Below are 115,343 nucleotides of genomic sequence, written 5' to 3'. Positions count from 1 at the left end.
CAAATTAAATTTACCGCAATCACCTTAGCGAAAGAAATACGCAGCCGGTTTGCCCCATAGGCAAGGCTGGCAACAAAGCTGTCCGTAGAAAGAGCGAGTACTAAAATGAATATATCACGCATACGCCATTGAACTTACCTTTTTTCTTTTAATATATTCACCCTACCAACTTTTGGAACCCCTTACTAACGGATCGGCCTAATGTTAGGGTAATATCGAATTAAGACTTTAGCCAGTATTTTACCCTTTGGCACGTATGGGTCGGGCCAGTATCTTGCATCCGCAGAGTTGTTACGGTTATCTCCAAACATCAGATAGCGGCCTTCTGGTACCTCAAAGTGAAATTCATTCGTCTCCATGGCCTCTGGCAGATACGGTTCTGGCAGTGGGGTTTGTGACTCGTTGATATAAATCTTATTCTCTCGTACATCCACAGTCTCTCCGGGAAGGCCTATGATTCGTTTTACCAGACGAGTTTCTGCAGAACCCGGCCCAGTCTGATGATCGAAAATCACAACATCCCCGCGTTTTGGATCTTCTCCGAATTTGTAAGCAAGCCGAGAACCAAATACACGGTCTCCTGTCATAATGGTCTTTTCCATAGATCCGCTTGGTATCCTACTGTTGGCAATGATAAAGGTATTAAGGCAAAGTGCAATGGCAGAAGCCATTAAGATAATCTTGACCCACTCAAATAACTCTTTTTTCCAGTTCACCTTAGCTTTGTCTATGCCTTGTTCTTTCTTCTCTTCCTTCATAAAATGCCTGTCCTTTACTGTTTTATATTTCTATATTGTACCAAAATTATTAGCATGCTTCAAGCTTAAAAGCAGGGACTTATGCAATTGCCCCTGCTTTATTCACTAGATGTTATACTTTTTTAATTCTGCCCGCAACCTCTCCAATGCCTTTTTCTCAAGCCTTGAGACATATTCGTCTGTTCCAGTAGGGACAAAAGAAATGTAAATTAGGAAAGCGTATATTGGTATGGATCTATAAAATTCCACTTAATTGATAGAGATCCATTGGATTCAATTGCTATGAATTCTACTAGAGAATGAATGGTTTCCTTTGATATCGTATGTTTCTCTTCGTTTTCTCTAAGAAAACATGGTTCCATCTCATCATATTGCTTCTGTAATGTATCAAGGGACTTCTCTAGGTCATTTAATTTTTTCCTAAAATCTAATTCTGATAGTTTCTTTTGTTTATAAGCTTCATAGAATGCAAGATATTTCCCCTTTTTCCTTGCGATGGCTAACTCTATTTTCTGTAATCCGTCACAATGCGCCACTGAAATATCCTGAGTTTTTTTTCGAATATTATCGGTTTGTCGTGTGATAGCTGCTAGATTGTTAAAGCAAGTCAATAGTGCTTCTTCCAATTGAGCTTCTTCTATTTTGCCTTGATAACAGGTACTATGATATAAGTTCCTCCCCGTTTTGCAACAATAGAGTATCTTTTTCCCTTGATGGATTCGTGTCATTAAATGGCCGCATGATTTACATATTGTTTTTTTAGAGAATGAACTCTTACATACGACTGAATTTCCTTTTTTTTTGTATGTTCTTTTGTATGTTTGCACTGCCTCAAATTCCTCATGAGATATGATCTCTTCATAGGCATCAGGAACAATAATCCACTGATCTTTTGGTATCTTAATTTCCTTTTTGCTTCCTACCGACTCTGGCTTACTCTTTCCATAAATTGCATCCCCTGTATACCTTTGATCCGCTAATATATGAGATACGGTCCCAACGGTCCAGATACAGGTATCGCTGCATCCATTCCTATTGAAATTCTCACCCCGTTTTTTCCGTATCATCATAGGACAAAGAACGCCTTCTTGGTTTAACCGTCTGGCTATTTCCGTTTTTGTAGAACCACTTAAATATAACTTAAAAATTTGGATGACAATAGGGGCACACTCCTGGTCAATAACCAGCTTATTTCTGTTGTTATCATCCTTTTTGAATCCATAAGGTGCAAAAGCAGTCACAAATTTTCCCTGTTCTGCTTTTGATTTGCGTACACTCTTAATTTTTACAGACAGATCCTTGCTATATGCTTCATAGATGATATTTTTAAACCCTACCTCTAGAGAACCGGCGGCACCCGCATTGCAAAAGCTGTCAAAATTATCATTGACAGAAAAAAAGCGTATGCGTAAAAAGGGGAAGATTTGCTCCAGATAATTTCCAACTTCTAAATAATTTCGCCCAAATCTAGAAAAGTCTTTTACAACGATACACTGAATTTCTTTTCTCTTTGCCATTTCTAACAATCGTTGAACGCCAGGGCGATCAAAATTAGTTCCGCTGTATCCGTCATCCTCCACCTCAACTACGCGGTAGTTATATAAATCCTTATGATTAGAGACAAAATCATTTAACAACATTCTTTGTCCGGAGATGCTGTTGCTCTCGCCTCCCAACTCTAGCGCTTCATCTTCATCAGAAATACGCAGATAAATAGCGACTGTAGGCTGTTCCTTTATCTTCACACACCTCCTTTTCAGTAGTTCTAATCATACAAATTGCTACTCATATTCTCCGCAGAATGTATAATGTATTTCAATCTTTTTACGGCAAACTACTATTTTATCAATCAGATGATTCCACAATTCTCCTGTCATACTATTATTGCTGTTTCCTTGTAATAATTCATTTAGACAAATCTCATAATCTGCCGTTTGCTTTTCCTCGGTTTGCCGCTCTTTTAAACTCTTAACATCTATCTTAAGTACGTTTTTTTGTTCTTCATACTTTTTTTGCGCGTAAATAAATTCACTATCTGATAACAAACCTCTTTTGTAATCATCGTATAGTTCAAGTGCTTTTATATCCACCTCCCGAAAGACCGCCTGGTTATGCTCCCATTTTTCAGCTATGCCATGGGCTTTCTCCTGGCATTCCACTTGCTTCTTATACCTTATACCCAAATCCCATAAATCTGCCAGTACAATCAGTTGATTTCTAACAGTTACGCTTACCGCAGAAATCAATTCAGTTTCCAATACACTGGGTGCGTTGCATACGGATTGCTTCATATATTTCCTACGGCAAATTAAGCGATAATGTATCAAGTTACCATCTCTGGTAAAATATCCACTGTCACGCATCATCTTCCCATGGCAATAACCACAAGTAACAAGACCTTTTAATCTGTTCTCGGTTTGCTCCTGTTTCGTACTATGGTTTTCTTTCTTGTTTTTCTTTGATTCCTCCATTATCGTTTGAGCTTTTATAAAAGTACCCTGATCTATGATCGCTTCGTGCGTATTTTCAATATACTTCCACTCTTCCTTTGGAATCAATCTTTTTTTGCCTCCTTTGTAATAGGACTGTTCTGACTTTCGTTCCACGATACAGCCGCAATAGACTGGATTCTCTAAAATTCCAGTTACAGATGATCCTGACCATAGCGCGTTGGCCTCCCCGTTGGTTCCCTTTAATTTTCTCAATTCATAAAGCCTGCAAGACTGAGATCTTATTCCCTGATCATTTAGCCATCTGGCGATTTTTATAACTCCCATCCCCTTGATCCTAAGTGAGAATATCTCTCTTACAACAGAAGCCGTTTCCTCTTCTATCTCTAACTGATATGGGTTCATATTTGATTTCTTATAACCATAAGGGGCAAATCTGCCCAGATATAAACCCTTCTTTTTTTTAACATCAAACAAGGTACAGATCTTCCTGGAAATATCTTTCGCATAAATATCATGATAAACATTTTTAAGTGACAGAGCCAGCGCTTCATTGGCGGTCACTTCCAAGCTGTCATAATTGTCATTTACAGATATAAAACGCACACCATAATAGGGGAAAATATTTTCTAGATAATTACCAGCCTCCATATAATTTCTACCAAATCGGGACAGATCCTTTACAACGATACAATTGATTTTTTTACTTTTTATGTCACTTAACATGGCTTGAAATCCTGGTCGCTCAAAGTTAGTTCCTGTCATCCCATTATCACAGTATGTAGATATGAGCTCCAATTCTTTCTGCTCTTTTACGTGCTTTTGCAAATAATAGATCTGAGTCTCGATAGAATCGCTGTCGATTCCATTGTCCTCAATGGAAAGACGAGCATAAATGGCTGTAAGGAAGGTTGTATCTTTCTTATCCGTGGATCTTATATCTGATTCAGACATTACCTCCCGGTTATTCCTATTTGGTCTGGCCATTGTCATTGTTATCCTTTAATTTTATAGTCTCATCAAAATAATTAAAATGCATTTGTATATGGTTTTTATCATAAACTACAATCTCTCTGACCAGGGATAATAAAATGGAGCGGTTTAAGTTTGTAATATTTTGATTTTTTCTATAATCCTCGATCCACTGATTCGTCATATCTTTTTTCTGTAATATCTCTGATATGTCACGTTCCAAAACATCGATAGCATCTGATATCTCCGCAATGAAATTTTCATAAACTGATTTTATTGTAAGGTAGTTTTCTCTATTTAGAATTTCCTTTTTATAATCCTCATATAAACCCATACTTAGGTTTTGATAATATTCATATTCTTCCCGTTTCTTTTGAATTCGTTGCCTGTGCTTTTTAACTTGCATGTGTTCCATGGGAAGTGTTTCTATATAATTTATCATGTCATCACTCTTACTAATCACTCCAATGTGCAGCTTCATTACCTCTTTCACACCGGCTAGTAGCTGATGTTCACTAATCCGGTTTGAATTCTTGCATTTTTCTTTATCCTCTTTGTTGGTCCGACAGGTGTAATAGATGTAGGTCTTGCCATTGGAGTTGACGGGTCTGCGAATCATGCTTTTATGGCATTCACTGCATTTTAAAATACCGGAAAAAGGATAAAGCTCCTGCTGCATTGGAGCCGTTCTGGTATCCGCAGATAAAATACGGCTTACAAGGAAAAAATCCTCTTTTGTTATAATAGGTTCATGAGTATTCTCCACAATTGCCCATTCTGACCTTGGCTTTTTGAATTTTTTCTTTACTTTATAATTGGGAGCGCTTTCTTTCCCTTGGACCATAGTGCCAGTATATATTTCATTTTCCAAGATGCGTCCTACAGACTGAGCAGACCATTTTGCCATGGGCTTAAGCTTAAAAGAAGTACTAAATGCCCACCCAAGCATTCTTTTATATTCTAAAGGTGATAGTATTCCAGCAGCATTTAGGTGCTGCGCGATCCTCTGATTGCTATACCCTTCTGTTTTCCATTTAAAAATATCCCTAACGGTCATTGCTGCAAACTCATCAATTTCCAATTTGTGCTTATCTTCTTTCGACCGGATATACCCATAAACTGGAAATGCCCCAATGTATTCGCCCCTGGTATGTCTTACCTTGATCTGGCTTCTCACTTTCATAGAGATATCACGACTGTAAGCATCGTTAATTAGATTCTTAAACGGAATTACAATGCCATCCGACTGACTCTTTATGGTTCCACTATCAACCCCATCGTTTATTGCGATAAATCTGACTCCTAGAAAGGGAAAGACCTGTTCTATGTATCTACCAGTTTCAATATAATTCCTTCCAAAACGGGACAAATCCTTTACGACCACGCAGTCAATAATCCCAGCTTTTATATCAGCTAAGAGTTCCTTTATTGCTGGGCGCTCAAATGAAACTCCACTATATCCATCATCAACTCGCTCTGAACATACTTCTATCTCCGGTTTTGACTTTAGGTAGGAACGAATCAAATCTCTTTGATTGGTTACGCTGTTGCTTTCTGGTTTATCCCCATCATCTTTTGATAACCGGATGTATATGGCCGCTTTGTATTGCTTGTTTTCTTTTTTTGTTTCCATAAAAAAACCTCCTAAGAATTTACTAAATCAGCAAAAACTCAGGCGGCTTTATGTTTATCCCTATATGCTCCATCTCTGTTCTATTCCCTTTATACCTATGTCATATAATCTGATAACCTTCACCTGCTCAAACCCTAGTTTTTGCTTTTTCAAATCAGCCATTTAACTGCTTTCTATGCGGAAGAATTGTTTTAATCGCTCATCTAACGTAATTTCTGTATCTGAGAAAACAGACTGGATTACCATATCACCACACCGGAATAAATATGGATTCTTAATCTGCTTTAGAAAACTTTGGATTCTTTGATCTTTGGGCAGATCCATATCTATGTTAACCGTTCTAATATCAACCAGATCCTCAATGTCTACCAAAGGAATATCCGGGATTTCTTTGCTTGTCAAATCAATTCATCCTCTCCTCATTATTCCATTTTAATCTATGCAATTCTCGGATTGTCCTATGCAATGAAACCATTTTATATCACGTTACACAACCCACTTACGAATATAGAGATATCACAGATAATGATGAGATTAATCCTTGATGAAATAAAATAAAAATGCTGTATATTCTATGCCTCTCTTAAAAGCATTTAGAATATACAGCATCTATCATTATTTGCCAGCTCGTTTCCAGACACCTCTGCCACTGGTCCCGGCCAAGATATCTTTATCACTCATTAAGACGGAGTAAACGTCATTTGATTCCAGACCTGAATTAAATTCGCTCCAGCTATTTCCCTTATTTAAAGATTGATACATGCCACCACCGTAGGTACCGGCGAGAACAGTAGAATTCTTCACTACAAGAGTATTGATATTCCCACTGGTCAGTCCTGTATTTACTGGCTTCCAACTGTCACCTTTATTTGTAGATAGAAACACTCCATCGCCAGGTGTTGCCGCCAAGAGAAAGGAACTGCTACCCGTTAATGAAAAAATCTGAGCATTGATCATACCGCTATTTACTTCTTCCCAGTTCTCACCACGATCAAGGGACCGGAAGACTCCGCTTCCAAAGGTTCCAGCATAAATATCCGTACCGCTAGCAGTAAGAGAACTGATATAATAATTAGTCAAATCTTGATTTACACTATTCCAGTTCTGCCCATTGTCACTGGACCGGAAAATCCCACCTCCAAAGGTGCCTGCAAAGATATCATCTCCACTTACTGTGATTGAGTAAACAAACTTATTAGTCAAACCAGAATTAATCTCATTCCAACTACTGCCCTTATCCGTGGATAAAAATATTCCTCCACCGTTTGTTCCAGCGAAAATACCGGTATCGTTCATTGCCAAAGAAAAGACGAAGGGGTTTGTTAAACCGGAACTAGCTTCTTTCCAATTCATTCCTCCATCCTGGGAAAGAAAAACTCCTGACCCACTGGTGCCGGCATAGATCTCGGCATTGCGAGAAGCAAAAGAACTGATATGGGTATTTAATAATCCTTCATTTATTTGATCCCAGTTTTCACCGTTGTCAGCAGAAAGAAAAACGCCTCCCCCGTTGGTACCGGCATATACATAGGATTCATCTGCAATCAAGGTATATACAAAATGATTGGACAAACCATTGTTAACCGCCTTCCAGCCAGTGCCGTCAAAAACAAATATGCCTTCCTCTGTTCCTGCAAAAATATTGGCTCCCTTTGTAAAAAGGGAATTAATATTTGTACTGGTCTCTCCCATACCCATGGATTGCCAGCTTTCACCGTTGTTATCTGACATAAATACACCTCCCAAAAGAGTACCGGCATAGATTGCAGATCCACTTACAGCAAGAGAATTGACTTGCAGTTTGGTCAGTCCATTGTTGACCTGAATCCAATTAGCTCCGTGATCATCGGAACGAAAGATGCCACCATCCTCTGTTCCTGCAAATAAGTCTGTACCACTTATAATGATAGAATTTACAGTGCTTGAAGTTAATCCTTGATTTACTTCTTTCCAGTTTATTCCATTATCCTCAGAATAGAATATACCTCTGCTGGTGCCAGCGTAGAGATTTTCATGATCAATTGCAATGGAGAATACCATGATATCGTTCCACCTGGAATCAGTGGGTTCCCAGCGGATATCATCCGTAGATGAAACAAAGATACCTCCGTCGGTTCCCGCAAAAATCTTTGTGCCACTTATGGCCAAGGAATAAATATTATTGCTTGTTAAACCTTCATTAACCTCCTTCCAGTTAGCCCCTTGATCGGTAGAGAAAAATATTCCATTTCCCTGCGTACCGGCAAAAAGCTTCTCATCTTCAACCGCCATGCAATGGATATAACCTCCATACGGACCATTGACCTGCTCCCACGTTCGGGAGACTTCTTTTCTGAAACATATAAAATAAATAACAAACAGCAACAATAGCAGCAAGAAAGGTAGCCAAAGCTTTTTTCTCATGTTTACCCCTTTTTTCAAGTAGTGAATAAAAACGCTGCCCAAGACAGCAGGCAGCGTATATAAGTTATGTAAAAATCTAGCTTAATACTGCGCAAAACCAAAGCCACGGTTTTTTAAATTATTCACTACAGTTGGGAGTGCACGAAGCGTATTCTGATAGGAATCATGCATCAGAGGATTTCCACCTGCTTTAAGATTATTACAGGAGTTAATAATGGTCTCTGTGCTTGCTCCTTCCCAATCACTGGTGTATACAGTAGGTGTTACAATGGATAATCCCAGTGCGGAACATGCCTGAGTAATGGTATTGTTGTTGTAAAGATAAGGCAATCTTACTTTCGTAGGTTTTGGCTTACCAGCGTTTTGAATTACCTGATTGCACTTTTGGAAATCATTGTAAACCTGTTGATAGCTCCAACTACCCATTTGAGAATGGGTCCAGCTATGATTTTGAAGACTGAAACCTGAGTTTAAGTAGGCACTCCACGCAGACTGATTGCTGGCAATCTTGTTACCCCAAACAAATAATGTAGCTTGATAACAGCCAGCATTTTTAAGGTTGGATATCAAGGTTTGCGAGGTTGCATTATTGGGACCGTCATCAAAGGTAAGATAAACATTTCCCGCTGAAGCAGCCACTTTGACCTCTGCAAGGTCTGCTTTGTTTTCCTGGGCATGAACATTCGTAAAACTTAATAGCCCAATCGTCAGCATCATCGCAGAAGACATTAAAAATTTTGTTGCTTGTTTCATACAAATTCCCCCTTTTTAGTTGGACAACGCTAGATATCTCACCTGAGCGAATCTAACTAGTTCCTATCTAATGCAAATAAGTCTCCTCTCAAAATGAAAGATATGTAACATCATCAGTGTTAATTGGTAATTATTTACAGATTCATATTAACATGTACCAAAATATTATGCAAGTTTTTTTGTTATTTTATTGACAACGCATAATTTTATCCTATTTATTTACAAAATTATACAATAATATCGCTTTTTATTTGATTTCATCAACGGTTGTACTTAGTCCTCAGTTTTAATTGACTTTATTTTCAAGAATGCCATCAATCATAAAAGATAAAAGAAACGCTTTTGTTTTTATCCCTATTATAACAGCGGAGTAAGATCTTGATATTCCCATAAGATCAGCAATCTCACGCTGGGTATACTCCTTGCCTCCGTAAAGTCCATACCGCATACCTATTATAGTTTTTTCATTGTCTTTTAGACAGCTATCAAAAGCTTGATACAACTCTTTGATATCCTGCTTCAAAATAATGGTTTCCAGTGTCTCTTTATTCTCCATTTCAATGACATCTACAAGGCTTACGGTCTCTCCATCCTTGTCTACGCCGATGGGTTCAAACAAAGAAACCTCTTTTGAATATTTTTTATTTGCACGAAGGAGCATGAGGATTTCATTTGCTAGACTCTCCTGACGGCTCCTCTGTGTTTAAAAAATACAAATGCACACATCTTCCATCCCAAACAGCTTTTTTAATAAAGGATCGCACAGCCATTCGTTTCTCTTCCACATTCATAGAATCTATTGTATCTGGAAAAGAAGATAACGTCTCTTTAATGCGTTCTGCCTCAACATCAGAAAGTTCGTTGTTTATCAAAGAGAGCCTAACCTCACTTATGAGAATTGCATTGTCTTCTTTCTTTTGATGAAGTTCTTCAATCTGAGCCACAATATATTCCTCTGCCGTTGTTCCACCTGCTTTTTTCAAGGAGGCTACCAAGCCTGCGATTTCTTCACCTAAAAGAATGGATTCTTCCTGCATCCGTCGTATATCCTCTTCTGACTCTCTTCTTCCTTCCTCAAGAAGTCTCTTATTTCGATCCATCTGAATTCTTAATTCTTCTTTGTCTACCGACAACTTTTTAATCTCTTCTATTACCATCTTATCAAGAGTATTTCCGTTGGGATTTTTCATGGTACAGCATTTCATACGACTTCTTTCTTTCATGGTGCATAAGTAGGAATAGATCTGATCTCCATCTAAATTCAAGCGGTCAGAAAGCTTTGGCCTCATATAATCACCGCAAGCTCCACAGTATAAAAGACCAGACATCAGAGCTACATTGCTTCTGGGCTTCCTGTAGTTTTTGGATTTATTTCGTTCTAACATATTTTGAACCTTTACCCACATGGCTCCTGAAATCAAGCCCTCATGTCCTCCAATGGCTACAATCCATTCATCCATTTCTTTCTTCTCATGGGCTTTTCCTGGTTTCTGAAGCGTGCGGTTGTAAGCCATTATACCGTTTGTTCCATTAAATTCTTCTTTATCGGAGAACAAATCCACCTTTTTGTTTTTTAAATATTGATAGGCTTCCATATCTGCAATCATATAAACAGGATTGGTAAGAATCGCCTTGATGGCAAACCGACTAAACAATCGGTTATATTTGGTTTTATAACCAGTTTGAATTAAATATGTTTCCGTCCGAGTAAGTGAACCAGTTTCTAAAAACTTCTCATAAATAAGGCGCACCAGTTTTGCTTCCTCTGGGAGAAGTCTTAATTGATAAGCTTTTTTGACCTTTCCATCCTCTTTTATGGTTGAGATACCTTCCGATTGATAGCCAGTTGGTGTATTCCCCCCAAGCCATCTTCCGCTTTTAGAAAGCTCATGCATATTATCCCGGATTCGCTCTGCGATGGTCTCCCGCTCCAACTGAGAGAACACAGATGCAATATACATCATAGCCCTCCCCATAGGGGATGAGGTATCAAACTGCTCTTTGATGGAGATAAAGGAAATGTGCATTTGGTTAAGGTCTTCAATCAGATTAGCAAAATCTCCAATGTTACGGCTGATTCTATCCAGGCGATAGCAGACAATCGCAGTGAATTTATCCTGTTTTGCTTCTTGCATCATCTTCTTAAATTGTGGTCGGTCCAGGTTTCCACCAGAAAAGCCTTCATCTTCATATACGTAGGCTTGTTGTGCAAAATCACTGCCGTAATGTGCCGATATATACTGCCTGCATAACTCGATCTGATTGCCAATACTTTCCCCTTTTCCTGTAAACTTAGATTTCCTAGAATAAATTGCAAACTGCTCTCTTATTTTTTCCATTTGCTACACCTCTTTGCCAAAATACGTCACGTTTGTAAAACCCGCTCCTTCGCACATACCGGACACGCAGGACATCATACATTATATAGACTATAGCTCCGGAAGCACTTATTATGAATATAATCGTTCATCACCCGAAGACGGAAACAGATCAAAAAGATTTAGAAAAAAAGGCGGCTATTATTCACAGCCAAGCTATCTTACATTACTTAAAACAGCTCTCTTGTCCAATTTATCAAAAGCAAGTTATATGGAATGAAATTTATCCAGATACAAATAAAGGATAAGTAAAAGCCTATCATACCCCTAGTTCATAATAGGGTATGATAGGAAGTCGCCTTGGCAGTTTCTTACCTTATTTATTGTGTTGTAGTTTCAAGAGTTCCTACTACCGGGAGCACGCTTAATACCATAGCTCCTGGATGGCACATCTGAAACTCACTGGTCAAATTCCTCCCCGCTGTCAGTCCAAAAAAGTGATTTCCGCCAGCCCACAAAGGGTTGTTGGTAACGTTATATACGACTCCATTTACCGCTACATAGGCTGGATTGCCATCTTTCCCATTATATTGCGCTAATTGTTCCAACGTAAATACCTGAGGCTGGGTTTCTGTTCCTTCCTGGGGCGGTGTCCCATTCTGAGGCTGAGTTACCGTTCCATCTTGGGGCGGTGTCCCATTTTGAGGCTGAGTTACCGTTCCATCTTGGGGCTGATTGCCATCTTGAGGTTGCGACCCATCATTTTCTTCCTGATTCACTGGCTGAATAAGCTGATAGAAATATTGAATATGATTTTCAAGCATAATGATCTCACTGCTTAAATTATCCAAGATGTCTTCTTGATTAAATTGAGCGGAACGCAATTTCTCCACATCTGAATTGATTTTTCTTAAGCCCTTTCCTACAAAATCTAATACTAGTTCTAATTCCATATGAACACCTCCATAAAAAGAATACAGGATTATAAGTAAATTTCCGAATTATTGCTTGACCAAAAGGGGCTTTACGCATTGGCCTGTTTCAATATATGTGAAAAATATAAATTTAACCCTATATTTCCATGTTTACTCCATAAAAAAAGCATCTTCCTACATTACTGTGTGAGGATGCTTTTTGAGAGCTGCTAGTAACAATAGATGGAAGCGCCATGCCTTGGAAGTGAAACAGTAAGCTGATTTTCTTTGCAAATTTCTGTGGTTCCAGACCAAATCTCTGTAAGAATAAGGTCATTGAAGCTATGAATTTCCACAAGATCTGGATTAATTATGATAGAACATTCTTCCTCCGAAAGGTTGAATACTGCCAGATACCGTTTATCATCTTGTTTATCATAACTTAACCAAATACAGTGATGATCGTCTCTTAATAGCTGCCTGGCACCCTCTGAATTTGTTAATAATTTTAATACCTCTCGGTTGGTCAACAGTTTCAGAGTCCAATCATCAAGGAGCGTCAATTCTCCCCCTATCATAAGGGGTGACCGGAATATACACCAGAGTGACATCATAGTTATCTGCTCTTCTCTGGTAAACCTTGTGGGTCGCTCATTTCCAAATCCTTTGCCAACCATTCCCACCGGAAGCATGTCACAGTCAGGGTAATTCCCCTCACCTACATGCCTCTGCCATATTTCACATCGTTTAAACATGGGCAGAAGATACTTCCAATCGTCCCAGAAATCGTCGGTAATACGCCACATATTAGCATGTGTGGTATAATGCCATGATTCATCAATGAGCGCAGGTCCTGGAGAAAGACTGAGTACCATAGGGCGTCCACATCGGTCTATTGCCTTCTTAAGCATCTTGATTTCCTGTTTGGCTGATGGGACATCCATGCGGCAGATATCATCGCATTTTATGAAATCAACGCCCCAGTCAGCGTAAAGATCCATTAATGAATCATAGTACTCCTGAGATCCTTCCGCCTCAGGAATCACACCATACATATCCGGATTCCAAGAACAGATGGAATAAGGATCTGCGATTTCATTGGCTGTCTTATTCGTCCCCATGACCTTGCTATGAGTGTGTGCCGCAATTCTAGGAATCCCCCGCATGATATGAATTCCAAACTTTAGTCCTAGTTTATGAATGTATTCAGCCAGGGGGCCAAATCCCAATCCTCCAACAGAGGAAGGAAAACGGTCTGGGCATGGAAATAGTCTAGAGAATTCGTCTATCTCCACCTTACCAAATGGAATATATTGATGCTTGTCCCTCATCGTTCCTGCACCATGAGCATACCACTGAATATCTACTACTATGTATTCCCAGCCAAATTCCTTTAGGTGTTCCGCCATAAAATCAGCATTTGCCTTGATTTCATTCTCACTTACCATTGTGTCGTAATAATCATAACTATTCCATCCCATGGGTGGCGTCTGTAATGTAACCGAATTCTTCATAAGTTCCCCTTTCTTATAAACAATACATATTACATTCATTATATCAAGCGGCTAGCTTCTTGCAAGAACTATTAATAAAGATCGGTAAAAATCAGTAAAAAGGGCCGTTGTGATAGGATATCATTTTCCACACATTTGGCCGCATAGGTAGCCAACCTTGAGCCTCTGTCCGTATGGAAGGTGTTCACGGCTTTAATCAGTCCGATGGTTCCTACGGATAGGAGATCTTCCATATCATAATCCGTATTCTGATATTTTTTAGCCACATGGGCTACCAGACGCATATTTCGCTCAATGAGTGTGGCTCTCGCCTCCTGATCCCCTTCCTGGTATCGTTCCAGACACTCTCGTTCCTCTCGTGCAGTTAAAGGTTTGGGAAAAGTTTTCAAAGAAAGCCACCTTAAACTTACTTACTCTCATTTTATGCGCCCCTTTCCACGAAAGTGCTTTTACCACAAATATTGGCTGGTACTACTTTTATTTTAGTATATTATATCAAAAACAAAAAACGGACAAGATATCAAGTCTGACCTGACATCCATCCGTTTCTTCGTATCTTATTAATGATGGAACAGGCGGATTTGTGTAAATGCCATTGCCATTCCATATTTATTACAGGTTTCAATCACCTGATCATCTCTGACTGAGCCTCCTGGCTGAGCCACAAACTGAACTCCGCTTTTATACGCCCGGTCAATATTATCGCCAAATGGGAAAAACGCATCCGAACCTAAGGCAACTCCAGAAAGCTGATTTAACCAGGCTCTTTTCTCTTCACAACTAAATATTGGAGGCTTTATTTTGAATATGCTTTCCCATCTGCCATTAGCCAATACATCCATATATTCTTCGCCAATGTAAATGTCAATTGCATTATCCCTGTCTGCACGGCGGATTCCATCCACAAACTGTAGTTCAAGGACTTGAGGTGCCTGTCGTAAGTACCAGTTGTCCGCCTTGTTTCCGGCAAGTCTAGTACAATGAACTCTGGACTGCTGGCCAGCACCGATTCCGATGGCCTGGCCTCCTTTTACATAGCAAACTGAATTTGACTGGGTGTATTTTAATGTAATCAGTGATATGATTAGATCCATTTTTCCAGAATCTGAAATATCCTGATTCTCAGTAACAACATCTTTTAATAACGCTTCGTCTATTTTTAATTCATTTCTTCCTTGCTCGAACACAATTCCATAGACCTGCTTTTTTTCAATGGGTTCTGGCTTATAGCCTGCATCAATTTCGATGACATTATAATTACCATTCTTTTTTGCCTTCAAAATTTCCAATGCCTCAGGCTCGAATCCAGGTGCGATGACTCCATCCGATACTTCCCGCTTAATAATATTAGCCGTATCTACATCGCAAATATCAGACAATGCGATAAAATCTCCAAACGCTGACATACGATCCGCACCTCTGGCTCTCGCATAGGCGCAAGCAAGAGGGGAAAGATTCTCCATATCTTCCACCCAATAAATCTTAGATAGAACTGGGTCAAGAGGCAGTCCCACTGCCGCTCCTGCAGGAGACACATGTTTAAAAGAAGTTGCTGCCGGAAGGCCGGTGGCTTCTTTTAATTCCTTTACCAACTGCCAGCCATTAAAAGCATCTAAAAAATTAATATATCCAGGACGACCACTTAATACTTTTATTGGCAGTTCTTTTCCATCCTGCATAAATATCTTGGAGGGTTTTTGATTTGGGTTGCATCCATATTTTAATTCCAGTTCGTTCATCCTTCGCACTCCTGTTATTTATTCTTATTTATCATTTTAGTTTCATACATTCCTGTTTTAATATCAATATATCGGACAAACAGTGAAACTTTATTCTCATCACTTAAGCTTTCCCAAACCATCTCTGTAAATGCATCCATGTCATTAAGAGTCTCAACAAGTTTTGGTTCCCCTTCAAAGCTTGGCAGTGGATTCTCATCATGTTTATATGTGTGGATAAAGTGAGCCTCACCAGCCTGAGGATTTTCATAGGCAAAAGTATAGCGGTTGCAGGAATCTGGATTTCCGTGATTGCTCTTTAAGATGGACATGGAATAATGAAACTCTCCATCTTCTATGTCCATGACTCCTGAAATACGAGGGGTAAAGTTAGGACCATCTGGTTCAAAGGTTCTACAACGAAGAGATTGTTCAAACGTAAGTTGGTTTACCAAACCATGATAGATGGTATCGGTCTGATCTCCATTTGTTACAATGGTCTTATTTCCCAAAACCCGTACCGGCGCGTATATAATCAGACTTGGGTCTGTAAGCTTAGAGGGATCAAATGCCTGGGTGCGAATACCCAGCCCTTCCTCAGCAAAAATACGGTTACGGCTATTCTCACTTCTTCCCATAATAAAATAAGCAGCCACCGCTTTCGTTCCATCCGGGGTCTTTCCGATTACGATCCCTCTTCCGGGATAAGAATTGCTCTTTAGATCATCCTTAAAAGAAATCAAAGTCATAACATTTGTTCCTCCTTTATATTTACACGCAAAAAACCGCCTGAGCATCCCATAGCGGTGCCCAGACGGTCGGCTTTAAAATGTATCGTGCTCCCCGTGGTTAATTCCACTTATCCGTCAGTCGCACGTACTCTGTAAAACATCATATCTTATCCCTGTTTAAAAAGCAAGTATTTTTTCAGGTCCATTATTCATTCCTTATTGCTGCCAGAGGGCTGAGCTTCATGGCCCTTAATGCAGGGAAAAATCCTGCTGCCATTCCCACAAAAATCGCAAAGCCGATGGCTGTCATCGATAGCCATAAAGGAATTCTTGATAAATCGCCTGGCATATCTGGCATGAACCGACTTGCCAAAAACTTATTAATTAATACGGAAATTCCGTAACTGAATGTAATGCCAGCCACCCCTCCAAAAAAGCCGATAAATCCAGACTCTATTAGAAACATGTTTCTGATCACCTTCATATCACAACCTAACACTTTAAGAATTCCAATTTCCTTGGTTCTTTCGTAAATGGACATCATCATAGTGTTTGCAATACCAATCGCAGCGACAAACAAAGAGACTGCACCGATTCCGCCTAAAAGCGCCTGAACCATCTTTGCCTGTTTTTGGGACTGCTCCAGCCACTCCATATTGCTGTTCGCCTGAAATCCAAGGTCTGTAATGGCCTTTTGTACGGAAGACACATTCTTCATATCGTCCACCTGTACAACTGCCTGATTATAGATGAAGTAGTTGTAAGGTTTTCCCTTTTTCGTGGTAGGTTGGTTTGGAATTGGTTTTTTCTTAAAAATCTGTTTTAACTGAACCTTCAAGGCATCGATGTCCACATAAATATTATAGCTATAACTGTTGTACTCTTCCACAGACCCCTTCACTAGCCCACTGGTGGTTAGAAGATACTTCTTTGGAGGCTTCACAGGGGTCTTTCCATCTGGAGTGGTTCCACTTTGAGATTGATAATAAGCATCTGTATCAAAGATTACAAACATAGGACGGTTCATAAAATCAACATCCGGAAGCTTGGTAGGGTCACTGAAATAATCGGTATGGCTTTTCGGATTGGAAAAGTTTCTGATTACCATATTTCCAACCACCATCTGGAGCTTTTTTTCCCCAGGATCGGGAAGCTTTCCTTCCTTTAAAGTAATGTTTTTCATGTATTCCTGAGTGACCCCTGTAAGATTTGCTTGGGACTCGTAAGCCCCCTGTTTCATCAGCACACTTGCTTCCAGAAGTGGAGAGACTGCTGAGACATGATCAATTTGTTCGAATTGCTTGATCACATCATCCGTCATATACTTCGGATCCTTGTCGTTTTGATTCATGCCCTCACCGGAATATATGGTTATTTCTGTAAGGCTGCCGTAAGAAGCAATTTGTTCCATGGTCAGCTCATTAAAACCGATCCCCAAAGACACCATAACCACAATAGAAGCCGTCCCGATCCAAACTCCTAAAACTGTCAAAAATGTCCTTAACTTTCTGCGTCTTAAATTATTCACACTCATGGAAAGCAAATCACTAAATCTCATGATTTATTTCCTCTTCTGCAGTTTCTTTTTTCTTTTTAATTCTTTTCCATACAATCACTCCGCCAATAGTCCCTACGGCCAGGACTACAATCACCGAAGCAATGATCACATTTCGGTACTTTGCAAACCCTTGAGGGTCTGTATCCGTTGGTAAAGCATTTGGATCTTCTCCTCCAAAATCACTCTCCTCAGCTTCTGAAACCATAAGAGTAATTTCTTTCTCCACTGGCTCGCTGACAGTCCCATTCTCATCTTCATAAGTAATTAAAACCTTTATTTTTCCATCGTCAGCAGTTGGTGCGATGGCTGAGATCATGGCATCCACATTCCCAGCTTCTCCTGGCTTTATATTGCCGACATAACTACTTGCTGGCTGGATGGAATCGCCCACAAAATTAACCATTACATTATATAAAAGAACTTTACCTGTATTATTAATCGGGAACATAACATTGGTCTCTGATCCTACATTGACAGAATCAGGAGAAACCTCTATGGTTCCAGTATTTATACGAGGTACCTGTCTAACAGGAATATTTACGATTACCTTTTCCTCTGCATTTTTAAATTCCGGGCTATCAAACTTTTCAACAACGGTGAGAGCATATGTTCTTTGGTCTACCCAGGCACCAGCCCGCATTTTCACCTTCACATCCGTAACCTGACCGGCTCCAAGGGAGTTGACAACAACGGAAGATGAACTTTCATCCGTTGTAAAGACTGCACTCTCTGTCACCTTCTCTGATTCCAGGCTAAAAAGGATATTACTAGCAGTCACATTCTCTGATGCATTTTTCATATGAAGTGTAAGCTCAAACTCATCACCCGCATACACAGTTGCAGGATTGGTTTCAAATCCATCTACAATCAGTCTTGCCTTTGAACGGTCATTGGCATTAAATTCTTTTGTTTCACTTTCCTTTTCCTTGTTTTGCACCTTGACGAAAAAGATTCCCTCAGCCTTCTGGATATCCCCTTCCGTACTATCACGATACTCAATGACAAAGGAAATAGGGTAATAGCCGCTGTAAACTTCTTTACGAATGCTCATACTATAAGGAATTTCTATTTTCTGCCCCCCACCAATCCGGTCGTAGTGCTTTGTATAGTTCCCGTCATTAATATCAAAAGGAAATTTAGTGATATCCTGATCTACTTTCATTCTTATGTTTACATCAAAGGCTGTAATATCAGAAGAATTGCGCAGATTCATATTGTAATTCATTACATCAGGGTACACGCCAAAAGGAGTGCTTTGATCTTCTCCAAGTTCAAACTGTATGGTTCCCTGAGTACTGCCAGATGCTGTGGTGCCAGAAGATTTTGTAATCCAGATATTTACTCTTTCACGTCTGAACTCACTGCCTGAAGCTTTAACCAAAAGTGGAACCGTATAGTATCCTTCAGCAAGATCTCGTCTTACTCTTCCGGATAGGGAAAAACTTTTGGAATCCCCCTGTTTTATTATCCCCAAAAGCTTACCATCAAAGGTACTTGAAGTAATCTCAAACGGAAACATGGATCCAGTACTAACAGTAGTCGTTTCATCTGCTGCATCGGAAGTAGCCTCATATTCATCTTTTGCCACTCCTTGATCAAACATTATCGTTACGCCTTTTAAATCCTGACTGGATTTATTGGTGAAAATCAAATTTAATGTAGCTCTTTCACCCGTTTTCCCCGAAGGAGTGGTTTTGGCATCAATATATGTATTCTGGCTGACATCATACTGTGCAAACACTGCACCTGGAACTGATGATGCCATGATAAGAACTACAAGTAGCCATACAGCCCCCTTTCTAACCTTCTTCATTCCCATTATCCTCCTCAGTATCTTCATGATGCTGCTCCTCTATTTTAAATATTTTTCCATCTACGATGTGGAATTGTCTGTCTGCAAATTTAGCTAGATAATTATCATGAGTAACCATAATAAGTGTTTGATTCTGTTCCCTTACGATTTTTCTCATCAGACTCAGAATCTCCTTTGTGGTCTTGGAATCCAAGTTTCCCGTAGGTTCATCAGCAAAAATAATTTTAGGATCCGCAGCCAATGCTCTGGCAATGCCCACACGCTGCTGCTGCCCTCCAGACATCTCATTTGCCATATGCTTCATCTGCTTTTCAAGTCCCACCAGTTTTATGTATTCCTTAGCCTTTTCATTCCTAAGCTTTTTTGATACTCCACGAAAAGACAGGGGTAGAGCAACATTCTCTGTAGCATTCATAGTTTTAATGAGATTATAAGATTGAAAGATGAAACCAACGTGCTTTCTTCGAAATCCAACCAGTTGATTTTCTGAGAGCTTTTCGATGTGATGACCACCTATCACGATCTCCCCTACTGATGGCTTTTCAAGTCCTGCCATCATATTGAGAAGAGTGGATTTTCCGGAACCGGAAGGTCCAACGATTGCGCAAAATTCCCCTTTATATATAGTAAAGTCGACACCGTTTAGAGCATATACCTTAGTATCTCCCACCTTATACACCTTGTATAAATTCTTAACTTCAATCATAGGTGTCTTATTATCGACCAATACAGTTACCTCCTGACTTTCTTTTGCATACACATTATACAACAAGTAACCATTTCTGGTCTTACTGTATTTTCTTAATCTTCCTTACATATTCCTTACACGGAGGCTGGAAAATTGTACAAAAAACCCATCAAAAAAATTATATCATAAATCTAAAAAAAGTGTGGAAATATTCCAATTAATACTATATAATAGGATAGAATTTGAAACCATAACTCAGTGGATAAAGGAGATTCTTATGAGACATTTACTTAACCCGTTAGATTTTAGTGTGGAAGAAACCGGACAACTTTTAGATCTGGCAAAAGACATTGAAGATAATCTTTCAAAATATTCCCACGTATGCGATGGAAAAAAATTAGCGACATTATTCTATGAGCCAAGTACAAGAACCCGATTAAGTTTTGAAGCAGCTATGCTTAATCTTGGGGGCGGTGTACTGGGCTTTTCTTCTGCTGATTCCAGTTCCGCCGCAAAAGGCGAAAGTGTTTCCGATACCATTCGAGTGATTTCCTGCTATGCTGACATCTGTGCCATGAGACATCCAAAGGAAGGTGCACCTTTAGTAGCCGCCAATCATTCCGCGATTCCAGTGATTAATGCAGGAGATGGTGGGCATCAGCACCCGACTCAGACTCTTACCGACTTACTCTCCATTCGCTCTTTAAAAGGTCGCTTACACGATTTGACTATTGGTTTGTGCGGTGACTTAAAATTTGGACGAACCGTCCACTCTCTCATCAACGCTCTGGTTCGATATGAAAACATCAAATTTATCTTAATTTCCCCCCCAGAATTACGTGTACCCGAATACATCCGAGAAGATGTACTTAAGAACAACAACATTGAATTTGTGGAAATGGACAGCCTTGATGACGCCATGCCAGATCTTGACATTCTCTACATGACAAGAGTCCAGAAGGAACGTTTTTTTAATGAAGAAGACTACATTCGTTTGAAAGACTGTTATATCCTGGACAAGAAGAAAATGAAACTGGCAAAAGAAGATATGTTCGTTCTTCACCCCCTTCCCAGAGTCAATGAGATTTCTGTAGAAATTGACGAAGATAGCCGAGCTGCATACTTTAAGCAAACACAGTATGGTGTTTATGTGCGCATGGCTCTAATCATGACATTACTGGAGGTAGAAAAATCATGTTAAATATCGGCGGATTAAAAGAAGGAATTGTTTTGGATCATATTGAAGCAGGAAAAAGTCTGGAGATTTATTACCACTTAGGCCTTGAAAAGCTGGATTGCCAGGTTGCGATTATAAAGAATGCCAAAAGCAATAAGATGGGGAAAAAGGATATTATTAAAATCGAAGGTGGATTAAACCACATTGATTTAGATATCCTAGGTTATATTGATCATAACATCACAGTCAACATTATTAGGGATAATAAGATCGTAGAAAAGAAAACCTTAAGCCTTCCACATAAAATCACAAACGTAATTCCGTGTAAAAATCCACGTTGCATTACCTCCATTGAACAGGGACTCCCTCATGTTTTCCACCTTGTTGATGAAGCAAAGGAAACCTACCGCTGTATGTACTGCGAAGAAAAATATACGAAATAAGAAAAGCCCCCGGAAGCAACCTGATTTAACAGGGTCGCTACCGGGGACTTGCCTCTTTTAACCGATTATTAAAGTTAAATCAGGTTTTTCATTAAGATATCTCTTATATAACCGCCATATTTTTCCTTTGTCATAACAACCTTATAACCCTGACTGGCTGCATTGGCCTTGCTATAGATATTTTCCGGGTGAATGGTACACATTAGATAGCGAAAACCTCTCAAAACCAGCTCCTTTTCCACTTCTTGCATCAAAGAATCCTGTAATTTGAATCCCCGGTACTCAGGAAGAACAGCTACGGATTCCACATGAGCCACTGTATCTAGGTCTTCTTTTGGCAGACCTACATCATGGCCAAGGTTCTCTTCTCCATTTCCATACATGGCTACAATTAAAACTCCGGCCAAAGCCCCTGAGTTTTTTTCAATTGCCTTGAAGGCAATTCCCTTTTCTTCCTCCAATAAGCACCGGATACTTTCTGGCTCGTCCGCGACGAACCAATCTTTTCTCTCGATCCCCTTCCACACCGTTTGGATCACATCAGCCAACGCCTGATACTCACTTAGGTAAGCCCTTTCTATGGAAAACTTCATCCGCAGCACCATCCTAAATTTGATTATGTACTAGACATTTCTTGTAAACCGGCAGTTTGGATAATTCATGCAACCATAAAAATCTCCAAACTTTCCGCTGCGTTTTCTCAGTTCTCCACCACATTGGGGACAGATCTCTACTGTCTTATCCTTTGAAAGTTTTCCCATTTGTTCGTAACACTGCTGGTTCATAATGCAATCATTTAGTGCCCGATGTGCTCCCTTAATATCAATCTGAAAATAATCTGAGATATCGACAAGGCGATGACGCTTTAACATAGTCAGACATTCCCTAGCCATATAAAGAGTATCCACATAGTCGTTGGGTACATCCTTTTCTAGTAACTCTGCCGCCCGGTAGATGAATTGCAAATCAAAGGATTGAATGTTATGGCCTACTAAAATCTCACCCTCAATAAAAGAAAGAAAATCAGGAAGTACCTCCAAAAGCCCCGGAGCGTCCTTTACCATCTCATCTGTTATTCCATTTACATTGGTCGCGCCTACTGGTATATGGGTACCTGGGTTCACAAGAGTTGTAAATTCTTCTACAGGTTTATGATCTTTCACCTTAATTGCTGATATTTCTATAATGGAATCCTCTTTCACACTGATTCCTGTCGTCTCTAAATCAAACACTACGTAGTCTTTGACATACTGATTCAAACGTCCGCCTGTTATTTGTCTGACAGCCATAGTTTCCTCCGTTCTGTATAAATATGTATCTATGGTTTTTGTAACGCTTCTATTATACCGTCAGTCATTCTTTTCATCAAGCTTCCAGGCAAAAATCTTTTCTTATAGGTAAAGTTGATCAACAATCCTTGGCTATTATATTATTTTCTGCATCAAATATGGGTGTTGCATGATCCCAGCCAAGTTCCATTAAGTAGGTATGGCGATTGGGATCATAAAGCGGATCACCCTCTATCTCATCATAGCGTCTGGCATGATATACCATGATATCCTTAATCCCGTCATCAGCCTTAACAAAGGTGTTATGCCCAGGACCGAAAATTCCTTTTTCTTGATTGGTTTTTAAAATTGGCAGCCGTTCTTTTTTCCACGCATTTTTATCAAGTACATCTCCATCTGCGTCGATACTAAGCATGCCCATACAGTAACATTCTCCGGTGGCACTGGCAGAATATGTGAGATAGAGCTTATCCTCATGCTTTAACACCCCAGGCCCTTCATTAACCCAGAACCCGATCCGCTCCCAATCATAATCAGGGGAAGATAAGGTAACCTGCTCTGTGGATAGTTTCCAAGGGGTTTCCAGTCCAGCAATATAGAGATTTGAGATCTTTTTCCCAGAGCTGACCTTTTCAGCCCAAACACAGTACCAGGAGCCCTTGTGCTCAAATACAGTCATATCAAGAGAAAAGTCCCGAAAGGTGTATTCATCAAAGGGCTGCATCATCCCAAGCTCTTTCCAGACCCCTGTCATAGGATCTTCGTCCTTGCACTCCAGTACATAAGGGCGAATTGCCCAAATATCCTCTGCTGCCCCTGCTGCAAAGTAAAGATACCAACATCCATTTGCGTAATGAAGCTCAGGTGCCCAGATATGAGCACCCATGACTCCCTTATCATGCTTTTCCCATACCGTTATCTCTTTTTCATGTTTTAGACCCAGAAGCGAATCGGATCGTCGCAATATAATTCGGTCATATTCAGGCACTGACGCAGTAAAGTAGTACGCGCCATCCTTATGTCGGTATATGTATGGATCTGCTCTGTTAAGAATAAATGGCTGATTATACGGGGTTTTTATGTAGTTGTTTTTATTCATTTCAAGTTACCTCTACCCTTTCACGGCTCCTGCCATCATTCCTTCGATAAAATATTTCTGAAATGCCACAAACAGTATAAAGATTGGTATTACGGAGAATACAGAACCAACAATTAGTAAGCTGTAATTATCTCCATATGGATTAATCAGTGTATTCAGCCCTAATGTAAGAGGATATTTTTCAGAAGAACGAATAACCAGCAATGGCCACAAGTAGTTATTCCAAGCGTTCATCCCATTTAAGATTGCCATAGCTGAAAATGCAGGCTTCATAAGTGGAAGAATCAGCCTATAAAAGATTCCGTATTCTGTGGCTCCGTCAATTCTCCCGGCTTCCAAAAGAGACTGAGGAATACTTACCAGATATTGACGAAAGAAAAAGATGGTAGAAGCATGTGCCACAAAAGGAAGAATAATAGCGGTAAAACTATCCATCATCTTCCAGGCAGACATCTGCTTATATAATGGAAGCATTACTACTTCAAGGGGAATGGATAAGATCAACAGCACCAGGACAAACAGTGCCTTTTTCCCTTTAAAATCATAGACGGCAAATCCGTAACCTACAAAGGAACTAATAATCAAAGTACTAAAGACTGTAATTACAGTAAGGCATATGCTGTTAAAAAACCATTTCCAATATTCATGGGTACCGGTAAACAAAAGAATGTAATTATCAAAGTTCATTCTGGAAATATTAATATCCAGATTAAGACCATATTGCAAAAGATCGCTTCCCGGTTTAAAGCTTGCCACAAACATTACCCAGATGGGAAGGATTATCAATAGCGCAAGAAAGGAAAATAAGACCACAAGAACTACGGAAGTATAACGTTTCCTTTCCCTGTTACCATATACTTTTTCTTTGCCTTGTTCGTTCATATCATTCTCTCTCCTCTTTAAAGGTTCCGGTAATCTTTAATTGTATGATATTTACTGCCATAACCACAATCAAAAGAATGAAGCCCACTGCACAGGCGTAGCCCAAGGCTCTTTTTTCGACTCCCTGCCGGTAGAGATAACCAACAATTGTTAGCCCAATGTTATTAGGTGAATTATTTCCTTTAAACAGCATATTGCTCTCAAGAAACATGGAAAGTCCTGCATAGATGCTGATCGTAAGGACATAAACCGTAGTCGGTTTCACAAGGGGCATTGAAATCTTTACAAATTGCTGCCATTTAGAAGCCCCGTCAATGGAGGCTGCTTCATATAATTCCGTGGGAATACTTTGAAGCCCTGCAAGGAAATACAAGATATTTACTCCAGTCCATCTCCAGCACGCCAAAAGAAGAAGGGCAAAGAAACTGGTTCCGGCACCTTTTAGCCATTTAATTGGGCTCATTCCAAAAAGCCCTAATATCTGGTTAAATAAGGAAGTAGAAGCTTCTCCGTACATAAGGCGGAATATAGTGCCTGCCACCACTACAGAGGTCAAGGCTGGAATAAAATAGATGGATTTGAAAAAATCCGCCTTTCTCATTAATTTACTGTTGAGAAGGGAGGCAAACAGCATTGGAAAAGGAATGAGAAGAAGAAGCGTTCCTGCCATATATTTAAAGCTGTTCCATAATGCCTTTAAAAATATGGCATCCGTTAAAAGTCTTGAATAATTGTCGAATCCAACCCATTGTTCCTTCAGCACATCTTGAAAGCTTAAGAGCACTCCATTGCATATGGGTACCAGCCAAAACAGGAGAACGGTTATAACGAAGGGACATATAAACACATAAGGAGCTATCTTTTTTGAATAAAATAATTTTTTCATTTATTATACCCCATTTCTGATGAACAAAAGCAACAGGCTGCAGAAGGCACATAACCACCTGCAACCCAGCCTTTTTATCACTTCTCTTTGAATTCATTGCTAAGGGTCTGCTGTGACTGAAGAAGTGCTTCCTTCACATCCATGCCATCTTCAAAGATACTATTTAAAGTGACATTGCAGAATTCATTGTTAATAGATGGGTATTTCTCATCTGTATAAGCTTGCAGGATTCCGATGCTGTCCTTTGTTTTTAACAGCGTATCAAAAGGATAATTTGTAAAATACTGAATGAATTTGTTATCTGGATTCTGTGTCAGGGATGTATCGTTCCATACTGCGGTATTAACTGGGTCAAACCCTAATACATTCCAAACCTCTTTGTTGGACTCCTCAGACAGTTTGATAAAAGCCATTACTTCCGCAGCAAGCTGAGCGTTCTTTCCGCTTTTAATAATTGCTGTGCCGGTACCGCCGCCGCCGATTGTTGCAATCTCACCATCGGTTTCACTCCACACAGGTACAGGAGCAATTGCTACTTGCTTTTTAATATCAGTCATGTAATTTACAAATCTTGATGTCTGCCAGAAAGGCATAATCTGAACCGCATAATCACCTGAATTATAGGAAGGATATGCTTCTTCATTATCCGGCTGACCCCCTGGTACGGTTGCAAATGCACCAGTCTCCTGCATTCCTTTTATGTAAGTCAAGACTTCTTCCATCTCTTTGCTTGTCAGATTAAGCTTTCCATCTTTATCGATATAATCTCCACCTTTTTGGGCCAGCATCAGATTTACCATCCACTGGGCTGAGGTTTCTACACAAGAGAAGTATTTACCAGTAGCATCATGATATTTTACACCTGCTTCTTTAAACTGGTCCCAGGTCTTAATATCTTTATAATTAATTCCTGCATCATTTAACAGCTTTTCATTGTAAAATGCTACGGTAGTTCCTACGTGAGTTGGAAGCCCATATTCCTTCCCGTCCTTGGAGTAAATATCAAGTCTAGATTTAACGATATTGTCCTTATAAGGCGCAATTACATCATTTAGTTCCATCAATCCTATCTTACCTACCATAAATGCCGGAAATTTGCCAAGCTCGATATCTACAACATCAGGAGCACCTTCCCCCGATTCCAGTGCAAGAGATAACTTGTTGTGCATGTCATCATATGGCATATTGCTCAGCACCAGCTTCACCTTTTTATCCGGATGAGCTTCATTCCATTTCTCCGCCATGGATACATAGAAATCTTGATGAAGTTCAATGAATGTCCATACATTTATTGTGGTTACATTATCTCCACCAACCTCCATTGCTTTTTTCCCCGCAGATGACCCACCTTTTCCCTCTGTCGCGGATGAACTACAACCTGCAATCATAGATGTTGCCAATACCGCACATAATAGTGCTGCTAAACCCCGTTTTTTCATTATGAATCCTCCTTTAAGTGATCCTGCTATATCAAATCAGATGATATTATCTGAATGATTCTTATGAAATAAGCTCCTCACACCAAACCATCTTCACAACTGGTTCTATGTTAACTCTGCTATGACAAGGAACTGCCTATAAATTCACCCCTGTAAATTCATGATTTTGCTTCATTTTATGTCATGTTAAACGTTTAATATAAACTAGCTATTCATTTGGCTTTTTGATTTTTTTATTACATTTCATGTATATGGAACTCCGCTTTTATTGGATATATTTGCATACTATCACATACTAAATATTCTGTAAAGTATTTTTGCATAAATAATTCATTTTTTTAATCGTTTAACTATGTCATTATTGCTATAGTTTTTGTCTAATTATGTAGTTATATTCCTTATTTTAGGCACAGACTGCTCATAAGCGTACCATACCGTAAGTTTTAACAAAAAAATAAAACGTTTCAAGCGCTTTCTTTTGCTCGAAACGTTCTATCTTTTTCTAACTAAGTTGTTACCTTGTAATATCGTTCACTGATTTACGTACCAGAAGGCTGCAACCCACATAACAAACATTTTCAGGTCCAAGTTCATTCTTTGTTCCATTTAAGAGGTCAATGATTAGTTCGCTCGCCTTGTGCCCTATATCGTGAAGAGGAAGGCTTACCGTAGTCAAAGACGGCCTGTAATAGCCAGATAACTCCCGGTCATCAAACCCAGCTATGGATAAGTCAATGCCAGCTTTAAGACCAAGCTCATCTAACCGATCGTAAACGCCTCCTGCCATTAAATCATTCATGCAGAAAATAGCTGTCACTCCCTTTTCCAAAAGCTGACTGGTGGAACGATAGCCAGACAAACGGGTCCAGTCCCCCTCCATCACCAGTCCAGGATCATATAATATTTCATTCTTAAACAAAACCTGCTGATATCCAACCAATCTTGCCTGAGCGTGAAGACTGTCCGGTTTTCCTGTTATTACTCCAATTTTTTTATGACCACGATCCACCATATAATCAAGTACGCTAGCCGCTCCATGAACATCATCAACCACAATCGAGGGAACTCGTTCACTTTTGGAGTAACCATAAGCCATAATGGCAGGTATGGGCAAGGTATCCGGAATACAACGGATAATTCTCTCATGTGCTGCCACATAGATGATACCTTCCACCTGCTTCTCCATCAGCTTCTTGATTTCCACCCCTACCAGATCATAGTAGTGCTCACGGTTGTAATACGTATCGTTATATTTCTTAAACAGTCTTAGATTGGTCAACAGTATCTGATAATCTTGTTCCTGACAATAGTCTGTAATACCGTCAATAATATCTGGAATGCTAAATATCGTCATATCCTCGGCAATAACCCCAATACTTCTGGTCTTCTGCATCTTTAAATTTTTTGCTACTATGTTTGGAGTATAATTCAGTTTTTCTGCCATCTCCAAAACCAGTTTTCTTGTCTTTTCACTTGCGCCAGGTTTCTTGTTCAATATATTTGATACCGTGGCGACCGATACACCGCAGCATTTTGCCAGTTCTTTAATTGTTGCCATCGTCTGCCTCCAGATCCTTTTGTAACAATTAACTCAAATTTTCTTCCAATTGTCAATAGGCAGAGATTAAAATATTAAACGTTTAATATATAAAGGTCTATGTCAGATAATCACCCATATCACTCATCCGATTATTCAAATACCGGTAGGAACGTTGATTGTTATCACCAAGATAAAAGACTGGATCGGAATTATCATTGGAATCTCCTTAAATTATAAAAAAATAGCCCTAAATCAAGGATTTAAGACTTTTTTGCCATATCATATTTAGATTTGTTATTTAAAGCTTTGAGTAAGACGATAAGCCGGGTTATGTCGTTGAATGGTCATCTATCTAGGCCTACTGTCGCCAGCAGGCTCAAGCGACCTACCCGGGAGCAGACGAGCCGCCTTGCGCTCCCTGTTCGGTCTTGCTTCGGATGGGGTTTACATATGCCCTTCCTGTTACCAGAAAAGCGGTGGTCTCTTACACCACCCTTCCACCCTTACCGCATAAAGCGGCGGTATATTTCTGTTGCACTGTCCCTAGAGTTGCCTCCGCCAGACGTTATCTGGCATCCTGCCCTATGAAGCCCGGACTTTCCTCACCTGCAGCCTTTCGGCTTAGCAGCTGCGACCATTTGTCTTACTCAAAACTACAATATTCTACCATAAAATATAACCTTTGTAAAGCATTACCTTAAACCCGGAAGCAACTTCCACCAATAAATTCCCTTATGATGGAATTGTGGGGAATATCTTCACTGTTGACTCCCAGAAAATAATCCAGGAATTTAAGAAGACGTTTGGCTTCCATATACTCTGGAGATTCTCTTGGAATCCCAAATAGTAAGGGTTCTGCAAACTGCTTAAGCACTGCCAACTCGTAAACCGTTGCAGAGTTAAACATCATATCAGCAGATTCTTGGAAGGGGAATATATAAGATTCCTCCCCATGCCTTACTGTGGGCCACATGCGGATCGTATCATGAGCAGAAGCACCTCTGGTTCTTGCATCTCGTACCATGCGCCGAATCAGGCGACAGTCCGTGGTAGGGATTCTGTTGTGTTCATCTACATTAAGCTGAGTCAGTGCACTGACATAGATCCTAAATTTACTATCCAAAGGCAAAGAATGGGATAGTTTATCATTGAGGCAGTGAATGCCTTCTATTACCAGAATGTCATCTTTTCCTAGCTTAAGGTAATCCCCACGGTACTCTCTCTCGCCTGTTTTAAACTGATATCTGGGTATCTCCACCGTTTCTCCAGCAAGGAGTGCCGACATATCCTTGTTAAATTGCTCCACGTCAAGACTTTCAAGTACTTCAAAATTATAGCTTCCATCTGGATTTTTCGGACTATTCACTCGATTCACAAAATAATTGTCTGCTGCAATTGGGTGGGGGATCATGCCTTGTGCCTTTAACTGTATTGACAAGCGATGAGAAAAACTTGTTTTTCCAGAGGAAGACGGGCCGGCGATCATGACGATCTTTTTACTCCGATCTGCGCCGATTTTAGCTGCGATTTCAGCGATCTTTTTCTCCTGCAAAGCTTCCTGAATGAGAATCATTTCATTGATTTTTCCTTCAGCAATCTTTTCATTCAATGCACCTACATGAGAAACATTAAGACATTCGCCCCATTTAACGCTTTCTTTTAATACCTGGAAAAGTTTTCTCTTTTTCTCCGGTTCAAATGTTGGAACCTCTTTTGGATCATCCTTTTGAGGTAGCATAAGCATAAAACCTTCATCAAATAGCACCAGATCAAAATACTTTATATAGCCAGTATTTTGAACCATGTATCCATAGTAATAATCTTCAAATCCACCTATGCTGTAAATATTGACTCTGGAAACCCGGCGATAGCGAAACAAACGCTCTTTATCATACATGCGGTGCTTATGAAACAGTTCAATGGCATCGTCTGTATTAACACTCCGCTTCATGATAGGGATTTCCTGGCTAACGTATTCCTGCATTCTGATCTTCACTCGATCAATCAAGCTCTGGGTGAGAACAATATCTCCGTGAGGCTCTATATAATATCCTTTCCCAAGGGAAAAATTCACAGTAACCTTATCTATCTTTTCAACACCTACGATATCGTAAAACGCTTTCATCATAAGAAAAATTGCGCTTCTGTGATACGTTTGAATTCCTGGCTGGTCGATTCCTGTAAAGAAGTTCAAATTACAGTCAAACTGAACTGTTTTATGAAGCTCTCTTAATTTACCATTTATACTGACTAATAAAATTTCATTCTCGTACTGCGGCTGAAATTCTCTTGCAACTTCCTGATAAGTCGTTCCTTTGGCATATTCTTTTGCCACTCCATTGATTGTTACAATTGCCATATGATACCTCCTTATACCAGTGTCTGAGGAAATACTACGTCTGCCTTTCGAATGGACAGCATCTCTTCTACTTCCTGCTTCAAATAATTCTCCATAAAATCAAGGAAAAGATATTCCAAACCATAATGTCCTGCATCAATGACTGCCAGATGATTGGCTGCCGCATCAATGCCACTATGATGGCCAATATCTCCAGTAATTAATACATCCACTCCCGAATCAAGAGCGTATTTAATTAAACTTTCCCCTGATCCTGGACTAATACCTATAAACTGCACGGATGCTCCAGGAGCATCCTCTCCATATATGGTAAGAAACGGAAGATCAAACCGCTCTTTTACCAGCTCGGCTAACTCCCGTATTGTCATTTTCTCTTTTAGATATCCGGTTTTACCAATGCCATAAGGAATTCCTTCTATCTCTCCTTCTGGCTGCAGGGCCTTTACCTGGGTAAGATCAAGCTTATCTGCGGCTGTATCTGCCATACACCCGGGTGCAGCATCAAAATTCGTGTGCATTGCATAGTAAGATATATCATTGCGCAAAAGCTTAAGAATACGTCTTCCAATAAAATCCGTATCATTGATTTTTTTTAGTGGCTTAAATATAAGGGGATGATGGGTGATGAGCATATCTACCCCCCATTTGACGGCTTCTTCTACTACTTCATCAGTGGCATCGAGAGCCAAATATACCTTTTTAATCTCCTTATCGCTTCTTCCTGCTAAAAGCCCTACATTATCCCAGTCACAGGCACAACCAACTGGTGCAAGCCGTTCCAGTATCTGTATCAGTTCATCGCATCGCATCTTGTGCCTCCTTATTCCAGGAAAGCTCTGTTTTAAGCTCTCTCATTCTTTTTTCTGCGGATTCAGTTTCTCCTTTAGAAAGTCCCTTTAGAATTTCTTCTAACTGAACTTCTTCATACTCTAAATACTCTGTCAATATAGGATCCTTTGATTCTAAGAGACTCTTTCCATAACGGTATGAGATTTCCCGTCCGACATCTGCACTTACACCTGGCGTCCTTACAGCTCTCATAACCACATAATATTTGCCATCTTCCTTTATCATAGTCTCCTGCTCAACGAAAAATGCCTGTTCCATAAGGAACCGGCGCATCTTATGAAGCTCAGATTGAGGAGATAGAACCCAGCTCGGAATATTATCCCATAACGCTCGGCCTTCCTCTAGAATATGTATCATCAACTCTCCGCCCATTCCGGCGATAACAACACAGTCTGCTTCATCTTTATTCAACTTTAAAAGTCCGTCGCTTAAACGGACTTCAATGACATCTGAAAGGCCAGCTTCGGCAATATGGGACTTAGCCCTCAAAAGAGGGCCTGTCCTCACATCCATAGCAATGGCATGCTTTGCCTTTCCTTCTTGTACTAAATGAATCGGAATATATCCATGGTCCGTTCCAATATCTACTACTTTACTTCCCTCTGGTACAAAAGAAGCAATGGTCTTCAATCGATTTGATAATTTCATACAAAAACTCCATCTTATGTCTTAATCGTCAAGATAATCCTTAAGCTTTTTGCTTCTGCTGGGATGGCGCAGTTTGCGAAGTGCTTTGGCTTCTATCTGTCTAATTCTCTCTCTAGTCACATTAAATTCTTTTCCTACCTCTTCCAAGGTTCTTGGACGGCCGTCATCAAGACCGAAACGAAGCTTTAATACCTTTTGCTCCCTTTCTGTCAAGGTGTCAAGTACCTCCATAAGCTGCTCATGAAGCATGGTAAATGTAGCTGCATCGGCAGGAACTGCTACCTGGTCATCCTGAATAAAATCTCCTAAATGACTGTCCTCTTCCTCACCAATAGGCGTCTCTAAAGAAACCGGCTCCTGAGATACTTTCATAATCTCTCTCACCCGCTCCACCTGCATATCAGCTCTTGCTGCAACTTCTTCGGGCACAGGTTCACGTCCAAGTTCCTGAAGAAGCTGTCTGGAAACTCGAACCAACCGGTTTATCGTTTCCACCATATGAACCGGAATTCTTATGGTACGCGCCTGATCGGCAATCGCCCTTGTAATGGCTTGTCTTATCCACCAGGTAGCATAGGTACTAAACTTATAACCTTTGCGGTAATCAAATTTCTCTACCGCCTTAATTAGTCCAAGATTACCTTCTTGAATCAGGTCAAGGAACTGCATCCCTCTTCCAACATAACGTTTCGCTATACTGACAACCAGTCTTAAATTGGCCTCGGTTAGGCTTTGCTTCGCATTGTCGTCCCCAAGTTCTATGTTTTTGGCAAGCTCGATTTCGTCTTCGCTGGAGAGAAGTGGCACTTTTCCGATTTCTTTTAAATACATACGAACCGGATCTTCAACACTGATGCCTTCAGGAACAGATAAGTCGATGGTCTCTAAGTCGATATCCTCTTCTTCTTCAATATCTTCTTCCACAAAAAGGTCTTCATCCAGTTCCAGATCCTCAGCCCCAATTTGAAGTACATCCACCTTATTCGACTCTAAAAAATCAAAGATCTGATCCAGCTTATCGGAATCCAGCTTATCGTCAGCAAAAAAATCCAAAATCTCCTGGTTTTCCAGTACATTTCGTTTTTTTCTTGCCAAGAGAAGAAGCTGGTTTAATTTCTCTTCAAATGCTGCCGATATTTCCTCGGCCTTTTTCTCTGCTATTTGTTCTTCTTCTGTCTTTCCTGATCCCACCATCGTATCTGCTGTCTTCTTCACATTTTCGTCCATGTTTTTCCATCCTTCCACAGCCTGCCTATAGTGTACACCCTAATCCAGCGAAATATGCAAGTCCTTTAAAGCAGCCTGTTCCTTAATAATTCTTTGCAGTTCTTCAATTCCTTCTGCATGACGGCTGGCGTTATCCAAACTATTCTTTTTCACTTTCATAATCGTTTCCGAAAACGCCTTTTTTTGTTCTTCATTATTCGGGGATTCTTTTAAGCTCGCATGAAAAAGACCTGCGACTGCCCGGTATTGATCATCATCATTAATGAAATGATTCAAAATCTCAGCCGGATTTAATGTTCCGGCAGCGTGTCCATCAAAAACCATCTGTGCCACTTTGTGATACAGTTCTTCTATAAAATCTTCCGGAGTAATAACTCCATGAATCTTATCAAATAGTATTGGATTCTCAATCAGCCAGGTAAGAAGCAGTCTCTGTGACTGTTTCACACCATCTTCCTTATCCTTTTTCTTCTGGTCTTTAAACCCTTTTTCTTCTTCCCGTTTGGAGGCTGGACTAACTGCCCCCAAAGTTGCACCAAGACGATTGACCAGACGCTTTAAATCTTCATAATTTATAAAAAATTCCCTAGAAACTGCTTCTAGATAATTCTCCCGCTCCAACGCTTCTGGGAATTCAAGCAATTTCCTGGATACCTGATTGTAAAATGCTGTCTTCTGTTCCGGATCGTCCATCTTATAATCCTTCTTTAACACATCAATTTCAAACAGAAAACTATTCCTTGCTTCCTTAATTCTCTCCTCGAATGCATCAGCTCCCAAATCCTTAATAAAATCATCAGGATCTTTGTAAGGCTGCATATTAAGCACACGTATAGACATTCCGACCTCTTTTAAAATCGGAATCGCCCGAAGCGCTGCCTTGATACCTGCCCCGTCATTGTCGTAGGTGAGGATTACTTTATCCGTATAACGTTTTAAGAGTTGAGCATGTTGAAGCGTAAACGCCGTTCCAAGGGAAGCTACCGCATTGGTAAATCCAGCCTGGTGTAGAGCAATCACATCGATATACCCTTCGCAGATTAATATGTATTTTTCCCTAGAAAGTCTGGCATAATTCAGTCCGTATAAATTTCGGCTCTTATCAAAAAGTTTTGTCTCTGGAGAGTTTAGATATTTCGGCTCACCAGTCCCCATCACTCGTCCACCGAATCCAATGACCCGGTTATTCACATCCATGATAGGAAACATGACCCGGTTCCAGAATTTATCATAAGTACCGCGCTCTTCTATGGTTACAAGGCCTGTCTGCTTTAAAATCGCATCATCATAGCCTTTCCCCTTTAAATAACGGTATAAATCATCGCTTGTCTTGTTGGAATATCCAAGGCCAAAACGGACAATGGTATCATCACTTAGCTGCCTGTCCCTTAGATACTTATAACCCAATTCCCCCTGAGGGTTCTTTAGCTGATAATAAAAATAGCTGGCCGCCAGCTTATTGATCTCCAAAAGTACCGCCCTTAAATCTTCCTGTGCCTTCGCTTCCTTACTATATTCCTGAACTGGAAGCTTGACTCCCGCCCGATCAGCCAAAATCTTTAACGCTTCGGAAAAGGAGTAGTTTTCATATTCCATAACAAACGTTATGGCATTGCCACCGGCACCGCAACCAAAGCAGTAATACATCTGTTTCGCAGGTGATACGGAAAAAGAAGGGGACTTTTCATTGTGAAAAGGACACAGTCCAAAGTAATTACTTCCTTTTTTCTGTAGTTTTACATATCCAGAAATGACATCAACGACGTCATTCTTCATTCGGACCTCTTCAATTGCATCCTCCGAATATCGCATGAAACCATCATCCTCCTTCCCTTATCTATAAATTCTCTAAATGGCCTTCCATGCTTTCGGAACAAACAGCTCTTCAAATTTGACGATAGAATAGCTGTCACTCATGCCGGCTATATAATCACAAACCGCCCGCTCTTTGCTCACGCCCTGTATTTCCATGAAATTCCGGTATTCTTCCGGTAGTTTATCTGGGTTATCCATATAGTACTGGAACAGCATAACGATAAGATGCTGGGCTTTTCCTTCTTCCGCCTTAGGTATCTCGTTTTTATAGACATTGTTAAACATCCAAATACGAAGGCCCTTCATCGCCTCTTCCATATGAGGTGACATGATAATCTTCTGCTTTTCAAAGCTGTTACCAATAATATCATGAATCAGATTATTAAGCCTTTCTCTTACGCTGTGTCCAAGAACTCCGGTAAAACATTCCGGTAAATCTTCTTCCACAAACATCTTGGCTCGAATCGCATCATCGATATCATGATTAATATAGGCAATCTTATCAGACAATCGTACAATACCACCTTCCAAAGTGGTTGGATTGCCGCTGGTACGATGATTTAAGATACCATCCTTCACTTCCCAAGTGAGATTAAGTCCCTTGCCATCTTTTTCTAAAAATTCCACAACCCTGACACTCTGTTTATAATGTTCAAACCCTTCCGAACAGATTTTGTTAAGAACAGTTTCTCCTGAATGTCCAAAAGGAGTATGCCCCAAATCATGTCCAAGCGCAATTGCTTCCGTCAGATCCTCGTTCATACGAAGTGACTTTGCTATGGTTCGGGCTATCTGTGACACCTCCAGAGTATGGGTCAGTCTTGTGCGGTAATGATCACCTTCCGGCGCCAGAAAAACCTGGGTTTTATGTTTTAATCTGCGAAATGCCTTACAGTGGATAATCCGGTCTCTATCTCTTTGATATGCAGTCCGGATATCGCAGGGATCTTCTATTCGCTCTCTGCCCCTTGAATTCTTACTTAAGGAGGCATAAGGGCTTAAGTATGCTTCTTCCCATTGTTCCGTGGATTCCCTGATATTCATTTAATCACATCCTTCGCCCAAAGTTATGGTACATTATATCATATTTTCTGTGATTTTAACACCCTATATTTAAATATTTGCAATTCCCGTCACCTGTTTATCACCGTATGCTTCCTATAAGTACTAGGAAGACAACCATACCTTTTTTTAAAGGCCTTGGAAAACGATCTGCTGTCTGGGAAACCATGATTCATTGCAATCTCACCAATCTCATGATCCGATCCCACCAGCTCTCTGACTGCGTATTTCACACGCAGATCAATCAGATAGGTACGATAATTGACCTGCGCATATTTCTGGAAAATTCGAGAGAGATAGGTAGAGCTGAAACCAAACCGCTCAGCAACCTCTTCTAGTTTTAAATCCTGATCATAATTGTCCCTCATATACTGGGTGACATCTGATAATTTATCAAGCTGTCTCTTTTGGCGAATCAATTCTTTATCCATCGTCTCTGTCTTAAATTCCGTCACCAATAGATGGAGAAGCTCGTAAAACTGACTTTTAACCTTTAAACTGCCGCCGTATTCCTGTTTTTCATAGATTGAAAACATGGATGTGACCAGCTCTGTTAGTCGTTGGTTTTGAATATCGTCCTTCTTTTCAAAATTCAGATACCCATCTTCACCCAAGTACTCTTTAAACGTATCTCCTGGTATCTGGAGTACTATGGTGACATTTGGTTCTGGACATTCAATGGAATGAACCTCATTGGAATTTACCAGAACAAAATCCTGTCTGGCAAGAGATAGGTGGCTGTTATTGATATAGAAATCAATTTTCCCTTCCTGCACCAAAAAGATTTCCACCGAATGATGCCAATGCTTTGTTACTTTATATTTCCCCTCCCTACCTTCAAAGATGAACAGCCGGAAAGGAAGGTCATCGTTAGGGATAACCAGTTCATATCTGCCTTCCATTAGATACCTCCCGAAAAAGAACTAATTTAATTATAAATCATTTTCGTTTAATTTCCAATGGTTTTAAGAGATGCTATATTGGCAGGCTGTCACTGACGCATAAAACTCCATATCCCAGCTCCGGGTTTGGGTATTGGGAGATTCCAGGAAGCTTTCTCGCCCCCCGTATTAAGTAGGCTTTTACCTTTTCCCCGAATAGAAATGGGTCTCTTCCATCCACGATCCCCCATTGCATCAGCAAAGCGGAGCTTCCCGTGACAAACGGAGTTGCAAAAGAGGTCCCCGTCACCGATTCATAGCCTCCTCCCGCTTTGGCGGCTATAATCCCAACCCCTGGTGCTGCCAGATCCGGCTTGACCTGATTGGTTCTCCTGGTATATCCTCTTCCTGAAAAATCAGCATAGGACTGATACGTATCATCATAAGCACCTACGGAGATTACCTTATTAGCCGTGGACGGGATAGTGAGGGTGGTCTCTGGTGATGCTCTTAAAAACCGGGTTGATTCATTAAGCACCCCGGCTGATGGAAGCCACAGATCATATTTTCCCTCTACAATTTGTCTTGGTGTCAGCCGAAACTTCCAGATGCCACTATCTATATAAGTATCCAGAGGCAGAAAATCCAGGTATATCTCCTGCGCAACACTGTAAGGTCCAGGTTTTCCATAGTATAAAAGAATCTGAGTATTTCGGTAATTAATGGTCTGAGGCCCAAGACTGCTGCTGATCGGACCGATCACTTCTCCTGAAGGAGTAATGATGCTGATGTCAAATATATCTGCATAGGATTTCCAGAGTTGAACGCTGAAGCTTTGCTGATATGCGCCCACGCTCAACTCTACCTCCTCTGGATTTGCCATGGTAAGAACTCCTGATATGTGGCCACCAGCAACTCCTTCATTGCCCGTGCCTACTACAATTACGGTACGTCCGTAATTGGAGATATCATCAAGAAAGGTTTCCAAAAGACTGGTTCCGTCGTGAGAACCATATGTATTCCCAAAGCTTAAATTGATTGCCACAGGCATCTGTCTATCCACGGCTTCCTTTACCACAAAATTCACAGCCTTCATAAGCTCCGTGGTTCTTGGAAACCCACCTTCCTGGGGAACTCCAAGCTTTACAACAAGCAAAGGACTTTCATAGGCGATTCCCCGGTATTGACCTCTATTTTCTCTTCCATTGCCGGCTGCAATAGAAGCCACTGCTGTGCCATGACCGCTGATGTCTACCGAAGGCACAAGAGCTCTTGCTTCTTGGCGAGTTCCAGTTGCCAAGGCCGCATCAATTTCTTCTTTTGTAAATACACGGTCCAGAGTCTGGTCCCAAAGTTTCAGGATTCTTGTGGTACCATCTGGATTTCGAAAATCATCGTGGTAATAGTCAATTCCGGAATCTATGATAGCCACCAAAACACCCCGACCATCTAAATTGTTGCTTCCCTGCTGGACCAAATTGACACAAGAGGCCGATTTTGCTTGATTAATAGCAAAAAACAGCCTCTTTGGTTTTTCCACGTATTCAATTTGTGGTAATTCGCTTAATCGGTCAATCAGGGATTCAGGAACCGTTAATATGGCATATTCATTCACCATCTGCTCCACTCTGATCCCCAGAACAGACAATTCACTGATATCTCCCGAGTGCTTTACAATCACATCCCAGGATTCTTCCTCAGGATTATATCCTACATTTAAATTTCCTGATTTTGCCCGTTCCTCAGGAGTGGCACTAAGAGCAAGGTTTAACAGGTTTTCCAATTTCTGATCTTGCATATGAGAATCCTGTGCTTTTTTAATATCCTACGCAGAAAAAGTCATTCTCATGACTTTGTATGATCTACTTCCTGAACTTCAACTCCATTATAGAAAAATTTCAAGATATCTTCAAAGCTTTTTCCCTCTTTTGCCATAGCCTGAGCCCCGTTTTGACTCATACCCACTCCATGACCAAAGCCGCCGCCATAAATATGGAATGTAGTAACATTCTTATCATCCACACCTTGATTGACAATTGCAATATAAGCACTTGGAAGAGAATCAAAGTTTTTCATGACATTACCATCTTTTTTGGTTAAAACCATGTACTTATTTCCCATCTTGGCTCTCACCTGGCCTTCCCCATTGATGGTCATGACACCGTCTGAGCCTTCCACACGGATCTTTTTAGCGATTCCACCTACGCCTCTTTCAATCACCGTAATATTTAAGATAGAGCCGACTTCTGTGATTTCTTCTTCTAACTGTCGGTTTGTCACCGAAGTTTCCCAACGATACATTGGGAAGGTAGAATCATAGGAAGGATAATCTTTATTTTTAATAAATGTCTCAAAATCGGAATTGGTGGATAAATTTAAAATCCCCTTGTTATCCTGCATTAACGTTCCATCTAGATAAGGGTACTGGGCGGGATTTCCTCCCCATATGCTTCCATCTGTGGTATGTCCGCTTGAGGTAGAAAAATAAAATGCTTCTATAGGAGTTTCTTGGTAAAACAATAGCTTCCCATAGGTCTCACGTACCGCTTCCTGTGTCTTCGCCGCCGTAGGCAGATTATTATACACCTGGAATCTGGTGCTATCGTCTACATGAGCTCCATATTTGCTATAGGTATTACTTTGAATCTGCCGATAGGCATACGTCCTGGCACAGACTGCCTGGGCTTTTAAAGCTTCCTTTTCATAGCTGTCTGGCATCTCACTGGGAACCACCTTTGCCAGATAATCCTCTAAATAGATCTCATTAATCAGGAGCAGGCCATCTCCTTCCTTTCGGATCTCAATGGTTCCGCCATAGGAAGGCGTCCCGTAAGATCTGGAAATGGAATTAACGGATACTGCATCCCCTTTTTCCAAAGGTGAGACGACAATTCTACCGTCCTTTAGTCTTTCGTCAGATGTGTCGATCACAACCTCTGCTTTGGCAGGGATCTCAACTTTTTCTTCTCCATAGGTAAGCGTCAATCCACTGGCGGCAGATAAGGTTACAGAGGAATGAAAAACAGACTGGAAGTTAGTGTTCATCAAAAGAACCCGGATACTCTTTGCATCGAACTCTCGAACCAGAAGGGCCGCACAAATTTTACCTTGAGCCACCACAAAGTCCTGAATATCATATCCTACTAAAATATCAGAAATAGCTTTTTCCTCAAACTGGCCGTATAAACGATAAACCTTCATATCCTTATCCAGTTTCAGACTTCCATATCCCTCAATTTCAATTGAGTCCTCTTTTACGGCAAGAACCTTACCGGAAATTCTTTTCTTTTTCAGCGTGACCTTTTGAAGATTGCCTTTTTTCAAGGTAATGTCAGCTACATTATTAGCAAAATTATCCGCCTGCCCCAAGGATGCCTCTAATGGAAAACTGCGTTCCACTAAACCCAAGTGCACAATAAAATTCTTGCCTTCCCCGGTGGTCAACCACACATTCTTATAAGTAACCGTATCTGTTACAGCTTCCTTCATTGCAATAATTTCATTACCTCTTACTAAAATTTTAAGTTCCCAATCTATGTACGAATCCAAGCTAATTCCTTCAAACTGATAATTTCCCTGACTGGTATATGCAGTCCATGGAAGTGCATCATTTACATTGGTGGGGGTTCCATATAAAAGTACATTAAGTTCTTTTATCTTCCCTTCTCCGTCCAGAGATTTCCTAAGCTGTTCATATAGGTTCCACCAATCATCTGCTGAAATTTGCTTATTTCCTTTTTTCTTTCCCACATGAAAGGTTTTTCCGGAACCAGGAACCAGTGCCTCTGCCAATTCTTCTGCCTCTTTATACGTTAAAAGGCCTTCTGCTGTTTCCTTTTTTGCAGGCACTTCATCGGTATTTAAGTAGTTTCCTGCATAAAGATAACTCATATATTTTACATACCAGTTACTCTTTTCCGCTCCTGAAAAATATTCCTGCTTTTGATCTGTCAAAGCCTTCTCACAGCTTTCCCTATCCGTCAGAAGAAGTGCGGCTGACTTATAAGCAAGTCCTCTCGATATTCCTCCTGGCTCGGGTTCATTTACCAGAATAATCACTATGAGCAACAAAACCAAAAGAGGAATTCCCACAACAAATCCATAAAATGTCTTTTTATTCATGCGCTCCTCTTAACTATTTTTATTTTTCTATACTTTAACATACTTTTAAAAAAAGTTAAAGCAGCGATTGCTCGCTGCTTTTTTCTTTAGTAACCCCAAAATGCCGGTTCTTACTTATTGACGCCTAGCTTTGCTAGGTGGGCAACCTCACTCTGGTTTCTGCCTTCCACTGCTAAGGAGGCTTGACATCCACTAGAAGATATTGGAATCCCATGAGTCATAATGTAGGTTCAAAAAAGGTAAGATTGTCGTACATTCCAGGAATTACATTCATCGTGTTTCTATGGCATTAGTATACACCACTTTGATCTGATTTTCAAGTTCCTTTTCCTGTCAGTTTTTTTAACATTTGCCGCCTATTAGCCTGCCATGTTCCACGTACAGTTCCAGATGCTTTAAAAGAGAATCACAGGAATCTTCCTGGACCATTAACTCCACGCCTTCTACCGTTGCCATAGAAAGTACGGACAGCAGCGATTTGGCATTTACAATGCTATCACCGCAAACAAGCAAAATCCGTTCTTTAAACTTTCCAGCAATTGTAACAAAATCCAGGATGGATTCAACCCCCCAAAAACCGATTTCCATCTTTCTCATCCTAAGTATTCCTCCTGATTACAATACGTTAAAATTCAAAGCTTGTATACAATATATTATTTTTAAAAAACGTGACCAAACTCTTTAAAAATTAAGGTTGATGATATTTTATCTACAATTAAATCATATCAATCTGTCCTCTTACCACACCGCGGGAAAGTACTTTTTCCCATGTTAGAGACCTAGTATAGCACACTATAAAAGATTCTGCAAACCAAAAATTGTTTCGACAATTTGTCCAGCTCCGGCTTCCTCTAATTCCTGTCTGCTTCCATAACCATACAATACTCCCACAGAGTCTATGGAAACCTCTTTAGCTCCCAGGATATCATGTTTTCTGTCACCGATCATAACCATACTGGAACGATCGGTGAGTCCGCATTCGTTCATAACATAACGGATAACATCTGCCTTATTATCCCTGGTTCCATGAAGGTCAGCTCCGCCCATAAAGGTAAAATAAGAATCAAGTTCAAAGTGCTCTAGAATTTTCCGAACAAATATTTCAGGCTTTGATGATGCCACATAAAGCTTCTTTCCTTGTTTCACAAAAGATTTTAGAATTTCCTCTGCTCCATCGTACACTTTATTGTCAAACATTCCTTTTTCCCTGAAATACTCCCGGTAAAAGAGCACCGCCTTTTTTGCATCCTCTTCTGAAAAGTTGTAAAACTCCATAAAGCTATCTTTTAAAGGCGGACCGATGAAGACGCAAAGGTCATCCCGGTTCTCTACTTTAACGCCAAAGGCATTCAGTGCATACTGAACCGATTTTGTAATTCCCTCTTTCGGGTCAGTCAGTGTACCATCTAAATCAAACAACAGATGCTTTTTACTCACGTCTTCTCTCCCATTACATTCCAAGTTCGTCTACTACTTTTTGTATCGCCTTAAGTGCGTCCTCTGGAAGTCTGTCATATCCTTCTTTCAGCACTGCAGTATTGGCAACAAATTTTAGGCGTTCTTCCATTCTGGATTTTAACTGAGATCTGTAATCCTCATCATTAATATCTGGCACAAAACCTTCCCAGTCAAAGATCTGGATATCAGACAGCGGTCCCCATTGATGGAAAGAAGCTTTGCCATCAAGAATCGCTTCCATGATTCCCAAGGTATCTTGAGGTTTCACTTTCTTACCCATAAAATCTCCAGTATTAATGATATAGCAATCCACGTTCTTTTCTTCTACCAATTTTTTAAATTTGGCATAATCATTTGCTAATGGATATGTTCGAAACGGATTGGCATAAGGAACTACCACCAGCGCATTGGGATCGATTCCAGGCGCCAGGCGTTCTGCGGTAGACCTCTTTGTTGCAAGTGTGGCTCCCATAACGGAAGCTAGAGAAGCACCATTTAATTTAACGACTGGCGGTATGGTTGGATCTTTCATAATCCAAAAGATAGCGTTTACTGGCTCCGCAATCTTGTCCACACGATTGGGTGACCAAAGTCTTGATTTAATGGCACGTCCGTTACCGTTCCTGATATCTTCCGTGACAAGCTGAATCTTCCCGTTCATATCAAGAGTACAGCCGCAGTTTTGTACAGTAAGAAGGTATTTGTTATCTTCGCATCCTGCCGGATAATCCTGAGTTTTATCAAAATAGGTAGGCTCAAGGGCCACGGACACACAGGTGTCTGTATTGATAATAAATGCATCGTCGTGAAGCACTGTAACTTCATATTTCCCGTCATGCTTTGCATGGGTAAGTGTAGATTTCCCGGAACCTGACAGTCCAAAAACAGAAGCAACGTATTTGCTACCATCTTTTAGGGTATATTTTTTCTGGCCTCCATGACAGGATGCATAACCATTCCGGTTTGCAAGAGCCCATGCCATCGTAAGAGTTCCCTTTTTATGCTCCCCAAAATACCTCATACCAAGAATTGCCGCACAGTTGTGGTCTGTATTAAAGTAACATAGACATTTAGGATCACTTAAGCAGGATAAATCAATGCCCGCCCGGTCTAAGCCACTCCACTGTGGATCAGAAAAAAGATAGATATCTGGCTCATTGCCATTGCCAACCGGCCTGGAGGAACGATACATCCTTACATATTCATCGGACATGTACTGGAAGTTCAACATCCAGTTATACATGATATTTTCTTCACCCTTTGGAATCAAAAGATGTGCCTTAACCATAAACTCTGGATCAAGGCCAACAAAAACTTCTGCATGGTAAAGAGTCTTCCAACGTGTTTCATAAACTGCATCCATTAAGATTTTATCAAGAGCGCTGCAATCTACGGCAGGCTCATTGGCGATTTTTCTAGCTGTGGAGTACCTTCCGGTAACTGCTCCGTCATTAAAAAGAAGAACCTTTGCATCCTTATCCAGTCCAAATTCCTGTCCCCGATAAATTGGGATGTCTGTAACGATGGTCCCAGGAGATTTTTTTGCCAATTCATACGCTTCTTTCAACGTCTGGATTTTTATTACGTTATTTCCATAAAACGGGGTTTCTATAATAGACCGGGTGGGTGAAAAACCCGGTTTATCCTTTCTGATTTCCTCCGCTGAATAATTTGCCTTTGATGACACTGAAATTCCTCCCTGAGTAAAATTTTCCCCCATTATCTCATTAGCCTCTCGCAAAGTCAATGATTACTCTTGCAAAAACACCCCAAATTGGGTATATTTAGTGTATGTTTTGCATTTTGTACACAAAAGGAAAGAAGGTTTGATATGATTCATATTGCGCAGGATGGCTCCGGGGATTTTAAAAGCATCATGGAAGCCCTCAATTCATTACCGGAAGATAATACATCCGAACAGATTTTATTGATCCACAAAGGCTTTTACGAAGAACAGATTACGGTTACCGTTCCCCATGTAACATTTCAAGGTGAGGATCCCGAAACAACTGTCCTCTCCTATGGTCTTTACGCAAAAATGAGTATGGAAGATGGGATGCCACGAGGAACATTTCGTACCTATTCCTGTATCATCGATACCCATGATTTTACTGCCAGAAACATCACTTTTGAAAATAGTGCTGGAAAAGGTACTGAGGTTGGACAGGCTCTTGCACTCTATGCAGACGGTGACCGCCTTGTTTTTGAAAACTGTCGTCTCTTAGGAAATCAGGATACTCTATTTACCGGTCCTCTTCCTCCAAAGGAAATAGAAGTCAATGGATTTATTGGACCCAAACAACATTCCCCTAGAATAAACGGACGTCATTATTACAAGAATTGCTATATCGAAGGAGATGTTGATTTTATCTTTGGAAGTGCGACTGCCTATTTTGAAGGATGCACTTTCTTCTCAAAACACACAGGAAAGGAAATCAGCAGTTATGTGACCGCTGCTTCCACACCAGAAGGACAGGAATATGGATATGTCATGACAGACTGTCGTTTTGAGAGCAATTGCCCTCCAAACAATGCTTACCTTGGCCGCCCATGGAGAGAATATGCCAAAACAGTTCTCATCAACTGTTTTATGGATGATCATATCTGTAAAGAGGGATGGCACGACTGGAACAAAGAGGCAGCACATGTGCATACCTTCTACGCTGAATACGGTAGTTATGGTCCTGGAGCAGTTATGGAGCAACGTCCGGACTGGATTTGCCGCCTCAAGGAAGAAGATCTTAAAACCTATTCAAAAGATGCCGTTTTATGCGGCACAGACAACTGGAGACCATAAAAACAGGGGATTCGTCCGCAGCATCGGAACGAATCCCCTTATCTATTAGTTTTCTTTGATCTTGACAATAACTTTTTTAATTGGTGCCGGTTGTCCGGCAGAGGCCTTAGGCTTATGGCCATCCCAAGGATTAAAAATCATATATTCTCCAGCCTTTACAATAACCTTTAAGCCCGGATTTTCATTGTCGTAAAATACAACATCTTTTTCTTCGTTATATGGTACCTTAACATTCAGTTCATCGATCGGAGCATATGTCATGGTCTCAGTACCGGATATCATGTATTGAATATCAGAATAATCACGGTGTGTTTCATATTTTGCGTCTTCCCAAGGAATCGTTGTATATTCCACTACGTTAGCAAAAACATTCTTACCATCTATTTCATATTTACCTGGCGCCAGGTTCTCTAAATCGGTGTTTTTAAGAAAATCCACTGCTTTTGTGTATCTTCCTTCCACCCCAAGGTTTTTGTAAAAATCAAGGTTCTTTGCTGAGTCAAAAATCATAGTCGTACTCTCCTTTAGTGTATTATATCATTTGACAGCAGTCCTCTGTGGGAACCTGCAGATAGATATAGTATACACCCAAAGCAGAATATATCACAATGCTTTATTTAAAAAATTCATGGTTTCCATGCTGGAATAAATAAGTCAGCCTGGAATCAAACCAGCGGATTGCACCGCTTCTTGAACCTCTACGGTTCATAAAATATAATGCCCCATCAGAATAATCTTCTCCAGACAGTGCGCGATCGACGCACCCTTGGGTATTCTCTGTGACCTTCACAGTATTAATACTTCCATTTGATACAGGCGAAAACTGGGAAGGAGAATAGACGACTCCTCTCACCGTATCTGGGAATTTTCCACTTTTAATACGATTTAAAATTACATTTGCTACAAGAATTTTACCCTTATCATCACATACTCCTGCTTCTGCCTGAACGATTTTAAGCAATACTTGATAATCGTCCTGACTGACAGACGTTGAATTGGCTGCCTTTTCTTCTTCGGCCTTTCTGGCGGCTTCCTCTACTGCTTTTCTTTCTTCTTCTGCTGCTTTAGCTGCTTCTTCCGCTTGCCGTTTTGCCTCATTGTCCATAGCGATCTGGGTATTGATAAGCTTTATCTGGGCCAGGGAGTCTTTTTCAAGCTCCTGTTTTTCAATGACCTGTTTAACCAGTCGATTACCGGCTAACTGCTGTGCCTGTATTCGGGCTTCGGTAAGCGTAATTTGTACATTTGCTTTAGCAACTGTTTCCTCGTCTTCAACATGTTCTTCTTCAGCAACATCTTTTGATGCCGGCGTTTCTGCAAACGCGGTTAAAGCATTCCTGCCACCGCTGCCAAATCCTGCTGAGGTAAACGCTACTACAGTAATCACTGCAGCTCCCGTCATAAATACTGCGGAAGAACGATACATCCTCTTTGTGACCTTAATGGCCATCCCTCTGAAGAATTGACAAACCTGCTGAAGCATAGAGCGTAGTGTAAGCATACATACTCCTCTTTTCTTCTCTCACTTGCCTTGGCTGTGAATACATTCCACAACCGTTTCTAGGTGACAGCCGTAATTATAGAAGAAGCATGTTAAAAAAGTCAATGGGGATTTAACATTTTTGTGATATTTTAACTTTTGGCTTTTACTTTGATTTTACACTTTGGGCTATTTGCACTAATTTATATTGGTTTTACGTGGCTTTTTTATGTTATTATTCCATTAAAATTTTACAATAGTGTTACATTTATGTTAATAATTCTTTTTTCCAGCGAAAGCCAGTCCGGTGGTTTTTTGTTTTATGTAAACTAATTATGGGTAAGAAGAGCAAATTGACCCCGAATAAATGCGGCCAGACTCTGAGGAGAGATTAAAATTTGCTGTCCTCTGACCCCTCCGCTTACTGCGATTAGTGGATATTCCTGGGCAGATTCGTCAATAAATGTCGGAAAAGGCTTCTTCATACCGATCGGTGAACAACCTCCACGAATATAGCCTGTAATTGGCTGTAGATCTTTCATAGGAATCATTTCCACCTTTTTATCTCCAGCGGCTTTTGCTACTTTTTTTAGATCCAGTTCTCCATCGACTGGAATACAACAGACCAGATATCCTGTTTTTTCTCCTTTTAATACAAGAGTCTTCAAAATACTACCATGATCTATCCCCATCAAGTCTGCTACATGGCTCCCTGAGAGATCATTTTCATCTACTTCATACTCTTTTGTGCTGTAAGAGATTCCTACCTTGTCTAACATGCGCATTGCATTTGTCTTTACCATTGAATTCCACTCCCTGTATTTTTTTCTAATTATAATACGCTTTTATCATAATTTCAATGTTCCATAAGGAAAGGCCCGTAATTGTCAAATACAACATTTGACAATTACGGGCCCTTTTTCCATGGAAAATAACCTTATTTCTTCTTATTAATATAGGGAAACAATCCACCTGCGGAAATAATTTCCTGCATAAAAGGAGGAAAAGCTTCTCCCTGATAGGATTCTCCTGTCGATTTATTGGTTATGATACCGGTGTCGAAATTAACCGAAACCTTATCTCCTGCCTCAATGGCTTTCGCAGCCTCAGAACATTCTATAATAGGAAGACCGATATTAATTGCATTCCGATAGAAAATCCTTGCAAAGGTTTCAGCAATGACACAACTTACTCCGGCACATTTAATCACCAAAGGCGCATGCTCCCTGGAAGAACCACAACCAAAGTTTTTATTGGCAACAATAATATCTCCTTGTTTCACATTGGATATAAAATCCTTGTCAATGTCTTCCATGCAATGCTTTGCCAATTCATTCCCATCTGTAATATTTAAATACCTTGCTGGAATAATTACATCCGTGTCTACGTTGTCCCCATATTTAAAAACAGATCCATTTGCATTCATGTTATGCTTCCTCCTATAATCCCAATTCGGCCGGTGCTGATATATGACCGGTAACTGCACTGGCGGCTGCTACTGCCGGACTTGCCAAATATACTTCTGACTCCACATGGCCCATACGTCCCACAAAGTTCCGATTGGTGGTAGAGATGCAACGCTCTCCCTTTGCAAGAATGCCCATATGGCCTCCAAGACAAGGACCACAGGTTGGGGTGCTGACGATAGCTCCAGCTTCAATGAAGATTTCCAAAAGACCTTCTCTCATGGATTGTAAATAAATTTCCTGGGTTGCAGGAATCACAATACAACGTACATTTTTTGCAACTTTTTTACCCTTTAACACAGCAGCGGCAATACGCATATCATCAAGTCGACCATTGGTACAGGACCCAATGACCGCCTGATCCACCTTAATCTCATCAAACGTACCGATGGTTCTGGTATTTTCAGGAAGATGAGGGAATGAGATGGTTGGTTCCAGCTTACCTAAGTCAATTGTGTAAGTCTTCTCGTATTCCGCATCATCGTCTGCATCAAATATATTAAACTCACGTTTGGAGTGATCCTTCATGTACTGAATGGCTAAATCATCTACTGGAAAAATTCCATTTTTTCCACCGGCTTCAATCGCCATATTGCAAATGGTGAAGCGATCATCCATAGTTAAATTCTTAATTCCTTCTCCAGTAAATTCCATGGATTTATAAAGAGCACCATCCACGCCAATCATTCCAATAATATGCAAAATCACATCTTTTCCACTGACCCACTTTGAGGGTTTTCCTAAAAGATGGAATTTAATAGCAGAAGGCACTTTAAACCAGGCTTTGCCAGTTACCATACCAGCCGCCATATCCGTACTGCCCACTCCTGTGGAAAAAGCTCCCAACGCGCCATAGGTACAAGTATGGGAATCCGCTCCGATCACTGCATCTCCAGCAACTACCAATCCTTTTTCAGGAAGAAGTGCATGTTCAATTCCCATTTCTCCAACATCAAAATAATTGGAAATTTCATGTTTAGCCGCAAAATCACGACAGCATTTACAGTTCTCCGCAGACTTTATATCTTTATTCGGTGCAAAATGATCCATAACCAGGGCAATTTTGTCTTTATTGAAAATTGTTTCCTTGCTAAATTTCTCCATCTCTTTTATAGCAACTGGCGCTGTGATATCGTTTCCCAATACCAGATCCAAATCAGCTTCAATTAACTGTCCAGCTCTAACTTCATCAAGCCCCGCATGAGCTGCCAAAATTTTCTGGGTCATCGTCATTCCCATAGTCTGCTTCCTCCTGTTGGTCCTTTTTCATAAAGAACCTCTATCATTTTACTGCTTTACATTCTAGCATACTTATTGATATAATAGAAATACATAATATGAATATTTAATATAATAACTAGTTATAGGATGAGAGGGGATATGAACATGGAACAAAACTTGTCCCAGTATAAGATTTTCTATGAAGTTGCAAAAACCGGAAATATTTCTAAGGCTGCAAAAGAGCTCTTTATCAGCCAACCAGCTATCAGTAAATCTATCAGTAAGTTAGAAGGAAATCTCGGAGTCTCTCTTTTTACAAGAAACTCAAGAGGTGTTCAGCTTACGGATGAAGGAAAGCTTCTATTTAATCATACAAAGGCTGCCTTTGAAGCATTGGCGCAAGGCGAGCAGGAACTAAAACGAATTAAGGATTTTCACATTGGTCATTTGAGAATCGGTGTCAGCAACACCTTATGTAAATACATTCTCCTTCCTTATTTAAAAGGATTCATTGAGAAATATCCTCATATTAAGATTACAATAGAAAGCCAGTCTACCGCACATACGGTGAATATGCTGGAACAACAAAGAATCGACCTTGGGTTGATTGCTGAGCCCTCCAACCGCCGTCCGCTTTTATTTACACCGGTTATGGAGATCCAGGATACCTTTGTTGCCACAAAGCCTTATTTGAACAATCTCTATCTGCGGGAGGGCAAGGATGCAGACCTGTTTCAGACAGGTAATATTCTCCTTTTGGACAAGAATAACATGACAAGAAAATATATTGATGAGTATCTAAATGAAAGCCAGTTAATACCCAATCAGTTCTTAGAAGTTACCACCATGGACTTACTCATTGAATTTGCTAAGATCGGGATGGGAATTGGATGTGTGATCAAGGATTTTGTTCAGAAAGAGTTAGATCAAGGTGACCTGGTTTTGGTTCCCTTGGAAAAAGAGATCAATAAAAGAACGGTTGGTTTTGCTTATAACCCGGCTGGAATGTCAACTTCAATGGAGAAATTCCTTGATGCTATGAAAACCAATATGAAACACAACTTAATATAGAAGAAACAGCTTCTATTTTTGACAAAAAATGAGCTTTTACTGGTTTATTACCAATAAAAGCTCATTTTATTTATTCCAGATTAGTTGTCAATCATTTTTCCGCCATCATTCCAACTATAAAGCTTTCTGAGTTCTGAACCCACCTGCTCCAGTTTATGAGACGCTTCTTTGTTTCTCATAGCATTGAAGTGAGCACCGCCTACCTGATTCTCTAATAACCAGTCCTTTGCAAAAGTTCCGTCCTGGATATCAGTAAGTACCTGCTTCATTGCCTTCTTTGTTTCATCAGTGATGATCTTTGGTCCGGTAATATAATCACCAAACTCAGCCGTATTGGAAATGGAATATCTCATTCCTGAAAAACCGCTTTCAAAAATCAGATCAACGATCAGCTTCATCTCATGAATACACTCAAAATAAGCATTTTCAGGAGCGTATCCAGCCTCTACTAATGTCTCAAATCCAGCTTTCATAAGTGCACATACACCGCCGCACAATACTGCCTGCTCACCAAAAAGGTCGGTCTCCGTCTCATCTTTAAAGGTTGTCTCTAAGACACCTGCTCTTGCGCCGCCAAGTGCCAATGCATATGCAAGGGCTTTGTCTTTTGCTTTTCCGCTATAATCCTGGTGAACAGCAACCAAACATGGGGTTCCTCTTCCAACTAGGTATTCGTTACGCACGGTATGACCAGGGGCCTTAGGTGCGATCATAGTTACATCAACATTCTTAGGAGGATTAATCTGTCCGAAGTGAACCGCAAAACCATGGGCAAACATCAGCATGTCCCCATCTTTTAAGTTAGGTTCGATGGATTCTTTATAAAGAGCTCCCTGCTTCTCATCGTTAATGAGGATCATGATGATATCAGCTTTCTTTGCAGCTTCTGCTGCGGTATATACGGTTAATCCCTGTGACTCAGCTTTTGACCAGGAACTACTACCCTCATAAAGTCCTACAATGACATCACAACCGGACTCCTTTAAATTAAGTGCATGGGCGTGACCCTGGCTGCCGTATCCAATCACTGCAATGGTCTTATCCTCCAGTAAGGATAAATTGCAGTCTTCCTGATAGTAAATCTTTGCCATCTTATATTTCCTCCTCATTGATTGACTCTTATTATATTGTTAAAGGAACCATGCCGACGACTCTCTGTCCGCCTTTGGCAATACCTCTAGCTAGCGAATTGCGGTTATGGCAGATAACGAACATCGTCCGATCCTCTGGATAAACCAGTGAGACCAGTACGGGCAAGTTCTAAAATTTCATAATCTTCAAGCAGGTTAATCAGCGCATCAAGTTTTGACTGATCTCCAGTTAGCATAACAGTTAAGGATTCCCTGCCTACATCAACAATAGTGGCTCTGAATATATCAGCTATAGCACTTACTGCCTGACGTTGTCCGGAGTTGGCTTTCACCTTGACTAAGATTAGTTCTCTAAAAACAGAAATCCCTGGCTTTAGCTCCTTAATATCTCTTACATCCTCTAACTTCCTGAGCTGTTTTTCAATCTGATCTAAAATCTCTTGATCACCGACAGATACTACGGTCATTCTTGAATATCTCTCATCTGCAGTCACGCCCACGGTTAGGCTTTCAATGTTATATCCGCGGCGACTGAATAAGCCGGCCACACGGCTTAAAACGCCGGAAGTATTATCAACTAACAATGATAAAACAATTCTCTCCATCCCTATCCCTGCCTTTTTGTATAGTGATTTTAATCATAGCAACCTAACTTGTGTTTGTCAATTAATTAAAAGGAATGTGTATTATAATTTAAAGTTATACCATGGCAAAGTGTCAGAGAAATGAAATCGAATTACTGCTCCATGACACGGTCCATAGCACATTGATCCGTTTCCGGATAATCAATGATTACATATTCATACGCATTTATAACCGTTGTATTGCCATATACGTCCTTCCTCTTAAATACATTTCCATAATTAGCGTGAACATGGCCGTGAAGGAAATACTGAGGAGAATACTTATCCATTAAAGACTTAAAGCAAGAGAACCCCTTATGAGGAAGGTCCTGCAGATCATTGAGTTCATACGCCGGAGCATGAGTAACCAGGATGTCAAACCCCTTGTTTTTTTTCAGCTTCCACCACATACGCCGAATCCTCTGTTCCATTTTCCGTTCTGTAAACTGATTGGGGGCATCTGGAATGTATTCCATGGATCCTCCAAGCCCCATAATCCGTATTCCTTTAAAGGTAACGATATCATCCTCAATGCAGATACAGCCCTCAGGTGGACAATGCATATACTGGCAATCATGATTTCCACGAATATAATACACGGGAGCGCGGGAAAAGGTCGCGAAAAAAGATAGATATTCCGGTCTCAAATCTCCGCAGGATATTATAAGATCAATATCCTTTATTTTTTCCGGGGTGTAAAATTCGTAAAGCGATTTAGACTCTTGATCCGCCAATACCAGAATTTTCACGCTCCTGTTCCTCCATCTCTGAATTATCGTATATTGTCTGACCCTGGAGGCGTACCAGGGACCGAGCTTCTTCCGTAAGTTCTTCATAGTCTGGGATTTTACCAACAATATTCTCAGTCAACCAGTTCATAGTTGTGATTTCTTCTGGAGTAAGGCTTTCCCCTTCTTCACACTCTATTTTACCATCTTGAGAATAGATAATCCCTACAAAAGGCTGAAAGCTTCCCGCCCTTATAGAATGTTTCAAGAAGTTTAAAAGTCGTTGCGTTCCATGGGGAAGGCTCTGAGAGCAGATTACATCAATTACATCTGCAGACATTCCCCACCAGTAATTGATTGCCTGTTTTCCTTTTAGCTCTTTTCGATCAGTTCCGCCGTGGCAAGTGATGTTAATAATTCTCTCATAGAATTTTCCCCAGTGACAAATAGGGCTTGCCAGATTCTTAAGAGTTCCATCACTAAGCTTCTGGTATAGGCCATATTCTCTGGTAGGGGCCATTGGAGTAATCATATCATCTCCTGAAATGAATGTGATTCCTTCATTCTCAAGTTCTTCGTGGGCATCTCTTCCTTTGATTCTGGACCATTCCAGGTGAACCACTGCATAAGGATTGATCATTCTTGCTCCCAAAGCAAATGCATTGATATTTGCAAGGGTCCCGTATATAGGATAATCTGCAATATATCCAAGCTTATCTCCCTGAGACATAGAAGCCGCCAGGGCTCCCATTAAAAACTTAGATTCATACATTCTCCCGTAATAAGTACAAATTGAGGAATAAGACATATTTACGGAACAGTTAAAAATCTTAACTTCCGGATGTTCAATTGCCGTCTTCACAGAATCATTGATCATTTGAGATGCCGTAGTAAAGATCATATTGCATCCAGCCGAAAGTGCCTCTTCCATAGCTCTTGCCGTCTCTCCTTCGGAATCTCCATGGAAAAATGACATGGTCTTTATTTTCCCATCATAAGCCTGCTCGAGATACATTCTCCCAAGTTCATGTCCGTAGGTCCAACTTGAGGTTTCCGATGTTTTTGAATGAATGAAAGCAATTTTCAACATCTCAGGCTCAATCATCTGGACGGGGAGCAGCCAGTTTATAAATTTGAGAGGATTGTTATCTGCTTTTTCATCAACTTCTTGTGGTTGCTCCAATAAAGCAATTTTATTGCCTCTGGAGGCCAAAAGAAGCTCATCTTTTATCTTTACCAAATCCTTTTTGATTTGCCGTTCTACCCGGTCCTTTACCGCCCGGTATCCAAGCAGTTCAACATAAACGAGAAACGCATCTGAGCACGTCATATCATAATCGTCGCCACCAAATGCATGGAATGCCTTGGAAAAACGATCATATGAAGACTTAAAGACAAGTCTTTCTTCATCGCTCCACTGTTCGCCAGGATTTTTGTTCATTGCCTTAATAAGCCGGTCATAACTTCCTTCTTTACTAAACCAGATATCACAATTAAAAGAAACCTGATAAAAATCAAGGAATTCATAATAAAGACGATTATCAAGATCGTCCGTTCTTTTTGGAATCATACGGATAACCGAAGCAGCTATACTAAATGCATTTACATATTTTAGTACGCTTACCCGCTTGTTTCCCTCCTGGACATAGTATTGGTTCATAAATTCGTATACCACAATAGGATCATGGATTCCTTCCTGAATCTGATGATCGTAGAGGTACGCCCATTTTGCCCCGAACTCTGATTTTTCTGACAATAAAGGCATAAAATTATTAGCAAAGGCGGTGGTACGCCCCTTTGTTTTGGTTCCTATTATCTTTTCAAGAGGTATATCCATAATCCCTAGGTTTACTTCTGACACAATATCTGTATAGGATAAGATGTCGTCCAGAACCGGAAGATAGGGATACTCTCCTTTTGCCACAGAAGTCTGGTACTGCCTACGTCCCCTTCTTACTGCCCCAACATAATCATATAGAGCCATCCGCTTCTCCTTTTCTTATTATAAATTTCTTACCTTAAAGTCTCGTTCTAATTCTCTGCGCTGATCTTTCTTCGCTATGTCTTCTCTTTTGTCATAGAGCTTCTTACCTCTGGCAAGGCCTATCTCCACCTTTACCAGACTTCCTTTTAAATAGACCTGAAGAGGAACTAAGGTATACCCTTTTTGAGCCATCTTTTCGTCTAGTTTTATAATCTGGGCTCTATGGAGCAGAAGTTTTCTAATACGAAGTGGGTCCTTGTTGAAAATATTACCCTTTTCATAAGGACTGATGTTCATTCCATATGCGAAAACTTCTCCTCTTTCAATCTTTATAAAAGATTCCTTGATACTGCACTTTCCCATACGCAAAGATTTCACTTCTGTCCCTGCCAGTTCTATGCCTGCCTCATATTTTTCATCAATAAAATAGTCATGGTATGCCTTCTTATTATTGGCTATGAGTTTAATTTTATCTTCCACTTTAATTAACCTCCGTAATTACGTTTCATTTATGATACTACATAGTTTATTTTAAGTAAAGGTCTATTGAATAATAGGGTTATTTTTTGATGTATCATGCCTTTTTATTGGTCTTTTTCACAGAAAAAGGTCCTTCCAAATTCAGATACCTTTCGGTATAAATTGGGGAGGACCTTTTACCTATTTTTACTGCTTATCAATATGTAATATGGTATTTAAGAGCACGTTGGCTCCTTTTAAACAATTTTCTACGGGAGTATATTCTATTTCACAATGACTATGTCCTCCCACGCTTGGTACAAATATCATGGTGGTGGGAACAAGATCAATGGCAAACTGTGCGTCATGCCCTGGACCGCTGTAAATCCTACGATTGGTATACCCGTATTCTTGTGCGCTTTTTTCTACGTAATCTACTAATTCCGAAGTAAAGCTAACCGTCTTACGAGACCATGCCTCTTCATAGCTTACCTTACAATTTTCTACCAGGCCTGGGATCTTCTTAATCACAGCGAGTACCTGCTTAATTACCTCCGGATCCTGGTGCCTTGCATCCAAAGTGATTTTAACTTCATCTGGAATGATGGTATGAATGTTAGGATGGGCAGAAATCTTGCCAGTGGTATACACCAACTTCCCATCAAGCTGATCCAGTTCATCATGAAGGTACTGAATGGTCTTTACTGCCGCATAAAGAGCATCCTTGCGATATTTCATGGGAGTTGTTCCTGCATGGCCTGCCTGCCCAGTAAAGGTGAATTCATAATTTATCATACCACAGACGCCTTCCACCACACCAATATCAATGCCTTCTGCCTCTAATACTGGCCCCTGCTCGATGTGCAGTTCTACCAAAGCCTTCGTATTAGATGGATTAAGACGGTTCTTTTCCTCTCCTTTAAAACCACTTTTTTCCAAAGCTTCTCCAAAAGTATAGCCAGGTATGTCTTTGGCCTGAGAAGCCAACATATCATCTTTATTGAATTTTCCGCAAATTACCCCGGAAGACATCATTGCTGGTTCAAATCTGGCACCTTCTTCGTTGGTCCAAACAATAACGGTGATGGGGTGTCTGTGTGGAATCTTTTCTTTTACTATGGTTTCCGCTACTTCCATAGCCGTTAATACACCTAAGATTCCATCATAATTTCCGCCCTGACGAACAGAATCCATATGAGAACCGGAAAAGATCATTGGCAAGTCTTCCGTCCCTGCAATGGTGGCATAGACATTTGCCATATCATCGGTTGTAACTGTGGCACCGATTTCCTCCATACGCCTTACAAACTCACGCCTTGCAGCTACCGCTTCCTCTGATAAAGAAAATCTTGTAATCCCCCCTTTTCCTGTATCTCCAAACTGACTGAAGGTTTTTATCTTATCTTCCATTCTCTCATAATCACATTGAACCATGTTCCTTACCTCCTTTTATGCATAAATAATAACCGTTTTCTTACCATATCATGATGGTCTTGATGCCTTTTTCACCCTGGTTCCTTGCGTAATTGCTCCTACCGGACATACCAGTGCACACAAATGGCAACCCACGCATTTCTTACCGTCCATGATTGGTTTTCTAGTAATATCATCCTGCTTTAATGCCTGATGACCTCCATCATAGCAAGATACATAACACCTTCCGCAACCCACACATTGATTCCGGTCAAATTTGGGATAGCAAATGGAATCCCTCTCAAGTTCATCCGCAGGTATGGTATGAGCAAGCGCTTTTCCTACGATCTCATTTATACCTTTATAGCCATGTGAGCTTAAGTAGTATTTCATTCCTTCTATCATATCATCGATGATCCGATATCCGTATTGCATGACTGAAGTAGTGACCTGAATGTTCTCACAACCAAGTGCCATGAATTCAAAGGCATCTCTCCAAGTTTCAATTCCTCCCATGCCACTGATCGGAACTTGAGTGAGCCCCTCCTGTGTCTTCATTGCATGGATAAATCGAAGAGCTATGGGTTTTACTGCCTTTCCTGAGTAGCCACCTACACTTGTTTTGCCTTTTACAAAAGGGCCTGAAACAAAAGTGTCTGTATCCACATTCATAATACTTTTAATGGTATTAATGGCTGCAATTCCATCCGCTCCCGCCTGAATCGCCGCAAGGGCAGGAACTTCCATATTCCCTATATTGGGAGTCATTTTTGCCAAAATCGGAAGATGGGTTCCTTTTCGCACTGCTTTTGTAAAAGCAGTAACAAGCTCTGGATTCTGACCCACATCAGAACCTAGACCATTGGCCGCCATATGAGGACAGGAAAAATTACATTCAATGATGTCTGCTCCTGCTTCAGTCACAACCTTAGCAAGATACGTCCATTCTTCCTCGGTCTGACCCATAATTGAAGCAACAAACACTTTCGTAGGATAATCCCTTTTTAAATCTCTGATAAAGCTCAGATTTTCTTCCAAAGTATGATCGGAAATCTGCTCTATGTTCTTAAAACCCACAAAGGGAAGAGCTTCCTTTTTCAGTGCATCAAATCTAGGGGATACCTCTTCAGGCACAAAGGTTCCAATGGTTTTAAATGCTACTCCTGCCCAGCCCATGTCAAAGGCTTTTGCTACCATCTCGTAATTGCTCCCCACCACAGAAGAAGATAAAAAGAATGGATTTTCGCATGGAATCCCGCAAAAGTCTATGGAAAGTTTTACCTCCAAACATCCCTCCTTCTCATAAGTAGAAAGCTTCGCAAACATATCTGGTATGGGGACTGGGGTATTGATTTTTCCTTTTAGACAAGCAGATAAACAAGGGGTATCCTTACACTCTTTACAAGGCAGGGAATCCTTTAGACGGTTGATTGCTCCAGCCTTATTATCAAAGCGAAAACACCGGATTATCTTATCTATCTCTAAATCATAAGGACAGGCCTTGGTGCAAGGCGCCTCATTGCATAAAAGGCATCCGCTTGCTTCTTCTAAAAGGGAAGTTTCCTTATATAATAAATCATTCATGCGATCACTCCAAATCATAATTTTGAGGTTCCCTCTTTACAAAGGATCCATATCCTGGAGTTCCTATAAACTCCCCATTGTCATATACCAATTGTCCTCTTACATAAGTCTGTTCTGGATAACCGTTTACCTTGACACCTTCCCATATGGTATGGTCGTAATCAGAATGCATATTATGAACGGATATGGTGAACTTTTTCTCCTTGTCATAAATTACAATATCTGCGTCCTTCCCAACGGTTAAAGATCCCTTTTGAACACAACCAAAAATCTTAGCCGGGTTTGTTGCACATAATTCTACCGCACGGTTAAAGCTTATTTTACCTTCGTTTGCCTTAGAGAGCATATAAGGATATAAGTTTTCAATACCAGCACATCCATTGGGAATCTTCGTAAAATCATCTTTTCCCCAATCTTTCTCATAACTTTGGAAGGGGCAATGGTCGGTAGCTACCGTATCAATGCTACCATCCATAACTGCTTTCCAAATCGCATCCTGGCTTTCCTGATTTTTCATTGGGGGTGAACATACAAAGTTTCTTCCATCTTCTCTTTTATAGACGTCACAGGTAAACTCCAGGTATTGAGGACATGTCTCAATAAAAATATTATGGCCCTCTCTTTTCGCAGCGACTGCCGCTTCCAAACCTTCTTTATCTGCCATATGGACAATATAGAGAGGTGCATCAACGGATTTTGCCCAGTGTACGGCCCGTTTATCGGCTTCTGCCTCCACATATTCTGGTCGGCTTAAATAATGATACCAAGCCGAGGTGTTTCCCTCTGCCTTAAACTGCTCAATGTTTAAATCAATTACATCCGGATTTTCAGCATGAATATTTGTTATGGCTCCTACTTCCTTTGCCTTTTTTAAGATTCGAACCAGAGTTCCGTCATCCACCATCATGCCTTCCTTTTTATATACAAGAAAGCATTTAAAACTGGTGATTCCATACTCTACTGCTTCTTTAAATTCATCTAAAATGGCTCCTCCGTTTAAATCCGTGATGCAACAGTGAAATGCATAATCCACACAAGCCTCGGGATCGCACATATCTTTTCTTTCCTGAACCGTTTCAACAATACCCTTTCCTTTTCTCTGAATGGGATAATCAAATACAGTCGTAACTCCTCCGCAAGCTGCTGCCCTTGTTCCAGATAAATAACCATCCGCAGATACCGTTCCTCCAAAGGGCATTGCAAGGTGTGTATGTACATCGATGGCTCCTGGCAATACTAGTTTTCCAGCAACGTCAATGACCTTTTTAGCTTCCATGGATAAGTCTTTTCCAATGCATACAATTTTGCCGTCTTTTACTGCGATATCGCCTTTATATGTTTCTTCCGCCGTTACAATCGTTCCATTTTTAATTAATAAGTCCAATGTCATACCTCCTTAACGGATACGTGGGTGCCTTAGCACCCACGATTACTGATTTTTTATTTGTTTTATTTGTTCTTTTTATATACCAGAACTAAGCCTGATCTTTGATAAACCTGTGATACTGCAATCAAATTCATACCTCCCGCATTGGCTGCTATAAGGTTGGCATCCCAGGTTACACCGAAATCTACCTGACCAGAATTTACGGCTGTTGTTTCACCAATATCTCCGCCACCTGGTGTTATGGTTACATTTAAGCCGGCATCTTTATAATATCCTTTTGCAGCCGCTACATAATATCCCATAAACTGAGCCTGAGGGAGCCATTTTAACTGAATGGATACATCAGCTTTTTCTGGTTTGCCCAAAGTGCTGCCATCTTTTGCATCGTTCCAATAAGAGGCATCACGGAAATCATCTAACGTTAATGTCTGTAGCTTCTCTGCTGCTGTACTGTCACTTAATTTGATGTATTTTTTAGCCAAATCGAGGGTCTGCTGCAGTGCCTCATCATCTAATTTTCCTAATTCGGTTACCTTATTTCCCTTGGTATCAGTTTCTACTAATTTCTTTACTTCTTCCGCCATATAAGCCTGGTGTTCACTGGATACGGAGGAACCTGCATTGAAGACGATTTCTGCCGCTTCTTTTGGATTGGCGCAGGCATACTCCCAGCCTTTCATAGATGCACTGACAAAAGCTTTCACTGTGTTTGGATTTGCAGAGGCAAATTCCTTTGTTGTAAATATATTATCTTCTAACATGGCTACGCCTTCGTTATTCATATCAATGAAGTTTACGGTATCTCCATATCCGTAACCGCCCTGATATGTATTCTTTATAAGACCTAGCTCGTTATAGGTCATTGCCGAAGCCAACAAAATGGAATTGTCATCAAACCCATCCATATCAAATGCCTGACTTAGAAATGCAGTATTCTGGCCGTATTTGCTTAAAAGTGCCTGAACCTCATATTCATTGCCTAAACCCCAGTTACCAACTTTCCCTTTTTTAGCGGCATCTTCTACGATGTCTTTCGCTTTTGCATCCGCGGAATAATATTTGCCTGTACTTGCAGATTCCTTTGCGCCTTCTGTTGCAACAGTTTCTTTTCCTGTTGTGCTTTCCGCTACCGTCGTGGCAATCGTGGTTTCTTTTTCCGGTGCGCTTGAGCAGCCAGATAATGCTGCGGTTGTTAGTGCAAGTGTTAATGCTGCTGCGGTTAAGCTTCCTGTTCGTTTTTTCATAAATAATTCCTCCTCTAAAATAGTGTTAATCGATTTATTTCCTACCTTTTAGCAAAGCTCCTTCTGCAGCAAGTAGTATGCCGTACATAATAATTCCAATGGCACATGCTACTACGATATATGCCCAGGCTGTCGCATACTGGGCAAGCACGATATTTTCCCTGATTTGTCTGCCAACTCCAATGATGAATTCGGCAAAATACTCGCTAACCAGTGCACTGATGATACTGGCGGGTACACTGACTCTTAGGGCAACAAATATATAGGGTACGCTGTTGGGAATTCTTAGCTTTAAAAAGACTGTTAATTTACTTGCTGCGTAACTTTTCATTAAATCAAGCGAATAAGGCTTTAATTCATTAAGACCTCTGTATGCATTGATGCTCATAGCTGCCGTACAGGTTATGGTGACCACAATTGTCTTTGCAAACATGCTTCTTACATTTGCAACATCGCTGAAGTCCTTTGTTAAATTGTTTAAGATTGGAGCAATGGCAATGATAGGTACTGCGCTGATTGCAGATGCAATGCTTAGACCTCCTGCTCCCCATTTTGGAAATACCGTTGCAATGATTCCCAGTAAATATCCTAAGATAGAACCAAAGAACAAGCCCCCCACTGCAACCATGACCGTTGCTTTTATGTTTTCAATGATAGTTGGTCCATTATCAAATATAATCCTTAAGATTCTGCCCGGAAGGGGAAGCGCAAAAGTATCAGCTCCTAGTAACTTGTGCAAAAGCTGGGTTTGCCAAAGAATCAATAAAAGGATACCAAATATGACTGGATACAAAACAGTTGTTGCAGACTGTTTATCCCATCTAAGATATCGTTTCTTCTTCATGTTCTCTCCTTCTACTTTTTCTTCTTTCTCTTATATGGAGAGATTGCCTGCTCCAGTAAAACCATAAGATAAAAGCTCAAAATACCAATAATGGCACTTAAAAATACAATCTGCCAGAAAATATATATAGTAGTGGCATGTTTTAAGGATTGAGAAAGTACAGTTCCAAGTCCTGCACCGCCCTGTAATGTATCAACCAGGATCGCTGCTGTAATGGCCATGGGTGCTGATATTTTTAATCCCGTAAAAAAATAAGGCAGAGAGGATGGAATTAATAATTTCCGGTATATCTCAAATTTGCTTGCCGCAAGAGAATACATGAGCTCGTGTTTTTCCTTCTCCACTGATTTAAACCCTGCCAGTGTGTTGGTGGCCACCGGATAAAAGGTTAGTATGGCAGCTATGATGATGCGACTTTTATTAATATCCTTTGTAATAGCAAGGACGATTGGTGCCATACCAAGAATCGGTATCATCTGTATCATCATCAGATATGGAAATAATATCTTCTCAATTGGCAGAAACAGATTCATGATTAGTGCAAGAAGGAACCCTAAGCCTGCACCGATTACAAAGCCAATCCCTGCTCGTAGAAGAGTAATCCCGCCATTGCTTAAGACGATCTGGAACGCAGTCTGAGTTCCATTTACCTTGTTGGTAGTAAAAACAGAGGCCAATATCTGATGAAGATGGGGTAACACATTCTCAGGAGACCGCTTTGTACCTTCTATCACGGTAGCGCCTAACTCCCATATGAGGATAAGACCCAACACCCATACAAGGGTTACCATATATTTGGAGGAAAGTATCTTTTTGATTTGGATCATGCTATACCCCCTCAAAACTATTTCTTACCTTTGATACCAAGGCATTAAATTCCTGGGTTTCCTTCATTTGAATTGGTCTTGGTCTTGGAAGATCAATATCAACAATTGCGGATACACGACCTGGGTGAGGAGAAAGAACCACTACCCTGTCTGATAAGAAAACCGCCTCCTGAATGTTATGTGTAACAAATAAAATAGTCTTATTGGTCCTCTGCCAGATACGAAGCAGATCTTCATGGAGTTTTTCTTTTGTAAATTCATCCAAGGCAGAAAATGGTTCATCCATTAAAAGGATTTCCGGACGAATTGCGAGAGCCCTTGCAATATTTACTCTTTGCTGCATACCACCGCTTAATTCATGAGGATATTTCTCACCGAACTCCATCAGTCCTACAAGTTCTAGCATTTTTGTCACTCGTTTTGTCCGGTCCTTCTTTGGCATACCAAGAAGTTCCATGGGCATACATACATTTCTTCGGACACTTCGCCATTCATATAGTACTGGCGACTGAAACACGATGCCATATTTTTTTTGCAGGCGGATCTCTCTTGGTGACAGTCCCCGAACGGATATGGTTCCTGAAGACTTTTCCTGTAAATCAGCAATGGTCCGAAGTAAGGTTGTTTTTCCGCATCCGGATGGCCCCAAAAGAGAAATAAATTCTCCCTGCTTGATCTCTAAATTCACGTTGGATAGGGCTACAATCGGCTCTCCCCCATCTTTATCAGGGAAATTCACACTTAAGTTCTCGATTATAATTTCGGTTTCTCTTGGAAGGGATGCGTCTCTTTCTTTAAATTCTTCTTCAAAATTCACTACGTTCACCATTTAAGTCCTCCTGTTATGCAGACAAGGGTGTAAAGCTTTCGCCTTACACCCTTGTAAGTTTCTTACGTTTCGTAGGAAGTTTCATGATTAAAACAATCTACTATATATTTTGATTAAATCTTCTTTGTCTATTTCTTTTCTTGTATTGGAAGGACTTCCACTGGCCATGGCATCGTTTGCCATCTTATCAAAAGCAGCCTCAAAGTCTTCCTTTTGGATCCCATACTCTTTTATTTTAGGAATCTTGCATTGACTACACAGCTTACCAAGTGCGGTTAAGAATGCTTCGCAGGCTTTCTTTTCGTCGTCCTCTTCTTTTGCGACACCGATTGCTTTTGCCATATCAGCAAATCTGTCGTAACAGCCATCGGCTACATAGGAAAGACAATCCGAGATAAGCATTGCATTGGAAATCCCATGTGGAATGTGAAATAATGCTCCAATGGGCCGGCTCATCCCATGTACAATGGTTACCGATGCATTGTTGATACAAACCCCAGCTTCAAATGCGGCAATTGCCATCTCTTCTCTTGCTTTCATATTGGTGCCATCTTCATAGGCAAGGGGCAGATACTGAAAGATACGCCGGATTGCGGATAATGCATAGGTATCGGTCAGAGAATTTGCCTTTTTTGAAATATAAGATTCTACCGCATGAGTTAAGGCATCCATACCAGTGGCGGCTGTAATGCTTTTTGGAGCTGTTACGGTCAATTTCGGATCAATGATTGCGACTTTGGGAAGTAAATCATCGCCTTTTAACAGCATTTTGATTCCTTTTTTCGTATCCTTAATGACAGTAAACCTTGTTGTCTCCGAGCCAGTTCCTGCAGTTGTGGGTATAAGTACCAGGGGTGGGAATACCCCTTTGATGTCTACGCCCATATAATCAGATATATTGCCATCTAATGCAGTCATCGCACCGATAGCTTTTGCACTGTCTAAAGGACTGCCACCGCCAATTCCAATGATAAAATCGCATTGAAAATCTTTATAATCACTCACTCCTGCAAGGATCATTTCATCCGTTGGTTCACCTGTAATATCATTGAATACTTTGTGATCAATATTCCATCTGTCAAGATATCCCGTAAGGATAGAGACCAATCCTGTCTCTGTTACGATTTTACCCGTTACAATAAATGCTTTCTTACCCAGACCTTTGATTGCATGTTCACTGCTTTCTAATGCATCAGCGCCTAATATGGTTCTTCCTGGTAACATAAATTGAGTCGCCATAGTCCACCCCTTTTCTAAACTAATTATAAAAGTTCCTGGTCAACAATCGTAAGTACCTCTTCCATCTTCATCAGTTCTTCTCTAAGCTGTTCCTCCGTAATAATAAGAGGAGGTGCAATTAATACCATATTCTCATGTGTATAGGTCATAAACTTCCTATCTTTTAAAAGACCTGCTATTTTTCCCATAACACCATTTGGATCTTTTCCGTAAGGTACCAGCGGTTCTTTTGTTTCTTTGTCCTTTACCAGTTCAATTGCTGAGAATAAACCGATATAGCGAACATCTCCCACACATGGATGGTTTTTCTTCATCTCTTCCAGAGTTTCCCCAAGAACCTGACCTACTTTATTTACATTTCCTAAAATATCAGCTTCTTCATAATAATCTACACATGCAACGCCGGCTGCACAAGAAAGTGGGTGCCCGCTATATGTAAGCCCGCAGGATAATAAGTTCTCATCAAAATAGGAAGCAATTTCTTTACTCACAACCACTCCTCCAAGAGGAACATATCCGCAGGTAACCCCTTTGGCAAAGGTTACGATATCCGGCTTAATATCAAAGTGCTCAAAGGCAAACATCTTTCCTGTACGGCACCAGCCAGTCATGACTTCATCGCAAATCATTAAAATTCCGTATTTATCGCAAAGTGCACGAATGCCAGGCATATAACCTTTTGGCGGAATCAGTATTCCATTTGATCCAGTTATCGTCTCCATTACAATTGCTGCTATGCTGTCTGATCCCTCGTACTGAATCTGTTCTTCCAGCTTTGTTAAGTAATAACGTGTAGCGGATTCCTCTGAATCAAATGTAATTGCTTCCCGATATACATATGGATCAAAAAACTTGATAAATCCTGGGACACCTGGCTCTAATGCATATCTTCTTGGCTCTCCAGTTAAGTTTCCTGCTCCAAAGGAAGAACCGTGATAACTTCTGTACCGACTAAAGATCTTATTCTTTCCCGTAAACATTCTCGCCATCTTTACTGCATTCTCATTGGATTCTGCACCCGCATTGGTAAAGAAAACCTTTCCCATGTTATCAGGCATCAAATCTATAATCTTCTTTGCAAGGGTGGCTCTTGACTCTGCACCGTAAGAGGGGCCAATGAAACAAAACTGATCCACCTGATCTTTAATTGCGTTGCCGATCTTCTGATTTCCAAACCCAAGATTCATATTTACAAGCTGTGAGGACATATCGCTGTAACGATTTCCATCGTAATCCCAAAAATAAATTCCGTCTGCCTTTTCTACTGGAATAGGGTTAATGTTCTTTTGCTTGCTCCAGGACTGTAAGTTATATTCCATTGATGTGCTTCTTATTTCTTCACCCTTCATTGTCGTTTCCTCCTACAAAAAAAGCAGCGGACCGATGGCTTTTGGTAGCATCGTCGCTGCATTCATTATTTTTGAGAAGTAAAATACGTTACGAATCTTTTCTGTATTTCCTTCCGTGTCTAACATGGTAGTATTATAAACATAGTCAAACAAGGATTGCAACCAACAGTTGAACAAAGATAATTGTGCATGTGCACAATCACCTTCCTGCAAAACAGCCTGAAAAGGGCCATTTCTAAAGGGTAAAAGGGCATTTTGCAATTGCATCAGATAATATCGTGAATATAGAACCCTAAATATAATTTCACTTTATCTTCCAATTCCAACGGATTAAATCCGGTAATGGTTTCAATTCTCTTTAACTGGTTTGTTACTGTATTGCGATGAATGTACATTTTTTCCGATACCAGTTGAAGGCTTCCGTTATTTTCCAAATAGGTTTTTAACAAGGACACCAAATCAGTCTTATTCTCTCTATCATACTTCTCCAATAGACCAATGGAATCATTGTAAAAACTTCTTAATACAGATCGTTCCTTAACCGCATATAGAATTTTATAAATACTCAGCTTATCATAATAAAGTACGTTCTCATTCTGCTTCTGGGCCATTTCCATTGCAGAAAATGATCGCTCAAAATTCTGTTCCTGATTATAAATACCCGGCTGATTGGAGCTAATTCCCATATGAATTAGAGATTCACTCTTTTCTGTCTTAACAGATTCAAAAAAGTCTTTTACAAAATCATCAATTTCCTCATCGGTGTAAGCGACCAGTACAAACACAAGATTTTCTTTATAAGTAAAGGAAATAAATAATTCATGAATCTTTCTGGCGGTTTTTTCTGCATATATGGTGAAGCGATCCATATATTCTTCGTATTCTGTAACATCCTTTTTTTCAATCAGGAGACTAATAAAACAAAAAGTGTCACTCCTTTTATAGCCATAACGCTCCATCTGTAAGATCTGAGATTCCAGATCACCAACATTAAAAATAATGTTTTTTATGGTGGTAGCCATGGTGTTTTCCACATTGTCATTTTGCATAATTCTACGGCAGAAATCCCGTGTCATATCCACCATTCGTGTCTCCCACGGAATGGTAAATAGCGGCATATTCACTTCATCACAGTACGCTGCTACTTCCTTTGGAATCTCTCTGGTATGAGGGCCCAAATTAACCACAAACGCACTCACACCGGATTGATTTAACTTTTTTGCAAAATCAAGAAGCCAGTGATTGGATTTATTTAAAATTCCTGCTGTAAACACTAGTTCATACCCATGCAAAAAAGGACTTACCGCATCATCTTCAATAATATGAACCCATTGCACCAGATTATTCATTCCATTTCTACCGGCAACCAATTCCATCTTATATAAGAAATATGCATTTTTCACTAACTTCTTTACAATAATTGCCATAGAAACCTCCTTTGAAAAGAAAGAAAATGATACTACTTTCTGGTTTCCCCTATTATACCGGATTCATCAGGCAAATCAAGGCCTTGATGGAATCAGTTTTATATCTTAAGTAAAGAGTTCATGACAAGGACAGGGATTTAATTTTGACAATGCAAAATTAAATCCCTGTAAGTAATTCTCTGTTATAATGTTTTCGCCGGAACAAAATCAATGGTGCGTAAAAGCTTATCGGTGTTTTCAACAACAACTCTTATAGGCTGACCAAGCTTATATGTCTTTCTTGTGGTCTCTCCCACCAACATATAATGTTCTTCGTCAAAATGATAATAGTCATCCTGAAGCTGGTTTACATGAACCATTCCTTCTACCGTGTTAGGAAGCTCCACGTAAAGTCCCCAGTTTGTTACACCGGAAATAACTCCATCAAACTCTTCGCCAATATATTTTGACATATATTCGCACTTCTTAAGCTTTATGGTTTCTCTTTCCGCCTCTTCGGCTCTTCGTTCCATGGTCGAGGACTGAATCGAAACTTGACCTAATATCTTATCGTAATGACTCATACGTTTCTCACTTAAACCAGATCTTAAATTCTCTTTGATAATCCGGTGTATCTGAAGATCCGGATATCTTCGAATTGGCGATGTAAAGTGAGTATAATACTTCGCTGCCAAACCAAAATGTCCTGTGTTGGTTACGGTATACTTAGCCTGCTTCATGGATCTTAGAGCCAGACGACTGATAAGAGCCTCTTCTGGTGTATCCTCTGCATTTGCCAAAAGCTTTTGTACTTCCTTTGGATAGACATCTCCATTATGAAAACGGATGGAATATCCAAAATTATTAATCAGAGTAGCTAGGCTCTTCATCTTTTCCGGATCAGGATTATCATGAGTCCGGTACAGGAATGGTATCTCTTGCCAGAAGTAATCCTCAGCCACTGTCTCATTTGCCAACAACATAAAATCTTCTATGATTTTTGTAGCTGCATTACGGTCATAAGGCTTGATTTCAATCGGTTTTCCTTTTTCGTCAAGAATCACCTTTGTCTCAGGAAAATCAAAATCAATTGAACCTCTGTTTTTTCTTCTCTCTCTGAGAATATCCGCCAGATCCTTCATCAAGAAAAACATAGAATCAAATCCTTCATATTCCTTCATTACTGCTTCGTCACGGTCTGTCACGATGGCATTAACCGCCGTATATGTCATTCTCCTGTCTACATTAATTACTGTTTCAGCAATTTTATGAGAGATAACATCTCCGCTTTCATCAATATCCATCATGCAGCTTAAAGCCAATCGATCTTCTCCCTGGTTTAAGGAACAGATTCCATTGGAAAGCTTATGTGGCAGCATGGGAATTACTCGATCTACAAGATATACGCTGGTTGCTCGATTTAATGCCTCTTCATCAAGTGGACTGCGTTCTGTTACATAATTCGTCACATCCGCGATATGAACTCCCAGAGTATAAATATTACCCTTCTTTGAGATGGTAATTGCATCATCAAGATCTTTAGCATCCTCTCCATCAATCGTAACGGTTTGAAGTCCTCTTATATCCAGACGACCCTGCATGTCCTTTCCATCAATTTCACTAGGAATGGCGGCCACCTGCTTCATTACACTTTCCGGAAACTCCTCTGCAAGACCGTAAGCCCGGACAATGGAGAGAATATCGGTTCCAGGATCATTAACATGTCCCAAGATCTCTATAATAACGCCTTCTGGTTTGCGATCAGGACCCCCAAAGTCAGTTACCTTTACAACCACTTTATGACCGTTTACTGCACCCATATCTTTTCCTTGGGGCACAAACACATCTTTTGCAAGCTTTTGGTTATCTGGTATCACAAAGCCGAAATTCTTATTTTTCTGGTAAAATCCCACAATTTCGCTGTTGGCATGGCTTACTACCTTAAGTACACGTCCTTCTGCTCTTTTTCCATTACCTGATTCTGACTCTACCGAAAGAAGTACGGTATCTCCATGAAGTGCTCCTCCGTTCTTTTCTTCCGGAATGAATATATCCTGCTCCAATCCTTCAACTGCAACAAAACCAAACCCTTTTGGGTGACCGAAATAAATTCCACTTATAGAACTAATGTCTGGTTTCCCATACTTCCCTCTTTGTGAAATACCGATTTTGCCTTCTGAAAGAAGGGAATCCAACACATCCTTTAAATCCTCCCTCTGATCCCTTGGAACATCTAGGAGTATTGCGATCTCCTTTATCTTCATAGGAACAAAAGTAGGGTCTTGAAACAGCTTTAAAAGCATGGCTTTTCGCTGTGTTAACTGTTCTCCTGTCATATTCTACCTCTCTTATACTTAAATATTTTTGCCTTTGTATTACATTTTTCTCTTTTATATATACTTTACCCTATTATGTGAAAAAAAACACCCTTGTTGTCATATACAAGAGTGTTTAATCTTTACAGTATATTCAGATTCAGTACTAAGGATAAAACGAAAAAAAGAATCGCGGCGTATTTCGTGAATTTTTCTAAGTTTCCTTCCATGGAACGGCCCTTGTTCTTTCCCCAGTAGGTATCTGCCATACCACCGATGGCTCCAAGGCCCTGACTCTTTCCTTCCTGTAACAGGATAATCGCTGATAAAGCGATACATATGATAACAAATATGATTGATAAAATAATTCGAATCATCTTCTCACCTCCTATAGTCAAACAAAAGCCATTATACCATAATTTATCAATAAATACAAGCTACTTTTATATAATTATAGGAACTGTCTACTATGATAGAACTCCTCTATTCGTAGTAATTCATTGTATTTTGCAGTACATTCTCCTCTGCAGGGCGCACCGCATTTTACATAATCAGCCCCAACTGCTGCCGCCAAATCTGCCGCAAAGGATTCCTCTGTTTCAATAAAATCATTGGCTATAATAACTTTATGACCAGACATTTTGGCTTGTTCAACCATATTAAGAGCAGAGGTAACCGTTCTTGCTTGTTTCAATTCAATCACATCCGCATTGGAAGCCGTGGAATCTTGAAACGACAGCAACACCCGATGACCGAGCATTCCAGTAATCTGCTCTCTCCCTTCCAAATCTTCTTTCCATAACCCATTCATAATGGAATAAATGGGAAAACCATCAGCCAGTCTTAAGTAATAATCCATCATATCCTTTTGATCTCTATGAATCATCAATCCTTGCTGTCTGCTTTCTTGATGAAAGATGTAGATGCCATCTTCCTTTTTATACAGCCGATCTGCTGCTGCATAGATTCCGATTCCTGCATCAGTTCCAGGTAAGTATCCAGAAAGCTTTATGGCTTCCATAATGTAGTGAAGAGCTTCTTCTGTATTTTTCATATCCGCCACAAAACCTCCACCATGCCCGGTAGAAGTATCATAGCCGTTAATCAAAAGCAGTCCTTTTAATGTATGATAAATCTCGGTTCCCATACGAAGTCCTTCTCCATAAGATTTCGTATTCATTGGAATCACGGTAATATCTTGAAAGTCAATTCCTTTTTCTGTGTCCCCTCCAGAAATCATGCTGAGCATTGGAACTGGCATGATTGGCGCAGAAGTTCCACCTAAGTATCGATATAACGGAAGAAAGAGTCCTGCGCCTGCTGCCCTTGCTATAGCCATGGACAAAGCAAGAACACTTCCACTACCAGTTCCCATCTCTATGCCTTCATTTAAAAGCAACCGATCAATTTCCTCCTGATCAGATGCATCCTCAAACATAATCGCATCCGAAAGCTGATCATTTAGAATCTCTATTTCCGTTTTCCCATCCTGCATACCATAGATCGGCACGATGGCTCTTCCTTGGGCGCCATTTTCCAAAACCACCTCTGCCTCAACTGCTGGATTTCCCCACGAGTCATAAACCGTTCTTCCTATTACTTTTATTATATCAAGATCCCCTAACATCCTTTTGCCTCCCTAGATAAGTTCTTATATCGTAAGGATTGACCGGAAAATCTATATCCATGCAAAGGGGGGTAAAAAAAGATGCCAGTTCTCGGATTACAAACTGGCATCTTTTTGCTATATAATATCTTTTTTATGCACGAAGTTCGATTCCCAGCCCCTGCAACCCATTCAGAATTTTTTTCATGACTGCAGAAACCTCCTGATCTTCCAGTGTATGATCTGTGGCACGGAATGTGATAGAATAAGCCACTGATTTAAAGCCGGACAAAATCTGCGCTCCTTCGTAAATGTCGAACAGTTCGTAGCCTTCCAGGTTATTTCCGCCTCGCTGTTCAATTACCTCTTCAATCTGGCCTACCAAAATATTCTTAGGCACTACCATACTGATATCTCTTGTAACTGCAGGATACTTTGCAATTCCAACGTATTTGCGGTCGAAATCTGTAAAAGGAATCATAGATGGCATGTCAATAACTGCTACATAAGCTCTCTCACTGATTTTATAATTATCCGTAACCTCTGGATGAACCTCGCCAATATATCCGATGGTAATTCCGTCATAAATAATTTCAGCGGATCTTCCTGGATGAAGGAATGGTTTGTCACTTGCTGGTTTATAATGAGGCTTTTTGTTCATGCCTGTTTTCTCAAATAATTCTTCCACTACACCCTTCATATCAAAGAAATCGCCATCTCCGTAAAAGCCAAATGTTAGCTGCATTCTTTCCTCAGGCAGTTCCGTTAAAGGAATCGCTTTTGGAAGATAGATGTTAGCCAGTTCATAAAGACGAACGCTTTTATTTCTTCGATTATAATTGGTGGACAGAGAGTTTAACATACCGTGAAGAGGAGAAGTCCTCATTACACTAAAATCTTCGCCCAGGGGATTTAAGATATTAACGGTCACACGAAGAGGACTGTCAATTGGTAGCAAAAGCTTATCAAATACCTTAGGGCTTTCAAAGGAATATGTCATTCCCTGGGAGAAACCAGCAAATTCAGCCACTTCTCTGGCGATTTGCTCTACTCTTAATTTATAGGACAGCTTTCCTGTGGTGGCCTCTCCGTTTGGCAGAGATACCGGGATCTTATCATATCCAAAGAATCTGGCTACTTCCTCTGCAAGGTCTGCCATACACTCCAGATCCTGACGGAAGGTCGGGATGAGGATATCAGAAGAAGATTCATCATACCCCAGTTCAATCATTTTATAATACTCAAGCATTGTTTCTGCAGATATTTTAGTTCCTAACAATCGGTTCATCTTTTCCGGTTCAAAAGGAATTCTTTTTCCCTCTCTTGTTTCTGGATAGATATCAATAATTCCGCCAACAACTTCTCCAGCGCCTAATTCTTCAATTAGCTGACAAGCTCGGTTCATTGCTAAAATTGCATTATTGGGATCAAGTCCTTTTTCAAATTTGCCGGAAGCATCGGTTCTAAGTCCGACTTTTTTGGAAGAAAGACGGATATTAGTGCCGTCAAAACATGCCGCTTCAAAGACCATCGTCTTTACGTCATCTGTGATTTTAGAGTTATCTCCTCCCATAATTCCTGCGATTCCTACCGCTTTTTCACCGTCATTGATCATTAAAATAGAACGATCAAGCTTTCTTTCCTGTCCGTCTAACGTTTGGAACGTATCCCCATCCTTTGCACATGCTACAATGATTTCATGATTCGCAATGTAATCATAATCAAATGCATGCATGGGCTGACCAAACTCTTCCATTACATAATTGGTGATATCAACAATATTATTAATAGGTCGGATTCCACAAGCAGCAAGGCGTCTTTGCATCCAAACTGGAGAGGGCGCTATCTTAATATTTTTCACCATTCTTGCACAGTAACGAGGGCAAAGTTTATTGTCCTTTACAGATACTTTTAAATAATCATTAATATCTTCCTTGTTACCCGTTGCAGTAACTACCGGAGGGACAAAACTCTTACGGAAGGTAGCCGCTGCTTCTCTGGCGATTCCAATCACGCTGTAACAGTCAACCCTGTTCGAAGTGATTTCATATTCAAATACAGTATCGTGAAATCCAAGTAATTCCACCGCATCCTCACCAGGAATTGCATCTCCTGGAAGAATATAAATTCCACTTTCCGGGGCATCTGGATACATCTCACTAGTGCCTCCTAGCTCTTCGATGGAACACATCATACCGCAAGATTCTATCCCCCTTAATTTACCTTTTTTAATTTTGATTCCAGCCTCTGGAAGGGCACCGCCGTCATGGCCTCCTGCCACCTTTCCTCCATCTAGAACCACTGGAACCTTATCTCCAACCGCAACATTGGACGCTCCGGTCACAATCTGAACGGTCTCTTCTCCAACATTCACCTGGCAGATAATTAATTTATCTGCATCTGGGTGACGTTCGATGGATAAGATGTGTCCAACCACAATCTTCTCTAAATTCTTGTCCAGACATTCAAATCCTTCTACTTTAGTTCCGCTAAGCGTCATGGCATCTGTGTATTCCTGAGGTGACACAACCAGTTCCGGAACGTATGCTTTAATCCATGATAATGGTGTATTCATTGATTTCTCTCCCTTTCTATTCCTAGAACTGCTTTAAAAATCTGATATCATTTTCATACAGCAATCTCATATCGTCAATTTCATATTTTAGTAATGCGATTCGCTCTAGACCAACTCCAAAAGCAAATCCAGAGTACTCATCTGGGTCGATTCCACTCATAGAAAGTACATTGGGGTGAACCATGCCACATCCTAGGATCTCAATCCAACCAGATCCCTTACAGAAACGGCATCCATCGCCACCACATTTAAAGCAGGTCACATCAACCTCAGCGCTAGGTTCTGTGAAAGGAAAATGATGAGGACGGAACTTAACCTTTGTTTCTGGTCCAAACAGTTCTTTTGCAAATTCTGCAAGAGTACCCTTTAAGTCTGCAAAGGTTATATTCTTATCAATTACAAGACCTTCAATCTGATGGAAGGATGGGGAATGGGTTGCATCCACTTCATCGGAGCGGAATACACGCCCTGGTGCCAGCATACGGATAGGCAGCTTTCCTTCTTCCATGGCACGAATCTGAACCGGTGAAGTCTGGCTTCTTAAGACAATGCTGTCACTGATATAGAACGTATCCTGCTCATCTCTTGCGGGATGATTCTTAGGAATATTTAGTTTTTCAAAATTGTAGTGATCATATTCTACTTCAGGACCTTCCATTACCTCATATCCCATGCCAACGAAAATTCTCTCTACCTCTTCTAGTGCAATGGTATTGGGGTGAGTATGACCTGACTTACTTCTTTTAGCCGGAAGAGTCACATCAATCACTTCTTTATTTAACTGTTCTTCTCTTACTTTCTTTTGCAGAACAGCGATGGTTTCCTCTAACTTCCCTTCAATTACGGCACGTGCGTCATTAACAAGCTGCCCTACTTTTGGTCTGTCTTCTGGCGCAACATCCTTCATACTTTTTAAAACATTGGTCAGTTCACCCTTTTTTCCGAGGTAAGCAACTTTAATGTCATTCAGTTTTTCCAACGCATCCGAAGCTTCGATCTGCTTTAATGCTTCTTTCTTGATCTGTTCCAATTGGTCTCTCATGATCATGCTCTCCTTCTTTCATCATTGATTTTTTCCTTAGCCTAAGAGCTAAAACAAATAAAAAAAGCCCGCCCCAAAAAGGGACGAAGCTATATTCGCGGTACCACCCTGTTTCCTGTGAATCTCACAGGCACTCGGTATACGTAACGTGTATAAAACGTCATGACCTACACACCGGATACCTGAAAACACAGGAAAACGGCTTCAACCATGCTGCTTCGGCGGGAAATTCGATCTCTTATCTGAACTTAAAAGGGCTTACAGCCGGTGGCCCCTTCTCTCTGGAAGAAAATAAGTATCTACTGACACCATCATAGCATTTCATATATGACATTATTATTTTCTATCATTGTAATAACAGAAGACTAAAATGTCAAGGATATTCTATTAAAATCCTTTTCTTTATCTGTCTCCGGCGTATCACTACCGGAGACAGACCGTTTTTATTTCAGTTTGAAACCAGATACAACGGTATTGAGCTCTTCTGCAATACGTTCCTGCTTCTGAGACATCTTTGACATATCCGTAACAACATCATATGCTTTTTCAATGGTGGAAAGAACCATGCTGCTGTTACCAGCCGTAGTCTGGACAGATTCAGAGACATTCTGAATTGCATCACGAACTTCCTGCATTACCTGACTGATATTATCGGCCATTTCGGCTATCTCATTTGAAATCTCTTCTATAGAAACCGCATCCCGTCCATACTGCTGTCCTACATCTACAAAGTTATTGTAATCAGGAGTAACCGTCTCTTTTAAGAACTTCAACATAGACTCTGATCCGTTCATCATCATGCCAAATGCTTTTTGTACCTCTGTAATAGTTCCTTCAATCTCCTTAACGATCTCAGAAGTATCTTTTGCAAGTCTTCCAATCTCTCTGGCTACAACTGCAAAACCTCTTCCCTGCTCTCCGGCTCTGACCGCTTCTATGGAAGCATTTAAGGACAATAAGTTAATCTGAGAAGCAGTATTGGAAATAACTCTTGCCATATCCCCAATCTTATCTACTACTTTGGCATGTTCTACTGCCATCAAAAGATCCTGTTCCCGTTGTTTTGAGATATCAGCGGCACTTTCATAAGCAACACGGCTGTTCTTTTCGATCTCCCGTGCACGTTCCATGATTTCTCCGGCCATCTTACTGCTTTTTCCTGTTTCACCAGCAAGAACGTTCACGGAAGTATTTACCTCAGACATAGAAGCATTTAATTCTTCCGTTGCGGCACTAGAAGACATCATAGCCTTATCTACATCTCCCATGTAAACTTTAACTTCGCTAAACTGCTGCTGCAGATCCCCAGATACGGAATTCAAACGCACGCTGGCATCGGTGATACCGCCTGCCTGTTCCGAAATCTGCTCAATCACAGCCTTGTTGTTGGTGAACATATTATTTAAGGAACTGCTCATCTGGCCCAATTCATCTTTGCTTCTTGACTTAAGTGGTTTTATTGTAAAATCACCTTCTGCAAGAGATCCTGCAAACCGTTTTACCTTATTCAGACCAGAGGCAATAACTGCAACCTGGAACAATACCGCCAAAATACAACAGATAATTGCAATTACACTCACCTGCATAAGCTTGGCATTCAGTGCAACAATCGGTTCTTCCAGTTCAGACTGAGGCATCTTAATCATTATAATCCAACCAATATCAGGCACCTTGTCATAATAAAGATTGTATGTCTCACTTCCGTCCGTATAGTTAACCTTGCCTTTTTCACTTGAAAGCATGGATGTACCTGCCGCTGCAAGAGAACCATTCTCATCTTGTGAAATATTGACACCTTTTGTTATCTTTTCCTGATCCGTTCCACACAGGTAAATACCGCTGGAAGAGGTAAGCATTGCAGTTCCATTCTTTCCAACCTTAATAGACTGAATAAGTTCATTGATATCACTTAACTGCATATCAACTGTAACAGCTCCAATGAATTTTCCGTTTGAATCATAAATCGGCGCAGTACAGGAAGCCATTGTGATATTTAAGGTCGGATCAAAATATGGATCCGTAATAACAGCCTTTTTTATCCCGCTTTTTGCAAGCTTATAGTATTCCTGGTTAAAATAGTCATAGCTCGCATTGTTGTACTCATACGTTAGTTCTGTCTTATCCCCCACTTTATGCCAGTAAGGACCCATATATTTTTGCTGGGCATCAAATGTATTTGGCTCAAACCAAATGCCGCTTCCCAGGATTAAATCGTTGCTCTCTATAATTTTTGAAATAGCAGCTCCATACGTGTCCAACTGTGTCGTTTGGTAAGAAGAACCAACCACCTGCGAAATATTCATAGCAGTTGTTTCAACCACATTCAAGTAATCATTGATGCTGTTGACATTTGCCTTCAGTTCTGACTGCATGGTGGAATTGCTTTGCTGTGTAATCAAATCACGGCTTGTAGACTCACTGATTTTTGCTAATAATCCCAATGCTAACACAACAACAGGTAAAATTCCAAGCAACATCTTGATTCCGATGCTTCTTATTCCTATTTTTCTCTTCATACTTTTCTCTCCCGTGCTTCGGATTTTGCCTTTACCTTTCATGTTTCGACATAAATATTAATTAAATAATACTTTGTTAAGGTAAAGTTTTCTTCTACTTTTTGATCAATCAATGCTATTTTATCATGCTCCCCATTTGGAACTTATAGAGACAATTCCAACTGATTAATAATATCTTAATGTCACAAGGGCAACTTCATAAAATCCATTAATTTTACATGTGTAACCGAAACATCTCCTTCCTTCTGCCTGGCAAATGCATAATTTTAACCGTCATTCATTATACTATTCGTAATCATAATATGCAATATATTTATTTTACATACTTTAATCGTGTATTTTATGATTTATGATATCATACAATATATAGGGAGAGGTGAAAGATATGGAGCAAGATTATATTAACAAACGAATTACTGAATTGAGGATAAAAAAGGGAGTAGCGGAGCATAAGATGAGCATCGAGTTAGGACACAGTAGAAGCTACATTCAAAGTATTTCCAGCGGCAGAAGCTTTCCTTCCATGACTGAATTCCTAGCAATCTGCGATTACCTTGGTGTAACTCCTAGGGATTTCTTTGATGATGACATTTCAAACCCGCCTTTAATCAGAGAAGCGGTAGATAAGCTTAAGACACTTTCAGACGGTGACCTTTTGCTGATCCTGACTATGATCAACAGGTTACAGTCTTAAATAACCATGAATAACGATCTCCCCTGCGGGTGCAGGGGCTTTCATTTGCGACTCAAAATATTCCATTAAATTTTGGTGGCACCACTTCTTTATTTATCCAATCACCGAAAGGTACGGTCCGATGTATTCGTCCCAGAAGGTTTCAAAATGTTAATGCTCCCGGTTACAACTCCTAGATCAGGCACTGCTCCCAAAGCCGGTCCAAATATTTCGTCTATATTTCCTCTCGCTAACATCCCACAAAAATAACCGTACAAATCCTGAAGGTTTTGCTTTTTCTCCATTTTTATCTCCATATATTTCTCCTAGTTTAAACAACAAAAAGCGGCACATTGGATCATCGATTAACCAATTTCCACATTTGCCTTGTCTCCGTATAGTACTACGCTTTTCCTCACGAGGGATAAGCAATTAGACCATGGTATCCGCTTTTCAAAAGGACAGTTGAACATAATCATAAGAAGTCTATCGCCTGCCGGGTATATGGTCAGAACATTATAGATGTTTTCATTAAGGGCATTGCTTATAAACTCCATCCATGCGCTAGGTGCCTCATCTTCTAACTCTGAGCCAGTATCCAGACATACACTCATTGGCTGAAACCGTTTCAGGACGCGATAAAATTCATGTATCACGCCTTCCATCTGATCTTCTTTTATGCTTTTATCTATCATGTTAAAACAAAAATTAATGGATCCATCTTCATTCGATCTTATAATTTCAGGACGCTGTTCTGAAAAATACTTTTTCTTAGCTTCATCTTTTGTCATTTCTCGAAATGTGCTAGGAAGTGACACCCCTAGTTCATTATTAAATAACATAGTTTCCTGAAACTGTATCAGCTCACCATCAATATAAATCCCAGTCTCAATGCTGGTAAACCGATTGATCCATTCAAGATGCCGGTCAGCCGCTACTTTTTCTTTCTTTAACATGATTTTATCCTCCGTAAAAATATCATAATTCTTCCTTAACCAGCACCTGCTTTTCCGTCTCAATTCTGGCCTCAGGGAAGATTTCTAATTCTACTCCTTTTGAGAAAATTCCATTCTTTTCTGTAGCTACAGAAGATTTGAACGTATTTAAAAGAAGCAGAAGAAGCATTTCTATATTCAGCAGGAATCTTTTAATCAAGTTTCCTGATTTATTTTTCTTTTGATTCGAATTATAAGTAAACCTGGGAATAAGCACTAGGTTTTCCTGTAAAATCTTACATTTCACATTCCTGGTATCCTGTGCTGCCAGGTTGTATAATAAATTTTGACTTTTTTTAAGAAAATAATATCGATTCCAAAAATAAAGATCCCCATAACAAATATCTGTATCTAACTGATACCTTTTAATTTTCTCTGTCCCATCAACTCTTCTAATATAACAGCTAGCTCTATATTGATAATAACTTTCGTTAATTCTTTCTGTGCTCACCTTCTAGTCATCCTTTCATTCCCCCGTTCTACTAATCATGCATAAGTATATTCTACATCTGCAGTTTTTTTTTTCAACACATATGCCAAAATTATACGCTTTCAGTGCCGAAATTAGCATAGCTATTACAGTGTATAATATTTACGAGAAATCATTTCGACAGAGTATTTGCAATTATTCTTTAAGTACACTTATTTAATGTACCTATTAACTAATGTGAGCATTATAAAATATATACTTTTTTAAAAGATAACCTCCTGAGCAGATGCTCAGGAGGTTATCCTCCAGTTTCAAGTATTATTTTGATCAATCACAAGCTTTTTTATTTTTAAACACCCCATAAACCAACATTAGAGACAATATGATATGACTAATAGCAATCACAGCACTAGCTCTTAATCCAAAATACCAAAACACCACCCCGATTAAAGCTTCTACTAACCAGACAAATCTGCTTTTTTTTCGATAATGCTTAATTTCTATTTCATCCAATGGCTTATTATTGTCAGGAGCAGGAGCATATACATAGATAAACACTCCAGAAATCACAAAGCATACCGGTATTATAAGAGTACCCAACACCCCCGTTAGAACTCTTTCCATTAAGCATACTACTAAAATCAGAATAGTGGAAACGATAGTACAAGCGCCATTCGTCTTAGCGTGATATCCTCCACAGTAAGACCTTAAAGGCATGTAACTGACAAGAAATACAAAAACTTGCATCGGTACTTTAAAAGCTATTGCAATCAAAACAGCTATTAATATATTGATTACAAAATTTAACATTACTTCATATGCGTACTGGTACAAGGCACTTTGTTTGTTAGTTAAGATACTTTTACTAACCTGCCAATTAACAATATTCTCTGATAAACGCTTTAACATTAGAATTTCCTAAACTTTTTCGCTTCTTCTGGTACCTTTGGCTGATGATGGGCAAACATACAAGTAACATTAAACGAATACAAAGCAACTGCAAAAGCGAATAAATTCATAATTCTAACAGGCACAAAATTTCCCCTTACAATATTCATCAGTTTTTTCATGGCGTAATCACTCCTTTTTTCTTTGATCATATATTATAAAAAGGGATATTTCAAGTAAAGTGCCAAAATTATACATGTTAGATTCCAAAATTTGCTAAAATTCTATGTACAGCAAGAAATAGTAAGTGTCGTTATGAATATACCTTCCCTCTCTTCCAAGTTTAAAGAGCCTCCATATTTTTCTGCAAGGGAATTAACTATACCGATACCCAGTCCATGATGTTTTGGATCCGGCTTTGTTGAAAACAAACGTGAACCTTCCCTTAGCACTATGTCGGAATAGGTATTTTCAATGTGCAGAACCAGAAAATAATTAGATCCCATAAATAACTTAACATCAACAATTCTCCTTTCCTTATCACACTTTTCTGCAGCCTCAATCGCGTTATCAATAAGATTACCCATCATTGAGATCATATCTGCATCTGATACAAATTCTATTTTAAGAAATTTTTCTACAAATAGTGACAACTCTACTCCAGACTCTTTCGCCTTTATAACTCGCTCGGATAAAATAGCGTTTAATACTGGATTTCCACTATATATAACTATATCAGTCACATCTTTAATATTACCTTTTAATTCATCAATGATTGTAACTATTTTAGTATTATCACCATTTATAGCCAATAAGCGAAAGCTATTAAAATAAGAATTTATATCATGCATATAGCAGCGATAACGTTCATTGATTTTCAATATTTTCTGAAAATGATCATTTTCCATATCTTGTTTGACTACCGATAATTCAGCAATTTTAATCTTATTTAAAATGTCCTTGTATTTTTCAAGAACAATAAATATTGCTGCATTTGTAAAAAATAATAAGAATGCACCCACACACATAAATATTTGCATGAACTTCACTTTAGGAAAATCTAAATATATAAAATTAACAGATATAATTAATGAAAATATTGGAACTATAAGCAAGTACCAGGAGAAACGATCATTATCACTGATTTCAAGCTTTTTAATATATTTTTCTATATAGATTAAAAACATAAATCCCACAAAATATTCAACTAAAAGAAAATATATTCCACCAGAAGTAAACCAAGGCGGAACATAAAAGGGCAAGAAATTTGTTAATAGTCGATACAGTATCTCAAATGATACTTCTTTTCCACAAGCAAATATAGCGTAAAATATTATTGTATAAGCAATTGCATTGGTGTAAGAGATTCTAAACATCAAAATTACATATAGATAATATATTATAGGTACTGTCATTAGGTTTAACCAGCTCAGACCTATACTATTTTCTAGAAACATAACAATTGTAAATAATATACTAATTAATATTTTTATGTTTAATGTTCTCTTCTTTTTGAACATAGTGCTAAAAAAGCGATATGTCATATAAATATCCGCTGCGCAGAAAAGCAGTCTGCTAATTGACAATAAATCATTTCCCATTATAATCGCCTTCCTTATATTTCGATAGCATAAAGGTTTCCTTCAAACTGTTAAATTCAGAGGCCTTACTTCTAGCTATTTGAAAGGTATTCTCTACATCCTTAAGCTTCAATATCTTACTGGTGCAGTATACCAGATATTTTAGATTAATTATGTAGCTGTCATGAGGATAGCCAAATCCATGGTCTTTTAGCTTTTCATAAATCTTCTCCAGCTTCTCTGGAATACGAATATCAGGTAATTCTCCGTTTTCATCTGGCTTTATGCCATAGATACGCAAAGAATTTTCTGATATATGTACTCTCGTGTTCTTCTTATATTTTTCGATATATACAATATCATCGGCTCTTAAAAACAACCTCTCCCGGTTCATATTTGCCGTAAGGAAAGGAGCTTGTCCAATTTCAATCATTTTATTCAAGGCATCCTTGATATACCGATCCATAATCTTCTCAGTCATATTTTTCATGATATAACGGTAAGGTTGAACTTCAAAGCTGCGAGGAGATGGTTCTACGAATCCAGTGTAAAAGACAAGGATTACATTGTTGTCTAATGCACGAATTCTGATCGCAGTCTCTTCTCCATCGATTCCTTTCATCTGAACATCAAGAAAAATAATAGAAAATCTGATGTCTTTAATTGCCCCTAAGAGCGATATACCGCAATCAAATTCATGGATACGAATCTTTTCTGCTTCCGGTATGTTTTTTCTAATCCGCTCTGATAGCCGTTTCCGGTCTTGAGCATTGTCATCACAAATAGCAATTTCAAACATATTTCTTCCCCTTTGTAAATCATTTTAATTAACCTATCGGGAAATATTTCCCTTTTCATAAGAATCATATAAGAAAAGATGCCAAAAAGCAACATTATCTCCTACTTTTGGGCATCTTTATTCTATTTCATTCTTAATCCATTTATGATACGGCAAACTGGCTGTTATAAAGTTGCGCATAAAATCCATCTTGTGAAAGCAAAGTTTCATGTGTACCCTGCTCGATGATGTGCCCATCCTTCATAACTAAAATCACATCCGCTTCTCGTATGGTAGATAAACGGTGAGCAACGATAAAGCTGGTTCTTCCTTCCATCATTTTTGCAAAGGCCTTCTGAATCTTTACTTCTGTTCTGGTATCAATAGAAGAAGTTGCTTCATCGAGAATCAACATAGGTGGTAGACACAGCATTACTCTTGCAATGCACAGAAGCTGTTTCTGCCCTTGAGATAAATTTCCTCCATCCTCTGTAATAACTGTATCGTAACCATTTGGCATACGCTCAATAAAACTATGGGCATGAGCTTCTTTTGCCGCTAGAATCATCTCTTCTTCCGAGGCATCTGATTTTCCATAGGCGATATTCTCCCGGATGGTACCTGATTTCAGCCAAGTTTCCTGGAGAACCATCCCATAGCTGGCTCTCAGGCTTTCTCTTGTTAAATGCCTGATATCCATTCCATCTACCTCAATAGAGCCGGCATCAACGTCATAAAAGCGCATGAGAAGATTGATAACTGTACTCTTACCACAGCCAGTAGGTCCTACGATAGCAACCCTCTGCCCTGGTTTAACCAAAAGATTCATATCCTGAATCAAAGTAACTTCAGGGTTATAAGAAAAATCAACACTATTTAGATGAATCTCGCCTGTTGCATCCATCAGCACGGCTGCATTTGGATTATCTGGAATTTGTGATTCCTCATCAATTAGTTCGAATACTCTTGCAGCAGAAGCCAGTGCATTTTGAAGTTCCGTGATAACTCCGGATATTTCATTAAATGGTTTTGTATATTGATTTGCATAGTTTAGAAAGCTGGTTAGCTGTCCTATCGTCAAAAGACCGTTTATGGCTGCAAATGCACCAGAAATTCCTACGCAAGCATATACTAGACTATTTACAAAACGAGTTGAAGGGTTGGTAATAGAAGAAAAGAATGTGGCTTTTAATGCCCAAATCCGAAGCTCTTCATTGATGTTCTCAAATTTATGCTGAGCTTCTTTTTCATGTCCAAACGCCTGCACTACTTTTTGATTCCCCATCATTTCCTCAACAAGGGAGGTAAGCTCACCTCTTGTTTTTGACTGCATCTGAAACAAATAATACGTCTTTTTTGCGATAAAGCTGGCTACGAACAAAGATACAGGGGTCACTACAACGACTACTACTGCTATGGTAGGATTGATATAGAACATGAATATCAATGTCCCGATTATGGTAAGAACACCCGTAAACAATTGGGTAAATCCCATTAAAAGGCCATCGGAAAACTGGTCTATGTCTGCAATAATCCTACTAATGATATCTCCATGGGAATGAGAATCTATATACTTTAAAGGAAGTACTTCAAGTTTATTAAATGCCTGGGTTCTAATATCCTTTACAACACGGTAAGTGATCCAGTTGTTTATATGGCTCATAAGCCACTGAGACACTGAGGTTAAAAGTATTACAATCCCCATTTGCTTGAGAATCACCCACATAGCTTGAAAATTGACGTCCCCAATCCCTACAATACAGTCAATGGCCTGACCGATTAAAACGGGAATATAAAGAGTCAACAGCACAGTAAGCAATGCACAGAATAAGGAGGCAGAAACGCCCCATTTATACCGACCGATACATCCCATCACCCGTTTGATGGTAGAACTATGTTTATTAATCGCCATATTACTGCGCCTCCTTTTCAGATAACTGGGATAAACAGATCTCCCGGTAGACTTCACAAGATTGAAGCAGTTCCTTATGAGATCCAAAACCAGCCATAGTTCCATCATCTAGAACCGCTATTTTATCTGCATTTTTTATGGTTGCCGCCCGCTGTGATACGATGAAGGAGGTCATATCCCTTGTTCCTTCTTTGACCGCCATGCGAAGTCTTGCATCAGTGGCGAAATCCAGTGCAGATGCACTGTCATCCATAATTAGAATCTGAGGATTTTTAACCAAGGCCCTGGCGATGGTTAATCTTTGCCTTTGCCCACCGGAAAGATTCTTTCCTCCAGCCTGAATTATAAAATCCAGTCCTTCCCCTTTTTCCTCTACAAACGCTCTCGCCTGAGCAATGGTAAGCGCTTTGTAGATTTCCTCATCGGTAGCATCTTTTTTGCCCCACTGCATGTTCTCACGAAGAGAACCTTTAAATAGTACAGATTTTTGAGGAATCATTCCCACAAGTTCCCTTAGTTGACCCAGGGGATACTCTTTGACGTCGGTTCCTCCAACTGATAAAGAACCGGTCGAGACATCATAAAACCTTGGGATCAGATTGACCAAAGTCGTCTTACCAGATCCAGTTCCTCCAATAATTCCAATTGTTTCTCCTTTTTTGACCTGGAAGGAGATATCTCTAAGTGCTGGAGCTTTTGCTCCTTCATAGGTAAAGTTCATGGAATGAAATGAGACCATTGCTTCATTTGACTTCTCTTTTACATCCATATGAACGGTTTCTACGATGCCTGGCTCCTTATGAAAGACAGAACTTACACGATTGGCACAGGCAAGAGCTTTTGAGATGGTAATAATGAGATTCGCCAGTTTTACAAGCTCTACTAAAATTTGAGACATGTAGTTGACAAGAGCCACTACCTGACCTTGGCTTATGATCCCCTGTTCTACTTTTCCAGCTCCTGTATTGATAAGAATGATGATGGCTATATTAATAATAACGTAAGTAAGCGGATTCATTAACGCGGAGATTCTTCCAACATAAATCTGGAACTTAACAAAGAGACTGTTTTCCGCATCAAACCGCTTGATTTCATCATTCTCACGGTTAAAGGCGCGGATAACACGAACACCCAGCAGATTTTCTCTTGAAGTCAGAAGAACCTGGTCAAGTTGCTTTTGAACCTTTTTATAAAGGGGCATACTAAAGTACATGATTCCAAATATGACCACGGATAATATGGGTATTGTAAACACAAAGATCAAGGCTGCTTTAAAATTAATGGTAAAGGCCATAATCATGGCACCGAATACAACAAAAGGTGATCTTAAAAACAAACGGAGAAACATGTTGATTCCCGATTGAATCTGATTGGCATCACTGGTCATTCTAGTAATCAGCGTAGCGGTACCTATGGTATCAATTTCTCGATAGGAAAGCTTATTGATATGGGCAAACAGATCATTCCTCAAATCGGTTCCAAAACCAGCCGCTGCCTTAGCCGCAAAATACTGGGCAGTTATGGAACAGATAAGGCCGATGATCCCAAGAAGTACCAGCAATCCTCCCATTTTTAGAATGTAAGGCAAATCCTGAGACTTAATCCCCACATCAATCACTTTTGCCATTACCAGTGGCACCACAAGTTCAAAGCTGGCTTCCAGAAGCTTAAACAACGGCCCAAGAATGCTCTCAAGCTTATACTTTTTGAGATACTTTAGGAGTTCCTTCATAAATTAAATCCTCCGCTTTTGAAATATTATATTTTTTCGGAATAATAGATTGTATTATTATATCATTTTGGTATAATAATACAAGTAGAAATAATACTCATTATGAAATAAAGGATGTGCCAAATGATTCCACTTAATTCAAAACAGTTATATTATTTTATAACAATTGCAGAAACAGGTAGTTTTACGGATGCGGCAAAAAAGCTTGGCCTGTCTCAACCACCTTTAAGCAAGCAGATTATGCTGTTAGAGGAAGATCTAGGACTTAAGTTGTTTGAGCGGGGCTCTAGAAAGACTGAATTGACTGAAGCAGGGGCTTTTCTCTATTCCAGGGCCAAGGACATCCTTACCATGATGGAAGATGTCACAAAGGAACTCATGCATTTTCCTTCCTCTGCAAAAGAGATTTTAAAGCTTGGGACCATCTCATCTTCCGGGAACATTCTTCAAAATTTCTTAAAAATATTTTGCAATGAACATCCAAATGTACGATTTGAAATTACAGAAGGGAATACTTATGAGTTGATGGAAAAGATGAGAAACGGAATCATCGAGTGCGCCATTATAAGAACCCCTTTTCATTCCGTAGGATTTGAGTGTGTATATGGAAAAGAGGAACCACTTATGGCAGCCGGTATTCCTTCTTTCTTTTCGGAGATTTCTTCCGAGAAAATTAAATTAACAGAGTTATCTAAAAAACCTCTGATCTATTACCGCCGCTTTGATGCCATCATTTCTACAGCATTCCAAAACGTTGGGATAGAACCGCATATCTTTTGCCGCAATGACGATGCCAGGACATGCCTGCAATGGGCAAAATCTGGTCTTGGAGTCGCTCTTATTCCCAAATCTATCTGCCAGGGAGGTAATGGGAACGAGTTGGTTCTACGGGAAATCGACTCTGAAGATACGGTTACAAAAATCGCTGCTGTATATAAAAAAAATGGCTATGTCTCAAACATAGCCAGGGAATTTGTTACGTGTTTTGAAAAACAAATTTAGATTAATCAAAGAGACTTAATTGAGTTACCTCATAATTCTTTTTATAGGAATGAATGATATCCGGCATCTGGTATAGGATGCCGTAACGCTGACATTCTTTTGAAAAAAGACTCCATAGACTTTTCGCCCTGGGACTTGTGCATCCATAGCTATTTCCGTATCGCCTTATATACTCCGCTGCTAAGTCTTGTTCCGGAAACTGTTCCTTAAGTCGGTCAAAATACCACTCTCGCTGATTGTTACGTAGTGTCACTCCAAAAGAGGGATAGATAAAATTAGCACCAGTTTCATGTGCAGCCTTCACTATGGATAAAATATTTTCTTCATTATCTTCTAATAAAGGGAGAATAGGCATCATTAAGATACCTGCAAAGATTCCTTTGTTTCTAAGAGCTTCTATAAGCCCTAGACGGCTAGAGGGGGAGGAAACATGAGGCTCTATTTTCTTTGCCAAGCTATCATCGGTGGTGGTCACTGTTATTTTGCAAATCACTGGTGAATGTTCCTTAATTCCTGACAAAATATCAATATCACGTTCCAATAATGTGCTTTTTGTTGCCACGGCTGCTCCGAAACCATAGGCATCAATTAATTCCAGCGCATGCCTTGTGAGCTGGAATTCTTTTTCAAAGGGATTATAAGGATCGCTCATTGCACCGGTTCCTACTACTCCCTTTTTTACTTTTCGTCTTAAATCATCCCGAACAATCCTTAAAGCATCTTCCTTTACCCGTACCGTATCAAAATGGTCAATCCGATAACAGTCTGATCGACTGTCACAATAAATACAACCATGACAGCAACCTCTGTAAATATTCATATTATAATCAATTCCAAACCAGTCTGAACCCTTAGTTTTCGTCACTATCGTTTTGGCTGGAACATATTCCATGTGCACTTACCTTCTCTCTGATGATAAACAAATATATTTCATTCATTTTATAATTCTTAGCTGAATTTGTCAAATTTATAGGCACTTTTCCACGAAAATAGTTTAAAGGCGGAACCCTTGATATTTTTTTTGTCCCATGCTAATATGCTTATACAAGTAACTCTGTTATGGGTTTCTTCTAACATAACATCAGAGTTGATTCCGAAAGGAGATAATATGATTCGCTTTATTTTGCGTTGCAAGGAGATATATGATAAATATAATAAGGAAGAAATGACCGTATATGCAGCCCAGGCATCATTTTTTGCAATTATCGCTGCATTTCCATTCCTCATGCTTTTGCTTGCTTTGGTCCAGTTTATTCCTCCTATTACAAAAGCCAATCTTTTGCAGCTTGTTATCTCAGTTATGCCAAATACCATGGAGATGAACAGCGTAATTGTAAATGTGATTGATGATCTATATACAAATACTCCTGTCGCCATTCTTTCGGTTACAGCGGTTGCTGCCATATGGTCCTCTTCCAGAGGAATGTTAAGCATTGAAAGGGGATTGAACCGGGTATTTGGACAGCTAAATAAAAGAAGCTATCTTATGACGCGGATCATCTGCTCCGGTTATACCATTGTATTTATGATTATCTGTATCTTATCTCTGGTGCTTTTAGTGTTAGGCAATACCATTCAGAATCTGATATATCGGCATTTTCCAATTCTTGGCGAGGTCACCCAGTATATCATTACCTTCCGGACCATGCTTATATTTATTTTAACGATTTGTTTTGCACTCCTCTATACCTATGTTCCATCAAAGAAACAACACTTTTTAAGACAGATTCCTGGAGCAATTTTCACAACCATTGGTTGGATTTCATTCTCTTTTATTTTTTCTATTTATTTTAATAATTTCGGCAATTATTCCGTAATGTATGGAGGACTTACAGCCATCGTCCTTATCATGCTATGGCTCTATACCTGTATATGCATACTCTTCTTTGGAGCAGAAATTAATTACTTCTATTCAGAATACCGAGAAGGCCAAAAACACATACAAAAAAACCAGGGTTGAACATCTATCGACCCTGGTTTTGTATTTATAATTGCTTAATTAAAAAGTGGTGTAGACAAATACCGATCTCCCGTATCAGGAAGAATTACAACAATCCGTTTTCCTGCATTCTCAGGACGCTTTGCCAATTGAACTGCCGCCCATACGGCTGCTGCAGATGATATTCCCACTAAAATTCCCTCTGTCTGGGCTATCTCTTTTCCTGTTTCATAGGCATCTGAATTTTCCACCGGAATAATCTCATCATATATTTTTGTATTTAATATAGAAGGAACAAATCCTGCTCCAATTCCTTGAATTCCGTGAGGACCCGGATTGCCACCTGAGAGAACAGGGGATCCTGCAGGCTCTACTGCAACAATCTTGACTTCTGGGTTTTGGCTCTTTAAATACTCACCGACTCCAGTAATCGTACCACCAGTACCTATACCAGCTACAAAAATATCCACGTTCCCATCTGTATCGTTCCAGATCTCTGGTCCTGTGGTCTCTAGGTGAGCCCGGACATTGGAAGGATTGTCAAACTGGCCTAAAATTACAGAACCCGAAATATCTTTTTGTAACTCTTCCGCCTTAGAGATGGCACCTCTCATCCCTTGGGCTCCTTCTGTAAGCACAATTTCTGCTCCATATGCCTTTAAAAGATTTCTACGCTCCACACTCATGGTCTCTGGCATGGTAAGGATAGCTCGGTAGCCTTTTACGGCAGCTATACTGGCGATTCCAATTCCAGTGTTTCCTGATGTAGGCTCAATTATGGTTGCCCCTGGTTTTAGTATTCCATTCTTTTCTGCATCTTCAATCATGAAGAGAGCTGCCCGATCTTTCACGCTGCCAGCAGGATTGAAATACTCCAGCTTTGCCAGCAATTGTGCCCCAAGCTCATGCTTCTTTTCAAAATTAGTTAATTCAACCAATGGAGTGTTACCGATTAATTCCAGTGTGCTTTTCTTGATATTTTCCATAAGGTCCCCTCCCTTTTTCAAATAATCGAATCGAAAGATTTATGACAATCCGTACAGCTTGCGATATTTTTCCTTTAAATACCGAATAAAGTAGTCCGGATTGAAATCTTCCCCTGTTATATCTTTTAATAACTCACGACTAGTTTTCAGCTTTCCAAACCGATGTATATTCTCCCTGAGATACTCACGAATCACGTCTATCTTCTCGTCTCTAAGCAGCTCATCAAAGTCCATTTCTTTTTGCATATGGTAATAAAGCTGTGCTCCAAAGGCATTCCCCAAAGCATAGGATGGAAAATATCCAAACATTCCCTGAGACCAATGGATATCTTGAAGAATTCCTTTTGATGCTTTATCTGGTCTAACGCCTAGATATTCTTCGTATTTATCAGCCCAGATATCTGGAAGCTTTTTTAAATCAATGTCTTCTTCCACAATCATCTTCTCCATCTCATAGCGAATCATAATATGGAGGCTGTAGGTCAGTTCGTCTGCCTCTGTTCGTATATAGCTTGGCTCTACCTTATTAATCGCTTCCACAAACTGCTCCAATGGAATATCACTTAGTTTATCCGGATAAAGTTCTTGTAGCTTACCATAAATCGGTTCCCAGAATGCAGCTTTTCGCCCAATAATATTTTCAAAGAAACGAGATTGGGATTCATGTACTCCCATAGAAGTTCCTTGACCTGCTGATGTCTGGGTAATGTCATCACCAATTCCCAGTTCGTAAAGACCATGTCCGGTTTCATGTATCACAGAAAACATGGAACTGTCCATTCTATCATGATAGCTGGTGGTAATTCTTACATCGTGGTTATGAAGATTGGTGGTAAACGGATGGGCACTTTCTGAAAGAACACCTTTTTTAAAATCAAACCCAAGATATTTTGCAAGAAATTCAGCCATTTCTTTCTGCTTTTCTACTGGATATCCACCCGTTAGGAAGGAGACATCAATTTCTTTGCCATGTTCTGTGATTTCTTTTAAAAGGGGAACGATCTCTTTCTTAAGCTGGCTGAAGAACTCATCAAGAAGTTCTGAGTTGAAATCTTTTTCGTGTTCGTTTAGCATAACGTCATAAAGCTTTTGATCATCCTTTTTACGGTAGGATGCAAATTTCTTTTTAAAACCAATTACCTTTTCCAGAGTAGGAGCAAAGGAGTCAAAGTCTTCACTCTTTTTCGCTTTCGTCCAGATTCTGACTGCATCTGCAACTAATTGTGCGTTTTCTCTGTATTCCTGGGACGGAATGCAGATTAAATCCTCTCTTGCTTCTCTTGCTGCTTTTACAATGGCCCGTTCCAAATCGGATAGGTTATCTTCTTTTTCACAAGCCTCAATGGCATTTCCCATCTCATCATCTGTCATAATACGATAATACTCTTCAGATAACACACCAATCACTCGATTGGTATAGGAACCTGCATCCTCCGGCGCCAATGTTTCATTATCCCACTCAAAAAGAATAAGAGAAGTCTGCAAAGCCATACTTCTCTCCAGCATAGAATTTAAAGTTTCATAAGATTTTTTCATAATAGTTATCTCCTTCATATATATAAGGCATATTCCCTATGAGTGTGTCCAAAGGGCAAGAAAAAATACTTTTTTCGTTCTTACAAACCAGTTCCAAAAATAGAAGCCTCTTTGATATCAAGTTTTGACAGCCATTGACGGACCTTATCTTCCTCATAAGCCTTTGATGAAAAATCAGAAAGTTCAAGCTCAATTGGAATATCCATTTTCATAGTTGCCAACGCTTTGGACATAAGTGCAGCTTTTTCACCGCACAGTTCTTCTTCACTGGTTTTTGTAAGGGCCTTATAAGGAGAACGCGAAATACCCAGCTCATTCTTCCAGAAATCCTGCATCTCTTTTAATGTTTTTTTATCCGCTTCTGCCTCAAGGATTGCGCGGTAAATCTCTTCCACAGTTCCATATTCTCGAAGAAGCAAAAGTGCTGCACTGCTAACTCCTTTGACTCCTGGAATATTATCGGAGGAATCACCCTGAATGCCTTTTAAATCTGCTATCTGCTCCGGCCACACACCTTCTTCGTAAAAAACGGTGTCAGACGTATATTCAAATACCTTTTCCGGAAGGTTTAGCTGTTCTTTCTTTACACGGTATAAAGAAAAATACTTTTTATATAATTCATCCGCTTTTTCCTGACGAGATTGTACCATCCATGCACGAACATTGTGCTCATCACTTACTAGTTGTAGATAATCATGATCTTTTGTAAGAACGATCATAGGGATCTCTTCTCTAAATTTCATGACCAGACTTCCGGCATAATCATCTGCCTCGTACCGCTGACTGAAAAGAACTTGAAAGCCAACGTCTTCAAGAATCTGTTCCATTAGCACAAATTGATTCTTTAACGGTTCTGGTGTTGCGCCTCTTGTGCCCTTGTAATCTGAATACATTTCTCTACGGAAGGTATCCCTGGTTTTATCAAAAACAAAAGCAATATGATCTGGCTGCTGTTTCTTCATGAGAGAAACAATCATCTTAAGCATACCCAAAATGGCATTGGTATACGTGCCATCTTTCGCATGAAGGATCTTATCATAATGTCTCTGCTTTTCCTCTTCCGTCTTGGCAAACATAATTTCCCTAGGCAAGACTGCGTAATAGCAGGTAGACAGCATGGACGAGCCATCAACTACCACAAATTTTCTTTCTGACATTTAATTCTCCATTCCTTCCTGATATAATCAAATCATCAGGTAAAATAAACCTGCAAATCTGTTTCATTTTTGGCACCCAAACGTTTCATGACTTCCTTTCGTTCCTGACCGGATAACCCCTTCCAAAGTTTTTGGACACGAGGGTCAGAAAATCCAATATATGGAACTCCATTCACATCACATTCGTAGGATGATAAGTAATGATTGAGCGCGCTCCACTCCACATAAAATGTATTGATACTGCGGCTCAAAGAGCTTACTTTTGCCATGTTTTTCCCTCCCTGATAAAACCGTTATTTCATAGTCTCATGATTCCAAATCTGAACTTCTCCCTCATAGCCTTCAAAAACCTGTTCCAAAAGCTTCTTCACGATATCCCAGTCGCCTCCGGCATTGCCACATCCTATTTTATAAGGAAATGCTACCTTTTCCTTCTTCTCTCTTACGTCAACAAAATCACGGATCTCCTGAAACGCCTTTTCCAGAGCCTTATAATCCGTATAAGGGCCACTTTTTCCATAATTATCTTGTCCATATAGATTGGCAATAAGAAACCATCGATCATCTTTTTTTACCGGTTGGGCTGATACGCGGCCGAGAAGTTCTGCACTTCTGCCTCCCACCTGCTCTTGCCACTGTTTTGTTAATATCTTATATGTTTTTTCTACCTCTGGAAACAATTTTTTAATTTGTCCATTCAGTCCTTTTTCAAATACCCCCCGACAATTTACCTGATGGCAGACCACATCTGCATCAGAAGTAAAAATATCTCCTTCGTAGTACTTTATCATTTTATTCCCTCCAAACAATGCGATCCTATATCCAGTAACATTATACCCTGATTTTATAGTTATTCATAGTCTTATCATAAACTTTTAAAATATAATTTTCCGCAAAAGCCATTGAACTATATGACAATAAGTTCTATAATGAACAGGTATTAATACAAAAGAAAAAGGTAAGGTGTTATTAAATGGAAAACGAGATCAAATGTCCATACATCATATTTAAACTATCAGGGTCTCTTTACTGCATTGACAGCAGACATGTATCAACAATCGTACAGCAACCTGAATATAATACGATTCCTGCTGCACCCGCCAACGTAACCGGCATGTTCAAATACAGAGATCAGGTCATTCAAATGCTTGATTTGAGAATCACATTTGGGATGAAATCTATTTTTACCGAATACAATGAATTTGAGCAAATGATTGATGCAAGAAAGCAGGATCATATCAATTGGGTCGTGGAATTTGAGCGTTACATCACTGAGGGTGGTGTATTTTCTCTTGCCAAAGACTCACACAAATGCGCTCTTGGAAAGTGGTATGACCGCTTTTCAACGGATAATGAAGCCGTGATGTCCCATCTTCGCAAGATGGAAGAACCCCACGAAAAACTTCACCATTCCGCTTTTGAAGTAGAAGAATGTATGAAACATTATGATGGCGAAGAACAAGAATTTCAATTATCCGAAATTTTAAGATTGGCAAAAGAAACTTACATGCCTCAAATTTTAACTCTTCTTGATCAGTCAAAGGAGCTATTTCGCTCCGCACTTTATAAAGAGATGATTCTTATCTTAGATGGCACCAGTTGGGGAGTTGTAGTGGATGAGATTGTAGCCGTGGAGGATCTAGAGATCATTGCGGATAGAAAACAGGATCCTCTCGTTAATCGTTCCTCTTTCATTCATAATGTAATGGAGAGCGACAAAAGAGAAGGACTGATTTTTGAACTAAATACCGCAAATTTACTTACAAAATTAGAAGAGCTAGAAACAACCTATTAATTTACATCTTATATATAATTGACAAAGAGCCAGAGAAGTCATGATGACTTCTCTGGCTCTTTGTGCTCAAATCAAAAATATTTTTTACTGCCCCAAAGATTACTCTTTTTTAAATCCAAATATTCATTATATGCTTTTTCCAGAATCTGTTTTTCATTGGAAAATTTTAAAAGATGATACGCTTCATGGAACTTATAATATCCTGAATCAATAAAATATTCTTCCCGCTGTGGTTTACTGTAATAGCTGTCGGCCATCATTAGATACCAGTGTACATCCTTCTCCACCATGTCTTGGGGTGTGTTAAAAGAGTATTGGCTCTTGCCGATGTATTTGATAATGGACGCACTTACCCCCGTCTCTTCTTTTACTTCACGGAGCGCTGTCTCTTTATACTCTTCACCCGCTTCTACTGTTCCCTTTGGCAAAACCCAACCTTCATATTTGTTTTTATAATTCTTATATAAAACTAGAATTTTACCGCGAAAGATAACCACACCGCCACAACTCGTTGCTTCTATCATTGCAATTCCTCCAGAGTGAACCGGTTATCTTTTACAAATACCGATTTTGGTGTGTCTCATAGACTGGCTATAGTATAACTCTTTTTGGCATCATATGCAAGTCTGTAATATTAGAAACCAAATATCATATCTTTCATCATTTGGAAAAATATAAATCAAAAAGAGTTCTGGCAATGGGTGCGGCAGTCTGTCCGCCAGAACCACCTTCCTCCACAATCACGCTTATCACAACCTTTGGGTGCTCCACTGGTGCAAATCCGATGAACCAGGCGTGTGTCTCTTTTGCTTTATCAAATTCTGCAGAGCCTGTCTTTCCTGCTACCGTATAGGCATCAGTTCGAAGGGCAGAGCCAGTCCCCTCTGTTACCACTGCTCTCATATATTCAGATAAATCTGCTGACTCTTCTGCGGTCATAAGATTCCCATAAGACTGAGGCATAAATTTCTTAACTACGTCTCCTCCAACGTTCTCTACACGATCGATTAAATAAGGCTTCATAAGAGTGCCCCCGTTAGCAATGGCTGCGGTCATCATGGCATTATGAATGGGAGTGATCTGGGTTTGTCCCTGGCCAATTGACGTCTGAAGAATCTGCCAGGTATCAGCTCCTTCCGCCATGGTATAAGAGCTCTTACTGTAGGCTATGGATAGAGGCAGATCTGAATTAAACAAAAGCTGGTCTGCCGTATTCTTTAAGCCGTTTAAATTCAGAGATAATCCCAGGTTAGAAAAAGCACCATTACAGGAGTTTGCAAATGCTTGTCTAAAATCTTGATGTCCATGAGCCGTCCCATGATAGCATTTAATGGTATAATCTCCATTTTTATAAGTTCCATTACAGTCAAAGGTATAATCTCCATAATTAGATGGATTCTCCCTCATGTGCTCTAAAGCAGTTACCACCTTAAACGTTGAGCCAGGCGGATACAGCCCCTGTGTCGCCCGGTTTAATAATTGCCCAGAAGTATTCTCTTCTGCCACCAGGTGATTCCAGTCTGCTAGTAGTGTATTGGGGTTATAATCCGGTTTTGATACCATGGCCAGAATCTTTCCTGTATCCGGCTCCATGACTACCACTGCACCGTTTCTTTTCCCTAAAGCATCATAGGCCGCTTTCTGTATGTCCAGATCAAGAGTTGTAACAACATTATCTCCCTTATTTTTAACAGAAGATAGTTCATTAAATACCTGCTCCAGCATATTTACGTGACTGGTAAGCAAGTAAAAGTTAGACAACGCTTCAATGCCGGTTTTTCCATTGCTGGAATACCCTACTACATGAGCAAAGAGAGAATCAAAAGGATAGTTCCTTGATTCATTTCCTTCTCCATCTACATTTGTCTGAGCAATCACTCTCCCGTCACTGCTTCGTATCTCTCCTCTGACCACACGGTCCGCGAAGCTGTCGAGTCTTGCATTATAGGAATTGTTAATCACGGTATCGCTTTTTGTAAATAGAAAATAACCATAATAGGCCGCTAGTCCTACAAACAGGAGCACGATTCCATAGGTTAGTATTAACATATGACGATTTGCTTTTGGATTTGGATTACTCTTCATATTCTTCCTCTTCATTGCGTTTCAATATATAAAGCCCCTGAATAATTCCAAAGATAATAAACGTACTCAATATGGAGCTTCCTCCGTAGCTGACAAGGGGCAGAGTAACACCTGTGGATGGAATGAATTTTGTCACACCACCTACAGTTAAAAACACCTGGAAAATATAGATGGTTCCCAGTCCAAATGCAATTAGTTTATAAAATACTGCCTGCATACGGCTGGCAATCATCATGAATTGCAAAAAACAACCTAGACAGATGAACAAGATACATAAGGCAAAAACTGCCCCAAGTTCCTCTGATATGGCAGAAAAAATAAAATCTTTTTCAACTACAGGGATCTTTTTAGGCATTCCCCGATAAAGGCCCATACCAAACCAACCCCCAGTACCTATGGCAAAAAGAGATTGGGTAATTTGATACCCCTTTCCCGCAATATCAGTCCAGGGATTTTGCCATGCCAGGACTCTTGTCTTTACATGGTCAAAAATCTGAAAGGCCAAAAGTGAAGCAAGAGATCCTCCTCCCACTCCAGCCAGAAGATAAAGCCATTTACCCGTAGCAACAAAAAGCATGAAAACATATGCAACAAAGAAAATAAGAGCACTTCCCAAATCCTTTGAGATTACCAATGTTAAAACATGAACCGCTGCAACAGCCGTAACGGTTATCACCGTCTTAAAGTCGGTAGATCGATAAAACATAGTTGCAATGAAAAATACGTAGCTGATTTTAACAAACTCCGAAGGTTGAATGGAAAAATCTCCCACGCCAAGAGAAAGCTGAGCTCCAAAGCTACTGGTACCGGCGATGCACACAATACCAAGGAGAAGAATTCCGCCTAATCCATACACCCAAGGGATTTTGCTCAGTTGCCAAACACGATCTATGACGAAAGGTATGACTAAAGTGACCACTGCGGCAACCACAACAATGATAAACTGCTTCATGGCCTTATCGAAAGAAAGCCTGGTCAGCATGATAAAACTTACAGACAAAAGCATACACATATTATTAACCAGAAGTCTGGATACATTTCTGTAAAACAATCGATACAAAAATAAGTACACCAAAAAAAACAAAACCTGAGCTAGATAAAATACCAGCATTCTCTCATCCTTTGTCTCAAACCATATAATAACATAGGCAAAAAGATGAATCAAAAACATGGCAAAATTCTGGCGCCTACAGATTCTATTTTTTTTAATCTCATCCTTTACGGAAAAAATACGGAAGTTTAAATATGTGTATAGTGCGATCAATAGTATCATAAAATATCTAGACACATCGATTGTTAAATTAATCATATATCACCTACTCTACGCCGCGTTTAAAGTGACCTCTAGTAAACTCGTCAAAAGGAAGTTCCTTTTTCTGTCCCTGATAAAACTCTTCTGAAAAATATTTTATCACATCTCTAGTTTGTTCTTTATTCTCTATCGTAAACTGAAGCCGCAGAGAAGTTGGTGCTAATGCTTTTATTCCATCCGTAAAACCATGGAGGGATACTGGAGTAGAATTGTAAATGGAATTATAACAGAAAGTACAATGATTTCTCACCGGAAATTCTTTTCCCATACGATCCTTCATCATTAAAAGCCCTGGAGCTTTATCACACTGCTCCACACCCTGATGGATGCACTGTGCAGTTACCATCATGGGCAGACGTCCATATATTAGTAGCTCTCCAGGAGTTCTTAGCTTTCCCAGTTCCCTGTTATTTAATTCCACAGGCCAGGTAAGCTCATCAGCCCCCATCTCTAAAAACAGTTTCTGAGCCTCGCTATTCATTCCGTACATCCCAAAATCAAAAATCATCTTTCCCTTTATTTCCTTTTGCTTTAGGTATGCTACTTCTTCCAAAGAGCGGATTAAAAAGCCATCAAAAGAAGCCTCTTTAAGTTCTTTTTTATATTTATCTAAAAACTGTTCCGCCCTAGTCCGAAAAATATGAGGCAAGGTTAACATGCATTCTTTGCCGTTCCTATGACATATCTCTACATAAGATTTCCACTTCGTTGGCTCAAACTCAGCTGCATCAATATAGATGCGATGAACCCGTGGATGAATGGCCGCAGTTTCCAGACAATCTGGACGCTCCAAGGAAACCGTAAGCGTTGGTTCTTCTGCAGTTTTTAAATCAACCTTCGATACTTTCTCGGTATCTGCTATTTCTGTACGGTCTGCTCTTCTAAATTGGTTTAAAATCGCTGTTTCAATCTCTTCTAGCCCACGTCTTCGAAGATTATTTAAAGCTTGAACCGGTAGAAAAGCATTCCCATTCAAATGGATTTCTAGAGATTCAAAATAAAATGGTGTATTTCCGGTCTTATCAAGCTGTTTTCTTACCTTTTCTTCCGTCATCGGCTGATTTTGCGCTTGCTGTACCAAATCTCCGACCACTGTAACTTCATGTCCAAAGGCTTCTAGTAAAAGGCATGCCGACTGTCCTTCCTCCAGAAAAGCTTGTCCACGTACTGGTTCTTTCACCTGTTTCTCTACGTAGGTTTCATCAAGATAATCATATAACTCCTGATTTCCTTGGCGGAAGGCTGGTTTTCCCTTCCACACTACCATATCTCGCCCGTTGTGCTTTTTATAATATCCATCGGTTTGGCCACCGCGGTCAAATAAGTCTAAGAGAGATTTACGGTCTTCCTCTTTGACAAAGTAACCTTCTCGTCCTTGACTTAAGTAAAGGTCTGTATATTTACGGTAGATGCTTACTACTCCAGCTGTGTATCTGGGGTTTTTCATTCTACCTTCTATTTTCATAGAGAAAACGCCTGCTTCAATCATATCTGGAATGATATCAAGGGTACTTAAATCCTTTAGGCTCAAAACGTAGCGGTCTTCCTTTTTTCCAATTACTTTTCCATCTTTTTTTATCTCGTAGGGCAGACGGCAAGTCTGGGCACATCTTCCTCTGTTGCCACTTCGCCCGCCAATCAAGCTACTAAAAAGACATTGACCAGAATAGCAATAACACAAAGCGCCATGTACAAAGCTTTCGATTTCAACATCCACATTGTCATGAATCTGCTTAATTTCCTTTAGAGAAATCTCACGTGCGGTAACCACTCGTTCCGCTCCCAGGCTTTTTAATATCCCAGCACCGTATACTCCTGTTGTGCTCATCTGAGTGCTTGCGTGAATGGCCAAATCAGGGAAATTTTCTCTGATAAAAGAAAACACTCCCATATCCTGAACAATCGCTGCATCAAGTCCTTGTCTATAATAAGGGAGAAGATATTGATATAATTCTCCCATTTCCTGTTCCTTCATAAGAGTATTAACCGTAAGGTATAGCTTCTTCCCATGAAGATGAACATAATCTATGGCTTCTAATAGTTTGTCTTCTTCTGGGTTTTCTGCAAAAGCTCTTGCTCCAAATCGGCTTCCTCCCATATAAACAGCATCAGCGCCCGCTGCCACCGCTGCTTTCATACTTTCAAATGATCCCGCCGGAGCTAGAATCTCAACTACCTTTTTCACATATGCCTCCTGTTTGCCTTTATCGATGAAAGAGAGGATGTCATGGCTTCGCCATAGAACATCCCCTCGTGAATTATTCCTTCTTTGCGTCTGAAAGTTCGTGCTTTGCTGCCTCAAGCTTCATCTGAGTCGCCACCAGCTCATGCTTCAAGCTGTAGGTTTCCTTTTCCATTTCTGCCTTCTGCTGTTCCAGTCTGTTAATCAGTTCCCTGGCTTTAAAATAATCATCCGCCATATTAAGCTCTATCATGACATTCTGGTACTCCGCACTTTGTTTTGTAAATCCCTCCTGACGTTTTAAGGTCAGAATCATCTCATTGATATAACTAGCCAGACGTTGAATGTATCCCTCTTCTTCACTTCCTGCCAATGTATATATCTTACCATCTATTAAAACCTCTGTATTGTGCTTGGAATTCATGCTTTTTCTCCTGTTATCATTTGCTCTTTCTTTACTATATCACATTTTATAAAGTTAGGAAAGTTCTAAAATTCAGGCAGATCATGGTTCCAATGAGATTCCTAGATGTTCATAAGCCCGTTCTGTAGCCACCCGTCCTCGGGAGGTACGATTTAAAAAACCATTCATCAAAAGATAGGGTTCGTATACATCCTCCAGCGTGCCCGCATCTTCTCCCAAAGCAGCGGCAAGAGTATCAAGACCCACTGGTCCTCCTGAAAACTTCTCAATCATTGTAGATAAGATGGCTCTATCGTTAAAATCCAGTCCAAGCTTATCCACATCAAGGATATCCAAAGCGAAATCAGCCACTTCTTTTGTTATAATACCATCATACTTTACCTGGGCAAAATCCCGGACTCTCTTTAATAGACGGTTTGCAAGTCTTGGGGTTCCCCTGGAACGCTTGGCAATCTCTGCTGCTCCCTCTTCCTCAATCTCAACATTAAGGACTTTGGCAGAACGGCAGACAATAACTTTCAATTCCTCAGGCGTATAAAATTCCAGCTTCTGTACCACACCAAAACGATCTCTTAGAGGTGCGGTAAGAAGCCCAGCTCTAGTCGTCGCCCCCACCAAAGTAAATCTTGGCAAATCCAGTCTTATGGATCTGGCTGCAGAGTCCTTCCCCAGCATGATATCAATGGCGAAATCCTCCATAGCTGGATAGAGAACCTCTTCCACCTGGCGGTTCAGTCTATGAATCTCATCCACAAACAGAACATCGCCTTCCTGAAGGTTGTTTAAGATGGCAGCAATCTCTCCCGGCTTTTCAATGGCTGGTCCAGAAGTGATCTTCATATTAACACCCATCTCATTGGCAATGATACCAGAAAGCGTGGTTTTCCCAAGACCAGGAGGACCATAAAACAACACGTGATCTAGGGATTCCCCTCTGGCTTTGGCTGCCTCAATATATACTTTTAGATTATTTCGGATCTTTTCCTGCCCAATGTATTCCTTAAGGCTAAGCGGTCTTAAGGAAGGTTCGATCTGTTTATCTTCTTCCGTTACGTCTGTGGTTATAATTCTACGTTCCATCTTTTACTTTACCTGTCATTTTATATAAAAGCCAAATGTTTTAAGGATGCCTTAAGCACATCTTCTGCTGTCATGGATTCTGTAAGTTCCACTTTCTTAACTGCACGTCCCGCTTCTAAAGCGGTATATCCCAAAGCAGTCAGAGCCTCTATGGCCTCTCCTGCCACTCCTCCAAAGGAAGATGGATTATTCTCTACATCAACTGGAACAGGTAATATATCTGCCATATCCACCTTATCTTTTAAGTCTAAAATTATTCTCTGGGCTGTCTTAGCTCCTACGCCAGGTGCTTTAGAAATCGCCTTTGCATCTCCACAGACAATTGCTCTTCTTAAATCATCAGGAGATAGAGCTGAGAGTACTCCGAGGGCACCCTTGGGGCCAATCCCGTTGACACTGATTAACTGCTTGAACATCTGCAGGTCCTGTCGATTGAGGAAACCGAACAAGCACATCGCGTCCTCTCTTACCTGAAAATATGTATATAGCTTTACTTCCTTGCCGATACCAGGCAATTTCTGAAGAACGGATACTGGAACGTGTACCTCATAGCCCATGCTCCCGCATTCTATGACCACCACATCTTCAAATAACTCAATTAGCGGTCCTTTCACATAAGAAATCAAATCTGTCTGTCTCCTTTTGGCTCCTGTATTCACAATCAATGAATTCATCATAGCATAATGACTGTTGTTATGCAAGCAGATAGTCGAACAAATATTCTGTTTTCATTGACGATTAGGCCTTGTTCCGCTATAATATTGGTGAAAGAAAGGACGGCATCACTTATGATTACTTTACATAAAACAATAGAATTTCAGGAGACCTATCCACTCGACCGTATTGGAGGTAAGAAAGAAGAACTTCTGTTTTTTGATATAGAGACAACTGGATTTTCAGGGGAGTATTCCACCCTCTATTTAATTGGCTGCGTCTATTACCGAAACGACTGTTGGAATCTAATTCAGTGGTTTGCGGATACCTTAGCCTCAGAGCAAGAACTCTTAATCACTTTTTTTGATTTTTTAAAAGACTTTTCCATGGTCATTCACTTTAACGGAGATGGCTTTGATCTTCCATACTTATTAAAGCGTTGTCATGCTCACGGACTACCCTATGACTTTTCCCGTGTGGAAAGCTTTGACATCTATCGAAAGATACGTCCTTACCGGGATCTATTAGGATTGCCAAGCATGAAACAAAAATCCATTGAAGCATTTTTAAAGATTGAACGAAAGGATCTTTACTCTGGCGGACAGTTGATTGAAGTATACAAAGATTACTTAATGACTCATGAGACGTTTTTATTTGATCTTTTAATCCTTCATAATGAAGATGATTTAAAGGGAATGCCACTAATTCTTCCTATATTAAATTATCCTGATTTTTTGGAGAAGGAGTTTTTCGTTGAAAACCAGGAACTTATAAGCCAACCGGATATCTTTGGTCGGGAGCACCGTTCTCTTAATTTAATCTGTAAAAATGGTTTTTCCGTTCCAGTGGGATTTACAAGATCCAATTCCATTGTTAGTCTTGAGGCGAACAGAGAAAGTTTAAGCATCACCATCGATTTGTTTGAAGGTGAATTAAAGTACTTTTATTCGGATTACAAAAACTACTACTATCTAATTTACGAAGACAAGGCTATTCATAAAAGTGTGGCTGAATATGTAGATAAAGAGGCAAGGAAAAAGGCTACCGCAAAAACCTGTTATAACCGTCAAAGCGGACTTTATCTACCCCAATTTTCCCCTCTATGGTCCCCTGGTCTTCAATTTGAGCATAAAGACAAGATTACTTATGTTCCATATGAGGAAAGCCTATTTCAGGATAGAGAAAAGGCCAGCCTTTATATTCGCAACGTATTAAGTAACATCTACCGTTAGTACTTATATCATTCCCTGCATGTTTCTATAAACTCTCGGCGCAACACCTTTGATTTTTTTAAATGCGTCTCCAAAGTAATTTCCATCTCCAAATCCACATTCGATCGCAATTTCTGTGATGGATTTGGAGGTGTTTAAAAGCATATCTGCTGCCTCTCTAATTCGGATGTTCGTCAAATATTCTTTGTACCCAAAACCAGTTACCGCTTTGAATTTCCTTGAAAAATAGGCAGGGCTCATATGAATACGATCCGCCACTTCTTCCAAGGTGATCTGACTTGCGTAATGGTTATAGATGTATCCCGCTGCCTCTTCAATCGCTTTTTCCGCCACTGGAATCTTAACCGGTTCCTGTTTTGCTTCTTGGCATCTTGATAAGAAAACAAGAAATTCATAAAGGTAAATATGCATCATAAAGGGAGAATACCCGTCCTTACCTGCTGCCTCATATTCCATTTTATTAATAAGTTCTTCCGCAAAGGCCTGTCTGCCGACCGGTATCGATACCTTGGAGTTACGAAGCAAATAATTAGTCAACTGGTCACCGCACTGTTCTTTTAAAAGTCCCAAATATTCCTTGTCAAAACTCACTGTGACTCGTTCATTGACCGGACTGGAATAATGGGTTGTACGGTGAATCTCTCCCGGAGCAATCAGGATCAAATCTCCAGGTTCAATGTAATGAAGCGTATGATTGATAATAATTCGGCAATGTCCTGATACCAGATAAAACAACTCATAAACCGGATGCCAGTGACTGGCTGCCATATTGAATTCAAAGGAACGTTTTGTTCTGCTAATAATAAATTCCATTTTCCATCATGCTCCCACTCAATCTACCATTCCTCGTTGCAAATCTACAAAACATCTATCAATTATTAAATTCTGACAAACATTCGTAGTCTTCCAATTTACCTTCTTGTTTTTCCTAATAATCTCCTTGTTTCAGCAGTTCTCTCATATATGAAAAGGTTTTATCTTCCCCTTCTTCTTTTAACATAAAAAGAAGTGTTCCAAGGAGTTTATCTGTCTCTGGGGCAATGACAGAATATGGCTTTGTCAGTATATAATAATCCCAAGCTGCTCCATCGGTATAATTTTCCCCTTTGTAAGTCTTACAAGCCGCGATCCGGTCCATTACCATTTCAATTACATACTTCAGAGGCATCTTATGACCAACAAGCCCTTTGGAAAAATCATTAGAGAAGTCAATCCAATATTCATCATGATGCTTATTGCGTCCCTTATGATGGAGCCATGCTTCCGAGTATCCCTTTTTCTCTCTTTCGGCTGCGTTAGGACTTCTGTTCCCCTGATAATATTTTACTCCTGCAAAAAATTCCTGTGGACTATATTTAGAGATATCATGTAGAATTCCCTGTTTAAAAAGACCTACCCGAAAGCAGTTTTTCATGACCCGTATTTTATGTGACGTTATCGTACAAAAATGTCCAAAAAAATTACTCATTTTCATTGTCTTTTCCTCTTATCCTATGTCGCAATCTTTCCCCATTCTACCACAACTTTCTGCCCTTTTACTACTTAATTTTCCTTGAAATTTATTTTTGTTTTTTCTTGTTTTTTAAGGCGGAAAATGTTTGACACTTTACCCGTTTTATGCTATTCTTAGGGAAGTTACAGATACCCTGTAACAGTATAATTTTTAATTTATTTTGGAGGTATCATAGTGAAAGGTACAGTTAAGTGGTTTAATAACCAAAAAGGTTACGGATTCATTTCCGACGAACAAGGTAACGATGTTTTCGTACACTACTCAGGTCTTAGCATGGACGGCTTCAAGTCTTTAGACGAAGGCGCTGGAGTTGAGTTTGATGTAGTTGACGGAGCGAAAGGGCCACAAGCCACCAACGTTACTAGATTATAATCATTGACTCATCAGTGTACCTTTTTTCAACATACAGGAAGAAGTTATATTGTTTCGCATGATTACGATCAGAGCCATCCTTATCAGATGGCTCTTTTTAATGCTCCGTATCATTGGGAGCATTTAGCTATTCGCTTTTTCGTACAGTTCTTTTAAATCCTCAACTGTAAATTCGTAATTTGTGCTGCAGAAATGACAATTTACTTCAATGCTCTTTTCGTCATCGATCATTTCCTGAAGCTCTTTTCTTCCTACACTGATCAAAGCTTTTTCCACTCTTGATTTATCACAATTGCAGTGAAATCTGGTAGGAATCAGTTCCATAATTTCCATACCGAACTCACCTAAAATATGCTCTAGAATCATCTCTGGTGTATTACCTTCATCAAGAAGAGTTGTGATGGAAGTAATCTCACCAAGCTTCTTTTCAAGTTTCTCTATCATTTCATCAGAAGCTCCGGGAAGAAGTTGAATCATAAAACCTCCGGACTGTCTTACGGTGTTTTCCTTGTTCATTAAGACACCCAAAGCTACGGATGATGGAGTCTGCTCAGAGTTTGCATAGTAGTAAGTTAAATCTTCGGCAATTTCTCCTCCTACCAGTATGGTCTGTCCCACATAAGGCTCTTTTAAGCCAATATCCTGAATTACGCTTAACACACCTTCTCCTACTGCACCTCCCACGTCAAGCTTTCCAACCTGATTCGGTGGCAACATGACACTAGGGTTAAACGCGTAGCCTTTTACATTTCCTTTGGAATCAGAGGTAACCGTAAGACCTTCAATAGGACCGCTTCCCTGAATTTTTATTGTCAGGATATCGTCCTCCCCCTTCATCATAATTCCCATCATACTACCTGCTGTTAAAAGTCTTCCCAAAGCAGCGGTTGCAACTGGGCTTGTATTATGAGCTTTTCTTGCCTCTTCTACCATCTCTCTGGTGGTCGCTGCAAATGCACGGATCTGATGATCTCCTGCCGTCGCTCTTACTATATAATCAGACATATTATATCTCCTTTCCATGTTCTCTTACTACGAAATAAATTCGTTCACTGTTCTCCTTCACCGGTTCTCTGGTAAAGGCATCGTAAGCCGCAACAAATTCCATACCGGAATCTTTAACCGCTTGTTTGATATCATCTATGGTATAAGCTTTCTGATAATGACATTCCGTATGTTTCCTGTATAAGTCTTCCTCTTCTTTAATAAACAGGGAAAGTCCATATTCGTTAATACCAGATTCCTTATCATAAAAATTATCCCAGATAAAGCTGCAATCTTCCCGGTCTTCTGCAATCGTTGATTCTCCCATTAGGTTTTCATATTTGAAAACCGTATTCAGGTCAAAAATAAAGATTCCACCTGGATCAAGATAATTATTCACCAGTTTAAATACCTGAGTCAGATCTTTATGCTCCAAAATATAATTCATGCAATCACAAATGCTTAAGACTGCCCGGACCGTACCATAAAGTTCAAATTCTCTCATATCCTGCATGAGATATAGAATATCGTTTCCAGACTCAGCCCTTTTATCCATTGCAATCTGAAGCATATCTTCTGAATTGTCCACCCCGATCATGTCATATCCACGTTCCGCCAAAAGTTCTGTTAAGCTCCCGGTTCCGCAGCCCAGATCAAGAACCAATCCATCATTAATTCCATATTCCTTTAAAATGCCGGAAACGTAATCCGACCAGTCTTTGTAGGGAATGTTGTCCATAAACAGGTCGTAAACTTCTGCAAAGCCTTCATAAGCTTCCATTTAGATGGTTCCTTTCCCGTATCTTTCATTTATAAAACAAAGCAGGTAGCCCATTTTGAGGTACCTGCCCAACTGTTTCTTTATTCTTATTGTTAAAACGTCCTTAATTACTGATTGATTCCGCAGCACTTCTTATACTTCTTGCCACTTCCACAGGTACATGGATCGTTTCTTCCAATTTTCGCTCCCTTAACAATGGTACCGGAAACTTTCTGCTTCTTATAAATCTCTTTTTTCTTTTCTTCTGTCAGAATGTTTTTCCACTGTGGAAGATCATAAAGCCATTCTGCTTTTGCCTCTACCATATTATAATACAGCTTTTCAGTATCGATCTCAATCTTAACTACAGTCTTTTCGTCCATAGTTTCAACTGGGTTTTCATATCCTTTTAAGCTATCGTTGATTCCATCTAAAAATCCAGTAATAGTCTGAACATTGGTTCCGTATCTTTTAGCAAGATCCTCAACTGTTTCTTCAATTACTTCTTCTGGTTTTGAAAGTATATGCTCATAGATTCCTTTTTCAATTACGAAATACTCTGTCCATAATTCTTCTTTGCCTTTATCATCTAGCCCTTCACCATATGCCAGATTTCTCCAATTTTCTAAAATAGTCATGCCTAAACCATCCTTTTATCTCTTATTTCTAATAGTACTCCATCAAACAGTATATAACATATTCATGGATTTTGCAAGCTGTCGGATTACATGTTTTACAGTAAAAAGACCTATGCAGGCAAAAAAATACCCTGATGCCGCATTGCCGCCGTGGGACAGCTTCCATCTCTACTTCGCCATTGATTGATAGACTGCTATATATCCCTTCTTTTAAGCTAAGTTAAATTCTTCTTCAATGAGAAGCATATTCTCTATATTAATAGCAAATTCCTTACATATATGGTGTAATAATACAAATATAAAAAATAGAAGCATATTTAAGAAAAAGTTTTTAGTGGTATTAATGACAGCTACAATTGCTTTAAGCAGCACAATTCTCTCACTGACAGGAGAATGGAGAAATGGCACATGACGTATGGATTGACGGGAAGCATTATGTAGGATCAGAGGGATCAATGTATGTAAATACCATTACCCCTGATGAAAAAAGTAGATTAAACTGGAATGATAGTAAATAAGAATAGCACAGGGATTGACTACAGTGAATTTATCGGAGTGTATAACGATGGATCTACTGATGAAGGCTAGATGAAAGGATTCTCTTTTATTTAGCCTTCATTATATTCAAAGAGAGCTAATTGAATTTCGTTTTGAAATGTAACATGATTCAATACAAAATAGTAGGTTCTGCAAGAGTTTTAAACTTGGTGATAGGAACTCTTAAATTCTGGTTGACTTTTTCTGATTATTGAGTTATACTCAACAAGTAGTTTAATAAAGTTTTGATTTCGCATGTATTTGTAAGTCATTATTCTATTGATGATTTACACATATGTGCGACTTTTTTATCTTGAAGAAACACACAATAATTTTAAGGAGGTATCTTTCATGAAAAAAGGTACAGTTAAATGGTTTAACGCGCAAAAGGGATTTGGTTTTATCTGTGATGAGCAGGGTAATGATGTATTCGTACATTTCTCAGGTCTTGCTATGGACGGTTACAAGTCTTTAGATGATGGACAGTCAGTAACATTTGAAGTAACAGATGGTAACCGTGGCCCACAGGCTGTAAACGTTAACCTCGCATAAAAACATATTAAAAAGACTACTTTCGAGTGGTCTTTTTTTTATTTCTCCCCTCTTCTGTCTCGATGAAAGAATTGAATCATTATTTCCTTCCAACGTGTGTAATTCAATTTATGGCATTATATATCATTCCGGAAATAGTGACGCAAATAAAAACGAGAGAAGTCACATAAACACTAAGGTTTTTGACTTCTCTCATTAAAAAGGGGAGGATAAGTATATCCCTCTTGAAACCCTTGAGAAGCCTTTAAATACTAAGCTTTACAAACTATGGGCAAAATAATTGATAAAGAAAAACACTTAAAAGATGCTAAAATAATAGACGGCATATTTGGTAATTCAATGAAAATAAAAAGCATAATTTGGGGTAAACTAGATGAAGTATGTTGCCCAACTATGTGTTAATAGTTGTAGTGATATCTTTGTGCCCTACCATCTTAGCAACACCTGCCATTTCCACTCCACCATCTATTGATACTCTGTGTATTTTCTACTGATTGTGTTTGCAAATTGTTTACCTTCCCGTTCTAATTACTAACCTGCCTTATAGATACTATAAAAGGCACTGGATTATAATTCTCCAATGCCCTCTTACTACCCACAAATATATACTTTGAAACGATGATACTATTAAGTTATAGTTATCCGTTATAAATAGGTACTTACCCCTGTCCTATCTGCTTACATTCCGCTGTTTATTTGCTTCTATTTTTAAAACACGCATTTCAGGGGCTAATCTTCTTCCTCTACCTCCCACTCATCTTTCCAATCCATAACTTTTGAGAAAAATTTGCTATTCTTGTTTAAGTAATTAGTTGCAAAATTATCACAATCTTCTTCACTCTCTTCTTTCTTAATATTATGGTAATACGCATGGCACAATTCATGAAGCAAGGCATGTAAAGAGTATAATTGTGAACTTTGGTAATTTTTATATTCGTTTTGTGCATATACGTAAACCATAACCGATTTAGTAGTAGGAACAAAATTACCTTCTAGTTTACCAAACAAAATACTAATGAAATCAATAATATTCAGGAAAATAAGTCCATATTTAATTATATCCCGCCGTTTTTCAATAATATACAAATGATTTATCTCATATGAATCTCCGAGTCGATCTAAGATAACTCCTAGTTGTTCATTGGTAAAATAGTATCCACTATTATAAATCCTCACTTATTACCTCCAAGCATTAACCTCTTTGAAACCCTAGTTTTATAATGATTATTCAACAGTAACTTCACCATTAGAGGAAACCCAATAAACTTTAATCGCCAGAAGATCAATAACCTTCTGTATTTTCTTCATGGCTCTTACGTGTTCATCATTTTCGGGTAATGCAATCCCAACCTCACAATCGGGATCAAAGTTTATGACCTTACCAACTGCATATATAGCTACAGAAACGTGTGTTTTAACCTGTTTTTGATTAAAGTCCTTCCCATACCGATTCGTTCCAGGCTTTGAACTCGTGCCTCCCTTGGCCTCAATAATTAACTTCTTACCATTCTCGTTAAATGCGACTATATCATATCCTTTTTCATTAGTATTCCGATGCTCGTCAACTGTGTAATTGTTATCCTCTAAATATTTACAAACATAATCAACAACTTGGTTCTCATTTATCAAAATTTCACCTCTCATCTACTGTATTTATCGTTTACTAATCTAATATCTTTTCCAAATCATCTACAATCTGATCGCAAATTGAATATGATTCATCTTCATATATGTCTTCTGACTTCTTTTTATATTTACTCAATAAGAACACAATTTGCTGACGATACCATTCAGGATTATTCCTTTCTGCCGACTTCATAAGAGCGTTATCATCACACAATACTTTCTCATATGCACTTTTGTTTATATTCTTCATGGATTTTATCACTTTATTTGCATCAGTTTCATTAAGAATCTTTGCAGAGGATATATCTCCATTAAACACTGGAGTGTTCCCCACCCAATTCATGTAATACCTTTCATTAGTATCTTTAATTATGTACATATATCAGTCCTCCTGATTATAAATAGAAATCCAACTCTTTGAATCTTAGATTTCATTTATAGACAGTTCACGCCATCTTTTTGCAGCATCGAATAAATCTCTATCTTCCAAGTGTCTAGCCGCTAGATTACAGTAACTGTAAAAATTAACGACGTTTCTACTATTAGAATAAATAAAATCAACAGTACTTGCATCACTAAATGGTAATACTTTTTCAACATAAATTGCACAAGTATCATAACACCCTTTATTTATAAAATTATCTTCGTATCCAACTTCAGGCAATACCCCTTTTCCTTTAGAAAAACCAAATATAATTAAATCATCTTCATAATAAAGATATTTTACTACATCTTCCAATCTTTCAAATGTAATACTACCTTCATCTAAATGTATAGCTTTTCCTATATAATCCCTATATGGTAAGAATCCACCCTTTCCCCACATCTCTGATGTACTCTTGCCTATCTTACAGAAAATTGACCCTTATAGTTCTTCATTTATAAAGTCCTCTAATCTCATTAACATAACCTCTTAAATCTCAAATTTCATCTGTTTACGTTTGTTACGCAGCTTCTAACCCCAACAAGATCATTCATATATCCACTGAATCCCTTCTCCTGTTATAATAAGAGAATATATAGGTTCTCCGCATTCTTCTCGCTCTACACATGACCGTTTTAACATGGTTCTAGCAAATCTAACACCTTCATCTAGTATAAAATGTGGTATATCAGACTCATCTACCAATCTACCTCCTATATCCAGTTTTTCTTTATCACGAACAATAACTCTGGATATATCTCTTATACCGTCCCACATGACACATATTGTAGGTATACCCAGCTCTGGATTTATATTTTTATGTGTAACTACACCATCCACAACCTGATAAAAACACTGTGTCCCATTCTCATATCCTGCAATATGACATCGTATCGTTTCACCCATTACCCTTTCGTTACATTCTTCATTGATTTTTTCGGCTATTTCTTTTATAGTCGCCAACTTGTTAAGCCTGCTAAAAAGTCCATTCAAATAATCAGGAATATCTTCATCACCTACTTGCGCATTTCCACACCATAATATACCTATATCTCTGTCACCAAATTGAAAAATCTTCTTTTCTCCATCTCTGTGCGATACTTCTTGCTTACCATTTGGGTATGTCCTTATTAAAGTTGTCCGGCTATCTGCCGCCATTACAATACCATCATATAAACAAAGTGTAACAATAACCGACATTATATTTCTCCTCTTTTAATAGGTATTATCGTTCCCAACACTAATTATCCCTTGCATATCAAATGATGAAATAAATAATAGGTGTTTTTTATTTACCTTTATAAGTTCTTCATCTTTCTTAATCATTCATTTATCAGAAACTTTATTATCTTCTAATTCTTCTTCATAAAACTATTATTTTATGCATATATTATTCAAATATGTACCCGCCAAATTCAACATCAATATTTACAACTATTTCATCTTCGTTCTCTATGGCAAGCTCGCCTCTCACTGCAACAATATCATCACCATCTCGTTCAAAAATTGATGGCATTATCTCTTGACTTATTTTAGCTTGCGAAAGAAATCTTAACAAATGATTTTTATCTACATTATTCCCAGTAAACGAAACCTTTTTGTTTAATTCCTTATCTCTCAATCTAGCACAGATTCTACCCTGTTCATTTTTGTACTCATCAACGTAGCAGCTATACCTCATAATTGTGTACCTCCTTATTATTTATAGAATAATCATTTTATTTTTAAATCTTTTATGTGTTTCCATTTCTAGGATTACCTAAGACTGAATATCATAATCGATATTATTTGAAATATGTATTATAACTTTATAAAACTGTTGCTTTTTATAATATCTCTTGACATCATTATCAGTTATTTTAAAAAGAGAAAATTCACCAATGATATTTCGATTAATCTTAAACTTATCTTTTTGTATTAATATTTTATTTCCATTTTTTTCGTAAACATATTTTTTTTGATCTAAGACCTTATCCATTCGAAATTTTCTTGCAGATTCTATACTCACTAAATGCTCAATAAGTTTTCTTACGATAGAAGTATGAGTATATGTTTTTAATTTTTTGTTGTTAATTATTATTTTATTCATATCTTTCTCAAAAAGATCTATCACCACTGTCCTATCCTTTTCTAGGAACCATTTTGCATTTATCATATGCGTAATTCTATTTACAGTCGTAATATTATATGATTCATATAATATATTAAAATACATTTTTAAGAACCAGAAAAATACTACACTAAAAATAAGTTTCGTTATTATAGAACCTGGGGATATATTAAAATCATCCCTGATTACATTAACTATGAATACTAGTAATACTGTAAAAAAAAATATATGCTTTAGTATATGATGTAATAACAACATAAAGTTTATTTTGATTTTTTTTATCTTCATAGAATACAGGCCTTCCAACCATAATTCCCTTCATAATTTTACTTAAATTTTAACGTTTGGACTTGTGTCAATAACGTAGACACAAAAAGTTTAACTCTTACTTCTAAGTATCATGTAGCATCATGAGCCGCCTGGGGCGTCATATAACTGATTGTACTATGAATCCTTTTTCTGTTGTACCAGGATTCAATATATTCAAATACCGCTTTGCGGGCCGTATTGAAATCGGGATATTTTTGGTGGTTTACCTCTTCTTTTTTTAATAATGAATGGAAGGATTCTATACAGGCATTATCATATGGATTTCCTTTCCGGCTAAAAGAGAGAATCATTTGCTTGGCTTTCACACAGGCTTCAAATTTTTGACTGGTATACTGTATTCCTAAGTCACTATGAAGAATGATACCTTTTGTTGACTTTGCGTTTAAACAGGCATTTTCCACAGCCTTTACAGCCAGTTTCGCTGTCATGGAAGTATCATAGGCATATCCGATGATTTTTTTACTGTGTAGATCCATCACGGATGCTAGATAAGTCCAGCCCTCTTTAGCGGTAGAAATATAAGTGATATCCGTACACCACTTTTGATTAATACTGGTTGTTCTGAAATTACGATTTAGGATGTTTTCTTTATCATCACAATCGTTTTTTTTCTGAATGATAGTGAAACTA

109 protein-coding genes, 2 other RNA genes, 2 pseudogenes, 1 riboswitch and 1 other annotated feature (1 of these 115 running past the window's edge) are annotated in these 115,343 nt (G+C 39.5%); of the genes and pseudogenes, 13 read left to right on the top strand and 100 right to left on the bottom strand.

From position 1 onward, the window contains the following. The 10 genes and pseudogenes from BET01_RS20870 to BET01_RS20825 all read right to left on the bottom strand — a co-directional run. Window positions 1–122, bottom strand: partial view of a manganese efflux pump gene (locus BET01_RS20870; protein WP_120198806.1) — the 5' end (the start) only. 499 nt of this gene lie to the left of the window's left edge; only the first 122 of its 621 coding nucleotides appear in the window; its start codon is at window positions 120–122; its stop codon lies off the left edge, out of view. A gap of 63 nt (window positions 123–185) precedes the next feature. Then, entirely contained in the window at window positions 186–758 is a 573-nt protein-coding gene (lepB, locus tag BET01_RS20865; RefSeq protein WP_120198805.1) for a signal peptidase I, read from the bottom strand. Between the two features lie 209 nt (window positions 759–967). After that, window positions 968–2,503, bottom strand: a complete 1,536-nt coding sequence (locus BET01_RS20860; RefSeq protein WP_120198804.1) for a recombinase family protein — start codon at window positions 2,501–2,503, stop codon at window positions 968–970. A 36-nt stretch (window positions 2,504–2,539) separates the two neighbouring features. Continuing rightward, window positions 2,540–4,195 carry a recombinase family protein gene (locus BET01_RS20855; protein ID WP_158585117.1) on the bottom strand — a complete coding sequence of 552 codons (1,656 nt, stop codon included), beginning with the start codon at window positions 4,193–4,195 and terminating at the stop codon, window positions 2,540–2,542. After that, the gene (locus BET01_RS20850; protein WP_120198802.1) at window positions 4,179–5,813 is read right to left on the bottom strand and encodes a recombinase family protein; all 1,635 of its coding nucleotides are present in this window, start codon (window positions 5,811–5,813) and stop codon (window positions 4,179–4,181) included. Before BET01_RS20850 ends, BET01_RS20855 begins: the two co-directional genes overlap by 17 nt. 162 nt (window positions 5,814–5,975) lie before the next feature. Beyond that, window positions 5,976–6,215 carry a DUF6870 family protein gene (locus BET01_RS20845; protein ID WP_243117293.1) on the bottom strand — a complete coding sequence of 80 codons (240 nt, stop codon included), beginning with the start codon at window positions 6,213–6,215 and terminating at the stop codon, window positions 5,976–5,978. 213 nt (window positions 6,216–6,428) lie between these two features. Next, complete coding sequence (locus BET01_RS20840) at window positions 6,429–8,084, bottom strand: beta propeller repeat protein (protein ID WP_243117292.1); 1,656 nt, start codon at window positions 8,082–8,084, stop codon at window positions 6,429–6,431. A gap of 213 nt (window positions 8,085–8,297) precedes the next feature. Then, window positions 8,298–8,969: a polysaccharide deacetylase family protein gene (locus BET01_RS20835; RefSeq protein ID WP_120198800.1), complete on the bottom strand. Its 672-nt coding sequence runs from the start codon at window positions 8,967–8,969 to the stop codon at window positions 8,298–8,300. A gap of 286 nt (window positions 8,970–9,255) precedes the next feature. Continuing rightward, window positions 9,256–9,642 (bottom strand): annotated as a pseudogene (locus tag BET01_RS20830) (sigma factor-like helix-turn-helix DNA-binding protein); the annotation flags it as partial. Beyond that, the gene (locus tag BET01_RS20825; protein ID WP_120198799.1) at window positions 9,638–11,308 is read right to left on the bottom strand and encodes a recombinase family protein; all 1,671 of its coding nucleotides are present in this window, start codon (window positions 11,306–11,308) and stop codon (window positions 9,638–9,640) included. The gene BET01_RS20825 and the pseudogene BET01_RS20830, both read right to left, overlap by 5 nt. Before the next feature lie 113 nt (window positions 11,309–11,421). On the opposite strand from BET01_RS20825, the gene BET01_RS21670 reads away from it, so the two are divergent. After that, on the top strand, window positions 11,422–11,595 hold the full coding sequence (locus tag BET01_RS21670) for a hypothetical protein (RefSeq protein ID WP_158585116.1): 174 nt from the start codon (window positions 11,422–11,424) through the stop codon (window positions 11,593–11,595). A 72-nt stretch (window positions 11,596–11,667) separates the two neighbouring features. On the opposite strand, the gene BET01_RS20820 is transcribed toward BET01_RS21670, so the two are convergent. The 8 genes and pseudogenes from BET01_RS20820 to BET01_RS20785 all read right to left on the bottom strand — a co-directional run bounded on the left by BET01_RS20820 (window position 11,668) and on the right by BET01_RS20785 (window position 20,241). After that, window positions 11,668–12,240: a cytochrome b5 domain-containing protein gene (locus BET01_RS20820; RefSeq protein WP_243117291.1), complete on the bottom strand. Its 573-nt coding sequence runs from the start codon at window positions 12,238–12,240 to the stop codon at window positions 11,668–11,670. Window positions 12,241–12,431: 191 nt separating this feature from the next. Next, window positions 12,432–13,715: a glycoside hydrolase family 27 protein gene (locus tag BET01_RS20815; protein ID WP_120198798.1), complete on the bottom strand. Its 1,284-nt coding sequence runs from the start codon at window positions 13,713–13,715 to the stop codon at window positions 12,432–12,434. A gap of 113 nt (window positions 13,716–13,828) precedes the next feature. Continuing rightward, window positions 13,829–14,104 (bottom strand): annotated as a pseudogene (locus tag BET01_RS20810) (sigma-70 family RNA polymerase sigma factor); the annotation flags it as partial. Window positions 14,105–14,275: 171 nt separating this feature from the next. Beyond that, window positions 14,276–15,454: a phosphoribosylaminoimidazolecarboxamide formyltransferase gene (locus BET01_RS20805; RefSeq protein WP_120198797.1), complete on the bottom strand. Its 1,179-nt coding sequence runs from the start codon at window positions 15,452–15,454 to the stop codon at window positions 14,276–14,278. Between the two features lie 14 nt (window positions 15,455–15,468). Beyond that, window positions 15,469–16,182, bottom strand: coding sequence for an IMP cyclohydrolase (locus tag BET01_RS20800; protein ID WP_120198796.1), 714 nt, complete (start codon window positions 16,180–16,182; stop codon window positions 15,469–15,471). A gap of 52 nt (window positions 16,183–16,234) precedes the next feature. Beyond that, window positions 16,235–16,317: riboswitch (ZMP/ZTP riboswitch) on the bottom strand. A gap of 52 nt (window positions 16,318–16,369) precedes the next feature. Further along, on the bottom strand, window positions 16,370–17,722 hold the full coding sequence (locus tag BET01_RS20795) for an ABC transporter permease (RefSeq protein WP_120198795.1): 1,353 nt from the start codon (window positions 17,720–17,722) through the stop codon (window positions 16,370–16,372). Beyond that, window positions 17,712–19,535: a COG1361 S-layer family protein gene (locus BET01_RS20790; RefSeq protein WP_120198794.1), complete on the bottom strand. Its 1,824-nt coding sequence runs from the start codon at window positions 19,533–19,535 to the stop codon at window positions 17,712–17,714. The genes BET01_RS20795 and BET01_RS20790 overlap by 11 nt, the downstream gene beginning before the upstream one ends. After that, the gene (locus BET01_RS20785) at window positions 19,522–20,241 is read right to left on the bottom strand and encodes an ABC transporter ATP-binding protein (RefSeq protein WP_120198909.1); all 720 of its coding nucleotides are present in this window, start codon (window positions 20,239–20,241) and stop codon (window positions 19,522–19,524) included. The genes BET01_RS20790 and BET01_RS20785 overlap by 14 nt, the downstream gene beginning before the upstream one ends. Window positions 20,242–20,500: 259 nt before the next feature. Here BET01_RS20785 and pyrB point away from each other — a divergent pair, with 259 nt between their 5' ends. Further along, window positions 20,501–21,424, top strand: coding sequence for an aspartate carbamoyltransferase (pyrB, locus tag BET01_RS20780; protein WP_120198793.1), 924 nt, complete (start codon window positions 20,501–20,503; stop codon window positions 21,422–21,424). Beyond that, the gene (locus BET01_RS20775) at window positions 21,418–21,843 is read left to right on the top strand and encodes an aspartate carbamoyltransferase regulatory subunit (RefSeq protein WP_120198792.1); all 426 of its coding nucleotides are present in this window, start codon (window positions 21,418–21,420) and stop codon (window positions 21,841–21,843) included. The genes pyrB and BET01_RS20775 overlap by 7 nt, the downstream gene beginning before the upstream one ends. Before the next feature lie 74 nt (window positions 21,844–21,917). On the opposite strand, the gene BET01_RS20770 is transcribed toward BET01_RS20775, so the two are convergent. The 21 genes from BET01_RS20770 to BET01_RS20670 all read right to left on the bottom strand — a co-directional run bounded on the left by BET01_RS20770 (window position 21,918) and on the right by BET01_RS20670 (window position 45,086). Further along, window positions 21,918–22,436: a GNAT family N-acetyltransferase gene (locus BET01_RS20770; protein ID WP_120198791.1), complete on the bottom strand. Its 519-nt coding sequence runs from the start codon at window positions 22,434–22,436 to the stop codon at window positions 21,918–21,920. Window positions 22,437–22,466: 30 nt separating this feature from the next. Further along, window positions 22,467–23,132, bottom strand: coding sequence for an exonuclease domain-containing protein (locus tag BET01_RS20765; RefSeq protein WP_120198790.1), 666 nt, complete (start codon window positions 23,130–23,132; stop codon window positions 22,467–22,469). Window positions 23,133–23,250: 118 nt separating this feature from the next. Further along, window positions 23,251–24,231, bottom strand: a complete 981-nt coding sequence (locus BET01_RS20760) for a family 43 glycosylhydrolase (protein WP_120198789.1) — start codon at window positions 24,229–24,231, stop codon at window positions 23,251–23,253. A gap of 12 nt (window positions 24,232–24,243) precedes the next feature. Beyond that, window positions 24,244–25,113, bottom strand: coding sequence for a carbohydrate ABC transporter permease (locus BET01_RS20755; RefSeq protein ID WP_120198788.1), 870 nt, complete (start codon window positions 25,111–25,113; stop codon window positions 24,244–24,246). A gap of 1 nt (window position 25,114) precedes the next feature. Further along, window positions 25,115–25,999, bottom strand: coding sequence for a carbohydrate ABC transporter permease (locus BET01_RS20750; protein ID WP_120198787.1), 885 nt, complete (start codon window positions 25,997–25,999; stop codon window positions 25,115–25,117). Between the two features lie 77 nt (window positions 26,000–26,076). Continuing rightward, window positions 26,077–27,438 carry an ABC transporter substrate-binding protein gene (locus BET01_RS20745; RefSeq protein WP_120198786.1) on the bottom strand — a complete coding sequence of 454 codons (1,362 nt, stop codon included), beginning with the start codon at window positions 27,436–27,438 and terminating at the stop codon, window positions 26,077–26,079. Between the two features lie 514 nt (window positions 27,439–27,952). After that, entirely contained in the window at window positions 27,953–28,996 is a 1,044-nt protein-coding gene (locus BET01_RS20740; protein ID WP_120198785.1) for a LacI family DNA-binding transcriptional regulator, read from the bottom strand. A 285-nt stretch (window positions 28,997–29,281) separates the two neighbouring features. After that, window positions 29,282–29,628, bottom strand: an RNA gene (rnpB, locus tag BET01_RS20735) — RNase P RNA component class A. Window positions 29,629–29,675: 47 nt separating this feature from the next. Next, on the bottom strand, window positions 29,676–31,337 hold the full coding sequence (locus BET01_RS20730) for a nucleoside kinase (RefSeq protein ID WP_120198784.1): 1,662 nt from the start codon (window positions 31,335–31,337) through the stop codon (window positions 29,676–29,678). Between the two features lie 11 nt (window positions 31,338–31,348). Further along, window positions 31,349–32,146: a Nif3-like dinuclear metal center hexameric protein gene (locus BET01_RS20725; RefSeq protein WP_120198783.1), complete on the bottom strand. Its 798-nt coding sequence runs from the start codon at window positions 32,144–32,146 to the stop codon at window positions 31,349–31,351. Continuing rightward, window positions 32,133–32,834 carry a tRNA (adenine(22)-N(1))-methyltransferase gene (locus tag BET01_RS20720; protein WP_120198782.1) on the bottom strand — a complete coding sequence of 234 codons (702 nt, stop codon included), beginning with the start codon at window positions 32,832–32,834 and terminating at the stop codon, window positions 32,133–32,135. The genes BET01_RS20725 and BET01_RS20720 overlap by 14 nt, the downstream gene beginning before the upstream one ends. Window positions 32,835–32,855: 21 nt before the next feature. Then, on the bottom strand, window positions 32,856–34,061 hold the full coding sequence (gene rpoD / locus BET01_RS20715) for an RNA polymerase sigma factor RpoD (RefSeq protein ID WP_330513328.1): 1,206 nt from the start codon (window positions 34,059–34,061) through the stop codon (window positions 32,856–32,858). Between the two features lie 39 nt (window positions 34,062–34,100). Then, entirely contained in the window at window positions 34,101–35,873 is a 1,773-nt protein-coding gene (gene dnaG, locus BET01_RS20710) for a DNA primase (protein WP_120198781.1), read from the bottom strand. A 36-nt stretch (window positions 35,874–35,909) separates the two neighbouring features. Beyond that, window positions 35,910–36,920, bottom strand: a complete 1,011-nt coding sequence (locus BET01_RS20705) for a deoxyguanosinetriphosphate triphosphohydrolase (RefSeq protein WP_120198780.1) — start codon at window positions 36,918–36,920, stop codon at window positions 35,910–35,912. Window positions 36,921–37,009: 89 nt separating this feature from the next. Beyond that, complete coding sequence (locus tag BET01_RS20700) at window positions 37,010–37,840, bottom strand: AraC family transcriptional regulator (protein ID WP_120198779.1); 831 nt, start codon at window positions 37,838–37,840, stop codon at window positions 37,010–37,012. 73 nt (window positions 37,841–37,913) lie between these two features. Continuing rightward, window positions 37,914–39,617, bottom strand: coding sequence for a S8 family peptidase (locus BET01_RS20695; protein ID WP_120198778.1), 1,704 nt, complete (start codon window positions 39,615–39,617; stop codon window positions 37,914–37,916). Window positions 39,618–39,664: 47 nt separating this feature from the next. Next, a complete protein-coding gene (locus BET01_RS20690) occupies window positions 39,665–41,941 on the bottom strand; it encodes a SpoIID/LytB domain-containing protein (protein WP_120198777.1) in 2,277 nt (758 codons plus the stop codon). A gap of 88 nt (window positions 41,942–42,029) precedes the next feature. After that, a non-coding RNA gene (gene ssrS, locus BET01_RS20685) (6S RNA) lies at window positions 42,030–42,208 on the bottom strand. Between the two features lie 75 nt (window positions 42,209–42,283). Next, window positions 42,284–42,538: an HPr family phosphocarrier protein gene (locus tag BET01_RS20680; RefSeq protein WP_120198776.1), complete on the bottom strand. Its 255-nt coding sequence runs from the start codon at window positions 42,536–42,538 to the stop codon at window positions 42,284–42,286. 195 nt (window positions 42,539–42,733) lie between these two features. Further along, entirely contained in the window at window positions 42,734–43,378 is a 645-nt protein-coding gene (locus BET01_RS20675) for an HAD family hydrolase (protein ID WP_120198775.1), read from the bottom strand. Window positions 43,379–43,391: 13 nt separating this feature from the next. Beyond that, window positions 43,392–45,086 carry a phosphoenolpyruvate carboxykinase (ATP) gene (locus BET01_RS20670; RefSeq protein WP_120198907.1) on the bottom strand — a complete coding sequence of 565 codons (1,695 nt, stop codon included), beginning with the start codon at window positions 45,084–45,086 and terminating at the stop codon, window positions 43,392–43,394. A 144-nt stretch (window positions 45,087–45,230) separates the two neighbouring features. On the opposite strand from BET01_RS20670, the gene BET01_RS20665 reads away from it, so the two are divergent. Continuing rightward, the gene (locus tag BET01_RS20665) at window positions 45,231–46,196 is read left to right on the top strand and encodes a pectinesterase family protein (protein ID WP_120198774.1); all 966 of its coding nucleotides are present in this window, start codon (window positions 45,231–45,233) and stop codon (window positions 46,194–46,196) included. Between the two features lie 45 nt (window positions 46,197–46,241). On the opposite strand, the gene BET01_RS20660 is transcribed toward BET01_RS20665, so the two are convergent. The 5 genes from BET01_RS20660 to leuC all read right to left on the bottom strand — a co-directional run bounded on the left by BET01_RS20660 (window position 46,242) and on the right by leuC (window position 50,381). Next, on the bottom strand, window positions 46,242–46,706 hold the full coding sequence (locus BET01_RS20660) for a YhcH/YjgK/YiaL family protein (RefSeq protein ID WP_120198773.1): 465 nt from the start codon (window positions 46,704–46,706) through the stop codon (window positions 46,242–46,244). A gap of 103 nt (window positions 46,707–46,809) precedes the next feature. Then, window positions 46,810–47,697, bottom strand: a complete 888-nt coding sequence (locus BET01_RS20655; RefSeq protein ID WP_120198772.1) for a cell wall hydrolase — start codon at window positions 47,695–47,697, stop codon at window positions 46,810–46,812. A gap of 308 nt (window positions 47,698–48,005) precedes the next feature. Then, entirely contained in the window at window positions 48,006–48,479 is a 474-nt protein-coding gene (ybaK, locus tag BET01_RS20650) for a Cys-tRNA(Pro) deacylase (RefSeq protein WP_120198771.1), read from the bottom strand. A 134-nt stretch (window positions 48,480–48,613) separates the two neighbouring features. Then, a complete protein-coding gene (leuD, locus tag BET01_RS20645) occupies window positions 48,614–49,102 on the bottom strand; it encodes a 3-isopropylmalate dehydratase small subunit (RefSeq protein WP_120198770.1) in 489 nt (162 codons plus the stop codon). A gap of 13 nt (window positions 49,103–49,115) precedes the next feature. Further along, window positions 49,116–50,381: a 3-isopropylmalate dehydratase large subunit gene (gene leuC, locus BET01_RS20640; RefSeq protein ID WP_120198769.1), complete on the bottom strand. Its 1,266-nt coding sequence runs from the start codon at window positions 50,379–50,381 to the stop codon at window positions 49,116–49,118. A 147-nt stretch (window positions 50,382–50,528) separates the two neighbouring features. Between leuC and BET01_RS20635 the strand changes: the two genes are divergently transcribed. After that, on the top strand, window positions 50,529–51,434 hold the full coding sequence (locus BET01_RS20635; protein WP_120198768.1) for a LysR family transcriptional regulator: 906 nt from the start codon (window positions 50,529–50,531) through the stop codon (window positions 51,432–51,434). A gap of 80 nt (window positions 51,435–51,514) precedes the next feature. On the opposite strand, the gene ilvC is transcribed toward BET01_RS20635, so the two are convergent. The 21 genes from ilvC to BET01_RS20525 all read right to left on the bottom strand — a co-directional run bounded on the left by ilvC (window position 51,515) and on the right by BET01_RS20525 (window position 78,495). Then, entirely contained in the window at window positions 51,515–52,543 is a 1,029-nt protein-coding gene (gene ilvC / locus BET01_RS20630) for a ketol-acid reductoisomerase (RefSeq protein WP_120198767.1), read from the bottom strand. Between the two features lie 86 nt (window positions 52,544–52,629). Beyond that, window positions 52,630–53,130, bottom strand: a complete 501-nt coding sequence (gene ilvN, locus BET01_RS20625; protein WP_120198766.1) for an acetolactate synthase small subunit — start codon at window positions 53,128–53,130, stop codon at window positions 52,630–52,632. A gap of 131 nt (window positions 53,131–53,261) precedes the next feature. Beyond that, window positions 53,262–53,897 (bottom strand): metallophosphoesterase family protein, encoded by a 636-nt coding sequence (locus BET01_RS20620; RefSeq protein ID WP_120198765.1) that lies wholly within the window; start codon window positions 53,895–53,897, stop codon window positions 53,262–53,264. After that, complete coding sequence (locus BET01_RS20615) at window positions 53,863–55,860, bottom strand: BMP family ABC transporter substrate-binding protein (protein WP_120198764.1); 1,998 nt, start codon at window positions 55,858–55,860, stop codon at window positions 53,863–53,865. The genes BET01_RS20620 and BET01_RS20615 overlap by 35 nt, the downstream gene beginning before the upstream one ends. 18 nt (window positions 55,861–55,878) lie before the next feature. After that, window positions 55,879–56,340: an SsrA-binding protein SmpB gene (gene smpB / locus BET01_RS20610; RefSeq protein WP_120198763.1), complete on the bottom strand. Its 462-nt coding sequence runs from the start codon at window positions 56,338–56,340 to the stop codon at window positions 55,879–55,881. Between the two features lie 186 nt (window positions 56,341–56,526). Further along, window positions 56,527–57,753: a Zn-dependent hydrolase gene (locus tag BET01_RS20605; protein ID WP_120198762.1), complete on the bottom strand. Its 1,227-nt coding sequence runs from the start codon at window positions 57,751–57,753 to the stop codon at window positions 56,527–56,529. Window positions 57,754–57,801: 48 nt separating this feature from the next. Further along, on the bottom strand, window positions 57,802–59,316 hold the full coding sequence (preA, locus tag BET01_RS20600; protein WP_120198761.1) for an NAD-dependent dihydropyrimidine dehydrogenase subunit PreA: 1,515 nt from the start codon (window positions 59,314–59,316) through the stop codon (window positions 57,802–57,804). 4 nt (window positions 59,317–59,320) lie between these two features. Continuing rightward, on the bottom strand, window positions 59,321–60,700 hold the full coding sequence (gene hydA / locus BET01_RS20595) for a dihydropyrimidinase (protein WP_120198760.1): 1,380 nt from the start codon (window positions 60,698–60,700) through the stop codon (window positions 59,321–59,323). 65 nt (window positions 60,701–60,765) lie between these two features. Continuing rightward, entirely contained in the window at window positions 60,766–61,947 is a 1,182-nt protein-coding gene (locus BET01_RS20590) for an ABC transporter substrate-binding protein (RefSeq protein ID WP_120198759.1), read from the bottom strand. A gap of 34 nt (window positions 61,948–61,981) precedes the next feature. Then, window positions 61,982–62,791, bottom strand: a complete 810-nt coding sequence (locus BET01_RS20585; RefSeq protein WP_120198758.1) for an ABC transporter permease — start codon at window positions 62,789–62,791, stop codon at window positions 61,982–61,984. Between the two features lie 11 nt (window positions 62,792–62,802). Beyond that, window positions 62,803–63,618, bottom strand: a complete 816-nt coding sequence (locus BET01_RS20580; protein ID WP_120198757.1) for an ABC transporter permease — start codon at window positions 63,616–63,618, stop codon at window positions 62,803–62,805. Between the two features lies 1 nt (window position 63,619). Then, entirely contained in the window at window positions 63,620–64,447 is an 828-nt protein-coding gene (locus BET01_RS20575; protein WP_120198756.1) for an ABC transporter ATP-binding protein, read from the bottom strand. Between the two features lie 87 nt (window positions 64,448–64,534). Then, window positions 64,535–65,686: an iron-containing alcohol dehydrogenase gene (locus BET01_RS20570; RefSeq protein ID WP_120198755.1), complete on the bottom strand. Its 1,152-nt coding sequence runs from the start codon at window positions 65,684–65,686 to the stop codon at window positions 64,535–64,537. A gap of 23 nt (window positions 65,687–65,709) precedes the next feature. After that, on the bottom strand, window positions 65,710–67,035 hold the full coding sequence (locus BET01_RS20565) for an aminotransferase class III-fold pyridoxal phosphate-dependent enzyme (protein ID WP_120198754.1): 1,326 nt from the start codon (window positions 67,033–67,035) through the stop codon (window positions 65,710–65,712). A 266-nt stretch (window positions 67,036–67,301) separates the two neighbouring features. Beyond that, entirely contained in the window at window positions 67,302–68,462 is a 1,161-nt protein-coding gene (locus tag BET01_RS20555; RefSeq protein ID WP_120198753.1) for a PucR family transcriptional regulator, read from the bottom strand. Between the two features lie 182 nt (window positions 68,463–68,644). Next, the gene (rnr, locus tag BET01_RS20550; protein WP_120198905.1) at window positions 68,645–70,744 is read right to left on the bottom strand and encodes a ribonuclease R; all 2,100 of its coding nucleotides are present in this window, start codon (window positions 70,742–70,744) and stop codon (window positions 68,645–68,647) included. Between the two features lie 155 nt (window positions 70,745–70,899). After that, a complete protein-coding gene (gene secG, locus BET01_RS20545) occupies window positions 70,900–71,133 on the bottom strand; it encodes a preprotein translocase subunit SecG (RefSeq protein ID WP_120198752.1) in 234 nt (77 codons plus the stop codon). A 74-nt stretch (window positions 71,134–71,207) separates the two neighbouring features. Then, window positions 71,208–72,383: a phosphopyruvate hydratase family protein gene (gene eno, locus BET01_RS20540; RefSeq protein ID WP_120198751.1), complete on the bottom strand. Its 1,176-nt coding sequence runs from the start codon at window positions 72,381–72,383 to the stop codon at window positions 71,208–71,210. A gap of 133 nt (window positions 72,384–72,516) precedes the next feature. Then, the gene (gene pheT, locus BET01_RS20535; RefSeq protein WP_120198750.1) at window positions 72,517–74,937 is read right to left on the bottom strand and encodes a phenylalanine--tRNA ligase subunit beta; all 2,421 of its coding nucleotides are present in this window, start codon (window positions 74,935–74,937) and stop codon (window positions 72,517–72,519) included. Window positions 74,938–74,959: 22 nt separating this feature from the next. Beyond that, a complete protein-coding gene (gene pheS / locus BET01_RS20530; RefSeq protein ID WP_120198749.1) occupies window positions 74,960–75,979 on the bottom strand; it encodes a phenylalanine--tRNA ligase subunit alpha in 1,020 nt (339 codons plus the stop codon). A gap of 76 nt (window positions 75,980–76,055) precedes the next feature. Then, window positions 76,056–76,303 (bottom strand) — a binding site (T-box leader). Between the two features lie 119 nt (window positions 76,304–76,422). Next, complete coding sequence (locus BET01_RS20525; RefSeq protein WP_158585114.1) at window positions 76,423–78,495, bottom strand: methyl-accepting chemotaxis protein; 2,073 nt, start codon at window positions 78,493–78,495, stop codon at window positions 76,423–76,425. 385 nt (window positions 78,496–78,880) lie between these two features. Here BET01_RS20525 and BET01_RS20520 point away from each other — a divergent pair, with 385 nt between their 5' ends. Beyond that, window positions 78,881–79,189, top strand: coding sequence for a helix-turn-helix domain-containing protein (locus tag BET01_RS20520; protein ID WP_120198747.1), 309 nt, complete (start codon window positions 78,881–78,883; stop codon window positions 79,187–79,189). Window positions 79,190–79,290: 101 nt separating this feature from the next. Here BET01_RS20520 and BET01_RS20515 read toward each other — a convergent pair whose 3' ends face one another. The 9 genes from BET01_RS20515 to BET01_RS20475 form a co-directional block, all read right to left on the bottom strand. Then, on the bottom strand, window positions 79,291–79,485 hold the full coding sequence (locus BET01_RS20515) for a hypothetical protein (RefSeq protein WP_120198746.1): 195 nt from the start codon (window positions 79,483–79,485) through the stop codon (window positions 79,291–79,293). 48 nt (window positions 79,486–79,533) lie between these two features. Next, entirely contained in the window at window positions 79,534–80,124 is a 591-nt protein-coding gene (locus BET01_RS20510) for a hypothetical protein (RefSeq protein ID WP_120198745.1), read from the bottom strand. Window positions 80,125–80,146: 22 nt separating this feature from the next. Further along, window positions 80,147–80,614 carry a hypothetical protein gene (locus BET01_RS20505; RefSeq protein WP_120198744.1) on the bottom strand — a complete coding sequence of 156 codons (468 nt, stop codon included), beginning with the start codon at window positions 80,612–80,614 and terminating at the stop codon, window positions 80,147–80,149. Between the two features lie 306 nt (window positions 80,615–80,920). Next, window positions 80,921–81,502 carry an accessory gene regulator ArgB-like protein gene (locus BET01_RS20500; protein WP_120198743.1) on the bottom strand — a complete coding sequence of 194 codons (582 nt, stop codon included), beginning with the start codon at window positions 81,500–81,502 and terminating at the stop codon, window positions 80,921–80,923. Further along, window positions 81,502–81,663 carry a cyclic lactone autoinducer peptide gene (locus BET01_RS20495; RefSeq protein WP_243117289.1) on the bottom strand — a complete coding sequence of 54 codons (162 nt, stop codon included), beginning with the start codon at window positions 81,661–81,663 and terminating at the stop codon, window positions 81,502–81,504. The genes BET01_RS20500 and BET01_RS20495 overlap by 1 nt, the downstream gene beginning before the upstream one ends. A gap of 102 nt (window positions 81,664–81,765) precedes the next feature. Then, a complete protein-coding gene (locus BET01_RS20490) occupies window positions 81,766–83,082 on the bottom strand; it encodes a sensor histidine kinase (RefSeq protein WP_120198742.1) in 1,317 nt (438 codons plus the stop codon). Continuing rightward, on the bottom strand, window positions 83,072–83,860 hold the full coding sequence (locus BET01_RS20485) for a LytR/AlgR family response regulator transcription factor (protein WP_120198741.1): 789 nt from the start codon (window positions 83,858–83,860) through the stop codon (window positions 83,072–83,074). Before BET01_RS20485 ends, BET01_RS20490 begins: the two co-directional genes overlap by 11 nt. A 142-nt stretch (window positions 83,861–84,002) precedes the next feature. Beyond that, entirely contained in the window at window positions 84,003–85,751 is a 1,749-nt protein-coding gene (locus BET01_RS20480; protein ID WP_120198740.1) for an ABC transporter ATP-binding protein, read from the bottom strand. A gap of 1 nt (window position 85,752) precedes the next feature. Then, window positions 85,753–87,483 (bottom strand): ABC transporter ATP-binding protein, encoded by a 1,731-nt coding sequence (locus BET01_RS20475; RefSeq protein WP_120198739.1) that lies wholly within the window; start codon window positions 87,481–87,483, stop codon window positions 85,753–85,755. Window positions 87,484–87,606: 123 nt separating this feature from the next. Between BET01_RS20475 and BET01_RS20470 the strand changes: the two genes are divergently transcribed. Next, the gene (locus tag BET01_RS20470; protein WP_120198738.1) at window positions 87,607–88,485 is read left to right on the top strand and encodes a LysR family transcriptional regulator; all 879 of its coding nucleotides are present in this window, start codon (window positions 87,607–87,609) and stop codon (window positions 88,483–88,485) included. Between the two features lies 1 nt (window position 88,486). On the opposite strand, the gene BET01_RS20465 is transcribed toward BET01_RS20470, so the two are convergent. Further along, window positions 88,487–89,377: an SPL family radical SAM protein gene (locus BET01_RS20465; RefSeq protein ID WP_120198737.1), complete on the bottom strand. Its 891-nt coding sequence runs from the start codon at window positions 89,375–89,377 to the stop codon at window positions 88,487–88,489. A gap of 216 nt (window positions 89,378–89,593) precedes the next feature. Between BET01_RS20465 and BET01_RS20460 the strand changes: the two genes are divergently transcribed. Further along, a complete protein-coding gene (locus tag BET01_RS20460; protein ID WP_120198736.1) occupies window positions 89,594–90,445 on the top strand; it encodes a YihY/virulence factor BrkB family protein in 852 nt (283 codons plus the stop codon). Window positions 90,446–90,480: 35 nt separating this feature from the next. Here the strand turns inward: BET01_RS20460 and cysK are convergent, their stop codons facing one another. The 5 genes from cysK to BET01_RS20435 all read right to left on the bottom strand — a co-directional run bounded on the left by cysK (window position 90,481) and on the right by BET01_RS20435 (window position 94,894). Further along, window positions 90,481–91,410 carry a cysteine synthase A gene (gene cysK, locus BET01_RS20455; RefSeq protein WP_120198735.1) on the bottom strand — a complete coding sequence of 310 codons (930 nt, stop codon included), beginning with the start codon at window positions 91,408–91,410 and terminating at the stop codon, window positions 90,481–90,483. A gap of 39 nt (window positions 91,411–91,449) precedes the next feature. Continuing rightward, complete coding sequence (locus BET01_RS20450) at window positions 91,450–92,946, bottom strand: carboxypeptidase M32 (protein ID WP_120198734.1); 1,497 nt, start codon at window positions 92,944–92,946, stop codon at window positions 91,450–91,452. An 80-nt stretch (window positions 92,947–93,026) separates the two neighbouring features. Then, window positions 93,027–94,103, bottom strand: a complete 1,077-nt coding sequence (locus BET01_RS20445; RefSeq protein ID WP_120198733.1) for a 5'-3' exonuclease — start codon at window positions 94,101–94,103, stop codon at window positions 93,027–93,029. Between the two features lie 35 nt (window positions 94,104–94,138). Continuing rightward, entirely contained in the window at window positions 94,139–94,372 is a 234-nt protein-coding gene (locus BET01_RS20440; RefSeq protein ID WP_120198732.1) for a hypothetical protein, read from the bottom strand. A 24-nt stretch (window positions 94,373–94,396) separates the two neighbouring features. Continuing rightward, on the bottom strand, window positions 94,397–94,894 hold the full coding sequence (locus tag BET01_RS20435; protein WP_120198731.1) for a macro domain-containing protein: 498 nt from the start codon (window positions 94,892–94,894) through the stop codon (window positions 94,397–94,399). A 182-nt stretch (window positions 94,895–95,076) separates the two neighbouring features. Here BET01_RS20435 and BET01_RS20430 point away from each other — a divergent pair, with 182 nt between their 5' ends. Beyond that, complete coding sequence (locus BET01_RS20430) at window positions 95,077–95,898, top strand: chemotaxis protein CheW (RefSeq protein WP_120198730.1); 822 nt, start codon at window positions 95,077–95,079, stop codon at window positions 95,896–95,898. Between the two features lie 71 nt (window positions 95,899–95,969). Here the strand turns inward: BET01_RS20430 and BET01_RS20425 are convergent, their stop codons facing one another. The 7 genes from BET01_RS20425 to ruvA all read right to left on the bottom strand — a co-directional run bounded on the left by BET01_RS20425 (window position 95,970) and on the right by ruvA (window position 103,607). Beyond that, the gene (locus tag BET01_RS20425) at window positions 95,970–96,422 is read right to left on the bottom strand and encodes an NUDIX hydrolase (protein ID WP_120198729.1); all 453 of its coding nucleotides are present in this window, start codon (window positions 96,420–96,422) and stop codon (window positions 95,970–95,972) included. Window positions 96,423–96,558: 136 nt separating this feature from the next. Continuing rightward, window positions 96,559–97,983: a peptidoglycan D,D-transpeptidase FtsI family protein gene (locus BET01_RS20420; protein WP_120198728.1), complete on the bottom strand. Its 1,425-nt coding sequence runs from the start codon at window positions 97,981–97,983 to the stop codon at window positions 96,559–96,561. After that, the gene (locus BET01_RS20415) at window positions 97,973–99,292 is read right to left on the bottom strand and encodes an FtsW/RodA/SpoVE family cell cycle protein (RefSeq protein WP_120198727.1); all 1,320 of its coding nucleotides are present in this window, start codon (window positions 99,290–99,292) and stop codon (window positions 97,973–97,975) included. The genes BET01_RS20420 and BET01_RS20415 overlap by 11 nt, the downstream gene beginning before the upstream one ends. A 7-nt stretch (window positions 99,293–99,299) precedes the next feature. Further along, a complete protein-coding gene (locus BET01_RS20410; RefSeq protein WP_120198903.1) occupies window positions 99,300–101,432 on the bottom strand; it encodes a U32 family peptidase in 2,133 nt (710 codons plus the stop codon). Window positions 101,433–101,553: 121 nt separating this feature from the next. Continuing rightward, window positions 101,554–101,901 carry a cell division protein ZapA gene (locus BET01_RS20405; protein WP_120198726.1) on the bottom strand — a complete coding sequence of 116 codons (348 nt, stop codon included), beginning with the start codon at window positions 101,899–101,901 and terminating at the stop codon, window positions 101,554–101,556. 81 nt (window positions 101,902–101,982) lie between these two features. Continuing rightward, the gene (gene ruvB / locus BET01_RS20400) at window positions 101,983–102,981 is read right to left on the bottom strand and encodes a Holliday junction branch migration DNA helicase RuvB (protein WP_120198725.1); all 999 of its coding nucleotides are present in this window, start codon (window positions 102,979–102,981) and stop codon (window positions 101,983–101,985) included. A 20-nt stretch (window positions 102,982–103,001) separates the two neighbouring features. Next, window positions 103,002–103,607 (bottom strand): Holliday junction branch migration protein RuvA, encoded by a 606-nt coding sequence (gene ruvA / locus BET01_RS20395; protein WP_120198724.1) that lies wholly within the window; start codon window positions 103,605–103,607, stop codon window positions 103,002–103,004. Between the two features lie 162 nt (window positions 103,608–103,769). On the opposite strand from ruvA, the gene BET01_RS20390 reads away from it, so the two are divergent. Then, window positions 103,770–104,867 (top strand): ribonuclease H-like domain-containing protein, encoded by a 1,098-nt coding sequence (locus BET01_RS20390; RefSeq protein ID WP_120198723.1) that lies wholly within the window; start codon window positions 103,770–103,772, stop codon window positions 104,865–104,867. A gap of 3 nt (window positions 104,868–104,870) precedes the next feature. On the opposite strand, the gene BET01_RS20385 is transcribed toward BET01_RS20390, so the two are convergent. Together BET01_RS20385 and BET01_RS20380 are read right to left on the bottom strand one after the other, a co-directional pair. Further along, window positions 104,871–105,680, bottom strand: a complete 810-nt coding sequence (locus BET01_RS20385; RefSeq protein ID WP_120198722.1) for a helix-turn-helix transcriptional regulator — start codon at window positions 105,678–105,680, stop codon at window positions 104,871–104,873. Window positions 105,681–105,795: 115 nt separating this feature from the next. Further along, on the bottom strand, window positions 105,796–106,341 hold the full coding sequence (locus BET01_RS20380) for a DUF5662 family protein (protein ID WP_120198721.1): 546 nt from the start codon (window positions 106,339–106,341) through the stop codon (window positions 105,796–105,798). 213 nt (window positions 106,342–106,554) lie between these two features. Here BET01_RS20380 and BET01_RS20375 point away from each other — a divergent pair, with 213 nt between their 5' ends. Next, the gene (locus BET01_RS20375) at window positions 106,555–106,752 is read left to right on the top strand and encodes a cold shock domain-containing protein (protein WP_120198720.1); all 198 of its coding nucleotides are present in this window, start codon (window positions 106,555–106,557) and stop codon (window positions 106,750–106,752) included. Window positions 106,753–106,875: 123 nt separating this feature from the next. Here BET01_RS20375 and hslO read toward each other — a convergent pair whose 3' ends face one another. The 3 genes from hslO to BET01_RS20360 all read right to left on the bottom strand — a co-directional run bounded on the left by hslO (window position 106,876) and on the right by BET01_RS20360 (window position 109,134). Continuing rightward, window positions 106,876–107,757 carry an Hsp33 family molecular chaperone HslO gene (gene hslO / locus BET01_RS20370; RefSeq protein WP_120198719.1) on the bottom strand — a complete coding sequence of 294 codons (882 nt, stop codon included), beginning with the start codon at window positions 107,755–107,757 and terminating at the stop codon, window positions 106,876–106,878. 1 nt (window position 107,758) lies between these two features. Beyond that, complete coding sequence (locus BET01_RS20365; RefSeq protein WP_120198718.1) at window positions 107,759–108,517, bottom strand: class I SAM-dependent DNA methyltransferase; 759 nt, start codon at window positions 108,515–108,517, stop codon at window positions 107,759–107,761. A gap of 107 nt (window positions 108,518–108,624) precedes the next feature. Beyond that, window positions 108,625–109,134 (bottom strand): SEC-C metal-binding domain-containing protein, encoded by a 510-nt coding sequence (locus BET01_RS20360; RefSeq protein WP_120198717.1) that lies wholly within the window; start codon window positions 109,132–109,134, stop codon window positions 108,625–108,627. Between the two features lie 401 nt (window positions 109,135–109,535). Here BET01_RS20360 and BET01_RS22200 point away from each other — a divergent pair, with 401 nt between their 5' ends. Together BET01_RS22200 and BET01_RS20355 are read left to right on the top strand one after the other, a co-directional pair. Further along, the gene (locus BET01_RS22200) at window positions 109,536–109,652 is read left to right on the top strand and encodes a hypothetical protein (protein WP_243117288.1); all 117 of its coding nucleotides are present in this window, start codon (window positions 109,536–109,538) and stop codon (window positions 109,650–109,652) included. A 370-nt stretch (window positions 109,653–110,022) separates the two neighbouring features. Next, entirely contained in the window at window positions 110,023–110,223 is a 201-nt protein-coding gene (locus tag BET01_RS20355) for a cold-shock protein (protein ID WP_120198716.1), read from the top strand. A gap of 729 nt (window positions 110,224–110,952) precedes the next feature. Here BET01_RS20355 and BET01_RS20350 read toward each other — a convergent pair. The 8 genes from BET01_RS20350 to BET01_RS20315 all read right to left on the bottom strand — a co-directional run. Then, complete coding sequence (locus tag BET01_RS20350) at window positions 110,953–111,399, bottom strand: hypothetical protein (protein ID WP_120198715.1); 447 nt, start codon at window positions 111,397–111,399, stop codon at window positions 110,953–110,955. Window positions 111,400–111,447: 48 nt separating this feature from the next. After that, window positions 111,448–111,852 carry a protein NO VEIN domain-containing protein gene (locus BET01_RS20345; protein ID WP_158585113.1) on the bottom strand — a complete coding sequence of 135 codons (405 nt, stop codon included), beginning with the start codon at window positions 111,850–111,852 and terminating at the stop codon, window positions 111,448–111,450. Window positions 111,853–111,886: 34 nt separating this feature from the next. After that, complete coding sequence (locus tag BET01_RS20340) at window positions 111,887–112,228, bottom strand: hypothetical protein (protein WP_120198713.1); 342 nt, start codon at window positions 112,226–112,228, stop codon at window positions 111,887–111,889. Window positions 112,229–112,273: 45 nt separating this feature from the next. Beyond that, on the bottom strand, window positions 112,274–112,675 hold the full coding sequence (locus BET01_RS20335) for a hypothetical protein (RefSeq protein WP_120198712.1): 402 nt from the start codon (window positions 112,673–112,675) through the stop codon (window positions 112,274–112,276). Between the two features lie 144 nt (window positions 112,676–112,819). Continuing rightward, entirely contained in the window at window positions 112,820–113,473 is a 654-nt protein-coding gene (locus tag BET01_RS20330; RefSeq protein WP_120198711.1) for a hypothetical protein, read from the bottom strand. A gap of 190 nt (window positions 113,474–113,663) precedes the next feature. Further along, window positions 113,664–113,954, bottom strand: a complete 291-nt coding sequence (locus tag BET01_RS20325) for a hypothetical protein (RefSeq protein ID WP_120198710.1) — start codon at window positions 113,952–113,954, stop codon at window positions 113,664–113,666. Window positions 113,955–114,032: 78 nt separating this feature from the next. Continuing rightward, entirely contained in the window at window positions 114,033–114,671 is a 639-nt protein-coding gene (locus tag BET01_RS20320; RefSeq protein WP_120198709.1) for a hypothetical protein, read from the bottom strand. Between the two features lie 110 nt (window positions 114,672–114,781). Further along, on the bottom strand, window positions 114,782–115,343 hold a 562-nt coding region (locus BET01_RS20315; protein ID WP_120198708.1), incomplete at its 5' end, for an IS3 family transposase.

Origin of the sequence: Lacrimispora algidixylanolytica (assembly GCF_003609635.1) — a bacterium.
GTDB lineage: Bacteria > Bacillota > Clostridia > Lachnospirales > Lachnospiraceae > Lacrimispora > Lacrimispora algidixylanolytica.
The sequence above is the reverse complement of the archived record's forward strand: the minus strand, read 5'-3'. Positions and strand labels throughout refer to the sequence as shown.

Coding starts and splice junctions, on each gene's coding strand:
- lepB (WP_120198805.1), bottom strand. CDS start 758: ATGAAGGAAGAGAAGAAAGAACAAGGCATAGACAAAGCTAAGGTGAAC.
- BET01_RS20855 (WP_158585117.1), bottom strand. CDS start 4,195: ATGGCCAGACCAAATAGGAATAACCGGGAGGTAATGTCTGAATCAGAT.
- BET01_RS20850 (WP_120198802.1), bottom strand. CDS start 5,813: ATGGAAACAAAAAAAGAAAACAAGCAATACAAAGCGGCCATATACATC.
- BET01_RS20840 (WP_243117292.1), bottom strand. CDS start 8,084: ATGGCGGTTGAAGATGAGAAGCTTTTTGCCGGTACGCAGGGAAATGGA.
- BET01_RS20835 (WP_120198800.1), bottom strand. CDS start 8,969: ATGAAACAAGCAACAAAATTTTTAATGTCTTCTGCGATGATGCTGACG.
- BET01_RS20825 (WP_120198799.1), bottom strand. CDS start 11,308: ATGGAAAAAATAAGAGAGCAGTTTGCAATTTATTCTAGGAAATCTAAG.
- BET01_RS21670 (WP_158585116.1), top strand. CDS start 11,422: ATGAATATAATCGTTCATCACCCGAAGACGGAAACAGATCAAAAAGAT.
- BET01_RS20820 (WP_243117291.1), bottom strand. CDS start 12,240: ATGGAATTAGAACTAGTATTAGATTTTGTAGGAAAGGGCTTAAGAAAA.
- BET01_RS20815 (WP_120198798.1), bottom strand. CDS start 13,715: ATGAAGAATTCGGTTACATTACAGACGCCACCCATGGGATGGAATAGT.
- BET01_RS20805 (WP_120198797.1), bottom strand. CDS start 15,454: ATGAACGAACTGGAATTAAAATATGGATGCAACCCAAATCAAAAACCC.
- BET01_RS20800 (WP_120198796.1), bottom strand. CDS start 16,182: ATGACTTTGATTTCTTTTAAGGATGATCTAAAGAGCAATTCTTATCCC.
- BET01_RS20795 (WP_120198795.1), bottom strand. CDS start 17,722: ATGAGATTTAGTGATTTGCTTTCCATGAGTGTGAATAATTTAAGACGC.
- BET01_RS20790 (WP_120198794.1), bottom strand. CDS start 19,535: ATGAAGAAGGTTAGAAAGGGGGCTGTATGGCTACTTGTAGTTCTTATC.
- BET01_RS20785 (WP_120198909.1), bottom strand. CDS start 20,241: ATGATTGAAGTTAAGAATTTATACAAGGTGTATAAGGTGGGAGATACT.
- pyrB (WP_120198793.1), top strand. CDS start 20,501: ATGAGACATTTACTTAACCCGTTAGATTTTAGTGTGGAAGAAACCGGA.
- BET01_RS20775 (WP_120198792.1), top strand. CDS start 21,418: ATGTTAAATATCGGCGGATTAAAAGAAGGAATTGTTTTGGATCATATT.
- BET01_RS20770 (WP_120198791.1), bottom strand. CDS start 22,436: ATGAAGTTTTCCATAGAAAGGGCTTACCTAAGTGAGTATCAGGCGTTG.
- BET01_RS20765 (WP_120198790.1), bottom strand. CDS start 23,132: ATGGCTGTCAGACAAATAACAGGCGGACGTTTGAATCAGTATGTCAAA.
- BET01_RS20760 (WP_120198789.1), bottom strand. CDS start 24,231: ATGAATAAAAACAACTACATAAAAACCCCGTATAATCAGCCATTTATT.
- BET01_RS20755 (WP_120198788.1), bottom strand. CDS start 25,113: ATGAACGAACAAGGCAAAGAAAAAGTATATGGTAACAGGGAAAGGAAA.
- BET01_RS20750 (WP_120198787.1), bottom strand. CDS start 25,999: ATGAAAAAATTATTTTATTCAAAAAAGATAGCTCCTTATGTGTTTATA.
- BET01_RS20745 (WP_120198786.1), bottom strand. CDS start 27,438: ATGAAAAAACGGGGTTTAGCAGCACTATTATGTGCGGTATTGGCAACA.
- BET01_RS20740 (WP_120198785.1), bottom strand. CDS start 28,996: ATGGCAACAATTAAAGAACTGGCAAAATGCTGCGGTGTATCGGTCGCC.
- BET01_RS20730 (WP_120198784.1), bottom strand. CDS start 31,337: ATGGCAATTGTAACAATCAATGGAGTGGCAAAAGAATATGCCAAAGGA.
- BET01_RS20725 (WP_120198783.1), bottom strand. CDS start 32,146: ATGCGATGCGATGAACTGATACAGATACTGGAACGGCTTGCACCAGTT.
- BET01_RS20720 (WP_120198782.1), bottom strand. CDS start 32,834: ATGAAATTATCAAATCGATTGAAGACCATTGCTTCTTTTGTACCAGAG.
- rpoD (WP_330513328.1), bottom strand. CDS start 34,061: ATGGACGAAAATGTGAAGAAGACAGCAGATACGATGGTGGGATCAGGA.
- dnaG (WP_120198781.1), bottom strand. CDS start 35,873: ATGCGATATTCGGAGGATGCAATTGAAGAGGTCCGAATGAAGAATGAC.
- BET01_RS20705 (WP_120198780.1), bottom strand. CDS start 36,920: ATGAATATCAGGGAATCCACGGAACAATGGGAAGAAGCATACTTAAGC.
- BET01_RS20700 (WP_120198779.1), bottom strand. CDS start 37,840: ATGGAAGGCAGATATGAACTGGTTATCCCTAACGATGACCTTCCTTTC.
- BET01_RS20695 (WP_120198778.1), bottom strand. CDS start 39,617: ATGCAAGATCAGAAATTGGAAAACCTGTTAAACCTTGCTCTTAGTGCC.
- BET01_RS20690 (WP_120198777.1), bottom strand. CDS start 41,941: ATGAATAAAAAGACATTTTATGGATTTGTTGTGGGAATTCCTCTTTTG.
- BET01_RS20680 (WP_120198776.1), bottom strand. CDS start 42,538: ATGAGAAAGATGGAAATCGGTTTTTGGGGGGTTGAATCCATCCTGGAT.
- BET01_RS20665 (WP_120198774.1), top strand. CDS start 45,231: ATGATTCATATTGCGCAGGATGGCTCCGGGGATTTTAAAAGCATCATG.
- BET01_RS20660 (WP_120198773.1), bottom strand. CDS start 46,706: ATGATTTTTGACTCAGCAAAGAACCTTGATTTTTACAAAAACCTTGGG.
- BET01_RS20655 (WP_120198772.1), bottom strand. CDS start 47,697: ATGCTTACACTACGCTCTATGCTTCAGCAGGTTTGTCAATTCTTCAGA.
- ybaK (WP_120198771.1), bottom strand. CDS start 48,479: ATGGTAAAGACAAATGCAATGCGCATGTTAGACAAGGTAGGAATCTCT.
- leuD (WP_120198770.1), bottom strand. CDS start 49,102: ATGAATGCAAATGGATCTGTTTTTAAATATGGGGACAACGTAGACACG.
- leuC (WP_120198769.1), bottom strand. CDS start 50,381: ATGGGAATGACGATGACCCAGAAAATTTTGGCAGCTCATGCGGGGCTT.
- BET01_RS20635 (WP_120198768.1), top strand. CDS start 50,529: ATGGAACAAAACTTGTCCCAGTATAAGATTTTCTATGAAGTTGCAAAA.
- ilvC (WP_120198767.1), bottom strand. CDS start 52,543: ATGAGGAGGAAATATAAGATGGCAAAGATTTACTATCAGGAAGACTGC.
- ilvN (WP_120198766.1), bottom strand. CDS start 53,130: ATGGAGAGAATTGTTTTATCATTGTTAGTTGATAATACTTCCGGCGTT.
- BET01_RS20615 (WP_120198764.1), bottom strand. CDS start 55,860: ATGGCTCTATATGATTATGTTGGGGCAGTAAGAAGGGGACGTAGGCAG.
- BET01_RS20605 (WP_120198762.1), bottom strand. CDS start 57,753: ATGGTTCAATGTGATTATGAGAGAATGGAAGATAAGATAAAAACCTTC.
- preA (WP_120198761.1), bottom strand. CDS start 59,316: ATGAATGATTTATTATATAAGGAAACTTCCCTTTTAGAAGAAGCAAGC.
- BET01_RS20590 (WP_120198759.1), bottom strand. CDS start 61,947: ATGAAAAAACGAACAGGAAGCTTAACCGCAGCAGCATTAACACTTGCA.
- BET01_RS20585 (WP_120198758.1), bottom strand. CDS start 62,791: ATGAAGAAGAAACGATATCTTAGATGGGATAAACAGTCTGCAACAACT.
- BET01_RS20580 (WP_120198757.1), bottom strand. CDS start 63,618: ATGATCCAAATCAAAAAGATACTTTCCTCCAAATATATGGTAACCCTT.
- BET01_RS20575 (WP_120198756.1), bottom strand. CDS start 64,447: ATGGTGAACGTAGTGAATTTTGAAGAAGAATTTAAAGAAAGAGACGCA.
- BET01_RS20570 (WP_120198755.1), bottom strand. CDS start 65,686: ATGGCGACTCAATTTATGTTACCAGGAAGAACCATATTAGGCGCTGAT.
- BET01_RS20565 (WP_120198754.1), bottom strand. CDS start 67,035: ATGAAGGGTGAAGAAATAAGAAGCACATCAATGGAATATAACTTACAG.
- BET01_RS20555 (WP_120198753.1), bottom strand. CDS start 68,462: ATGGCAATTATTGTAAAGAAGTTAGTGAAAAATGCATATTTCTTATAT.
- rnr (WP_120198905.1), bottom strand. CDS start 70,744: ATGCTTTTAAAGCTGTTTCAAGACCCTACTTTTGTTCCTATGAAGATA.
- secG (WP_120198752.1), bottom strand. CDS start 71,133: ATGATTCGAATTATTTTATCAATCATATTTGTTATCATATGTATCGCT.
- eno (WP_120198751.1), bottom strand. CDS start 72,383: ATGTTAGGGGATCTTGATATAATAAAAGTAATAGGAAGAACGGTTTAT.
- pheT (WP_120198750.1), bottom strand. CDS start 74,937: ATGAATACACCATTATCATGGATTAAAGCATACGTTCCGGAACTGGTT.
- pheS (WP_120198749.1), bottom strand. CDS start 75,979: ATGAGAGACCAATTGGAACAGATCAAGAAAGAAGCATTAAAGCAGATC.
- BET01_RS20525 (WP_158585114.1), bottom strand. CDS start 78,495: ATGAAGAGAAAAATAGGAATAAGAAGCATCGGAATCAAGATGTTGCTT.
- BET01_RS20520 (WP_120198747.1), top strand. CDS start 78,881: ATGGAGCAAGATTATATTAACAAACGAATTACTGAATTGAGGATAAAA.
- BET01_RS20515 (WP_120198746.1), bottom strand. CDS start 79,485: ATGGAGATAAAAATGGAGAAAAAGCAAAACCTTCAGGATTTGTACGGT.
- BET01_RS20510 (WP_120198745.1), bottom strand. CDS start 80,124: ATGTTAAAGAAAGAAAAAGTAGCGGCTGACCGGCATCTTGAATGGATC.
- BET01_RS20500 (WP_120198743.1), bottom strand. CDS start 81,502: ATGTTAAAGCGTTTATCAGAGAATATTGTTAATTGGCAGGTTAGTAAA.
- BET01_RS20495 (WP_243117289.1), bottom strand. CDS start 81,663: ATGAAAAAACTGATGAATATTGTAAGGGGAAATTTTGTGCCTGTTAGA.
- BET01_RS20490 (WP_120198742.1), bottom strand. CDS start 83,082: ATGGGAAATGATTTATTGTCAATTAGCAGACTGCTTTTCTGCGCAGCG.
- BET01_RS20485 (WP_120198741.1), bottom strand. CDS start 83,860: ATGTTTGAAATTGCTATTTGTGATGACAATGCTCAAGACCGGAAACGG.
- BET01_RS20480 (WP_120198740.1), bottom strand. CDS start 85,751: ATGGCGATTAATAAACATAGTTCTACCATCAAACGGGTGATGGGATGT.
- BET01_RS20475 (WP_120198739.1), bottom strand. CDS start 87,483: ATGAAGGAACTCCTAAAGTATCTCAAAAAGTATAAGCTTGAGAGCATT.
- BET01_RS20470 (WP_120198738.1), top strand. CDS start 87,607: ATGATTCCACTTAATTCAAAACAGTTATATTATTTTATAACAATTGCA.
- BET01_RS20465 (WP_120198737.1), bottom strand. CDS start 89,377: ATGGAATATGTTCCAGCCAAAACGATAGTGACGAAAACTAAGGGTTCA.
- BET01_RS20460 (WP_120198736.1), top strand. CDS start 89,594: ATGATTCGCTTTATTTTGCGTTGCAAGGAGATATATGATAAATATAAT.
- cysK (WP_120198735.1), bottom strand. CDS start 91,410: ATGGAAAATATCAAGAAAAGCACACTGGAATTAATCGGTAACACTCCA.
- BET01_RS20450 (WP_120198734.1), bottom strand. CDS start 92,946: ATGAAAAAATCTTATGAAACTTTAAATTCTATGCTGGAGAGAAGTATG.
- BET01_RS20445 (WP_120198733.1), bottom strand. CDS start 94,103: ATGTCAGAAAGAAAATTTGTGGTAGTTGATGGCTCGTCCATGCTGTCT.
- BET01_RS20440 (WP_120198732.1), bottom strand. CDS start 94,372: ATGGCAAAAGTAAGCTCTTTGAGCCGCAGTATCAATACATTTTATGTG.
- BET01_RS20435 (WP_120198731.1), bottom strand. CDS start 94,894: ATGATAAAGTACTACGAAGGAGATATTTTTACTTCTGATGCAGATGTG.
- BET01_RS20430 (WP_120198730.1), top strand. CDS start 95,077: ATGGAAAACGAGATCAAATGTCCATACATCATATTTAAACTATCAGGG.
- BET01_RS20425 (WP_120198729.1), bottom strand. CDS start 96,422: ATGATAGAAGCAACGAGTTGTGGCGGTGTGGTTATCTTTCGCGGTAAA.
- BET01_RS20420 (WP_120198728.1), bottom strand. CDS start 97,983: ATGAAGAGTAATCCAAATCCAAAAGCAAATCGTCATATGTTAATACTA.
- BET01_RS20415 (WP_120198727.1), bottom strand. CDS start 99,292: ATGATTAATTTAACAATCGATGTGTCTAGATATTTTATGATACTATTG.
- BET01_RS20410 (WP_120198903.1), bottom strand. CDS start 101,432: ATGAAAGCAGCGGTGGCAGCGGGCGCTGATGCTGTTTATATGGGAGGA.
- BET01_RS20405 (WP_120198726.1), bottom strand. CDS start 101,901: ATGAATTCCAAGCACAATACAGAGGTTTTAATAGATGGTAAGATATAT.
- ruvB (WP_120198725.1), bottom strand. CDS start 102,981: ATGGAACGTAGAATTATAACCACAGACGTAACGGAAGAAGATAAACAG.
- BET01_RS20390 (WP_120198723.1), top strand. CDS start 103,770: ATGATTACTTTACATAAAACAATAGAATTTCAGGAGACCTATCCACTC.
- BET01_RS20385 (WP_120198722.1), bottom strand. CDS start 105,680: ATGGAATTTATTATTAGCAGAACAAAACGTTCCTTTGAATTCAATATG.
- BET01_RS20380 (WP_120198721.1), bottom strand. CDS start 106,341: ATGAAAATGAGTAATTTTTTTGGACATTTTTGTACGATAACGTCACAT.
- hslO (WP_120198719.1), bottom strand. CDS start 107,757: ATGTCTGATTATATAGTAAGAGCGACGGCAGGAGATCATCAGATCCGT.
- BET01_RS20365 (WP_120198718.1), bottom strand. CDS start 108,517: ATGGAAGCTTATGAAGGCTTTGCAGAAGTTTACGACCTGTTTATGGAC.
- BET01_RS20360 (WP_120198717.1), bottom strand. CDS start 109,134: ATGACTATTTTAGAAAATTGGAGAAATCTGGCATATGGTGAAGGGCTA.
- BET01_RS22200 (WP_243117288.1), top strand. CDS start 109,536: ATGGCACATGACGTATGGATTGACGGGAAGCATTATGTAGGATCAGAG.
- BET01_RS20355 (WP_120198716.1), top strand. CDS start 110,023: ATGAAAAAAGGTACAGTTAAATGGTTTAACGCGCAAAAGGGATTTGGT.
- BET01_RS20340 (WP_120198713.1), bottom strand. CDS start 112,228: ATGTACATAATTAAAGATACTAATGAAAGGTATTACATGAATTGGGTG.
- BET01_RS20335 (WP_120198712.1), bottom strand. CDS start 112,675: ATGTGGGGAAAGGGTGGATTCTTACCATATAGGGATTATATAGGAAAA.
- BET01_RS20330 (WP_120198711.1), bottom strand. CDS start 113,473: ATGTCGGTTATTGTTACACTTTGTTTATATGATGGTATTGTAATGGCG.
- BET01_RS20325 (WP_120198710.1), bottom strand. CDS start 113,954: ATGAGGTATAGCTGCTACGTTGATGAGTACAAAAATGAACAGGGTAGA.
- BET01_RS20320 (WP_120198709.1), bottom strand. CDS start 114,671: ATGAAGATAAAAAAAATCAAAATAAACTTTATGTTGTTATTACATCAT.